A 112,313-nucleotide genomic window follows, 5' to 3' on the forward strand; every position below is an offset into this window, starting at 1 on the left:
ATGTAAACTTAACTATTCCAAAAGGCGAAATATATGGACTTGTGGGCGAAAATGGAGCAGGAAAAACAACGCTAATCAGATTATTGACAGGTCTTAATTTTAAAAGTGAAGGAGAAATTATTCTATTTGGGCATAATGATAATCTGCAATATGAACGATTAAAAATCGGGTGTACGATTGAAATGCCGGCACTATATAAAGATATGACTGCTTCACAAAATCTGGAAGTGCAAAGAATACAGAGAGGTATTCCGAATAAAAGCTGCATTGCTGATACTTTAGAATTGATTGGCTTATCGAACGCAGGTAAAAAAAGAGTAGCGAATTTTTCATTAGGGATGAAACAGCGGCTTGCACTGGGCGTTGCATTATTAGGTGAGCCAGAATTTTTAATATTGGATGAACCTGTCAATGGACTTGATCCTACGGGAATTATCGAATTACGGGAACTTCTTAAAAAATTAGTGAAAGAACGGGAAACCACCATTTTAATATCCAGCCATATATTAAGCGAATTGCACCAGCTCGCCACTTGTTATGGCTTTCTTCATAAGGGAGAACTTTTAAAACAAATTTCTGCTGAAAAATTGAATGAAGAATGTAAACGGTATATTTGTTTGAAAACAGATAATATACAGAAAACCACTCTCATATTAGAACAAAAAGCTAATATTAAAAACTATTCCGTTTATCCAGACAATTCTATTCGGATTTATGATTGTTTAGATAATGTAAGAATGATTTCCAAATTACTAACCGACAATGAAATCATCATTGATGAAATCTCTGTTCAGGGAGAAGATTTGGAAACATACTTTGAAAATCTAATAGGGGGTAGAAAAAATGTATAATCAAATACGGGCAGAATTTTATAAATTATTTCATACAAAGGCGTTATATCTAACATTTGCATTGATTTTAGCTGTTTTTGGTATCTTTTCCATAGGAGGTCAGCAACAATTTGTAGTATCTAGTTCCAGCGTAGATGAAACATGGAAGATAGGAGAAACCGTAGGATTTCTTGCTCGTGCATATAGTGATCAGGTACATCCAATGATTGAAGAAATTATAAGGACTGCCACGTCTTATACGGTATTTTTCTGGCTGATTGTTCTTATATTTTCTGTTGTTTTCTTTTCCAGAGAATATACAGATTCAACGATTAAAATTGCGATTGCAAGTGGACAAAGCCGACTAAAATTCTTTATTGCAAAGTATATCGTGATTACTGTTACCAGCATCATTTTATATTTTTCATTTATTATGGTTGCATTTATAATTGAATGTACAAAATACAATGTGCCGATACAATTACTTCCAATGTTGAAAATTGCAGGGCTAAATTGCATGGTTATGGGAGCCTTTATCGGTATTACACTCATGCTGTGTGTGATATTTAAGCATACAGCTATTGTGGTAGGAACTATGTCATTATTTACTTTTAGCGGACCTCTTATTTATATGATGACATGGGATAATATGTCTGCTCAATCGTGGCGAGTTCTAACGTACTTAAAAATCAATCCGATGTATTATTGGATGAATACGTGTTCTTATAATATGGTAAATCATTTGGAAATCAATATCTTACTTTATTTTGTAGGAACTGTAATTATTACATTCCTGGTGTCAGCATTGATATTGAGAAAACAAGAAATACACTAATTACAACAGAAAGGGGAAATGCGGATATGTTCTATTTTTTATTGATATGTTCTATATTCATATTAGCATGTTCCCTTTTTTCTATTACTAGAACAATTCGCAATATAAATAAGCAGATAAAGGAAAAACGAAAAATAAGAGTATCTTTATCAAATAGAGATATTGAAGAGTTAGCTTATGCGATCAATCAAAAAGATACCCTGCATAAGAAACTGCAAGTTCAAATTAAGCAAGAAGAAGATCAGTTAAAGCAATCTATATCTAATATAAGCCATGATCTAAGAACCCCATTAACATCTATACAGGGTTATCTAACACTTTTACAAGAATGTGAAGATAAACAGGAGCAAGACCAATATATTGAAATCATTAAAGCAAAAACAGATTATCTCACAGATCTGGTGCAAGAATTTTATGATTTATCTGTGGTGGAAAATGAGCAGTTTGATGTTGAATGTGAGAAGGTTGATATAAATAGAATTGTTACAGATTGCTTAATTGAAAAGTATTATGAATTTGGGGAAATCCAGCCGATTATTCAAACAGAAAAATCTCCGGTGTGGATATATGGCAATAACCTTATTTGTAAACGTATTATTGAAAATCTAATTACAAATGCAATCCGTTATTCTGATAACTATATTGAAGTGTCCATTAACCAGGAAGGCGTGTTCATGATTAAAAATTCAACGCAATCCCTTGATGAGATGGATATAAATTTATTATTCAGCAAGTTTTACACCGTTGATAAATCACGCACCAAAGGTGGTTCCGGTTTGGGATTGTATATTGTAAAAGAATTACTAAAGAAAATAGATGGAAAAATCGGAAATATAGAATATAATAAGCCAATTTTATCTATAACACTTTTTTTTCGATTGTTTAAATAGCCTTTAAGATGGCATGGATAAACTGATCAGGGGATTTGCAAACATTTCATAAACAGCCGGAAAGCCGTTGCTTTCTTTTTGCCGTCACGGTAAAATTTTTATAAGGGCAGATGCCCTTCTGAAAGGAGGCAAAGCGTATGCGTTTGATAGGTAAATTACTGGCACTTCCCTTTATGCTGGTTACGGGGATTCTTTATCTGGTATGTAAATTTTTAGTGGTTCTTTCCGGTGCGGTACTTGGGATTCTTTCCGGGATCATCTTTCTGGCGGCATTGGTGCTGTTCTTTGTCGCAGGATTTTTGCCGGGTCTTGCATGGCTTATGATCGCCTTTCTTATCAGTCCATACGGTCTGCCTCTGGCGGCTGCATGGCTGGTAGGAATCATTGGTGGGGCAAACAGTGCCTTAAAGGATTTTATATTTGGTTAAGCAGATTTGGCGGGGCGCATAGGAAGCCCCGCTCTTTTTCTGCAATTATAACTTCTTTGATTGGAATTAAGTTAAGGGGGGTGACGAAAATAGCGACCACAAGACTGATGCCTCTGCATGTAGGAAAAGGTCGGAATATCTCTACTGCGATTGCAGATATTATTGATTATGTAGAAAATCCGCAGAAAACCGATTTTGGAAAATTCATTTATGGCTATGAGTGTGATACCCGGCTTGCTGATGCAGAGTTTCTTCTTTCCAAACGACAGTATGCAAATCTGACCGGCAGAAACCAGGGTGCGGACGATGTGATCGCCTACCATCTCCGTCAGGCATTTAAGCCCGGCGAAGTTACGCCGGAAGAAGCCAATCAGATCGGCAGGGAGCTGGCGCTGAAGCTCACAAAAGGAAACCATGCCTTTGTCGTCTGCACCCATGTAGATAAGCACCATGTCCATAATCACATCATTATCAACTCTACTACACTGGACTGTCAGAAAAAATTTCGCAACTTCTGGGGCTCTACCTGGGCAATCCGGCGAATGAATGACAAGCTGTGTTTAGAGCATGGACTTTCGATTGTAGAAAATCCGAAACCCAGCCGGGAGCATTATGGCACATGGCTGGGAAATAAAAAGCAGCCATCCTTTCAGGAACAGATACGCATTGCTATTGATGCTGCATTAGAGGAAAAGCCAAAAGATTTTGAGGAACTTCTAAAGAAGCTGGAAGCTGCCGGGATTGAAGTTAACCGTGAAAGAAAACATTTTCGCTTCCGAATTCCGGGACAGGAAAATTATACCCGATGTGATACGCTCAAAGGCGATTATACAGAACAGGCCATCAAAGAACGGATTGCTGGTACACGGACAGTAAAATTCCGCCATGCTTCTTCAAAAAAACCGGTTTCCAAAGTTGGATTGCTGGTTGATATTGAAGCTGCGATCCGTTCCGGCAAAGGTCCCGGTTATGAGCGTTGGGCAAAAGTGTTCAACTTAAAACAGCTTTCTCAGGCAGTGCTCTACTTAAAAGAACATGGCGATATGGGTTATGAGGATCTTCTGGAAAAAGCCAACGCCGCTACCACTAATTTCAATACCTTATCCGTTCAGATTAAAGATTTGGAGTCAAGAATGAATGCCAATGCCGAGCTGCAAAAGCAGATCGTAAACTATGCGAAAACGAGGGCTGTCTATGTAGAATATCGCAAAGCCGGGTACAGCAAAAAATTCCGAACAGCACATGAGGCTGAAATTTTGTTGCACCAGGCGGCAAAGAATCATTTTGACGAGTTGGGAATCAAAAAGCTCCCCTCTGTCAAATCTCTCCGGGAGGAATACACCGACCTTCTGGAACAAAAACGGAAAGCCTATTCTGCCTATAAGCAGGCCAAAAATGATATGAAAGAACTTCATAATGTTCGGGCCAATGTGGAATATCTATTGGAGATTTCTTCCCCGCCACAACCGCAGCGCAGCACAGAAAAATCCCGTCAATAAGGTTTGTCTGCTTTTCGCTTTCAGCGTTCCAACGGAATGCGCAGCCATTGCCACCGGCAATGATTTCAGGGGTTTGGGGATATGTCACCAACAAGCATTTAGCAGGAATTCCGGGAACGGGATTTCTGCTAAATACGCAATCTTACGTAAGATTGCATTGCTTGCCAGTATGCTAACACCTTGCATTTTTAATGAGGATGTAGTAGTATATATCGTGGTTAGTTGTGGCTAATCAAGAAGAATGAAATGGGGTGATTTGATGGAAGCGGCGATGAAACAATCACAGCTTCACGATATATATTTTCCTGAAAAAAAAGAAAAAAGTGCAAATTTGATTCTTCAACAAAGCACAGATACCGGAACCGGAGAAATGACCTGTTATGATGTGGCCCCTGGAATACAGATAACATATAATCATCTCAATATGGATTCCTGCTATCAACCTTTAATTCCGAAAGAGGATTTTCTTCAAATCGATCACTGTCTGGAAGGATGCTATGAGTGTGAATTGGCCGGTGGCTCTGTTAGCTTTTTAGGTGAAGGAGATTTATCGGTTAGTAATCTTTGTAAAGGGCAACAGTTATTTGTTGGTTCAAGGATTCCGTTAAAAAAATATCGTGGTATTACTGTTCTCTTAGAAATGGAAGGAGCTCAAAAGACCCTCAATACAGATTTTCGGCAAGGAGATATTAACCTGCAGCAAATCCGTGATACTCTATGTGGTGATGGACGTTCTCTTTTGATTAAGTCTAAGCATGAAATAGATCATATTTTCAGCGAACTTTATCGGGTGGATGAGAGAATCCGGATTCCGTATTTCTGGATTAAAGTGATCGAACTTTTGCTGTTTTTAAGCCTATTGGATGCCAGCTATGTGAAAAAACCCCGACAGTTTTCTGAGGATGTTTCCAAAGGGACACAACAAGCATACCAATATATCATTGAGAACCCTTTTTCCAAAATAACGATCTCTCAACTGGCAGAGATGTTCCATGTGGCAGAATCCAGCATGAAGCGGTGTTTTACTTCTATCGCTGGCAACTCGATAGGTACCTTTATGAAAATAAAGCGTATGGAGGCTGCTGCGGAACTGCTTGTTTCCGAACCACAGCTTAGTATCTGCGAAGTAGCCGAGGCTGCCGGATATGAAAATCAAAGCAAGTTTTCCGCCGCTTTTAAGTCAATTATGGGCGTTACTCCGTTTGCATATCGCTGCAAATCGTGGTGAGCTAATTGGATTAAAAATTCACCCGCTTGGTTATAGAAGCCACCCTTTTCGGCCTGCTATAATTAACAATGGCCGGTGGCAATAAGAGTTAATGAAAGAGCCGCAGTGTTGCGGCTCTTTTTCAAAGTCATGGGTTAGGCATTGCTAACTATATAAAGAAAGCGAGTGACATGGATGTGTTAAACAAGGGAAGTATTGGGAGAAGAATTTTGAAACGCCTCGTTAGTTTTATCATCGTGATCTGGGGCGTTGTAACTTTAAGTTTCTGCTTGCAGGTGTTTACTGGCACGGATCCAGCGGAAATGATTGTAAGGAAAAACAGTATTTTTGCTACAGAGGAACAAATTCAAGCAGTGAGGGAACAGCTTGGTTTGGATGCGCCGTTCCACGAAAGATATTTTGACTACATAACCGGTGTGGCAACTGGTGATCTGGGCACTGCCATTACAAACAGGCAGCCGGTGATTGAAAACATAAAAGCTGCCCTGCCAGTCACTTGTACTGTCATAGTCATGGCAATGGCGTGGGTAATTTTGTTTACAGTCATCCTATCGGCGATTTCGGTGATACGGAAGAATGGTATCTTTGACAATGTAACGCGGATTATCTGTATCATTGGAATCTGCGTCCCAAGTTTTTGGCTGGCCCTTATTCTTTTGACGGCTTTCGCAGTGAACATTCCGATTTTTCATGTCATTGCAGATGGCAGCATAAAATCGCTGATACTACCCTCAATCGCTATGGCAGTGCCAATCATCTGTATATCGACAAGAGTGCTACGCGCCTCTGTTCTAAATGAACTTAAAAGCGATTATGTGCTTTATGCCAAAGCAAGGGGATTTTCTAATTCACAGATTGTTTTTGGAGAGGTTTTGCGTAACGCTCTGCCTGCGGCAATCACTTTATTCGCTCAATACTGTGCCGCATTGTTTGGAACATCTGCCTTGGTGGAAAGCGTGTTTTCCATTGATGGGCTTGGAATCTATCTGATGGAATCCTGCGAAAGCATGGATGTATATGGAATATCCGGGGCTATTTTGGTGTGTGCAGTTCTTTTCGTTCTATTTAATACAGTAGCAGACATCCTTTCCAGTATGATATGCCCGGCATATAGGAGGAAGCGTGTATGAAAAGAAAACCACAAATTATGATAGGAATCGCCTTAATTGCCCTCTTTGTAATATTGGCTGTTGCCGCTCCCATATTGGCACCCAATGATCCCAATGCAACAAATCTTGCCTTGAAAAATGCACCACCATCTGCCGAATACCCTTTGGGCTGCGACCAGATGGGACGGTGTGAATTGTCACGCCTGATTTATGGGGCAAGATACTCTCTCGGCCTGTCCATTCCTGTGTTGATTGTCATTGCGGCGATAACCCTTTTTGTTGGCTGTTATTCCAGCTATAAAGGCGGTATATTGGACGAAATCATGCGGCTGGTGTGCGATATTTTAATGGCTTTTCCTTTAATCGTCATTGCGATGTCGCTGGTTTCGGCTGTGGATGATTCGGTTGCCAGCATCATAATTGCGATTGGCATTTCCATGGCTTCATGGTTTTTGCGGATGGTACGTTCTTACGCAAAAACAGAGTGTGGAAAAGAATACATAGAAGCCTCCAAAATTTCCGGTGCCTCTAACTTTCGTATTGTGACCCGCCATTTGATTCCAAATGTGCTTCCACAGTTTATTGTTTATTTTACAACCGGAATTGCAACTGCGATTATGTCTGTTTCCAGTTTTGCATTTTTGGGGGTGGGTTTGATTGCAGGCACACCGGAATGGGGCGCCATGCTGGATGAAGCCAGAAGCAGCATTTACATCAATCCCAGCCTGATAATATACCCCGGTATCTGCTTGATTGTCTGCTGTGCCGGTTTCAATCTCTTGGGCGAAGGTCTGCGTGACAGGATTGGAAAGGAGGACGAAATCAGTGCCACTTGAAGTGAAAAAACTTACGATTTCTCTCCCCTCCGGTGAGCCTGTAGCAGAAAACATATCTTTTCAAATTGAAAAGGGAGAAATGCTTTCGATTGTCGGAAGTTCAGGTGCGGGAAAAACAACGATCTGCAAAGCGATTATGGGGTTGCTTGGTTCCGCTTACCAGGCTACGGGCCAGATTATTTTTCAAGGGATTGATCTTCTGGCCCTGCACAAAAAGGACCGAAAACAGATCTATGGGAAAGAAATATGTTTCATCATGCAAAATCCAATGACAGCTTTCAATCCTTCGATACGTGTAGGAAAGCAGTTGGAGAAAACCTATCGGCTGCACCATGATCGTTCTTCCAAAGCGGAAATGCACACTTTATTTGACAAAACTTTGCGTCGGCTGGGGTTAGAGGATACAGACAGGATATTGAAAAGTTATCCTTTTGCCCTTTCCGGCGGCATGCTGCAGCGGTTGATGATAACTGCTGCGCTTATCAATGAACCGCAGATTTTAATTGCGGATGAAGCAACCACGGCTATTGATGCCTGTAATCGTATGGAGCTGATGAAGGAACTGAAAAAACTTTGCACAGAGGGTATGTCTGTACTCTTTGTTACCCACGATCTGCGTGCCGCCTCCTTTTCCGATCATTTGCTGATAATGAACCACGGAAAAGTAATTGAAGCAGGAAATACTCAGGAAATTATCAAGGCTCCCAAAGAAGAATATACCGCCTATCTCTTAGGTGCGTGCCGTTTAGAAAGGAGGGGTGACGATTGATTGAAACAAGAGATTTAAGCTGTACTTTTTCAGAAGGCTCGTTTTCACAAAACAGATTTACAGCGGTATCGCCGATCAGTGCCGTTTTCAAAAATGGAGGACGTTATGCGATTGTCGGTGAATCTGGCTCTGGGAAAACAACACTTGCACGGATGATTGCTGGACTGCAAAAACCGGATGGCGGAAATGTATATTTTGATAATATGCCGCTATATGGCAGGCGCTATAAAGCCCGGAAGGAACATTTTAAGAGAGTGCAGATTATCCAACAAAATTCCGCTTCGGCATTGGATCCAAAGATGTCTGTAGGAAAATCCATTGAGGAACCGCTGATCTGCTTTTTCGGTATGGACAAAGCGCGGCGGAAAAAGCGGTGCGAAGAATTGCTGACACTTTGTAATCTTCCGGTGTCCTACTATGCACGGCTTCCTTCGGAATTGTCCGGTGGTGAGCAAAAGCGTATTGCGATAGCACGAGCGTTGGCTGCGGAACCGGAGTGCTTAATTTTCGATGAAGCTACAAACGGTTTTGACCTGCCGCTTCGGAAAAAAATTGTGGAGGAAATCATTGATCTCCAAAAAGAGGTCGGCTTCACTTTGATTTTCATTACCCACGACATGGAACTTGCTGTAGTAGTGGCAGATGAAATTCTTGTGATGCGGAGTTCGAGACTGGTTGAGCAGGTCACTTTTTCCGGGGATCCTTCGGTATTTCAGCAGCCGTATAGCAAAGTGCTGTTAGAAGCCAGTGGAATTATTTAATTTGGAATCCAATGAATTTGGGTAAATAAAAATCAAGAAAGGAAAATCACACGATGAAATTCAAACGATTAGCGGCAGCTCTGCTGTCCGCAGCGATGGTTGTTTCCCTTGCGGCCTGCTCCAACAATAAGGAATCAGCAGAATCCGGTTCAGGGACAACAGGAACAGAGGCCGTACATGTTAATTTGGCTGAAAGCTGGGGATTTGAATATTTCTATACGATCCTCACTCCCGAAGTATCTTCCAGCCAGTACGATATTACCTATTACCTCACCAGTTTCTATGATACGCTGGTGACATACAATGAAAATAATGAACTGGTCGGATCTCTGGCCGAAGATTGGTCTATGAGTGATGACGGACTGGTGTATACCTTCCAGATCAGAGAAGGCGTTAAGTTTTCGGATGGCTCAGATCTGACCGCCGAAGATGTGGCAAAATCATTGATGGCTGTGCCTGTAAATCTCGGCCAGTATAACGGAGGGTATGGACGCCTTTCTACAATCATTGAAAGTGCCGAAGCTACCGGGGATTATACAGTAGAACTTCGGCTGACGCAGCCTTACTATAATACTTTGCGGGAACTTTGCCTTGCCAATCCTTTTGGTATTGTCTCCAGCGAGCAGTTGAATGATGATTTAACCGCTAAAGATACTTTTCGGACAGCCACCTATGGAACCGGCCCATATATGTACGAAGGGGACAATGATGGCCAGACATGGAATTTTGTACGCAATCCCAACTATTGGGGTGAAACACCGGAAGTAGATAGCTTTTCTATTAAGAGCATCCCTGATAATGATGCCAAGATTCTTGCGCTGAAAAATGGAGAAGTTGATTTTATATCCGGTATCAAAAATGTTTCTGCTGAAAGTTATGACGAAATCAGCCAGACCGAAGGCTTTGGAGCACAAATCGATGATAAGGCTTTGCAGACTTACTATGTGGGATATAACCTGAACGATACTGTTTTTGGCGATTCGGTTATCCGAAAGGCGATTGCCTCTGCTATTGATAAAGATGCCGTAGCAGACAGCATTTATGGTGGCTTGCATGATCGGGCAGACAGCTTTTTCTCCACAGACCTGCCGTATTGTGATTTGGAGCTTTCAGAGGCAACCTTTGATATTGATGCGGCAAATCAAATGTTGGATGAAGCTGGATATGTTGATACAGACGGTGACGGAATCCGGGAAAAGGATGGGGCAAATATTTCGGCTGCTTTCCTGTATCAGACCGGCTCTGCTTCGGACGATAACTTGGTTGTCTACATCTGCAATCAAGCACAGAAAATTGGCATTGAATTAACACCCCAGTCTGCCGCAATGATGGATTGGTATGCTATGGTTCAAAGCGGGGATTATGGTTTGACGGTATTCAAAACTCAAGGCGGTTTCTATGATCCGGCTAATGTTGTTACGAATATTAACCCTCAGACTTCCATGGATCCTATTGTGATGCTTTTAGGCTCCACCCAGCCGGAACTTGCGGATCTGGTTGCTGAATTGGATTCTTCTACCGATGAAACGAGGATTCAGGAAATTTATCAAACGATTTTAACAACAATCGCCGATGAAGAACTGACAACCCCTCTTGTATATATGCACCAACTGGCAATTTACAGCGATAAAATCACCGACTATACATTCCCTATGGATTCTAATTTTACATCCGTTCAAAACATAAAAGTAAACTGATTGCCTGTGGGAAAAGGCGGCTTTCGCCAGCCGCCTTTTCTTTCACCTTTTATCGTGAGCTGATTGGAGTAACAATATACCTGATAGGTCGTTGAATGTATATTTTCCACCAATTATAATGAAAGAAAAGGTTAGTTATTGCTAACCAATTTGAAAGGAGGCTTTGTTTTGATGAAACAAAAGAACGGCGGGATAAAGCGGCTTCTCGAATTTACAGGAGAAAAACGCAGTTTATTGAATATATCCCGTATTTTATCCGGTGTTAGTGCCATCTTTATTTTAGGACCATTCCTCTGCGTCTATTTTGCAGCACGTGAATTGGTAAATGTCTTTACCGGCAGTGCTTTGGACACGCAAAGTTTAGTTCGCTGGGGAATGATTGCCTTAGTTTTGGAGCTGATCGGTCTGGCATTATATTTCTGTGCTTTGCTATGCTCTCATGTGACAGCGTTTCATACCGAAAAGAATCTAAAAATGGCTGCGCTGAAACATCTGGCGAAAATGCCTATGGGATATTTTGATACCAATCCCAGCGGCAAACTGCGGAAAATCATTGACGAAAATAGTTTTCAAACAGAAACTTTTATAGCCCATCAACTTCCAGACTTGGTTGGCGCACAAGTAACTATGGTAGTAAGCCTGATTTTAATGCTTCTGTTTGACTGGCGCATTGGTGTACCACTGCTTCTGCTTTTTGGAATCGGCTTTTTCCTGCAAAAATCTCTGATGGGCAAGGAAGGCATGAAACTGATGCAGACCTATCAGGACTCGTTGGAAACGATGAATCACGAGGCGGTAGAATACATCCGTGGAATTTCCGTCTTGAAGGTGTTTGGGCAAACGGTGCAGTCCATAACAAAATTTAATGAGGCAATCAAGTCCTATCGAAAATTTGCTTTAGCTTACACGATGTCTTGTAAAAAGGGTATGGTTGCCTTTAATTCCGTTATCAATTCCAGCTTCCTTGTATTGGTTCCTACTGCACTGATTATAGGGTTGGTATCTTCTGACCTTGTTGGGTTCACACAAAGTTTTCTGTTTTATGTGATTTTTTCACCGGCCTGTGCGGTAATGCTGAACAAGATTCTCTATATGACGAGTTACAAAATGCAGGCTGAAGAATCCATGCGGCGTATTGATATGATTTTGAACGCAGAACCGCAGGAAGAAACTGCACAACCGAAACGCCCTGCAAGCTATGATATTTCTTTTGAAGGAGTAACCTTTACCTATGAAGGCGCAGAGCAGCCGGCAGTTTCTCATCTTAGTTTTCGTGCAAAAGCCGGTACAACAACCGCCCTTGTGGGACATTCCGGCTCCGGTAAGAGTACCACTGCCAGCTTGATTCCCCGATTTTATGACGCACAGGCCGGCAGCATTAAAATTGGCGGTGTAGACATTCGCAGCATTGCCCATCCAGATTTAATGAAGATGGTCGCCTTTGTATTCCAGGACCCAAAACTGTTCAAGGATAGTCTATTTGAGAACATTCGGGCTGGACGCCCAAGTGCAACAAGAGAAGAAGTCATGCGGGCAGCACATTTGGCTCAATGTGATGATATATTGGCTAAATTCCCTAAAGGAATCGATACAGTAGTCGGCAGCAAAGGTGTGTACTTATCGGGGGGTGAAACCCAACGTATTGCGATTGCAAGAGCTATTTTGAAAGATGCACCTATTATCGTACTTGACGAGGCTACAGCCTATGCTGACCCCGAAAACGAGCAGCAGATACAGCAGGCATTTGAGGGGCTTACAAAGGGAAAAACAGTTATTATGATTGCTCACCGGCTTTCAACGGTGCAGAATGCCGATCAGATTTTGGTAATGCGGCAGGGAGAGCTTGTTGAAAGCGGCAGGCATAACGAATTGGTAAAGAAAAATGGTGAATATGCCCGTATGTGGGAGAACTATACCAAGACAACACAGTGGCATATTGGAAATGAGGTGAAAGTATGCTAAAGCGTCTGTTTGCTTTGAGCGACCAAGGCTCAAAAGACTTAAATAAAGGGATTGCCGCAACGACCCTCAGCAATATTTGCCTGATTATCCCGGCCAGCCTCTTAATCATGGTAATTTGGGAACTGCTGAATGTAATATCGGGTGAATCATCGGGAATTACGGAATATATTCCTGCTTTTTGCATTATGACGGTAGTTCTGTTTATTATTGTATTTTGTACCCAATGGCTTCAATATAACAAAACCTATACCGTGGCTTATGAGGAAAGTGCGAACCGCCGAATTGTTCTTGCTGAAAAACTTCGCAGACTTCCGTTGTCCTTCTTCGGGCAGAAAAATCTTTCCGATCTGACCACAACTATCATGGGTGATTGTACGGCGCTGGAGCGTGTGTTTTCTAATGCCCTTCCGCAACTTTTTGGAACCATTTTCATGTTTATCATTACGGCGATAGGTCTGCTTGTAATGGATTGGCGGTTAGGGCTTTGTATTGTGATTCCTGTTCCCGCAGCAGCACTGGTGGTCTTTGCAGCACGAAAGGCACAGGCTAAGGCAGAAAGTGCTAATATGGACGCTAAACGTGTAGCCTATGATGGAGTACAGGAATATCTTGATACTATTCAGGAATTGAAATCTTGCTCCAGAGAAGAAGAATATCTGGCCGGTCTGGAAAAAAAGCTGGACTATGTGGTGAAATGCTCTTTCCGAAATGAGATTGCGCCTGGCGCAGCGACTACAACAGCACAATTTATTTTGCGCTTTGGCCTTGTTGCGGTACTGCTGGTAGGTGGCTATCTTGTGGCGGCTGGCTCCCTCACGATTTCCATGTTTATCTTATACCTTATTTTTGCTGGCAGAATTTATGACCCCTTCACAAGCTGCTTTATGTTGATGGCCGAGGTCTTTTCTTCACTGGTAAGCGTAAAGAGAATGAAACAGATTGACGCAACACCGGAACAGACAGGAAGTAATGTTTGCAATAACAAAGGATTTGACATTGAATTTAAGGATGTCCATTTCTCTTATAATGAGGAACCGGTGTTGAAAGGCGTTTCCTTCACAGCAAAACAAGGTGAAGTCACCGCCTTAGTAGGTCCGTCGGGAAGCGGCAAATCTACTGCTTCAAAATTGGCAGCACGGTTCTGGGATGCAGATTCCGGCCAAATCACTTTAGGTGGTGTCGATGTAAAGAGCGTAGAACCGGAAACATTATTCAAAAACTTTGCTATTGTTTTCCAAGATGTACTTCTCTTTGATGAAACTGTCATGGAGAATATTCGCCTTGGACGAAGCGGTGCAACTGACGAAGAAGTAAAAGCGGCGGCAAGGGCTGCACAGTGCGAAGAATTTATTTCTCGGCTGCCACAGGGGTATCAGACGAATATTGGCGAAAATGGCAGCGCCCTTTCCGGTGGAGAACGGCAACGGATTTCCATTGCGAGAGCATTGCTAAAAAATGCGCCGGTAATCCTTTTGGACGAGGCTACAGCCTCTATGGATGCTGAGAGTGAAACATTGGTACAGGATGCTCTTTCTGTCTTGCTGAAAGATAAGACCGTTATGGTGATTGCTCACCGTATGAGGACAGTTGCTAATGCGGATAAAATCGTGGTTTTGGATGATGGAAAGGTAAGCGAAATGGGTACACCACAGGAGCTTATGAAAAAGAACGGGCTATATGCTCACTTGGTTGCGTTACAGCGCGGTAAATGATAATCACGAATCTACTGAAAAGGAGGTGACGCACTCTATTGATTTCAATGATCGCAAAGATGGCATGGGAAAAACACAAAACTCAGGAGGCGGTTTCACCTTCCGAATCTTATGCCGAAGAACTTCGGGCTACGGGTGAAGATTATTTAGAAGCAGTTCTGATTCTTGATCGTCAGAAAGGTGATGTTCGCTGCGTTGATCTTGCAACCTTTTTAGAGCGTTCAAAGCCGACTATTACAAATATGGTTACAAGACTATGCGAAAGCGGATTCTTAGTGCGTGAGGATAATAAGTCGATTTCTTTAACGACTAAGGGTAAGGAAGTGGCAGAAAAGATTTATGAACGCCATCGTTTTTTTACCAAACGATTGATCGCTGCTGGTGTAGATCCAAAAACAGCGGAAAGAGACGCTTGCCGATTGGAACATGCTATCAGCGAAGAATCTTTTCAAAAACTGAAAGATGCTTTAGAGGACTAAGGAGGTGGTGATAACATGGGAAATTAGCCGTACTGGATTTAAAAGATTCCGGCAGGCAGATTGGTGAAAAGCTATTTGCTCTGCTTTCTCCCTGCCAAAAGAAGGAGCTGGCTCAGTTTGTTCGTGATTATGAGGCTGGCAATATTCCGGCTGATGTCCCATACTTAACACTTCTTCGAGGCCAGTATTTTATCCCTCCGCAGGCAGATCAGCCATTGACGGAAATCCGGGAAGGTGATTTGTATTTCTGCTTGGAGCAGCACCTTGTCACTGTGCGGGGTCAGGTAATTCCACTGACGGTCAAGGAATTTGAAATCTTTGCTTTGCTCATACTGAACCCAAAGCGAGTGTTCACTTATGAAATGCTCCTGGATCTGGTATGGCATGAGGATTATTCCTACTATTCCCGGAAAGCAATCAACAACCACATAAGCAACCTGCGAAAGAAACTCCGGGTTGCCCCCGACTTGCCGGATTATGTAAAAAGCGTCTATGGTGTAGGCTACAAATTTGAAATATAGAAAGGGTGCGGTATTCCCTGCCGCACCCTTAAATTTTCGTTTTTTCTGCTGTGTGGATAATGCCTGATTTTGTCATGTATTGTTGATTAAATTCAGTAAAACCATGACGCTTCTGGAAGAATTATAGCATTTATCCCTATATAATGCCCCAAAATGAGGGAGGTGGACATAATAGGTAACTCTGCTCTCCTTCAATAAAGGAGGGCATGGAAAATGCTGCCGAGGTCAGAATACCGGCCTCGACATAGCCGGTCATATAAAAGAGATTCAAACCCCGTAATCCTGCGATGGATTGCGGGGTTTTTCCATTCGACAGGATTTTGCATTTTCCATTCTGCTCCGTCAGATGGTGACGGAATACGACAGGCGCAGCTTACCGCTGTACGGTGGGCGCTCTTTTTTACAAATAAGGCGCAGGACAAGCCTGCCGTCGGACCTGTACGGTGTAGATCACCGCCCCTCTGATTTCGATTTGCCCATTAACCCACTCAAAAATCGAAATTGGAGGATTACCATGAAAGAAATCAATCTGCGGGAATTTTACCCGGAAATATATAAAACGGATCTGTTTATCAGCCTGCCCGATGAGGTTGTAGATGTGCTGGTAGAATATCAGCGAAAAGAAGTGGCATATCGCCGCCGTACATACCGGCATAAGGCATTTCTTTCTCTTGATTATGGGGATGATATTGAACGCGAAGCTGTTCTTTTTACCCCAACGCTGCAGGAGATCGTAGAAAGGCACCTGGAGGAAGAACGGCTGTACCAGGCGATTTCTTCATTGCCGGAGAAACAACGCCAGCGTGTGTACGCTCATTATATTCTCGGCATTACCTTGATGGATATTGCCAAGATGGAAGGTGTTTCTCTCCATGCTGTCCATGAAAGTATTCGGCGCGGACTTCGGCGTCTGGAAAAAATTTTAGAAGAAAATTTCTAAACCCCCTATAAATGTACCCCCGAAAATGTCACGACTTATAGAAGGACAATTTTTTGGGACAATGCCATTTCGGTGAGTGAGAACCTTCAACGGTGCCACACCCACCTGTATATGCAGACAAGCTCCCAATCCTTCATTTGGACCTTGAAAACTGCATATACGGTGCCATAGGTACTTTCCCTGTATTCCGAGCGGCAAATGGAGCGGCGCGATGACAGGCGGCTTTAAGGAGGTGATGAAGCCCAGCCGTCCGAGCGATCTACGCTATCCATTGATCTGGCTGTGGCAGGCCAGACGCGATGACTGATACAGGGTATAATGATACTTTCTCACGACCCGTCAAAGACTTGGGGGGAGTCCCTTCTGTGTTCGTTAGCTCTGGCGAAGCGACGGCACAAGCAGGGCTATGATGCGGTAAAGCTGGCCGCAGCCTGTGGCATCCCCGGCCCGGAAAAGGGCCTGCCGGGGGGCGTGGCAAATACGGCAAGCTACTAAGAAAACATCCATGCCGTTGTTTTGATTTTCGAGCAGCGGCATGGATTCTTATAAAATCGAAATCAGATACCATGAGGCCGGGCCGCTCTTTTTGTGTGTCCGGCCTTATTCATGTGATTTTGATGATTCAGTATGAAAGGAAAGGAGCTGCTGTTATGAATCCCACACCGGCATATACGGTCATTCAAACACCGGAGGCAGATAAACTTGCCGACATCCGGGATGTATCTGTTAATAAGGATTTGCCGCGAGAAGAAAGGATTGCCGAGTTTATTCGGCAGATCCGGGACCCGTATCATTTCAAATGCGGCAGATTTGTTGTCCGGGCAAGTTTTTCCCAGGAAGGTGCCACCCTGGAGGAATGTCTGCGCGGAATCCTTCGCTGAAATTTGCTGATTTTTTTCATTTTGGGGGCTGATTTTTCCCGCATGGAGCGTTATAATAAACATGGAAAAGGAATTGAATACCGATAAGCAGACTGCACTCCTTGAATTGCGGGGATTTTTCCGTGATGAAAGGAGTGTTTTTCTATGCAGGTTTATAAGGCTGCCAAATATATCCGCTTATCTTATACGGATGACAAATCAAATGAAAGCAACAGTGTCGGCAATCAACGAAAGCTGATCGAAGATTTCGTGAGCCGTCACCCGGAAATCGAGCTGGTCTCTGAAAAGGTAGACGATGGGTACAGCGGGGTTATCTTTGACCGTCCGGCTTTTAAGGAAATGATGGATGACATCATGGAAGGAAAGATCAACTGCGTCATTGTCAAAGACCTTTCCCGTCTTGGCCGTGAGTATATTGAGACTGGCCGCTATATGCGCCGTGTCTTTCCGGCCTATGGCGTGAGGTTTATTGCCATCAATGACAATATTGATACTCTCAATGAGAGCACAGGCGATGACCTGACTGTATCAGTAAAGAACATTATGAATGAAGCCTATGCACGGGATATTTCCATCAAGACGAGAAGTTCTCTGGAGACAAAGCGCAAGAACGGTGATTTCGTTGGAGCTTTCCCGGTTTATGGCTATCGTAAATCCGAAGAAAATCATAATCTTCTTGTGGTAGACGAATATGCTGCCCAGGTGGTGCGGAGCATTTTCAGGATGCGCCTGGAAGGATTCAGTCCCTACGCCATCGCAAATGAGCTGAACCGGCTGGGTACGCTCTCTCCCCTGGCATATAAAAAGTATTATGGCCTTCCCCATGCCAAGAAAGGCTATACAGACCGGAAGGATTGCCGGTGGTCGGCCAATACCGTCACCCGGATCTTGCAGGATGAAACTTATACCGGTACGCTGGTTCAGGGCCGAAAGGGTTCTCAGCACTTCAAACTGAAAGAGATGGAGAGCCGCCCTTCCTCCGAGTGGATTCGCGTGGAAAATGCTCACGAAGCCATTATTGATCGGAATGATTTTGACCTGGTGCAAAGGATTCGCAACCTGGACACCCGTACATCTCCCCAAAAAGATAAAGTCTATCTGTTTTCCGGCATACTGGTCTGCGGTTGCTGCGGCAGCCGGATGGTACGCAAAACGAACCGCTACAAAGACAAAGAATATCACTATTACTATTGTCCCACCGGAAAGAAGAACGGCTGCGCCCATCCGGTCATGGTAAAGGAACATGAGCTGATGGAGTGCGTGCGGGACAGCCTGAAAGGGTTTATTGCCAATGTAGTCTCTTTGGATGAAATCTTATCCGGCATAGACCAGAGCCGTATCAACCGTGAACTTATCAAAGAGTATTCGCGGCAGATCGCCCAGAATGAGCAGCAGTTGGAGCAGATTCGTCAATATAAGATGAAACTGTATGAGAGCATGGTAAACGGCTTTCTGGACAAGTCGGAGTTCCTTTATAACAAAAGCAGTTACAGTGCCCGTATCACCCAACTGGAACAGGCGGTTGCCGCCCTTAAGGAGAAACGGACCGATGTAATGGAAAACCGGAGTGAGCGGAATCGCTGGATTGAGAATTTCAGGCGTTTTTCCGATCTGGAAGAACTGGACCGCAAGGCGGTGATCCAGCTTGTGCAGGTGATTACAGTGCTGGGGAAAGATGAATTGCAGATTCAATTTAATTATCAGGACGAATATGAAAAAGCCCTCGCCCTGATTACGCCGGTACAGGAAAGGATGGTGGTCTGAAATGGCGAGAAAGAGCAGGAAACATACTATGGCGCAGGCTGCCATGCCTGCTTCCCCGTTTATCAGCACGGCGCTGTATATCCGGCTGTCTGTGGAGGATAACAATAAACGTGGAAATTCTATCGAAACGCAAAAGCTGGTTCTCGAAAAATTCCTATTGGGAAAACCTGAACTGCGTCTTTATGACATTTATATCGACAATGGAGCAACAGGAACGAATTTCAACCGTGACGGCTTCCAACGGATGCTTTCGGATATTGAATCCGGCAAAGTGGGCTGTGTGATTGTCAAAGACCTTTCACGCCTGGGACGCAATGCCATTGACACGGGATATTACATTGAGCGGTATTTCCCTTCCCATAATGTCCGGTTCATCAGCGTTACGGATCAATTTGATTCTGAAAATCCTGATAATCTCCACGGCGGTATTATCCTTCCGCTGAAAAATATGATTAACGAAGCCTATGCTCTGGACATAGGACGCAAGATAAAGGCCCAGGCCCGTCAGGATATGAAAGAGGGCAAGTATGTGGGTGGCAGGGCGCCATTTGGATATATGAAAGACCCTGATGACTGCCACAAATTGATTATTGATCCTGTGGCGGCTCCTGTGGTACGCCAGATTTTCCAGTGGGCTTATGAAAAAGTCCCCCTCAACCGGATTGTGCTTCTGCTCAATGAAGGAAACTACCCTTCTCCCGGAAAGTATAAGATGCAAACCGGGGAGATCACCCATCAGGCATTAGCAGGGCGCGGCTACTGGCAGACCTGGACAGTTGCCAAGATTTTGAAGGAGGATAAATATACCGGCGACATGGTGCAAGGGCGAACAAAAACGGTCCTTCACCGGCAGGTGTCCGCAGGCGAGGAAAACCTGATTGTCGTTACTGGAACCCATGAGCCTATCGTTTCCAAAGAGATTTTCGATGCCGTTCAGAAGTACCGGGCAGAAGTGGCCGAGGAAAGCAAGAAGCACCCGGTTATCCCATACACGCCCAATATTTTCAAGGGGCGTATCTTCTGTGGAGACTGCGGGAGAAGTCTGCACCGGCAGCGTCAACAATGCAATGGTTCATATCGCTTCCACTGCCTAACCCCTACCAGGGTACATAAAGATAAATGCGCTGGTGTTTCCATTAGCGAAACCGAGCTGATCGCAACGGTTCTGGACATTCTTAAAAGGGAATTAGCCGCCGTTCTGGGGGATTATGCGCTGCTTCTGAACGACAACATTCAAAAACAGGAAAAAGAGGCTGCCACCCGTGAGAAAATCAACCGGGCAAAGTTACAGCTTAACCAAAGCCGTGAGTTTTTGCAAACTCTTTATGAAAATCTGATGAACGGAGCGATTGACAGCGAAGAATATTTCGTTTTGAAAGCGACTTACGAAGAACAGATGCAGGCGGCCCAAAAAGAGCTTTCCTTTTATGAAAACCAGTCTGCCGTCCGTCAGGAACAGGCCGAAAAGTGCAAGAACCTGGAAAAAGACGAGCAGGAACTTTTAGTCGGAGGCTCCCTGACTGCCGCCCTCATTGAGCGTTTGATTGAGCGGATCACGGTCTACCCGAATAAACAGGTAGATGTAAAATTTACATTCCGCACGGAATTTGAGGCGTTTAAGGAGGCGGCGGCAGAATGAAAAAGTATATGATTGCTCTTTATATCCGTCTTTCTTTGGAGGATGCCAAAACAGATAGTATGAGTATTTCCAGCCAGCGAAGCATCCTTCGGGAATATGCCTCTGAACTGCCTGAATATGCCAATGCGGAACTTATGGAGTTTGTAGATAACGGGTACAGCGGGGCAAACTTCGAGCGCCCTGCGGTGCAGGAATTACTTGACCTGGTACGGGCCAATCGGATTGACTGTATCATGGTAAAAGATTTTTCCCGGTTTGGTCGCAACAGTTTGGAAACCGGCTACTTTATCGAGCGGGTATTTCCGCTGTTTCATACCCGCTTTATCTCTGTCAATGATGATTTTGACACCCAAAAGTTAAAAGGTGATACTGGAGGTATGGAAGTCGCCTTCAAGTATTTAATCAGTGAGTATTACAGCCGTGATATGTCGGTAAAGACAAAAACGGCCAAATACCTGAAATTCCAGCGTGGCGAATACCAAAGTAAAATCTGCCCTTACGGTTATCGCAAAGGGGAAAACGGACGGATGGTGCCGGACCCGGAGACTTCCGAAGTAGTCCAGAAAATTTTTGAATATGCCGTAAATGGCATGAACGCAGCCGATATTGCACGGGAGCTTTCCCGTCAGCAGATTCCCACGCCCGGAGAACATAAGGCCCGAAAAGGAATTAAGACACACGATGTTTCAAGAACTCACGGAATGTGGTGCAATTCTACGGTGCTTCGGATTCTTGCTGACGAACGATATATGGGCACTTATGTGATTGGCAAAAAAGAGGTTACGGAAATTGGCGGCCACAAGATGCGGAGCAAAGAGGAAAGCGACTGGATCAAAATACCGAACCATCATATACCGCTGGTGAATGAGGAAATCTTTTCAAAGGCCAATGCCTCTATTCAGCGTTTTAAGATTCCAAACAGGAAAAAGCACAACTATCTCCTGCGTGGGAAGGTTATCTGTGGATGCTGTAAACATGCCCTGCACCTGGCAAACGGGACATCTTACCGGTGCCGCTTTTCCAGCACGATTCCTCCACTGGACTGTTATAATATTCATATCCGAGAAAAAGAACTGAACCAGCTTGTTTATGAATTACTGTGCAAACAGTTCCAGGTAGCATTTGGCGTTGACAGCTTAGCGGATCTCCGTAAGGTAGATACCGTTACTTTACATCAAGCTGACTTTGACCGGCAGATTTTTGAACTGCAGGAAGAAAAGCGGAAGCTGTATGAATCGCTTGTTTCCGGGGGGATTCCGCTCCCGAAATACAAGGAGCAAAAAGAGCAGATCAGTGAAAGGCTGTTGGAAGTGCAGAATACCAAAGCGGTTGTCATGGCCCGTCTTGAAGCCGAACAGGAAGAACGGCAGCACCAGCGCCAGCAGATGGATATTTCCCGGATGCTGACGGAAAGCGATGGGCTGACTTCGGAATTGGTTGATCTTCTGATTGATAAGATTTATGTTTACCCTGATAAACGGGTGGATGTTGAATTTAAGATAAGGGACAGTTTGGCAGCTCACAAATGAGGGAAAGGGATTGATTATGCGGATTGCGTTTTATTACAGAAAAGGCAGCACAACTTTTGGCTGTATGCTGCCGGAAGAAAAGGAACGACTTCATGCTTTTTTTGCCGCCGAACAGAAACGGGAGGCGGCAAAATCCCTATCAAGAAAGCTGTATCATGGGGACAAGAAAAAATAAATATTTTTTTGTCGTGGGCTTGACATAAGGGTGGCGAAGATTATGAAACCGGAATTCACCACCGAATAATTCCCTCAAATCACTATACATTGAATTCTGCGAAAAGATGCAGCCATTGTCTTTGCGCATAATAAGGTTTACATTCTTTAGCCCATCCTCAACAGATTCAGATTTAAACCTCTCATACAACCTACCTTCTGCATTTGCATATATCCTGGTATAGTATGTGCCGTAAAGCATTTCATTTTCGTGGCATTGTATCTTGAATCTGCGGAAAACTGCTTCTAAAGATTCACCATACTTTATTGTGCGTACGGAGCTGTCGTTCTTTGGGGAGGAAAGTATGTAAGAAGTCGAACCACGGGATTCCTTTTTCTTAGAGAGAATTGTCTTGGTGATGGATATGGTTCGGTTTTTAAGGTCAATGTCTTCCCATGTAAGGGCGAAAATCTCCCCAGCTCGCATTCCAGTATAATATCCAATCATAAAAGGATACCAGGCAGGTTTGTTTTGTAATTTCTTTTCAAATTCATCCATTTCTTTTCTCGTGTAGGCTTTCACGCTTGGCGTGGAAATCTTCCCTTCGTTCTTTTTAACTGATCGAGAAACGTAGATGTTCTGTGCAGGGTTTTGATATATGAGTCCTGCATTAAATTCGTAACGAAAGAATCCCTTCAATATAGCTTTAATCGTAGTTAGGGTACTTTCCTTAAAGCCTGAAGCGGACTTTTGATCAATCAGTCCTTGGAGTGCCGTGAAAGTTACGGAGTTCATACGATACTTGCCAATTGTTGGAATGATATGATTATCAATTAAACTGCGATAGGCTTTCTGTGAGGATAACCCGAGATTCATCTTCACGTAGGATTCATACCAGGCCTCCATGCAGTCTCTGACGGACATCTCAGCCTCTTTTGATTCATTCGTCACGCCAGCATTATTATACAAGTTCAGAGCCTGTGTGCCGGCTTTTAGAGCTTCTGCCTTTGTTCGATACCCTCCTTTGGATTTCTGCTTTCGTTTACCATCCATGCCGGCAATCTCAAATCGATATTCCCACTTGCCATTCCTCTTTCGTGTGTTTATCTGTGCCATTGTATCATTCTCCTTCCCTAAAAAAGGGTACAAAAATACCCCAAACTTGAAATTTGGGGCTGGATGTGATACAATTTGATTGCTTGGATCGTGTTGCATCACATGCAGCCGATTTATACATTCGCTCCTGCTTGCCGGCGGGGGCGTTTGTTTTATTATTCTATGTTAATATCAATAAGTGTTGGTGTTGTCTTTGTGTCACCGTCCCAAGCATAATTAGCTGAAAAATTGCTACGAATCTTAGCACCGAAACTGTTCTCGGAATCAACATAGCCTGAGATTTTGAAGCTTTCTTTCACTCGCTGTATTTTATACTCGAGAGTACCACAGAATTTTGCTGTTGAAGGAGCTTTGAGCTGACTCTTGACGTCGATTTCAACTTGAGCAACTAACGTAGTGTGCTGAAGTGTGGATACAATATAGTCCTTCACTTGTTTTATTGCCTTTCCATCCTTATAAAAAACGATGTTACCACTTTTAATTTTTTCTACGGCTTCATCTTTAAATGAAACTGTAAAATAGTAGCCTTCATAAGTGAATTTTATTGTTTCCTCAGTAACTTTAATGTCATTAATATTTTTCTTTTTAACACCAATATCATCAGTAGCACTTAGTAAATTCTTGGCAACAATCGGTTCTAAATCATTTTCTTCTGCAAATTCTTCAATGAAGATTTCATTTTCGCTTTTTTGGACTGCCTTAGGCTCCGTAGAACTTTCGTCATCATCCCACACTCCTAGCAGACCAAGAATAATAAATAGTGCAAAGAGTAGCGCAGCGACAATAGCGACTCGCTTTATTATCTTCTTCATTTTCTTTATTCCTTTCTTAATCACAACGAAATATCTAAAATGCCTTGCCAGGCAAGATAGTCTTTTAAAAATTCCTCGTCGACGTCCAAATATTCGGACATGTCCCACGTTGTAGTGTATCCCTTGGATGCGGCCTCGATTACCTTGTCCACGGAGAGTAGTTTGTTGTATGCCCATACGCGTGCTTTCTGCTCCTGCTTGGCATTATTAAGGTCAGACTGATCTAAGATATTTCCGACACTTGTTTTGTCATGACCAATTTCTTCAGCCAAAATACAAGCTTTTTTTGAAGTGGTTTGCTGAGAATTAATCCAGATGTATCCGTCGCAGTACAATCCCAAATTTATCATTTTTTCTTCGGCAATTGTCAGAGTACCATCGTATTCTGCGAGTAGCGTTTCATAGTTATTCATTCCTCTATCTCCGTACTAAGCTGTTACTTTCTTTTTGAACGTACAAATGCTTTAAAACGTTCAATTTCTTCCAATTCTTCTTCTGTCCATTCCTCTCCATCGTGATGAGCTGCGATAGTCTGCACGTCATCGTCCGTATCCCAACCCATTAAATCACTTGGCGAAACGTTTAATGCTTCAGCAAATGCGATGATTTTAGATTGGGGGAGGTCAACAGCGCCTTTTTCGATTTTTGCAATCATACTTTTATCTGAATAACCAAGCTTTTTCGCCAGTTCGGATTGAGTTAATCCTAATTTTAATCTTCTATTTTTAATATTATGATATAGCTGTAACATGTCTTTCACCTCTTTCAGTAAAGATATAATACCACATGGTGGAAAATAATTCAACAATTTTGCGAAAAAAGTTGACATGAATTCCACCCAGTGGTATAGTGTAAGTGAAGTTGAATTAAATGCAACAAATGAGGAGGTGATATTTTGGTAAAGATAGATTTGTTGAAAGATAAGATTGAGAAAAGTGGAATGACGATGACTGCAATATCTTCACAGGCAGGAATGTTGCGGGAAACGTTATATAATCGATTGAATGGTAAGGGCGATTTCACTGCGTCTGAAATTACAGCCCTCACAAAAACTTTACATCTCACAAAGAATGAGAGAGATGAAATTTTTTTGTCAGAAGAGTTGAATTAAATGCAACTATACAAAGGTACAGAAAGAAGGTGATGAACAATGGAAGACATCATATACACGATGGCAGAGGCGGCAGAGAAGTTAAAGACGAACATAAATTATGTGCATGATTTGCGAAAGGCAGGTCTCATAAAGTGCTTGAAACTTAGGTCGTACAAAGTGAGAGCCACAGAGCTTGAACGCTTTCTGCAGGAGAATGAGGGGAAGGATTTAAGCGACCCTTACAATGTAAAAGATTTGGAGGAATGCAGTGAAAAAGTACATAAGACGATATAGTCCCATATGGTGGACAGGCCGGACGTTTGGAAGGAGGAAACATGAAAAAACTTTGGAAAACAAATAAGCAGCCTATCATCCTGTCACTGCTGGCCGCCGCCGTAATCCTGGCGGTAGACATCAACAGTCGTGCATACTTTGTGGTCGGAGGCGGCGGGATGGTGATGGCAGGAGTGGTTACATACTGGATTTACAGACTGATAGAAGGAGAGGAATCATGAGCATGGATTTGTTAAAGCGTATGACCATAGGCGAACTGAAGCACGCGTTATGGACGGAATCACTGGGAATGGTGCCTGTGGGCGGTCTGCCCCGCGAATGGTACGAGGATGAACTGGAACTGAGAATGGGAAGCCGGGACGGCTGCCATGAGGAAGGAGAGGAATCATGAGAATCAAGGACGAAATCACCACTGAGATGAAGAAGGTCAATTCGGCCAAGCGGAATGCAGAAAGGAAGAGGGCACGGTGCATTGAGCGCCTTGCAGAACTGAAGAAGGAGCTGGAGGAGGCAGAACATGAAGAGTGAGTGGAGGGTGTCATCAAATCCTGTTGGAGGAGAAATGCTGTATGGCGTTTACAGACTGTACGATGTCCAGAAAATAGACCATTCCGGCAATTGGGAATGTAAAGGTTACTACGATGCAAAAGCAGATGCGCAGATGGAAGCGGAGCGGCTGAACAGGGAGGAGGCTGGCCATGAAGCTGAGTAACTACTACTTTACGTTCGGGACGGACGGGCGTTACCCGTACCGCGGCGGATGGGTGCAGATCGAGACGGAGAGCATGAACCAGGCCATGGAGGTCTTCCAGCAGAGATTCCCGGGACTGACACCCGAAATGCTGAACTGTGCAGACTACTATACCCAGGCGCAGTTTGAGCGGACAGACATGGCGCGGAATGGAAACTTCCATGCAGGGTGCCACATGAAGCTGAATCAATTTGGAGAGGAGATCAGAAAAGATGACTGAACAAAAAATAAAGACCGACTGCGAAGCAGCCGACCTAAAAACTCAAGTAAATGTTACCACAATAGAAGAAAATTTGCAAGCCCGGCATGAAATCCAGCCATACAAGCTGAAGATCATGCTAAAGCAGGCGGAGAAAATCTACAGCCAGCTGATGGACATCCCCCAGTTTGTGCCCACCTATGATGATGTGGAATTCATCCTGGAAGTAGTGTCCGACACTGTCAGGAAGGCAAGGGGGGAGAATGATGTTCTGGTGTAAGCATTGCGGGACGGAAGTTTCAGGACCCCGCTGGGTGACGGAATATGACATTCATAACGAGGTGGACGACCGGAGGACGGAGTCCTTCCGTATCCCGTTCTGCCCCTCATGCAGCCATGAGCTTGAGGACGCCGCCCGGTGCGCCTGCGGGAACTGGCAAGGCGCCGGGACAGACTGGTGCAGAAGATGCCTGCAGGTCCGAGACCGGGCGCTGATGCACTGCATCGCCCGTATCAGGATAGACACGAAGCTGGCGCTGTCCGCAGAGGACACCAAGGACCTGGTGCTCAGTTATTTAGAGTAGGAGGGATACATATGGCAACGTTATACGAAATTGATGCAGAGATCATGGCCTGTATTGACATGGAGACCGGCGAGATCATCGACGCCGGCAAACTGGAAGAACTGGAGATGGAGAGGGAAGCGAAGATTGAGGGCGTCGCGCTCTGGTACAAGAACCTGCTTTCCGATGCGGAAGCCTATAAGGCAGAGAAGAACAGTTTCGCGGAGAAGGAGAAGGCGGCGAAGAACAGGGCGGAAAGCCTGAAGCGTTATCTTGAGGACGCATTGGGAGGCGATAAGTTCAGGACGGCGAAGGTAAGCATCAACTACAAGCGGTCGGAGTCCGTGCAGTGCGAGAATCTGGGAGCTGTCCCGAAAGACTACCTCGTCATGGCGCCGAGTCTGGATAAGACGGCAGTAAAGCAGGCTCTGAAGGAAGGCATCGAGGTGCCGGGCTGCGAGCTTCTGGAGAAGCAGAACATGCAGATCAAGTAAAGGAGAAAGAAACATGGGAGTAGGAGTACTTATTTTGGGTGAAAGCGGCAGCGGGAAGTCCACCAGCATGCGCAACTTCAAGAAAGGGGACGTGCTGGTCCTGAACGTGGCCGGAAAGCGCCTGCCTTTCCGGGGGGATTTGGACATGGTAAACAACGCGACCTATGACACCATTGGAAAGGCACTGATGAAGCAGGAATACAAATCATACGTCGTCGACGACAGCCAGTACCTGCTGGCCTTCGACATGTTCAGCAGGGCGAAAGAGACCGGGTACGGTAAATTCACCGACATCGCGGTCCGCTTCAAGAACATGCTGACCTATGTGAGCCAGCGGACGCCGGACGACTGCATCGTATATTTCCTGCACCATACGGAGACGGACGAGAACGGGAAGGTGAAGGCGAAGACCGTAGGGAAGATGCTGGACAACCAGCTGACCGTGGAGGGGCTGTTCTCCGTGGTGCTGATTGCACAGTCCGACGGGACGTCATACAGGTTCATCACCCAGTCCGACGGTGCCACCACGGCAAAATCACCGATGGGCATGTTTGACAGGGAGATAGACAACGATCTGAAACTGGTGGACCAGACGATCAGGGATTACTGGCAGCTGGAAGTTTCAGAGAAAGAGAAAAACGGAGGGAAAGAAGATGAACAAGCCAAATAATTATGAGAACACGAAAGCCTATGCCGGCGGCGCACCGCTGCCGGCCGGGCCATATATCTGTAAAGTGATTGATATTGCAGAAATGCAGTCAAAGAAGGGGAAGCCCATGGTGAAGGTCGCCCTGGACATCGCCGAAGGGCCGGAGGCCGGAAGGTTCCTGGAGCAGTACCGCAATGACGACCGCATGGAGAAGAAATGGCCCTGCGTCATGTACCAGCTGACGGAGGACCAGGAGGGCAACTGCAGCCGCGGCTTCAAGACCCTGCTTGACTGCCTGGAGGATGACAACCCGGGCTATACGACCGTGTGGGGCGAGGGCTTCTGCGCGGCGATCAAGGGGAAGATGCTGGGCGTGGTCTTCCGCAGGGAGCAGTACGAGTACAACGGGGAGCTGAAATGGTCCTGCAAGCCCAATTCCGTGCGCCATATTGCGGATATCAAAGAAGGCAAAGTCAAGGTTCCCGAGGACAAGCTGTTGAAAGACCGTGGTGGCATCGCCCTGGCAGACCCGAGGGCAGACAGCTTCGAGGAAATCGATGCGGACGTGCCCTTTTGATGGTGAACAGCTATGTATTCGCCATTTGAAATCGAGGAGGCACTGGACAGCATGGTGATCCTGGTGGACACCAGGGAGCAGCCCAACAGGAAGTTCGAGGAACGGGTGCATGGGTTCGGATGCCCCTGGGAGCGGCGGAAGCTGGACTTCGGGGACTATTCGGCAAAATACACAGACCCGGCAGGCAGCGAGGTGTCCCTTGCGGGCAGCGTGGCGGTAGAGCGGAAGATGGACGCCAACGAACTGGCATTGTGCTTCGGGAAGGAACGCAGGCGCTTCGAGAATGAATTCATCCGGGCAAAAGAGGCAGGGGCCAGGATTTACCTGCTGGTCGAGGAGGAGAGCTGGGAGAAGCTCTATGCGGGGAAATACGGCAGGTCGTCAAAGTACCGCAGCCGTATGAGCCCCCAGTCCCTGACGGCATCCATCCATGCCTTCCAGTCCCGTTACGGGGTGAACCTGCAATTCTGCAAGCCGGAAACCACCGGCAGGCTGATTGCGGACATATTGAAATACGAATTGAGGGAGAGACTGGAACATGAACATGACGGCAGAGAAGATCACTGAACAGGTGACGGTGCCCATGGTGCTGTCAAGGTACGGGTATTCCATATCACCAAAGAAACGGATACCCTGCCCTCTGCACAGTGGCAAAGACCCCAACTTTTGTTATACCGACAAGGTATTCCACTGCTGGACCTGTGGGGCAAAAGGGAACGTGATCAGCCTGACGATGCAGCTGCACGGCATCACGTTTCCGCAGGCCCTGATAAGGCTGAACACGGATTTCGGTCTGGGGTTGCCGGCACAGAAACCTACCATCAGGGAACGCCAGCAGCTCATAGAGAATAAAAGGGTGCTTGCGGCATTCCGGAAATGGATGACGGAGAAAGAACGTCTCTATGGCGGACTGTGCGTCCTGCACCGGGAACTGTGGAGACGGATCACGGCGGAGGAAGCCGACGAAGAAACAGTCCTCTTCCAGCAGGAGCTGGAAGAGTGGCTCCAGGAAAACATAGGGGAGGTGGTGCAGCCATGGCAGATATAAATTACACGGTAGAGGACTACATCGAAGGAACCGCTCCTTTTGAGGAAGTGGAAAACTGCAGCACGCCCTTTGAAAAGGAACAGAAGATTGCTCAATTGACAAGGCATGCGAAGTCCCTCAAGGTCAACAACTTCATGACATTGTATAAGAGATATGTCCAGACGATGCGGCAGAACAGGGGCGGATACATAGAGAACGCGAGCAATTTTGAAGGACAGGAACTGGAACTGGACACCGGGGACTGGACGGCGGACGATTACGGCATCACCAGGCCGGGGCGTGGCGAGAACCCGCCGGAGACGGCCTGCCAGCATCCGCTGATGCCCGTGCTCCGTCTGACGAACATCGACACGGGAATCGAGAAGGTCAAGCTGGCGTTCAAGCGTGGAGGCGCATGGCGTTACGTTGTCTGTGACCGGAAGCAGGTGGCGGCACAGAATTCCATCGTTGGACTTGCAGACTACGGGATTTCCGTCACTTCAGAGAATGCAAGGTGCATGGTGAAATACCTGCAGGACGTGGAGAACCTGAATTATGACCGCATACCAGCGAAGAAGTCGGTCAGCCGACTGGGCTGGGTTGGAGAGGAAGGGTTTTCGCCTTACGTGAAAGGGCTAATCTTTGACGGGGAAGATTCGTTCAGGGCCTTCTTTGACTCAGTAAAACAGCAGGGCTCCATGGACAGATGGATGGAGGCCGTGAAGGAAGTCAGGCAGGACGGCAACATGATACCGAGGATTATCCTTGCAGCCAGTTTTGCCAGCGCACTTGTCGGCCCCTGCGGCGGACTTCCCTTCTTCGTCCATTTATGGGGCGGGACGGAAGTCGGAAAGACCGTAGGCCTGATGCTGGCCGCATCCGTCTGGGCGAACCCGGAGATGGGGAAATTCGTCCATACTTTCAATTCGACTGCCGTAGCACAGGAATTGTCTGCCGGCTTTGTCAACTCCCTGCCATTGATACTGGATGAATTGCAGATCATAAAAGACAGGAAGGATTTTGACCAGATGATTTACCAGCTGTCGGAAGGAGTGGGAAAATCCCGCGGACAGAAGACAGGGGGGCTTCAGAAGACCGGCGTATGGAACAACTGCATCATTACAAGCGGCGAACAGCCGATATCGTCAAGTTCGAGCGGAGGGGGCGCCGTCAACAGGGTTGTGGAAATTCGATGCAGCGAGAAGCTCTTTGAAGACCCCGCCGGGCTCCTGCGGATCATCAAAGGCAATTACGGGTATGCAGGCAGGATGTTTGTCGACATAATCAGCGATCCGGAAATGATGCAGAATATCAGGCATGTACAGGGGATGTTTTTTAAAGAAATCAATAAGAAATCCACTGAGAAACAGGCCCTGGCGGCGAGCATGATACTGACGGCGGATTTTCTGATCAATGAACACATCTTCCATGACGGATGCTGCATTTCCTTTGAGGACATGGAGCCGTTCCTGTCAGGGAAGGACGAAGTATGCCAGGAAAAACGGGCATATGAATGGCTGCAGGGATGGATCGCACAGAACCGGAGCAGGTTCTTTTCCGAAAGCAATACCCATGTCATTGAATGCTATGGCAGGGCTGACCGTGAATCGGTAAGCATCATCCGCAGCGTGTTCAATACAGCCTGTAGTGAACATGGGTATAACCCGACATCGTTTGCAATCTGGCTGAGGGATCATGGCATGACAGAGGTAGACGGCGACCGGAAGAGGACTGATAAATCAGTCCGGATTAATGGCACCAAGTGCAGGTGCCTTGTCCTGAAGAATGAAAAGGAGGTCCCAGATGGATTCGAACCGGTGGATGAGCAGATTGAGTTCTAGTGTCCCCAACCGCCACCACGAACGTCCCCAATCCTTTCGACAGTGTGGGGACGCTGAAAAACGGTGCTGCTAATGGTTACAATGATTTTTAGCCGTATGGAACCACTGGAACCGTGATTCTACACAGTATATATAGGGGAGAATCTGTATGACAGTATCCCCCGCGCGTATAGTGTGCAAAAGTGTGGGGGCAGTGGGAACAGTGGGGACAAACTGCTATAAACACTGGAATATCAACAATATTATGGAACCACATATAAAAAAGTGATTGGGGACATGTGGGAACTGGAAACAAATAGAGGAGACGAAAATGGAATTGATCAAGTGCAGGAACTGCGGCCGTGAATTCATGGCCAGGACGAACCAGGAATACTGCGGGCTGCCTGAATGCAGGAAGGCAAGCCATAAGGCTGCGGACCATAAGCACCGGAAGGTGAAGGAGAAACCCAGGGAATACACGGTAGACAACACCTGCCCGAAGGACTGTCGGTTTCGCGACCTACTTTCTGGTACTACCGCCTACTGCAACTATGGTGACATCGCTTTACGGGAGGGGCTGGCAGCCAGGCCTGCAAGGGGAGGCAGCGTGAAGGACTGTAGGGTATACGAACCCGGAAAGAAGAAACGCAGGTCCGTAAAGATCGCAGCCATCAGCCCGGAGCGAAGAAAAGAAAATGAAGTCTATGCTTACAAGCAGGACTGTATCGGACAGAGACAAGGAGGATGAAACAATGGACAAAGAAGAGAGACTGGCCAAGTCCATGCTGGACATGGCAAACGGGGCGATCAAGGAGCGCGTCGATGTCGAGATGCCGAAGATCATCAAGAACATCATGGACGTCAATACCAACGCCACGAAGCCCAGGAAGATGACGCTGACACTGACCTTCACGCCTGACGAACAGAGGCAGGTCATCGCGACAAAATGCGAGATCAAATCCTCGCTGCAGCCGACCAACCCGGTTACGACGTCGCTCTACATCGGAGAGTTTGCCGGGGAGGTGCAGGCCGTTGAGATGAAACCGCAGGTGCCCGGTCAGATGGACATGTACGGCAATGAAGAAGAGCAGCCTGCAAGACTGAGACTGGTAGAAGACATATAACGGATAATGGAAAAGGAGAAGAAAAATGTTTGAGAAGGAATTTGAGAGACTGATCGAGGTCGTGGAAAAGGGAGTCAAGGAGCCAAAGTTTGAAGTAATCGGCGGGGACACCTACATGGTCATGCCCGACGGGACCACCAGGAATATGTACCATAACCGGGTTTATCCCAAGTGCAGGGAGGTCAACGGGCTGGACATGTTCTGCCAGCTGATAAACAGGGAATGGCCCACAAGGGAGAGCTTCAACATGGAGGAGGACAAGGCGGACGTGCTGTATGTGGACGTGAGGGCACATAATGAGGTCGTGGCATATACCGGCTCTTTCAGGAATGATGACAGTGACTTCATGAATCTGACATTGTACCGCGCCACGGAGAGGCTGATGCCGGGCGTGCCGACGGGCTACATGGATTACGATACCGCCAGAATCAAGCTCAACGCATGCTTTGATAATACGCCGGATCGTGAGTACGTCCTGGGACTGCTGTCTAACATTGTCAAGGGCGACCAGGCGGAGGTCAAGGATAACGGCATCACCCAGCAGGTCAAGGTGCAGACGGGCATCCAGCTTGCAGGAATGGAGACGATCCGTCCGATCGTGCAGCTGAAGCCATACCGCACCTTCCCTGAGATTGACCAGCCGGAGAGCGATTTTCTCCTCCGGGTCAACAATGACCAGGTCGGGATCTTCGAGGCGGACGGGGGCATGTGGAAGCTCCACGCCAAGGCAAGGATCAGGGCATATCTTGAGGAGGAGCTTGCCGATCTGATTGACGAGAACAAAGTCATTGTAGGGATGTAACGGACTGCTGCCTGCATGGTCAGAAAGGCTGTGCAGGCTGGTTTGAAAGGAGAGGAAAAAATGAAGACTTTAAGGTTTGAAGGATATGGGGACGATACCTTTGGCGAGTACGGTGTGACGAATAAGGATTACGACAATTGCGCATCCGGTACGCCGATCCAGTGCATAGTGGATTGCGGCAGCCAGGGACGTGTCATGGTTGTCGGGCAGTACAGCAGGATTACCTGCGATAACGGGTGCTGGATGATCGGTATCAGCAAAGTGGAAGAAGACGATTTTCTGCCGGACTGGAATTACAGGTATTGCCGTGCAGATATGTCCTACTCACCAGCTTTGAGGATGGATGTACCGGACGATTTCAGGCTGATCTGGTTTGACGACGAGAGAAAGGTGGGTGAATAAGATGAACAGACTGACACATGCAAGGTCAAACGGAATCAAGACTGGCTACTGGAGCCCGTCAAAGAAAGAGGAGCTGGTACAGAGGCTGGCAGCGTATGAGGATACCGGGCTGGAGCCGGAGGAGATACTCGGCGGTAGGGCGGTAGAATGCGTTCTGATTGGATACTGACGGAGGAGGAACTTCCGGCAGATCCCGATGAAGTGGTGTTAGTACAGATAAGCGGGAGTCCGAAGAAAAACATATTCCTGATAAACGCACAGGAGATTGCAACCTACAGCGAAGAAGAGGGATGGATGATTGAAGGCTACCCGGAATGGAAAGGTGCGGCTCCGGTCGCATGGATGCTGTTGCCGGAAATATATAGGGCTGGTGATCATGATGACTGCTAAATTTGCAACCCCGCAGGAAGTCGCCGAATATGTCTGCCGGCAGCTTGAGGGTAAGGTGATCATACACCGGTATGACGCATACAGCACCAACAGCATCTACCTGAAGTTTGATTACGGGGTAGCAAAAAGTCTGAGGATATCTGACCACCCTGGGAAAAAACACATGGCTTACAGGTATAACATCGATTTTGCCCGGAAGCACTATGCAGTCAAATACTCCCCACAGGGGTACCCGCGGTATTACTATCCGGTATCAGATGTAGACAGGGTCATCAGTGACATCTTGGACGAGAAGAAGGCAAGGATCTACAGATACAGGGATTATGAGAAATTGGTACAAGAGGCCATGGCACGGTCTGAGCACGAAAAAGGCTTCTTGCAGCAGGCAAAATTAGTCGCAGGAAAGGAGAAACGAGATGAAATATAGAAAGAAACCGCTGGTGATCGAAGCCTGGCAGTGGAACGGGAATCTTTTAGAAAATTGCAAAGACGTCCCTCAATGGATATGGGACGCTGAAGAAGAGGATGACCTAAAACTATATGATGACTGGGAGCCAGAAGACAGATTTATAGAGATAGAAACCCTTGAAGGGACCATGAGGGGTGAGATAGGAGATTATATTATTAAAGGCATACAGGGAGAATTATATCCGTGTAAGCCGGACATTTTCCTGAAAACATACGAGGAGGTGCCGGAATGAATCATGTACTGACACTGCTGGTGAACCAGATCAGGACGGCATTGGAGAAACTGGGCAGGGAAGGTGTAGGATACGTCAATTCTGAGTATTCGAACTCCATCGAGTATTGTGTGGACGGCAGGGTATTCGAGATAACCATTAAGGAGCGAAGGGAAGGATAAATGAAGATGGCAAAAATATTAGATGCCTGCTGCGGCGGCAGAATGTTCTGGTTTGACAAAGCGCACCCTGACGCGGTCTACATGGACAACCGCAGGCTGGACACCATTACCTCCAACGGGCAGCACTTCGTGGTCAGTCCGGATATTCTGGGTGATTTCAGGGAGATGCCTTTTGAGGATAACACGTTCAGCCTGGTTGTTTTTGATCCGCCACATCTAAAATATGCAGGAAAGACCTCATGGCTGCGCGAAAAATATGGTTGCCTGGATAAGGAGACATGGCGTGAAGATTTATCCAAGGGGTTCAGGGAGTGCTTTAAAGTGTTGAAGCCAGACGGCGTTCTTATCTTCAAGTGGAATGAGAAGGATATCAAGACATCGGAAATCATAAAGCTATCACCGGTACCGCCTTTATTTGGTCATCCGAGCGGGAAGGCGTCAAGGACACAGTGGATGGTATTTATGAAACTTAGTATAATAACGACTACAAGTGAAAGCGACATGTTAGACGAATCAAATGGTTAAAGGTCCTGTTTAAACGTTTCAAGAACTTCGTATGCAATTTGTCTAATTGCTGGACGTGTTGGTATATTATCATATTCCTTTACATGTCCAGAATTTATACCAATTAAATGATGACCTCCAGACCAATTATGTCGAAACAAATCATATTTTTTTCCAACTTTATCATCAAAATGAGTACCACCATCTTTATTACAGATATTGAGGACTAAATCCTTTCGAGAAAGTGAATATTCTCCGTTGATAAAAACGGCTTCATTCCACCAAGCTTCAAATGATAAAAGATTTCTTTCATGAGGCATTGGGAAATAGCGTTCATCACACAGTGCCCAATACTTGGATTCACCGCCAAAGCCGTCATTTACTCCAACATGGATTTGACGTACGAGTCCAAGATGTTTTGTACATGATTGATGCTTAGACATCTGTACTATATTCGTACTAACAAACATACGGGTCTTTTCATTTAAATGAGTTAATAACGATGTGCTGCGTTTTGTATCATGCAGGAGAGTTCTCAAAGCCGAAGCAATTGAAAGTGATAAGGTATCATTTGGATCATCATCAAAGGCAGTACATAAAACATGTATAAGAGATAACTGCTCATGCAATGTAGAATTACTAAAGTTATTTTTTACATACTGTGTATTATTCTTCATAGTAGAGATCCTTTCTAAGTGGTTATATTATAACAAAATATGGGTGTATGTTCAAGAATATCAACAATAAAAGAGAATGAGCACTATAAACACAACACTAAACATAAGAAAGGGGTGATGCCCGTGGAGGCAAAGGAGTTTTTGAGGCAGTATCAGGAGGAGGGGCTATGAAAGACTATCAGAGACAGAAAGGCAACAGGTACATTCTGCCGAGGACTTTGTATCATCAGACAGTGTGGCAGATCAGGGATTATTACCGCCTGAAAGAACAGGCTGACGCAATCCTGGAGGAATCCCCTCCACCTCCCGACGGGCAGCCGCACGGAACCAGCATCGGTGATCAGGTGGCGGTGAAAGCCATCAGGCGCGAAACCATGCTGTCAACCGTCAGGGTGATTGAAAAAGAAAAGCAGATGATCCCGAAAGAGTACCGTGATGGTGTGTGGAACAATATCCTGTTCGGGACTGCGTATCCGGACGATGCAGACAGATCTACATATGGCAGGTATAAATCAAAGTTCGTTTACAGCGTGGCAAGGGGGTTGTACTTACTATGACAAAGTCAGAAGCATGTGCATTGCATGACGGAATTGGCATTCTGAAAGACGAGAGGGGATACCAGACATATCTCATACCGTGCTGCAAGTGCGGCAAGATAATCAAACGAAAGCAGTATACCAGCGAAAAGGACTATCTCTGCGACTACTGCACCTTGAATCTAAGGGAGCGAAAAAAAGCGAAAGCCCAAGCTGAGCTTGACAAGGTAAGGTCAAGGAAGGAGCAGGCTTTTGATAAGGCTGTAGAACGTATCCGGAAGCAGGTAAGAAACTTTGACTCTTACCGTAAGGCAGTTAGAATTGCAGAGACCCGTGCGGAACGGTACGGCAGCATTCCGGAAGCGATGGTCGCAATCGAATTACTGAAGCTGGGCTATAATATCATTCCGCAGCAGAAGATTGGCAGATACAAAGTGGACTTCGCCATACCGGATCAGAAGCTGGTTATTGAAGTGGACGGAGAACTCTATCACGGGTGTGAGGGCGAAGGAAAACGGGAGGCTACGATCCAAATCTCACTTGGTTTTGCCTGGAAGATAATACACGTACCGGCAGAGTGGATTGAGAAGGATATCCGGAAGTTAAAAAAAGTGATTGAGGCATCAACCTGCAACACCAGAGGAAAAAATCTGTGATAATATATAAATTGGAAAACATGGACAAAGGGATTAAATTAAAAAACAGATGGGAGGCAGCTCCTTCACACCAATATATTGTCGCCCGGTGTCCATGGACTCCTCTCCTTTATTTTATATAACGGCCAATACAAAGCATCATCTTAGCGGTGGTGCTTTTGCTGTGTCGACAAATAACTACATTTTGTTACAAATTTCGTACAGACAGGAGGCTCCTTTCAGAGTAAAATAAAAGAGAAAGGAGGTAGTTGAAAAATTAGATATAGTTATCATTGGTATTTAAAAGGAGAAAACAAATGAAAAAAAGAACGTTAATGAAAAGAATAGGCGTTTTTGCAATGCTTTGTGTATTGTCAATGACAATTGTTGCAGAACCGACTTTCGCAGCAACAATAACTGAACAACGAGCAACAGCATGTACACATATGGATAAAATGTCACAGTCTAAATGGACGATTAGCAAGCCATTAACATTTACGTACAATGCTTCCGGTAGTACAACAACATTAAATGCCGGGTCGTATGTTGGCGTACCATATACACAAGTTGCTAGAGAACATAGTTATCTGGCGAAAGATACAATCGTCTTGGCCTTCGATAATGGAGTTACCTTACACGGAACCGATTGTTCTTCCTCTGTTGATTTTGCCTGGAGAAAAGGAACGAATAAAGCTGGAGACTTTTTAAAAACAAATAAAGGTAAAATTGAATTGTATAGAACAAAACATATGTTTAATGATGGACTGGTTAATAAATCACCAAATGGTGAGCAAGACTTTCTTATGTTAGTAGGTAAATATGGTAATTACTATTCAAACAGGGTAAATGCAGAAACCACAACAGAGATGGTGGCAGAACTGAAAAAAAGCACCAACTATCCTGATGGAGGTGATATCTACAGCAAGATATATGCAGCCATGAAAAAGGGCGATGCATTGATAAAAAGAGAGTATAGCAATAGTGGTACACTGCTTGGTCATGTACGACTTGTCACAGACGTACAGGTTAAATATAATGCTGATGGAAGCGTCAACCCAAATACAAGCTATGTTAATTGTATTGAGCAGGCAGGCTTTAGATCAGGCAACCCAAATTGGAAAACTTCCTGGATGCCAAACAGTGAGGATGGAACTAAGTATAATGGAAAATATTCTTTTGCACAACTTGCGGGCGATGATACCAGTTATAATCTAAGTGGTAAATTAATATCTGCTCATTATCTACCAATTCAGTTAAAAGTTTGGAATGAGTAAGCGTAATAATTAAAATGAAGAGACAAGCCTAACCGCCTGTCTCTTTTTTATTACTGAATAACTCTCCTTTAATTACATGGCTATGACGGGCGCATCCAGATGGTGGCGCTTTTGTTGTTGGCAAAAGTCTGTAGATTGCATGTTGCTTGAATTACCAAAAAGTGATATGATTATAGCATTCCGTTATATTTTGAAAAGCTTTGGGTATAAATATGTTAAAAGAGAATAAATCACTAACGAGAATTGAGAAATGCATTGCGTTTTTTAAAAAGTACTGGGGGATTGTTACATCTTTTGTAATTTCTACAAGTATTGTAGCATTATTCACTTGTAGCCTAGTTTTTGACAGAAAAATTGAATTACAGATAATGAATAATTGGGTAGGTATCATTTTAGGAATGATTGCTACTATAATGAGTATCATCTCGTTGTTTCTAAGCTTTTACAATTTAGAAAGAGAACGAGAAGAGGGAAAGGAAAATCGAGAACTTTTCTTAGACTTTAGAAAAGTATTGGATGAATTACAAAAAGAACAAAGTGGAATGAAGGATACACTCACAGAACAACTTGAAGCTACTAAGGATTTAAAAAGAAATTTAGCCAATAGCAAGTCGCCTACAGTAATTGATGACAATAGATATAAAATCGATGCGAAAAATGAAAAGTTTATAGACATATTGGAGATTATGCGTAAAGCGGGGGTAGAGTAACATGGATAATCTAAATATTAATAGTTTGTTTTGTTTTAATTTTGATGAGCAAACAAATTCGTTTTTTAACTGCTTTGATAAAATCAGCCTCAAGAATATAGGTTTAAATAAATTTGATTTAGTTATCTTAACTAATAAACTAGAGGCCATACTTTTTCATGTAGAGGTTTTTTTATGTAAGGAAGGTGATGATGGAAAACTAGAAAGAATAGTTGATTCATTTCAGTTCAATATTCCGAAAGAAGGTATGACTGCCAATAGAGAAGATGGTACAATTACAGAATCGGATACATTTATTAGAGAAATCAGTATAGAAAAATTAAAAGAGAATGGTGAGGGGCGATATTTGCTAATGATTTTTGGTAAAAAAATTGATTCTGAAGAATATGTGACCCAGAAGTCCTATTCAATCAAAGAGATGGAATTTGTTTCACAAAGTGTGTTAAATGTCAGCATTGATTAAATCAGTTTTAATTGAACTTACTCCGGTATCCTTCGGGCCCGGGGTATTTTATATCCCCTCGAAATAATACCCACGTTACAGGGGGATTGATAATCATGAATAGTTATATAAGCTGGATAGGCGGTAAGAAGCTGCTGAAAAAGAAGATCATCGAACAGTTTCCAGAGAACTTCGACCGTTACATTGAGGTGTTCGGCGGGGCAGGATGGGTACTGTTTGATAAAGACCGGCACGCACCGATGGAGGTGTTCAACGACATCAATGGGGATCTAATTAATCTTTATCGTTGTGTCAAGAATCACCCGGAAGCGCTCCAGAAGGAACTTGACTGGATGTTCGTATCGAGGGAGCAGTTCTTTGACTGCATCGCCCAGTCTGATATCAGGGGCATGACGGATATCCAGAGGGCAGCAAGGTTCTATTGCAGGATCAAGTCGAGTTTTGGAACGGATCTTCGGTCATTCAGCGTTAGGCCGCGTGACCTGCAGGGGGCAGTCGCTTATCTGCAGGAGGTGTCAAAACGGCTGAATAAGGTAGTGATAGAAAACGTTGATTTTGAACGACTCGTTAAGACATATGACCGGGAATCAGCGTTATTTTATTTGGACCCACCTTACTATGAGGCGGAAAAATACTACCCGGACCGGTTCATGCCTGAAGATCACGAAAGGCTTAGGGATGCGCTTACACGCATCAGGGGGAAGTTTATCCTGTCATACAATGACTGTCCTGAAATACGTGAAATGTACAAAGGATACAGCATTAAAGGGGTAGAGAGGCAGGATAATCTTGCAACAAAGACAAACCCACGTCGTTACAGTGAACTTATCATTAAGAATTACTAGAGATTAGAGAGTGGGTATTATTTCAGGGGAGACAGAACAAACGAATGAGAGGTGGTCGAAAAGAGTGGATATCTATATTTTGTGAAATGTTCTTCTTTATTTTAAAGTTAATAATGGTGTTTTCTGTTGGAAAAATATTTCGAAAGGTGTAGAATTAAAGAAAAAAGGAGAATTTTATGTTTACTATAATCATTACGAGCCTATGTTCTGGAATTATTGGAGCCATCATTGGGGCAATTATTTCAGTTAAACTTACAACAAATAGTCAAATAAAACTTATGAAAAAAAAAGTTGCTGAAGATTTGTTTGGCTATAGATACCAACTGCTCAACGGGAAAAAAATCTCGGATGATATTCTTTATTGCCTGAATAAAATCCCTATTGTATTTCATGATAATAAAAACGCTGTACAAGCTTGGAAAGATCTATTTAATGATATAAATAAAAAAACTGAAGAACAAAATGCGGTCAAAACTGATAGTTTGACAATATTAATAATAGAGGTTTGTAGAGACATTGGAATCGAGATAAAAGAAGATGAGCAAGATATCATATATAACGTAATGATTTGAATATTATATAATAGAACCTTCATATAAGGGGTTGAACATAATTAAAGATGATCTCCTTTTTACTATATAACGGGCAACACGAAAGTACTGCATTAGGGTGGTGTTTTTGCTGTTTGCAAAGAATGAATTCTAAACTAAGTTTATATTGATAAATTTTTAAATTTGTTATATATTAGAGATAATCTTATAGATTATTCAAAAAATATATATAGCAGGTGCAGTATGAAGTTTAATACACATGGAGTCGTAGAACCAGGGTTACATAGGTATTCTTTGGAGAAGTTTAAAAAGGAGTTTATAGATAGCTTTCCTGCTTCACAAAGCCGAAAGTGTATTTTTGACGAATTCATTATTTTATTACAAAAACTTACGGTGAATTATCAACCTACGGAAATCTGGCTTGATGGTAGTTATGTGACAAATAAATTGAATCCAAATGATCTGGACTTATTAGTTTTTTTAAACGTAGAAGATTGGATAAAATTTAATGAAGATAATTGCATTGAAAAACTTAGAGATAATCATTTACTTGATGCTTATGTGGCGATATCTTCCACCAATGAAAACCTTGAAAAAGTTAGTCAAGATGATTCGAACGTTATAATAAATCAAAGAAACTATTGGCGCGGACAGTTTGGCTATGATAGAAATGATATCCCAAAGGGTATAATCGTCATAGAAAATGACATGATTGAGCAATACATGAAGGGAGGTGAAACTAATGCCAATATCATCTAATAATAGTTTATTAAAAAAAATAAAACAGACAGAGGATGAAATACAAAATGTAATGGCATTAGAAGACAGTTCGCTAATAAAAAGAACTGTTCTCCTTCAGCTAAATTCAAGACTTGCTCAATTACAACAGCAAATGGATTTGTGTAAACAACTGGAAGCGAAAGAAACCATTAAACTACGAATATACGGAGCAAATATTAAAACTGGAAAAATTTCAAGTAAAGTATTCTTATCTGTATTAAATGGTTTTCAATCAATGACGGACATAATGGCCGAATATATCGTTAGAACTTCTATGAGTAAAGATGGTAAAATAAATAACGAATTGAAATCGGTAACAGCAAACTTATCAGATTTCCAGATTGTGGACACGTTTGCGGGGTCATTTGGTGTTGTATTAGAAAAGGACTATGGACAAATTGCAATAAATGCAAATGTTTCTAAAGAGAACCAGGTTATAGATGCTGTATTTAATATTGTAGAGAATAGTGAAGATGTAGATAGTCTTATTGAAACAATTGTACCATATGGGAAAAGAACGGTACAACATTATAAAGCATGGATGGAAAGTATTATAGATAACGATGCAAACATTGAATTAAACTGGATTGATCCAAGTGCAAGTTCAAGGAAGGTTAACGTTAGAAGTGAGATGGCGAATTATATTGTTACAACTTTAAGTAGCATTGATGTATCAGAGGATGAGGATGTAGAACTAATAGGTATACTTACAGGTGTTAATATAAGGAAAAAAACTTTTGAATTAAGCATTGAAGATGTTGGTGTAATAAAAGGAAAAAGCAATTTGGAAACATTGATAACTGTATCAAATCATTTAAGTAAAAGGGTTATAGCACAATTAACAAAAAACACTGTTTGTTCAAGAGATGGTATTGAACAAACAAATTATTATCTTAAAAATACGCATCTGGTTGATGAAAAGGACTAAATGATAACTAATCAGTGAATAAGAACCTTCATTCGAGGGTTCTTTTCTTATACAAAACCAACGATTGAGAGGTGGTGAGGCTTGGCAAGAGCGCCAGATGAAAGGGTCGGCAGAGCGAAGGAGCTCTTCGACCAGGGGATGAAATTAATTGACATAGCAAAACAGTTAGACCTTCCGGCCGGGACAGTCCGGCGGTGGAAGAGTACATATAGATGGGGTTCCGAACGTTCGGAAAAGAAAAGTGAGCGTTCGAAAGAAAAGAATAAAGGAAATGGAGCCATTGTTGAAGACGTAAGGCAGGTCATGGAAAATCCTGACCTTACAGATAAACAACGGCTTTTTTGTTTGCACTATGTAAAGTGTTTCAACGCGACGAAGGCATATCAGAAAGCCTATGGCGTTGATTACTCCACTGCAGCATCTATAGGGTATCGCTTGTTGGAAAAAGATGGAGTCAGAACAGAGATAAATCGCTTAAAGCAGAACAAGTTGAATCGGGTGATGCTGTCTGAAGATGATATCTTTCAGAAGTATATGGACATCGCCTTTGCAGATATCACTGACTATGTATCATTTCAGCAGGAGAATGTGCAGGTCATGGCGATATATGGGCCGGTGTTTGAAACTGACGAAGAGACGGGAGAAAAGAAGCCTGTAATGAAGAAGGTTAACACCGTCAGATTTAAAGATTCCGACGGGGTTGACGGAACCCTTATACAGGAAGTGAGCCAGGGTAAAGATGGCGCAAAGATTAAACTCATGGACAGACAAAAAGCCTTGAACTGGCTGGCTGACCATATGGACTTGGCGACTGCAGAGCAGAAGGCAAAAATAGAAAATCTGAAGGCTAATACTGCCAGACTGCAGGAAAATGAGGACAGCGATGATGAACTGGAGATCAGAATTATTCGAAAGGAAACTGGAGGTGCGGAAGAATCATGAGGCTAATAGAAAAAGAAGTCAATCCAAGGTTTGAAAATTTCTTATTTGACTGGAACTACAAGACTTATCTCCTGTTTGGCGGTTACGGCTCGTCGAAATCATATCATATCGCTTTAAAAATCGTACTCAAATGCCTTGAAGAAAAGCGGAAGGTACTAGTAATCAGAGAAGTATATGAAACAATTAGGGAATCCTGCTTCGACCTCTTCAAAGAAATACTGGAAGATATGGAACTGCTTGAAGAGGATGGGAAGAGAACCTCAAAGAATAAGGTGATGGCCAAAGCCTCTCCTATGAGCCTAAAGTTTCCCAACGGCTCTAAGATTATTTTCAAAGGAATGGACAAGCCGGAGAAGTTAAAATCCATTAATGATGTATCCATAATCTGGGTTGAAGAGGCGAGTGAGGTGAAATACAGCGGATACAAAGAGCTGCTTGGAAGATTAAGACATCCGACGCTGGCATTACATATCTTCCTGTCATATAACCCGGTGGACGAACAGAATTGGACTTTCAGCCATTTTTTCATCGACCGTGAGAACGATAAGGAGACACTTAATCCTGAGGTATTGTACAAATATAAGACAGTCGTAAAGAACGGCACATATTATCATCACTCACTGCCAGACGACAATCTGTTCTTGCCACCAAGCTATGTCAGGCAGCTCGACGAATTAAAGGATTATGATCTAGATTTGTACAGAGTAGCAAGACTGGGGCGGTATGGAGCCAATGGCAAAAAGGTATTGCCGCAGCTCGTCCAGGTGGCGGCCGATATTGTGGATAAACAGGTGGCTATCATACCGGATGAACTGAAATTCAACGGAATGGACTTCGGGTTTGAGACATCATATAACGCTCTTATCAGGGTGGGGGTCGATGAAGAGAACATGATCCTGTACATATACCATGAATACTACAGAAATAAGATGACCGACGACCAGACAGCAAAGGAGATTTCATATATGAAGAATGAACTCATCACGGCAGACAACGAAGATCCGAAAGCAATCCGATATTACAACCTACAGGGGTTCCGCATGAGAGGCTGCAAGAAGTGGGCAGGCTCAAGGCTGTCCAATACCAGAAAAGTCAAGCGATTCAAGCAGATCGTCGTATCTACGGCGTGTCCAAACTGCTGGAATGAGCTGAAAGACCTGACCTATAAAAAAGATAAGAAGACGGATAGGCTCATTTACGATGAATTCAATATAGATCCACATACGTTTTCAGCGATTTGGTACGCTCTTGATTTATATGACATGGCGGATCTGAAGAGTCGGGAGCGAAACAGTAAGAGAGGAGTAAGTGCATGATTGAAAATATAAGTTTTGATAAGGCCAACAGCGAATTCCTTCATCAGCAGATGCAGGGGTTTAACCTTACGAAGGCACTGATCAACCAGGAGCTGACTGGATTGTTCAATAGTGAAACTCTGAAGGACATGAACCATGTCATGGAGATGTATAAGGTTTATCTGCAAGGTGCGGATTTCACTACGGATCAGTCTAGCAATGACTGGGCGCCTGCACAGTGGCATGCCAAGCAAATCAAATCTCTGATAGACAAGGAAGCTCGTTTTCTCTTTTCAGAACCACCTGACATCAAACTGAAAGATTTGGAGTCACTGTCCAGCGACAATAGCCGGATTGGACCCAATGAGCAGCTTCTTGGTAAGGTGCTGAAAGAGAACCACTTTAACAGCAAACTAGTGAGAGGAGCAAAGGACTGTCTGATTGGTAAGCGGATCGCCATTGCCGTTAATTTTAATGAGGCCACGGGTATTGATATCAGTTTCATTCCATCGTTGGAATTCATCTATGAAACAGATTCGGCTGATGTCGACATCATCACCAAGTTCATTCAGTTTTACAATATAGCTGTAAGTAACGAGAAATTACAGCAGCGGATCTATAAGAAAAAATGGTACATGAAGGACGGATGTTGCAGGGTGGCAGAAGAGATTTATGATGGCAATGCCAACCTGATTGAAGAGGTAGTGCCTGATACAGAAACAAAGTTCACTTACATACCTGTTGCAATCATTATTAATGACGGCCTTAGCGGTGACCCATTTGGAATTAGCGAGGTTGAATCACTGGAAGATACCGAAAGCTGGTACAGCAAGCTGAGTAATAAGGATATAGACTCTTTGAGGAAAGGAACCGATCAGATTACCTATGCAGTGGATGCCGCCCCGAACACCACCAAGGGATTGTCCAGGGCTCCAGGATCGTTCTGGGACATTGCATCAGATCCAGCCAGTGATGGTAAAAGTGCTCAGGTCGGTACGCTGGATAATCCCATGAGTTACTCACCAGCGTTGGGTACGACCCTGCAGAGGCTAAGGGCTGATATGCATGACCAGCTGGACGTACCAGACACTTCCAATGAGGCTTTGCAGGGAATCATCACGAGCGGCAAGACCATGCAGGCAATCTACTGGGGACTGATGGTACGATGCAATGAGAAGATGCTGGATTGGGGTCCAGCATTCGAAGAGATGGCAGAGATCATACTTGAGGGTGCACAGCTGTATCCGGAGATTGCACGTCGATATGTCAGTGAACCGATTGTCAGAGGGTATGCCGTCGAGGTTGAAAACAGCTACCCCATTTTGCAGGATGAGACAGAAGAAAAGGCCTCGGACATCTTGGAGGTAAATGCGAAGGTCAGAAGCCGCAAAAGTTATATGAAGAAGTGGCTGGGACTGACGGATACAGATGTCGACGCGGAGCTGCAGCAAATCGTGATGGAGATGAGCCTGTTAGAGCAGGAGAATTTTACACCGGAGCCATTTGATGATGAAGGAGAAGAGTGATGAAACCAGAGATTATATGTGATAAGTGCAGCTTTGAATTCCTACTTGATAAACTGGAGATTGAAGAAAGCACGGTGAAGAGGTCTGGAAAGATTGAGATGTGCATCGTCCAGTATTTCAAATGTCTACAGTGCGGACAGAAATACATCGTAGTCGTATATGACGATCACCTCAATGAATTGAACAGGAAGTATGCTGCGCTGATGAAAAACCACGGCTGTATGAGCCTGACAAAATTCAAAGTGAAAGGCGAGTCATTAAAAAAGCAGATTGTTGCGGAGGAATCCATGCTGCAGCACTTATATATGAAACAACACAAAAGCGCGTTGAAGACTCTATAGGGTGATCACCGGTGACTAAAAAGAAGAAAATGCCGGAAATTGCTCTGGCCAATGCAAAGAAGGTTGCGAACTGTAAAGCCCTCCAGAAGAAAATACAGGCGCTGTATAAGAAAGTTGCTGCAGACCTTGCCAAAGAAGCGGCAAAGATTCCGAAAGACGGCAAGGTCAGTGAGAAGATAAAGAGGAATTATCTCGACCAATATGTAAAACAGTTAGAAAAGGAAATCGATAAACTTGAAGAGACTATATACAAAGAGGTGCAGGTCAGGATGGGACTTACCGCACAGGCTGTAGTTGACGCTAATATCAAATGGATGGGGAAAGCTGGTTTAAACCTTGCCGGAGCCTTTGATACGATACCTGAAGAGGTAGTAAAGAACCTTATTTACGGTAAGGTGTATAAAAAGAACTGGACATTCAGCAAAGCCCTTTGGAAAGCCGATAGCAAGATAAAGAAAGATATCCATACTATTGTTGCAGAGGGTCTGGCCAAGCAGAAACCCACCTTTGATATCGCTAAGGACCTTGAAAAATATGTGAATCCCTCGGCAAAGAAGCCTTGGGACTGGAACAAGGTTTATCCAGGCACAAGCAAGAAGGTAGACTACAGCGCACAACGCCTTGCAAGAACACTGTTGCAGCACGCTTATCAACAGACCTATAGACAGGTCATAAAGAAGAACCCTTTCGTGACCGGGGTCATCTGGCATAGCGTTTTTGCTTACGGAAGGACCTGCCAGGCATGTATGGACAGGGACGGGCAACGCTTTGACAAAGGAAAGGAGCCTTTGGATCATCCGATGGGGCTGTGTTATCTGGAGCCAGAAATCCCGCTGAGCATGGATGAGATAGTTGATCAATTGGCGGACTGGGCTCATGGAGGACATCATCCTGATATTGATGAGTATGTAAGGGATGCCTTTGGCCATAGCGGCAGATAAAACTGATTGCTAATTGGGGCGGAATGCCTTGATATAAATTTGAACCGTGTTTATGCGGATATCACGTGAACCAAGCCGCGAGGAATGCTTGGAAAAGAAGGGAGTACATAATGTTTACTGATTTGTTTAAGACAAGATTTTTACCGATGATGGAAGGCGAAGGCGGGGGCGGCACAGGAGCCATGCCACCCACAGAACCCTCGGCACCTAATGAACCGCCTGCCGAACTAAATGCAGAGCAGCCAAAATCATTTACGCAGGAAGACCTGAACCGTATCGCCGCTAATGAGAAGAGGCAGGGAATGTCTTCTATTTTGAGAACTTTAGGGTTTGAAAAAGAAGAGGACGCAAAAGCGTTTGTTGAAAAATACAAAGAGCTTGAAGACTCTAAAAAAGACGATCTGGCTAAGGCGCAGGAAACTTTAGAAACGGAGAAGAAAGCAAAAGAAGAAGCTGAAAAGAAAGCTGAACTGCTTAACAGGAAGTTCAAGGTGGTAGCAGCCGGTGTGTCTGCTGATAAGGTGGATGATATTGTAATCCTGGCAACGGCCAAGATGATGGATGGGAAGACTTTTGAAGATGTATTGGAGGATCTAAAAAAGGCTTACCCTTCTTTTTTTGAAACTGATTCAAGCAACACCGGATTGGGAACAGGGACAGGCGGAAATCCGCCAAGAGGCAGAAACGGAGGAAGTAGCGCTGGAAGCATCGGAAAGCGTCTCGCTGAGCAGAAAAAAACAGGCACTTCACAGAAGAAAAGTTATTTTTCGAATTAAGTACAGGAGGAAAAGAAAATGGCAAATAAAATTAAGACCACTACCGGAACAGCAAAAAAGCAGATATTATTCGCTACGCAGCCATCTATGACTGTCGGTGCAGTCATGTCTGCAGCTGGTGCTATTGCGGTAGGAAACAGAAAAATTCAAAAGGCAGGCACCCCGGTAACGGGTGATCTGACGGCCAGGACTACGGCGTTCACAAAATCTACTGCCGGAACAGATGCAGTGGGCGTCCTGCTCCATGACGTTGACGTCACTTCAGGTGATGAGAATGCAACGATACTCATCTTTGGTTTTGTTGATCTGAACAAGGTTGAAGAGGATGCCGCTGCACTCATCACTGCAGAAACAAAGACAGCCCTTACCGGCAAAGTTACATTCTTAAAGTAAGAGACAGGAGGAAAACACAATGACTATATTTGATTTAGTTACAGCCCCGGAGCTTACGGCATACTGGGAGACGTTGAATCAGGATCGTGCACCTTATCTGGGAGAGACACTGTTCCCGAACCAGAAAAAGCTCGGTCTTGACTTAAAATGGCTGAAAGGCTCAAAAGGATTGCCAGTCGTACTGAAGCTTTCCGCTTTTGACGCACAGGCAGTTCCAAGAGAAAGAATCGGCTTCGAGAAAGTGTCCGCGGAAATGCCGTTCTTCAAGGAGTCCTTATACATCGACGAAGAATTGAGGCAGGAGTTGAACAAGGTGCTCGAGTCAGGGAACCAGGCGTACATCGACTCTGTAATCAACAGAATATTTGATGATGAAGGCACGTTGATTGATGCTGCAGCAGTAGCAAGAGAGCGCATGAGAATGATGCTGTTGACCACGGGAACCATCGTGATGGAATCTAACGGCCAGGCCTATACCTATGATTATGGCCTTGCCGAAGCCCAGAAGCCAACGGCGGCAAAATCCTGGTCTGATCCATCTACAGATATCATCAGTGATATCAGGGCTTGGCAGGATGAGAGAGAGGATGCAACAGGCGTAAGGCCGACCAGGGCTGTCATGAGCAGAAAGACTTTCGGATACATCTTGAAAAACGCACAGATTAGAAATGCGGTCTGGGGCAGGGAGAATAACGCACCGATTAATGATGCCAAAGCCAAGCAGTATCTTCTTGATGAACTTGGTCTCGACGCAGTGGTCTACTCCAAGAGATACAAGGATGAAACCGGAAAGTCACAGGCATTTGTACCAGACGATACCTTCGTGCTGTTCCCTGCGGGTGATTTAGGTAATACATGGTTTGGTACGACACCGGAAGAGTCTGATCTGATGGCTTCTTCTACCGTAAATAACATAGCCATTATTGATACAGGGGTAGCTGTAACGACGATGAAGAAAGCGGATCCAGTCAACGTGGAGACCAAGGTCACACAGATTGCCCTTCCATCTTTTGAAACTGCAGATCAGATTGTTATTGCTGACATTATTGCAGCTTAATAGGGGGAGTATCATGCTGATTAAAAAAGGCAAGGTTATCCTAAACGTAACCAAGGGGGCATTTGATGCCCTCTTTAAGGCTGATGGATGGGAAATGACTGATGGAGCAAGCGACGAGGCCGAGTTGCACAACGGTACAATCTTTATGTCTGCAGGTGTTCCGGCAGAGCAGACGGCCGAGGCTCATAAAGAGATACCGTCATCAGTGCCAGAAGAGCAGATAGAACTGCAGGATGGTGAAGATGCAGATTATGAAATTCCCCTTTCGGAAATGAAAGTGGACGAATTGGCTGCCTATGCAGCAGAGCGGAGCATTGAGCTTAAAGGCGCGACAAAGAAAGCCGATATCATCAAAGAAATCAAGGCGGCTATGGAGGAAGAATGATGAAAGCTACAAGTGATAGTTTGGAAAAACTGAAACGTGCTCTGCGCGAAGAAACCATGCCCTTATTATCCGATGAGGAACTTCAGGATCTTATAGAATCTTCAGAGTCCCTGGATGAGGCAATCTATAAAGGGGCTGTCATCAAGTCTGAAAATACGACACTCCAGGTAAGCGGTCTGAGTACAGCAGATACTTCCACGTATTTTCTGCGGATAGCGGCTTTGCACAGGCCAAGCAACACAGGGATATTGAGAGGTGATTAGAAATGTTTGCTAACACTGCAGCCCTGCACAGATTGCTACAGGCGATTAATTGGCAGGGGTCGGTTTACAGCTTCCAGAAACCGGGAGTTAATGTCTACGGTGAGAAGACTGACGATATTGACAGGAAAGTGATGATTCGTGGGTTGTTCCATAACGGTTCATCAGAACATGTAAAACTCACAGTATCCGATGGAGGAACGGTCATAGAGAAGAACACCCCATATATCATGACTGCCTGGGTCAATGCGGAAAGGTTGCAGCTTGATGACCAGGTCATCATCAATGGCAGAGCTTTCAAAGTCACGGGGCGGACAAACATCGGAGAGTACAACATCGTAGGGGAAATATCCTTGGAGGTGATCTTGTGAGTGGTTTCAGTCTGAACACGAGCAGTCTCACCCGGGGACTGGAACGTATGCAGAACAAATCTGATGCGGCCATCAGAGCGTTCGCCGAAACGGGAGGGCTGAAGATGCAATCCTACGCTCAGCAGAATGCAAAATGGACAGACCGTAGCGGCGCTGCGAGACAGCGGTTTAAAAGTGGCGTGGAAAGACGAGAAAGCGGTTACTGGATTCGTCTGTCTTATGGAGTCGACTATGGCATCTGGCTTGAACTTGCGCACGAGAAGAAATACGCCATTCTTCCGGATACCATAAGGGCCGTAGGACAGGAAGAAATTATGCCGGCCTTTGAGCGGTTTATTGAGAGGTTATAGATATGAAGCAGAATTCAAGATGGAACGATATCTTCATGCACTTAAAGGAGTGTGGCTATGATGTGTACTCACCAGGCAATAAAGAGGGCGAATGCAAGAAGCCATATATCGTCGTCAAAGATGCAGGCTCGTCAAAAACGCCTTCTATGTCTTCGAGTATTGCCCTTTTCGATATTCTGCTGTACATGCCTAGGAATCAGTATAGCAGGTTAGAACCTTTCGTAAAAGGGGTTGAAGAGGTTATGGATGGTCTTTGGCCTATGATAAGGCCTGCCCACTTTAGGACCACTGCTTTTTACGATGATAGCGTCAAGGCGTGGATGGTCAGCATCCAATACAAGAATTATCAAAAGAATAAGAGACCTTAGAGAAGGAGGTACAGACTATGGCAGTAAAAAGAGGTACAGAGATACCTACAATAGATGTGGCTTTGGTCACAATCCAGTCAGCTGATGGCACAGGGGACGAGATTGCTCTCGATACGGCTTCGACCATTGAAGTTGAACCACAGATTGAAGAGGCAGATGCGACGCAGTTGATTATAAAAGGCATTTTAAAGGCACAAAAGCCTGCAACTTCAACGCTGACAGGCAATCAGATTACGTTGACGGATAACGTATTCACACCAGAACTTGTGAAAAAGCTACAGGGAGGCACGATTTATTATTGGACCACGGCGGAGAAAACCACAAAGGAAACAGATCCTACGGAATTTGGCATCGCAGGGTATGATCCGCCAGCTGTAGGCTCCAACGACAAGGGAGAGGTCTGCACATTGAATGCATATTCAGCACAATACGATGCAAGTGGTCAGATAGTACAGTTTGAAAAAATTAAGTATCCGAACTGTACAGGGACGCCCATCGCCTTTGGATCTGAAGACGATACGTTCAGAGCACCGGAATACATAATCAATAGCGCAGCGAAGAAAGGGGAGCCGCCGTATTCTATTGAGTATGTGCAGACTCTGCCCGCAATACAGGAATAACAGGAGGAAACCATGTCAGAAGCCAGAGAAATAAATAAGCAGCTAGAAGTAACACCCATTACTACACTGAAAGAATACGCAAAAGGGGAGCTTGTGGAGTTTCCGCCTTTTGCAGAAGGGCAGTCCTTTGTTGCCAGGGTGAAGCGGCCGTCTATGATGGTGCTTATGAAGACAGGAAAGATCCCAAACTCCTTGATGATGACGGCAAATGCTTTGTTCACAGGTGATAATTCAAAGTCAGCAATGGATGAGGACTTTTACAGAGAAGTGCTGGGCGTCATCGAAGTGATTGCGGAGGCATCCCTTGTTGAACCATCCTGGAAGGAGCTTCAGGACGAAGGGATTGAACTCACAGATGATCAATACACGTTCCTGTTTAATTATACCCAAAAGGGGATCAAAGCCCTTGAACCCTTTCGTGGGGAGCAGCCGGGTACTGGAAATAATTAATATTGCACAGATGTATAAGTGCAGGCCAAGTGCTTTGGTAGGGCTGGAAGAACCCTATGAAGCCTTCTGCTTTGATGAGGCCTGTGCTTTTATTTTTGCTCAAATGGACAAAGGCGAACAGCCAAGATTTAAGAAAAAGTACAAGTCTTTCAAGGATATGTACAAGGGCCTGGAGTAAGGAAGGAGGTAATGCTGTATGAGCGTAGATGTTGGCAGAGCAGTCGGTTATTTGGAACTTGACACATCAAAATTTAAAAGCGGGTTCACATCCGCTATGTCTGATATGCAGGTATTTAATGATCGTACTGCCACGACAAACGATAAGCTTACAGGATTGTCTTCTGCTATGGGTTCTGTTGGAAGTTCCCTTACCAAAGGTTTAACGGTACCTATAGTTGGTGCGGGAGCTGCCATGATAAAAACCACGGCAGACTTTGAAGCTGGGATGAGCGAAGTCAGTGCTATATCTGGCGCCACAGGGAAAGATTTAGATGCATTGACTGCCAAGGCCAAGGAGATGGGCGCCAAGACCAAATTCAGTGCATCAGAATCTGCGGAAGCTTTGAAGTACATGGCTATGGCTGGCTGGGACACCCAAAAGATGCTTGATGGCCTGCCGGGAGTCATGAACCTTGCAGCAGCTTCAGGAGAAAATCTTGGCACGGTATCCGATATCGTAACTGATGCATTAACTGCCTTTGGAATGAAAGCTGAAGAGGCAGGACATTTTGCTGACGTGCTTGCTAAAGCATCGTCAAAATCTAACACCAATGTAGGCATGATGGGAGAGACCTTTAAGTATGTCGCTCCGGTTGCGGGTGCACTGGGGTATTCGGCGGAGGATACTGCCATAGCAATCGGCTTGATGGCGAACTCAGGGATTAAAGCGTCACAGGCGGGTACGTCTCTGAGACAAATCATTATGGGACTTCAAGGCACAGTAGAACTGACTGGAGATGCCTTCGGAAAGTACGTGGTAGAGACAGAGAATGCTGATGGATCCATGAGAAGTTTCAAGGAAATCCTGGATGACTTAAGAGACGGGTTTTCCGGGATGACAGAGGCAGAGAAAGCAGCAAATGCTGAAGCGATCGCTGGCAAAGTTGGCATGTCTGGCTTATTGGCAATTGTAAATGCAACAGGTAAAGACTATGCGACTCTGACAAAAGAAATATATAATGCTGACGGAGCTGCCCAACAGATGGCAGACACTATGAACGATAATCTGAATGGGCAGTTGACCATTTTGGGCTCGACTATAGAGGGTATCGCTATCCAGTTTGGTGAGATCATGCTCCCATACATAAAATCTATGGTGCAGGGATTGCAGAATTTTGCTACATGGTTGACAAATACCAGTGACAGCGCAAAGCAGATTGTTGTTGTCATAGCAACGGTTTTAGCAGCTCTCGGACCGTTATTACTCATAGGTTCAAAACTAATATCGGGCTTTTTAAGCATCAAAATGCTTTTAGCAACAACAGGTACAACCTTAGCCGCTTTAACTGGTCCATTAGCGATTGTCATTGCGGCGGTTGCGGCTTTTGCTTTAGCTTGGACTACGAACTTTGCTGGTATACGGGATACCGTAAGTAACGTAATGGGTACCATCTTTAATACGATGAAGACTATATTAGGTACAATTAAATCTGCTTGGGATAATAACTGGGGAGGAATACAAGACAAGGTTAAGCTTGTATTTGAAGTAATCGAAACCGTTATTAGAACCGTATTAGGGGTTATAGAGGGCTTAATACAAGTATTCTCAGGCGTTATTACGGGAGATTGGACGAAGGTTTGGGAAGGCGTTAAAAAAGTGTTTACGTCAATTTGGGAAGGTATAAAGAGTGCTCTTAAATCCTTTTTGAAATACATAGTAAACAGGATTATTGACTTAGCAGCCACTCTATATGTAAAAGCTAAGAATGCTATGAATCGTCTTTGGGACGGATTCAAAGAGATTTGGGCTAGTGTAAAAGAATGGACTATAGCATTCATCAATGACCCTATTGGAACCTTAACTAAACTAGGCTCTAAGCTATTCAATAAGGGCAAAGAGGTTATTAACAAGCTTTGGAATGGTCTAAAAAGTGCTTGGAAATCTGTTGCAGATTGGTTTACAGGTATAGTTGATTGGGTTTCAAATATTTGGGAAGGAATCAAGAAGAAATTTAACGATGCCGTAGAAACAAAGGAAAAAACCACCAAACTCAATGAAGGTGGGAGTAAGAGTGGAAAGTCCGTAGAAGGGTTTGCAAAAGGTCTGCCATATGTTCCGTATGACGGTTTCCCCGCCATCTTGCATAAAGGAGAAAGGGTACTGACTGCTAAGGAAGCAAATGCTTATAATAAAGGTGGTAATACAGGAGCAGGAACTTATGAATTCAACTTTTACAGTCCGCAGGAACTCAGCCCGGCAGAACAGGCCAGACAGTTCAAAAAGACAATGAATCAGATTCTATTCAATATGTAAGGGGTGATGTCGTGGAAGAATACAGAAGGATAAAACTTATCAGTGGAACCGGTCAGACAGTCGAGATTGCTGAAGATGCAGATGATTACTGCTTGGATCAGGACGGACTTGATCTGGGAGAGGCTGCGGGAACCCACAATATGACTCAGTTTATTGACCTGATTGGAAAGCATTGGGATTCAACAGTGCTTAATCCAAGGGATGTATCCATTATCGGGTGGATTATCGGACCGGATCTGGCTACGATTAGGAAGCGCAAGGTGGTTCTTGATAAGGCGATAAACCCTATGTATGACGTGAAATTGGAATATGGAGATTATGCCTTGGATTTCAGACCGGATTCTTCAGTGCAATTCAGCCCGAACTGGGAAGAGAATAATGGGTATATGGCAAAGTTCCAAATACAGGGCACTGCTCCGATGCCGCTATTCAGACTTAAGGATTACAATACCTTCAGGCAGAATGTAGAGAAAACCAGTATTTTTCATTTTCCTCTGGTTATCCCGAAAGATACAGGTGTGAAGTTTGGATATTATCCTCTTGAGAGTATCCGAAATATGCCTAATGAGGGGGATGTTGCATCAGGATTAGAGTTTACAATAAAAGCTAATGTAGACACTCCTAATCCAACAATAGTGAATGAAACAACAGGGGCATCAATAGCTTTTGACTACACTTTGGAAGCAGGAGATACACTGATAATCAACACGGAGTTGGGTAATCAATATGTCACACTATTACAAGGCAGTCAGAAAACTAACGCAATGAAGTATCTAACACTTGAAAGTGATATAGACATGACTTTAGCCTTAGGATTTAACAAGATTATAGTTTATTCAGATGGACATGAAGCTAATGTAGACATACAGGCAAAATTTTCGCCTAGATTTTTGGAGGTGGATGGACGATGAGACTGAATATAATTGACCCCAATACTTTAGACCTTATAGGAGTATTGACACAATATGAAAGTGTTCAATGGCTGTCAACATTCAATACAAATGAAGGTAGCTTTCAAATAAATTGCAGTACAGACTACATAGATTTATTACAAATAAATACCTATATTGAAAATACTGAAGAATTGTACCACATAGGAGTAATCAAAAAAGTTCAAGTCATTAGTTCAAATCAAAAAACCTCTCTGCAGATAAATGGGGTTATGTTAGAAAAAGACCTTTTTTCAAAAAGGGTTGTAAAAGCCTGGATTGTGTACCAGGATATAAATTTGACTATGGCTTTGGAGAGCATAATAGCTTTGTGCATAACAGAACCGCCTGAACCATCAAGAGTTGTACCCAATATTGGAGAGATAATAATTCCCAAAGACGAGGATATACCTGACATACAAAAAACTGATTATTCCACCAACTTTCCAAATCTGGAAGACGAAATATTCAACTTGTTACAGAGCCTCAATATAGGGGTAAAGGCAAGAATTAACAGGAAAACTAAGAAAATCGACATTGAATTTTATACAGGAAGAGATTATACCTTTGGAAGTGATGATGCGGTAGTATTCAGCCCTGAGCGTGGAACTGTTTTAGAGACAGACTATACAATAGACTCCTCTCAAAACATAACAGATATTGTACTTATAGGAGAAGATAATTTAATACTACAAGCTAATAGAGAACGCAAAGAAGATGAATTAATGATTGAAAAGTCTATAGATGTGTCTAGTGAGTGCCCTTGGCCAACTTACAGAGTAGAAAAGCCTGAAGAGGATGGAGGACAATACTTTAGATATAAAAAATACTCTCCCCCGCCTGGATTTATCACAAATAGGGATGTATGGGAGAAATATGCTGTAGATAGAATAGAAACCACAGAAACCTTATATAAAGAAGTAGTTAGCGAGACAGAAAAGCCAATAGATATAGAGGATTTATTTACGCATGCAGAAGTTATACCAACAACTAGAGTAAATCCTTTTAATGGAACAATACTCAGTACACCTGTTCCTGTGAGTTCAGCACTTGCTGCTGTTAATAGAAATGTTTCAATAGATAAGAAATTGCCTATTGGATTGCTTATAGGGGGTGGGGTGAAAAAAGCATCAGCTAAGACAATGAGTATAAGTAGGAATACTGAAGAGGCAATATTTATAGATGACCCTAATGCTGTAAAACCCCCAAACTACTCAAAACCTGCTTTTAGGTCTTTAAAAGCTACCTCCAAAAAAACAACAAATCACTTAGGAGTGGTAAAAGGCAAGGAAAATGTGTTAAGCGTAGTTGGTGACAGAGGGCTAGGGAATACAATAAGACCTCCAACTAGAGTCCCGATTGGAAATCGTTTAGAGGGTACACTAGACAACTTAGGAGATTTATTGTTGACTCAAAGAGAGGTTACTATGGAACCTTATGAAGTTACAACAGTAACCTATGAAACAAAAGACTTTTTAGACTATGTGTATGTAAATATTGGCGACCCTCCCAGCGATGCTACAAAGGTTATTCAAGGGTCAGTTGCATCAGAAGATGTGATGTACTATGAAAATTTTGAAGAAGTAAGAGTTACAGAGTCTCAATACAGAGAGACTTTGATGAAAAAGGCTCAAAATTATCTTAGGACTTTTGTATTAAGTCAAAATGTGTCTGTAACTCCCTACTATCTGAGTAATGTTGAGTATGATAAAGCTTATACTTTAGGAGACATAGTGACAGCAAGAAATTCAAAATTAGGTTATACAGTTGACCTTAGAGTTACTCAGGCTACTAAAACATGGGATAGCAAAGGATACACCTTAAATATAACATTAGGGGAGTCCATTCCTACCCTTACACACAGGATTCGGTTAATAGCTAAAGGAGGTGCTTAATATGGCTGAAAAAATCTATGGAATACCCTTTGATGCAAATGAAATGATTTTGCCTGATGGAACTCCAGGATATGATAATGTGCTTTATGCACAAGACCTTGCAGATTGGTTAAAAACCTACTTTAAAAATGGTGTTTTAGTACCAGGTGGAGCTTTAATATCAACAGAACTGCAAGTAACTAAGGTAGATGATACTACTGTAAGGATTAACTCAGGGAATATTGTAATTAACGGTAGAACAGGGTTTAATAAAAACCGAATCAATCTTACAGTAGATAAAGCAATCCCAAACAATGAGCGTTGGGATAGGGCCATTGTTGAACTTAACTTAGATAGTACAGTTAACAGTTTTAGATTCTTAATACTTCGAGGCACTTTATCTGAAACTCCAGTTGCTACAGACCTTGTAAGAGATGATAAGGTATATCAGATGAGCCTTGCAACAATAAAAGTCAGTGAGACCGGTGTGCATGAGATTGTGGATGATAGGACAAATGAGGGCTTATGTGGTATATCGCAAGTCTTAATAGGAGTCAGACCTCCTTTGCCAGTGACTGGGGATAGTGCAGACAACATAAGTTATGATAATTCTATATCAGGGTTATCAGCAACTACAGTTCAAACTGCTATAGATGATTTAGTTACTCCTGTTAATACTTACATACTGTCTGCTGGTGATAAATGGATAGAGGATACAGCCTCCAGTTCTTTTAAGCAAGACATATCTGTTGTATGGGCAACTTCAAAGTCACAAGCTATTGTTGACGTTGTTCCATCAAAAAGGAGCGATACTATTTTATGGGGGAGCATTTGGAAAGTTGAAACTAGTGCTGGAAAGGTTACATTTTACTCTAGTGAGAGATTGACTTCATCACTCACAATTAAAATCAAGGAGGTGATTTAGATGTCAGATGCTTTTGTGGTAAGAAAAGGTGGGGCTGGTAGTGCTATTAAAAATGCAAAACTTACAAGTGGATATGCTTTAGAAAAAGATTTAGACCCAAATTTATTTGTAGACTATGCATATGCAAAACCTGAAGAAAGGCTATTTACGGCAATACCTTACACTTCTAATACTAATCCAAATGAGTTTCAAATACAAAACTATGTTTTGGATGCTGAAAGAACCCTTTTTATATATTGCAACTTTACTGGAGATAAAAATACATCATATCCATATGCTGTAATAATTAAGAAAGGCTCAAATGGGTCTGTAACTGTAGGTACGCCAATTCAACTTGGAGATGTCTCTATAGATTATAGAGTAGGAGTTTATTTATACCCTTATGGAGATAATGAAGATTTTATTGTCACTTATGGCGGAAGTGCAGGCAATAAACCATATAAACAAAGGGTATTAAGGGTTGAAGGTATGCTTATATCATTAGGAGAAGTTTTAGAACATACCGATTATACAGCTGCTTACATGATTGGATATGAAAACTTTCACATGGATTTTATCAATTCAAATGTGTTTATCACAATTCGTTCAGGTATGGAAGGCAGCACAACAAATATTTATGCAGAACTTATGAGGGTAGATGATATGACTATATCCTTTATTACTGTTAAAAGTGATAACGGTACAGTTCAAAGAGTTATAACTAGACTAACATACAGTGCTAACAGCTACGGTCAACACGCTTATGCACAAATAAGTGCTAGATATTACATGATTATGTTTACCCATCAAGGAGGTTATCCTTGTATCGTACTTGGAGTAATGGTTAATGAAGATTTGAATGCTATTGAGGTAAGTGATGAATTAACTATATCCAACGGAGAATCAAGTACTGAATATTATCGCTCACTAATACCAATAGGAAATAGAAAAATTATTGCTACTTACGCAGGTGGAGCGTCTTCTTCAGCGTATTTTTTAAAGGCAACCCTACTAGAAATAAACCTTTTAACAATTAAAAAAGGACTAACTATACAATTAACGTCTGAAGCCTATGCCAATCCAATTGAAAACAACAGATACCCTATTGTTAAAAAGTTGTCAGAACATGATTTTGCTTTGATAGCTTCAACCAGTACTTATCCAGTAGCAACTTTTGCGTTTACTTATATAGAGCCTGAGTTTTTTGCTTCCTGGTCGGTTGGCCCATATATGTTTAATAACTCATTTTTTGAACGTCCCAGTATTGCAAGAGACTATAAGCTAGGTTTTACTTCTCCCTATACATCTTTGTTTACTCAATTAAGAGGGCGTATAGACTTAAATGACTATACTATAGTAATACCAAGTACAGCTTCTTTTTATCCTAATGGCTCAAACACAGGTAGCGTAGATTCCATGCTAATTTATGGACTTACAACAATATCGTATGACCCTGTAAAAAAGAGTGTTTCAGCCACTAACGTAGCTTTAAATCCAATTAAGGGTTATACGCAATCACTTTCAAATCAGATAACAATTACAGAAGGTACAGATAAAGATATCAAAGAGATGATTATAGTGTATGGTTTAAAAACTCTGCCAGGTACAACTGGTGCTGATAGAGCTTTAACTTATTACCATTCAAATTTAAATGAAGAGTCTTTAAAAACACCTTTTTTTAAAGACTCCTTAGATACCTCACTCATAGAAGGGGTTACAAAAACTTTATTGTCTAAAAATATAAAAGGTAAAGTTTACACTTTATAGAACACGAAAGGAGAAATTATGGTAGTTATTACAAGCAAACAAGAAAACAAGGTATTTGGATTTGGAAATCAACTGGAGTATTTACCAAACGGTTATCCAGTCATAGTAGATAAAGGGGTTGGTTTTGCTTTATCTGATATTAATATCTATGAAGATGTACAATCGGTACCTGAAGAGGTAGTCATAGGAAAATACCTATACACCCCAAAAGAAGGATTTTATATTGACCCTAATTATACTGAACCAGACCAAAATCCTTGGGGATTACCACCAGAACTTGTAGATGAGATTCAAACAGACTATCGAGAAAAGTTAGCAAAGGAGGTATCAGAAAATGGCTATAACGCATAAGGGTTTAGTTGCAATGTTAACCACGGCTAGACCATCTCTATCAGATGAGTATGCACTTCAAACAATAGATATGTTTCCGTATTGGGAGAACTATATTGGTGTACCGATTACACAGGCTATGGTGGATAAAGGTTATGACCGATATCAATATAATGGTGAATTATATAAGATAGTGCAACCACATACTCCGCAAACGGATTGGACACCTGATACTCAAAAAGCCCTTTGGACTAAGGTGAGTCTTGAAGAATGGCCTGAATGGGTGCCGCCGACAGGGGCGCAGGATGCGTATGATACTGGTGCTAAAGTAACCTACAAGGGGGAAAAATATATCTCACAGATAGATGGGAATACCACAGAGCCAGGAACAGATGTACGATGGTGGATAGAAGCGTAGAGCTTCTTTTTTTATTGGTAAAGACACCCGTACTGAGCGACATCCAAGGCTGACACCGGATGCCTCCTACCCATTCTGAGGTGTCTTTAACTAAATGATATCAAAGACAAGACGGTCTTGTCAAGAAAGCGAGGGAAAGATGAAAGATTTAATTTGCACGGCAACAGGAATCATAGGGAGCCTTGTTGTGGGATTCTTTGGAGGTTGGACAAGCGGAATGGTGACACTGGTGATATTTATGGCAATCGATTACTTTTCAGGGCTTGTAGTAGCAGGCGTATTCAATCGGTCAAAAAAATCTGCCTCTGGAGGATTGGAATCAAAAGCAGGCTGGAAGGGACTGTGTCGCAAGGTCATGACACTCTTGTTCGTGGGTATTGCATATCGCATCGACCTAGCACTCAACACTACATATATTCAAGATGCGGTAATCATCGGCTTTATGGCGAACGAGCTGATCAGTATCGTGGAGAACGCAGGTCTGATGGGTCTGCCGCTGCCATCAATGATTAACAAGGCAATAGACGTATTGACGCAGAAAAGCAAAGGAGGTACCGAATAATGGAATTGCTCAGCAAAAAGAAGAGACAGGGATATCTAACAGCGGCAGGGTATTATAAGGGCAACATAGACGGTATACTGGGACCGCAATCCCGGGCGGCGATTCTCGCTATGAAGAGGGACTTCTACCCAAAGAAATGGTGGAATACGAAATACACCATTGGCTTCAATCGCCTTCTAGTCAATGACAACAGGATTCGCAGAAACACGAAGAATTTCTCTTTGAAGGGGGACGGGCTCTTGCTATGTGAGTGTGGAGGGAGGTATTGTGGCGGTGCCCCTGTCCTATTTAACGAACAGCTACTGAAAAACCTGCAGAAGGTTCGTGACAGGTTCGGTCCAGTCACAATCACCAGCGGACTGCGGTGCAAGGGGTACAACAAATCCCTGGCAGGCTCAATCTCTACAAGCCTGCATACCAAGGGCAAGGCAATTGACTTGTATATACCAGGCGTGACGGATACGAAGGCGGGGCGTCAGAAGGTGGTTAAATTCTGGTATACGCTGCCAAAAGCGAACTACGCGTATTCAGATACGCCTAATATGGGCAATGCTGTCCATGTGGACGTGAAATGATTTAGGCTAGGACGATTATTCGTCCTGGCCAGTTTTATTATAGAGGAGATCCACGGATTCTACTATCCAATAGAAAAGCATTGCGGCAATAACTGGTTGAATAAATTAACAAAAAATGTTGACAAATTTGACTGATGGCGTTACAATATAAATATGATATTGAAATCATGCTTAAAGGAGGAAGGAAAACCATGACGGAACTTGGTAAAATCTTAAAAATAATTCGAATAAAACGAGGAGAAATTCTTAAAACCATGTCCGAAAATTTGGGTGTTACAGCTTCATATTTGTCAGCGGTAGAAAATGGAAAGCGGCCAATGCCTAGTGAATGGCTTGAAAAGCTTGAAAAAGAATACTCGTTAGACGCAGAAACTATGGTCAATCTTCAAAATGCAGCAGACAAGTTAGTAAAGAGCATTAAGCTAGATATTAATAAAGCATCCAATGAAAAGCGAGATGCGGCGCTTGTATTTGCACGTTCATTTGACAGTATGGATGAGAAAACCGCAAATGATATTAAAAAAATGTTGCTAAAAGGAGAGTGATGTAATTTAATGGACGGATACAGAGTGACACCCATGAGCAGAAAATTAATAAGAGATAAAGCTTTTCAATGGAGAAAGACTTATGGTATGGAGAGGACTCTTTATTTGCCCATACCGTCAATCTTTGAAATCCTCCCTATCATATATCCAGAGCTAAAAACTCTGATAGATCCAGATGACAGTTTTTCAAGAGGATATTACGCAGAAACGGATATAAGTCGAAAAATTATTAGGTTGAGTGAAAGTACTTACAATAGGGCATGTAACGGGGATGGATTTTCAAGAATGACGGTAATGCATGAGGTTGGACATTATGAGTTTTTAGTGAATCAATCCATAAAATGTGCTAGACGAGTCGAACAAGATGATTTGAAGCCTTATGAAGACCCAGAATGGCAGGCAAAATGTTTTGCTGGTGAAATAATGATTCCTAAACATTTGGTAGAGAATATGACACCAGAGGAAATCTCAATAAACTGTGGGGTTTCATTAACTGCAGCTTTTTACCAATATAATATTTACAAAAAAGAAAAAAGACAGGATAAAATCCCATCTTTTTAGATGTTTACATAGATTACTCGTTAGCTAGTTGCTGCAACAATTAGCAATGGACACATGACCCGCATGGTCCAGACTCTATTCATACAATACAGTATATCACTATTGATGTTCTATTTCAAGAGTTTTGTTTCGGGTCAGAGGGGAAAAGGGCTTTAAATATGACAGAATTCCATGAAGACGGAAGTGGAAGAAAACCTATAAGATATATCTATAGGGCATCCAAAACTGTCAATGGTGTAAAATATTACGCTAAAGATTATGGGCTTAGAGGATTTCCAATTCCAATCTACGAATAAACTGAAATATATTTAGGAAAGTTATTTTCAAAACTCGAGGAGATAAAAATGGCCAAGACAAAAAGTAGCACTAAAGGTCTGCAGCAAAAGAAAATTGTTGTTGTATCTGGATATAAAAAGTCAGACGGTACAAAAGTAAGACCACACCGCAGATCAACACCAAATTAAATGAAACAATTATAATGCCAGGACGATTATTCGTCCTGGCTTTTTTTGTTTTTTGAAATCCTTTCATACTCCCTAATCACCATCTCTTCCATCCACGGCGCTGGCTTACGCTCTCCATTTTCCCATCCTTGCTGTGTGCGTGTAGGGATGCCTAATAAATCCTTAACCTGCTGTTGTGTAAGGCCGAAATGCTTTCGAGCTTCTTTTATCCTATTTTCCATTCTTCCGACTCCTTAGGACTTCGATCCCAACCATGACGAGTTTCACAATTCCCATTGCTATCAAAGCCAGGGCAAGGTAATATAAAATATCTTTCATGACATTTGACATATGAATGATTTTATTGTATCTTATTTGTAGGAACCAGGGGGCTTGCGCCCCCCTCTGATTAGATTATGTATTTGGCTATAATCGCAACCAGTGTTCCGATTGTTAGGTCTACCAAAGCTTGTATCGTTAGCAGTTTGATGTCAACTTTGGTGGACTTTTTCTTTTTTCTTTTACTCATTCATATGTTTTCCTCCTTTCCTTATCTTTAATTATATTATACGCTCATTGAGCGTATTTGTCAAGGGGTTAGCTGAAAAAAGTAGACATTTTTGAAAAATATAACAACTTTAAAAGCCAGGGTGGAATGAACCTAACCTCTAAAATTTAGACTTAAATTCTAATGGCTAGGTGGCTGATTCATCGTTTCCTGGCTTATTTTTAATTCGTAGTATTAAGCAATATCATAGGGTGCTAATCTTTTTTGACATGGAATTTAACAATATCATTTGGAGCACAATCTAATAAATTGCAAAGTTTCTCTAAGGTTAGAAGCGTAATGTTGCCATTCTTTTTTAATTTATCTAATGTTTTATTATCGATACCGCCTTTAATCAGCTGATATTGTGTAATTTTTTTTCGTTGCATTGTTTCCCATAAAGGACTAAAGTCAATAATCTTTCTCACCACCTATATATAAATAACAATCTTATTATATTGTGACTCCTTAAGAAAAAATATTGTGATTATCGCCACAATGAACTATAATATAGTGAAAATAGACACTATATCGGTACAGAATAGGAGCCTTTGAAATTATGAAAGAAAATATGCGTGAATTGATTGAAGTCCCTGATTTTTATAATGAACCAACTGAGGGAGGTAAAGATGCATTACTCAATCTTATGAGGACACTGAATGCGTTAAGTTATGAAGAGTTAGATGCAATAGGTGGAGAAATCGAAATGACTGAAGATATGTTCGAACATTGTCTTCTTGCTTGCATCAATACTGATAATTTTCGTTTATTTGAAGATATTTGGAGTGACTTTCCTGATTTAAACGCTGTGATAGCATTGAAGGTTTATGAAACTTTAGACGGTAGTGAAATGCTAAAGTTTGGAGATATAAAAAATAAGTTTATTAATACTGTGCTGCAGCGGATCAAAGAATTGAGTGAAGAGGGCTTTTGTCTAAAACCTTGAATCGCTCGAAAAAATTACAATGTCATTAGGAGTGCAATTAAGAAGCGTACATAGTTTTTCCAATGTTAACATCGTAATGTTGCAGTTATTTCTTAAGCGATCTAAAGTTTTTGAATCAATGCCGTTCTTTAAAAGATAGTATTGCGATATGCCTTTTTCACGCATGGTCACCCATAGCGGACTATAATCTATCATTTTGCCACCTCTGCTGATTTGTCTCGTAATCATTATATTGCACAAAAGGGTAAGATGATATTGTGGCTATATTCACCATATCGCAATGAGGTTATAGGTTTATTACAGTAAGAATTAGATTGCTTATTAAATGTTGACACCCCTATTATGGCCATTCAACAGTAGCAGTTTTCTAGGGGATTCCATAAAATATGAGTTGATATTAAATGTAAAAGGTGGTATCTTGAAACTGTGTTGAAGAGTTTTTTTAATTGCACTAAATTAGAATTTGCATATTTCGATTATATTGACGATTCTTTGATTGAAAGTGCCGCTGTTGATTGCGGAAGGTAGTGTATTGTATGAGGTGAAATAAGAAAAAGGCAAGATAGGAGATGCATGAATATGATAAAAATGGGTGAATGTGCAGTTTGTAAATCAAATGCAGAAATAGAGAGAGACGGTCGAAGGTCAAGTAGTTTCTATACTTGTCCGGTGTGTGGAAGTTACGAACTGTATGATTTGAATGAGCTTGAGTATAAGGCTGGAAATCAATTAGCTCCCTATCTGCTATATCATAGTTTTGGTAAAAAGGGGATTATAGAATACAGATATAATACTCCTTTGGATAAAGAAACATGTGATAAATATAATAAAGAATTTAACTCAGGAAAAAAAACACATGGCCGTCCTGTACATATGGATGCCGATATAATTTCGGCGTGGTATCCTAAATCCTTTTCTGAAAGAATTGATTTAATTCTTATATATATAAATAGTAGGATTCCCCATATAGGACAGTTTGTAATATTAGGGATGCAGGAAGTGTTTTCTATGTTGTTTATTGACCGTAAGGAATATATTCCAAGTGCAATTTCGGAAAATAATGGTGACTGGAATTGGAGGGAGGATACGGATTGTGAAGATGAAGCATATTATATGTTGGATTATTTACAAAAGAATCTATATATCGAATATAGAGGGTGTGTAAATGAAGATGATTGGATTGAACTGCGATTAACCCCGGAGGGCTATGCAAGAATTGATATGTTGCAGAAAAATACAGCAAGAGGAAGAAATGTATTAGTTGCAATGAAATTTGGAGATGATACGAAACCATTGCGTGAAGCTATTCGTAAAGGTATAACAGAAGCAGGATATTTTGCAGTTTTTATAGATGAAGTGCAACATAATGATTTTATTACGCCAGAACTACTAAAGTATATTCGTGATAGTAAGTTTGTTGTTGTAGATTTGACACATCAAAATAATGGTGCGTATTTTGAAGAAGGATATGCAATAGGATTGGGTAAACCTGTAATTCAGCTTTGTCAAAAAGATGCAATATTACATTTTGATATTGCTCAGAAAAACACCATTATGTGGGACACAGTAGAGTCTATACCGTTAATGCTAAAAAATAGAATAGTTGCAACGATTGATTAAAGGTGAGAGATACAGGAGACTTAGTCAAATCCCAGTTTATACAAAACTTAAAAGAGGTGTATTTTCTAAACGTGTCCGTCACTGTTCCCCACACAATAAAGGTTAGCCAGTCTTAGCGACTGGCTTTTTTACCATCGTCTACAAAAAGCTCATCAATGCGGCAATTAAACAATCTTAACAGCTTTTCAATTGTGCTGAAACTGATTGCAGTTGTCTCACCATGAATCATTCTGTTGATGACCGTGTAGTTTGATTCCAGTTGTGTCACAAGCCAGTATCTACTTCTGCCATTTTTCAGTAATAGTTCTTCTAAGTTTAATTTTACCATTGTTTCAGCTCCTTCTCTGTTCAATATAATATTTTAGCAGACGGTCCGATATCAGATAGTCTGCCGACAGGTAGTTAGCATCATTTTCTACGGCCGCCTTTATACTAAGATCCTTTGTCTCTGCTCCCAACAGTTCTGCATATCTTCGTTTGTGTCCACTCACTTTTTCTGGTTGTACTTGTCCAATATTTATCATGATAATCTCCAACTCAAAGAAACAAAATCTGATTCCATTATACTATACTTTATGGGGAATTGCCCTAAAATAATAACGGTTTATTTTTTTCTTTTGAATATAGTGTTTATGTGCTATTATTATCTTGTAAGATGTATTATTGAGCTACTGAGAGGTGCGTTATGCCGATTCGGAAAGACGATTTCATAGAAATAAAAAAATCACTTGAGAGTGAATTAACGTCTAAAACCATCAATTCAGATCGGAAACTGGCAGTAGAGTTGGAACTGCAGTCTATAAACGTTTGCTTAAAAGGAAAATAATAAAGCAAAACCCACCTTTTTGATAGGGTGGGCGTTGCTTATTATGAAGTGGATTTTGTCCACGGTTTGTCCACGCCAAGATGGTGATGACTGTATAGAACAAACTATAAATGGATATAGATTTATAATAACTATGGATTAAAATGTTGAAATTTAAACGTTTATATAATATGTTAAGAAATGATTGGATATTTGTTAATATCATCAAATCTTAATCTAATTTTAATCTTTCTCCCATTTTTCATTAATTTGGAAGAGGTACTATATAGGTACAGAAAGGGAAACCGGAATAAAAGAGTTAAGATTAGAAAGGAAGAGAAAAATGAATCAGTTAGAAAGAGTTGAAAAGATAAGAGAAAAAACAGGCGTAACCTATGAAGAGGCAAAAGAAGCATTGGAGGCTGCAGGCGGAGATGTACTGGACGCTATCGTATATCTGGAAAATCAGGGGAAGATCAAGAGACCGGAAAAACAAGTTTATACGTCAAAGCCTGAGCAGGACACAAGTATGGAGCTGATAGAAGCGGCAAAGACTTATGAAACAGAGGATCATGAATCCTTTGGCGATATCGTAAAGAAATTCCTCAAGTGGTGCGGCCGCATGATTAAGAAGGGCTGTGAAAACTTCTTTATCGTGGCAAAGCATAATGAGGAGATCATGTCGGTGCCGGTCATCGTCTTAGCGCTGCTGCTGTTATTCGCATTTTGGATTGTTCTGCCGCTGCTCGTAGTCGGACTCTTCTGCGGATTCAGATATTCCTTCAGAGGGAACATTACCAAGTCTGTGGATGTGAACAAGGCCTGCGACAAAGCTGCCGAAGCCTGTGAGTCCATGAAAAAAGAGTTTAAGAGTTAATACCAGGAAGTTGGAGATGAAAGATGTCACGTAAAATTTTACTCATAGAAGATGAAGAAAAAATTGCCAGATTTGTAGAGCTGGAATTAACCCACGAGGGTTATGAAGTAACAAAGTCTTTTAATGGAAGAGAGGGACTTACCCTGGCGGAGAGCGGCGAATATGAATTGATCCTGCTTGACGTCATGCTGCCGGAGCTCAATGGTCTGGAGGTCCTGCGCAGACTGCGCAGGACTTCTGATATACCAGTCATCATGCTCACTGCCAGGGATGCGGTCATGGACAAAGTTTCCGGTCTTGACGCCGGAGCGGACGACTATATCACCAAGCCTTTTGCCATCGAAGAACTTTTAGCCAGGATCAGAGTCATCTTTAAGACGAGGGCCAGCACAGATCGCAAGACGCGTAAAATGAGTGTAAAAGGCGTGACCATGGATATCGACAGACATGAGGTTACTTACGGGGATGAAATAATAGAACTGAACAACAGAGAATATGAGCTGGTGCACACTTTGATGGAAAATAAAAACATCGTATTGAACAGGGACCAGCTGATGAATACGGTTTGCGGATATGATTATATGGGGGAGACGAACATTATCGACGTGTACGTCAGATATATCCGCTCTAAAATCGACGATCGATTTGGGATTAAGTTTATATCGACGGTGCGTGGCGTAGGCTACGTGATCAAAGAGGACTGATTGAATGAGTGAAAATAACAACAAGATGACATCCATAGCCAGAAGGATCAACTTTGACTTCTGGCTGAAACAGTTTGCCAACTTTCTTATGATAGACGTGGTACTGGTCGTTCTGATAGCAGTCACCTTTTTCGTATGGCGGGAGAACGCTCTGCCAGAAGGAGTCGTGGTGGACGACAGATACTTTACGGGTAATGAATTTCGGCAGATTCAATATATCATAGAGACGGAGGCTGGCAAGGTATACGGTTACTACATTTACAAGGTGTTCGACCTGGTCAGGGTGCCGGCCATCGTTTTTCTGCTGATACAAGGAGCGACTCTGATTGGAGAACTTTTCAATACGAAAAAAGTCAGAATGCGCATGCGGCCGCTTAACGATATCGCAATGAAAACGGAGCAGCTGAGCAATATGGCCTTTGATAGTGAAAAGTTTGAAAACTTTGAGCAGGCGATTTCTAACTTAAATCCGGAAATGCCAGATGCAAAGGTACACACTGGAGACCAAGACCTGCAAAGTCTTGAAATCGCTATCAATAACCTGCTCGCAAGAATGCGGGAAAGCCACAGGCAGCAGGACCGCTTTGTTTCTGATGCGTCCCATGAGCTGCGGACGCCGATTTCCGTCATCCAAGGCTACGTCAATATGCTGGACAGATGGGGAAAAGAGGACGAGCAGATCTTGGATGAGAGCATAGAAGCTATCAAAAATGAATCGGAGAATATGAAGAATCTCATTGAACAGCTGCTTTTTCTGGCCAGGGGAGACAGCGGGAGAAATACGCTGCATTTCGAAAATTTTGACCTTACAGAGACAGTAAAGGATGTATGGGAAGAATCCATCATGATTGATGAAACCCATGTTTACCGCTTTGAAGGAGAAGAAAAAGTTGTCATTAATGGAGACCTGTCTATGATTAAGCAGTCTCTGCGAATTCTGGTGCAGAATGCGGCGAAATATTCAAAAGAAGGGGACACGATTACTCTAAGAGCAAAAGCAGAGGGCGGCAGGCCTTGCTATATGGTACAGGATGAGGGAATCGGCATGGCAGAATCGGAAGTCGTTCATGTCTTTGAACGCTTTTATCGCTCTGATGCGGCTAGAAGCAGCGCCGAAGGCGGTTCTGGGCTGGGCCTTTCCATTGCCAAATGGATTGTGGATGCCCATGGCGGAACCATAGAAATTCTCTCTCGGCCGGAGTTTGGGACGAGATTTACGGTGAAACTGTAATAATCGCGGACAGCATGGCATATAGTTTACCATGTTGATTGAGTTAAATAAGAAAAAACTGAAAAAGGTGGGCGCAGGTGCTCTTGTAGCAGTACTGGCTATCAGCGCCGCTGCGGGATACAGAGTATTAAATCCCGGACCGGCTTCACAGGAGAAGCAAACGTCTGAATCGGCAGCGACAGCCTCTGCCAGTACAGAGACCACCAACTGGGGTCTTTCTTTTCAGAAAGATGGTGAAACGCCAATAGGCAATGCGAGCGCGGAGGAGCTGAAAAAGTATAATTCATATTATTGCGGAAACAAGGATAAAAAAGTAATCTATCTGACCTTTGACGCAGGATATGAAAATGGGTATATGCCTGAGATATTGGATGTTTTGAAAAAAGAGAAAGTACCGGCTGCCTTCTTCGTGGTCGGCACCTATATCAAAGAAAACCCTGATCTAATCAAGCGAATGGAAAAGGAAGGTCATATCGTAGGCAATCATACGATGACCCATCCCGATATGTCTGCTATCGCTGACGATGCGGCTTTTAAGAAAGAATTGAATCAGGTAGAAACCCTTTACAAGGAAACGACGGGAAAGAACATGAAGAAATTTTACCGTCCGCCGCAGGGGAAGTTCAGCTTTTATAATCTGGAGCAGGCCAATAAATTAGGATATACGACAGTGTTCTGGAGCTTGGCTTATGTGGACTGGTACGTCGATAAACAGCCGACGAGAGAAGAGGCGCTGCAGAAGCTGATGCCGAGAACCCATAATGGTGCGGTAATTCTCCTACACTCTACATCAAAAACAAATGCCCAGATTCTCCAGGAATTAATAACCAAATGGAAAGAAGAAGGGTATCAATTTAAATCACTGGAAAAACTGAGCAAATGAGCTAATTTATTTGCGCTGACAGAGCGCTGCTACATATTTCTCTAAAGAAGAAGCGATGAGCTTATGGCCTTCTTTGTTTGGATGCATGCCATCTACACAGAGAAGGCTTTTATAATCCTTTTGTTTGAGAAAATCTGTGCGGATATCTATGACTGGTATCTGGTACGCATCTGCCAGTCTGAAGATCATGTCGTTGTACTGCTGATGCCACCGGAAGATATAGTCCACATCGTTTTCGAGGAACTGAAGAATCTTTTCTCTGTCAAGACCCTTAGAAATCCAATTGAAAAATCTATCTGAATCCAAGGGCGGCAGAGACATCAAAATCGGATGGCTGCCGGCACCTCTTGTCTTTTCAATCATAGTCTCATAGATCTCTTTGAAGCGTTCTATGGGAACTTGTGCCATGTGGGATGCACCTGGCTGGCTGGCCACTTCTGCCCAGTTGAGGTCGCAGTCGTTGCCGCCAAACTCCAAAATTGTATATTGATAAGCTGACAATCTGTCAGCCTGCTTTTCCAAGATCTCTGAGCCTTTCGTGACAGTGCAGCCGAACTTGGCATAGTTTTTAAAAGGTACAGACGTCTTTGACTGCACCAAGTTTACAAAGTTTTCTTTCAGAAACGTGTACTTGTTTTTTATTTCGTCAAAAACCACCCCTTTTGCTACAGAATCTCCAAATACACAGATGTTCATAATCGATACCCCTTTTTGTGATGATAAATATTTTATAATGTGATATTTAATATTATATTTCACGATTGGTAAAATGTCAATAACTAATTGCAAAAAATATAAAAGTGTTTTATAATATTAGTAAGATTCTATGTTGTGAGGTAACTATGGATAAAATAAAAGAATTTAAAGAACAATTGACAGCGGCGAGACCAGAGGACTGGGAACAGATTCCTGATATCGATTTATATATGGATCAGGTTATCAGCTATATGACCCGCCAGCACATCGGTCTTGAACTAGAGAACGAGGAGACTCTGACCTCAGCTATGATTAACAACTATATCAAAAGCGGTCTCTTGCCGCGAGCCAAAGGCAAAAAGTACAACAGAGAGCACATCGGCTACCTGACGGCAATCTGCCTGCTGAAGCAGGTGCTCAGTGTAGGAGAGACAGGCGTGCTTTTAAACAATCAGATGGAACACAGAGACATCGAGAATTTTTATCATAACTATAAGGTTACGTTAGACAACGAGTTCAATCTTGTAGCAGAGGAACTGAAGGTAGATGCATCGGAGGAGGAATTGGCGCAGCTGGCGCTGAAAATGGCTGTATCCAGTTACGCACAGATGCTTGCATGCAAAAAGATTTTACAAGCGATCACCCCGGAAAAAGAGCAAGAAAAATAGAAAATATGTCACAAAGAGACGCCCCTTTTCATAGTATAAATTATCTTACTGTGAAAGGGGTTTTATTTTGAATAGAAAAGAGCCTTACATCGGTATGCCGATTATTCTTGGCGAATACGATGAAATAACAGCAGCACCAGACTGCAATGTAGAGATCAAACCACAGCCGCCGCAGCAGCCGAATCCGGATTGTATGCCGGATATGAGGCCGCAGCCGCCAGAAGACTGCACGCCGGACATCAAACCGCAGCCGCCACAGCAGCCGGATCAGAATCCTGATTGCATGCCGCAGCAGCGCATGGCTTTAGCGATGGCTTACGTGCCTTGGCAGAAATGGCAGCAGCCGTATGATTTCGAAAAAGGTCTAATGGTAGGAACCATTTTCCCTGATTTAGATCTACCATTTTTAGGCTATCAAGGAGGGATGAAACGATGACCAGAGCAGAAGCACTGAGACGAGTACAGATGTATAGTTTTGCCCTGGACGATACAGGGTTATTCCTTGATACTCATCCTGACAACAGGGCGGCATTGACATTTTACGACGATACAAGGAAAAAATATCTGGAGGCTGTTGAAGACTACGAAATGCAATTCGGACCTTTGACTGCCAAAGACTCTGATGTAGAAAACGGATGGACCTGGGTGGACGCACCTTGGCCATGGGAAGTGGAGGAATAGTATGTGGACATATGAGAGAAAATTACAGTACCCGATTAATATCAAAAATCCGAATCCGGCAATGGCAAAGTTCATTATCACCCAGTACGGTGGACCAGACGGAGAAATTGGAGCGTCTCTCAGATACCTATCTCAGAGATACTCCATGCCGTATAGAAAAGTAGCCGGCGTTCTCACGGATATCGGCAGTGAGGAACTAGGTCACTTCGAAATGGTATCTACCATCGTGCATCAGCTGACAAGAAATATGACAATCGAACAGATTAAAGAAGCCGGTTTCGAAGATTATTTCGTAGACCATACTTCTGGCGTTTATGCGCAGGCAGCAGCAGGCTTCCCATTCGATGCGCTCTGTTTTGCATCAAAAGGAGATGCAATTACAGACCTGACTGAGGATATGGCTGCAGAACAGAAAGCGCGTACTACTTACGATAACATTCTGAGAATGGTAGACGATCCGGATGTTATTGAACCGATTAAATTCTTAAGACAGCGTGAAGTTACACATTTCCAGCGTTTTGGAGAAGCCCTTCGAATCGTACAGGACAATTTAGACTCAAAGAATTTCTATGCAATTAATCCAGAATTTGATTTAAGATAATGTTATTTGAATTAAAAAAGGCGATGAGCCCGTCTCATCGCCTTTTTTGTATGCATTAACTTATTTGTTCTGCCTCTTTCTTTCTCTTTACTTTGATTGCCAAGGTAAAGGATAATACCACTGCTGCCAGACAACAGATACCCAGGAAGACGAACATTCTAAAGTAGCCGGCCTCATCTCCTAAGGTGTCCAGCCAATTGCCGAACATGGCTGGAACAAACAGATCTGGCAGATAAATGACCATGGACGCGATACCGATGGCTGTGGCTGCATAGGAGATGGGGATATCAATTTCGTTAAGCACAGACCACATGACACCGTACATCATCATAGCGAAAGCCGACGCCAGCATGGAAATGATGATAGCGATGGTAACGCTGCTGACACCTGCCGGAATTTGCGTTGTCATGAAGAATAAGACCGCTAAAATCGCATAGCCGAACCCATAGAATTTGAGAGTGGATTTCAACAGCTTATCTGCAACGTATCCCCCGACGGGTGCTAGGAAGTAAAGCACATAACCTCGAATGATTGCCAGAAGAGAAGAGTCGGAAACATCCATCCCTACCTGAGAAGTCAGGTAAGGCGTAAAGTAGGTCACATTGCTGTAAATCGTATACATGACGAACATGATGACTGCAGCCCACCAGAGATAGGGATTCCTGACGGCCTTGCCCACATCCCGTAAGTTAAACTTGTCATCTCCATTATCCTCAGAAAGTGCAATCGCGTTGTCTTTAAAGGTTAGAAGGACGAGAAGACCGGCGACGAGAACTGCAATGGACATGGCTACAATGGTTTTGAACATGGCAGAATGAGCATCTTCTGTAGAAGTATACAGGTCCCAGAAGAGAAAACTGCAGGCTAAGCTGATAATGGAGCCTAAAGCGTAGTACCAGCCGTAAGCAGAGCCAGAATCGTCTTTGCCGCCAATCAGCCGTAAGCCTTTGTTCAGCGCTGTCCAGAAAACAAAGCTGGTGGAGAAAGCGAATAGAAAGAATACGATCAGTGCTGTGATATAGTTCATGGAAAAAGCGAGGATAAACCCTAGAACGCCGGTGCTGAACAGAGACAGCACCAGCATCTTTTTCGTTGAGAATTTATCCGCTACGATACCGCCGGGAATATATAACACCATACAGCCGATGGCGTAGGCTGAAAGCAGAAAGCCTGCCTGGGCGTTGGTCATATGAAACGCTTCTAGCAATTTGTCATAATAGACGTATTTGATATAGGGCAGTTCGTAAATGACACTGCCGGCGATGGAAAACGAGATGATGGCAATAAAGCTCTGAAAACTTAAACCGATTTTTTTCATAGCCATATCTCCTGTCTGATTTTAAAAATACTCGTATATTCATCATATACTATAATGACTGCCGGCGAAAGTGGAAATTTATTTTAGGCTCCCTCTTTCCATGACACAATATTTGGTATATTATAATGCATAGTGGATGCCTCATGCTCTGTGGACGGCAGGTCCGTTATCTGGAAAGGAGAGGGCTGTGAAAAAGAAGATAGGCAGTGATTACTTTAAGGAATTCATAAACATTGGAGATTTAAAACCAAATGGAAAAGGCCTTTTTACCTTTGTACGGTATGACACAGACCTGCAGGGGGATCAGTATAAGGCAAACTTGTTTCTTTTCGACATGGAAAAGAATCGTGTGTCGGATCAGCTGACTTTCGAAAACAAAGTGGGCCTTCATCAGTGGCTGGATGATGAGCATTTAATGATAACTGCGCTGAGGGAGCAGGCGGATAAAGATCTGTCAGAGAAGGGAATTCCTCTGACTGTGTTTTACCGTTTTCATATACACACCAAGCAATATGAAGAACTTTTTCGAGTCCATAAAAACGTCTGTCAATTTGCCCGCATTGACGACAATAAATATCTTCTGCTGGCAGACGACAGTCTGTTAGAAGACGAATATCTGAGCGAAGCGGGCGGCAACTGGGACAAATATGCTGCAATTGTCAAACGAGAGTCTAAATACTTTGTCGCCGACGAAGTTCCTTTCTGGACCGACGGCTGCGGGTACGCAAACAAAAAAAGAGGGCGGCTTTTCCTCTTTGATGGCGGATCCCTCAAACAATTATCCGCAGACGATTTCAGTGTCTGCGATGTGAAAGCTTGTAAAGAGCATTACGGCTTATTTTATGGGGTGGACTCTGGCGGCGTGCAGAAAACAGAAGGAAAACTGTACAAAATCGACTACGACACCATGGACGTAGTTCCTCTGGATGAAACAAACCATTATATCTACACTTACATCCAGCCCCTGGATCGAGATCGTATTCTAGTCTGCAGGAATGACAGACGGTTTCACGGCGAATACCAGAACGAGTATATCGATGTCATTGACCTGAAGTCGGGCACATTTACGAGAAACAATGGAAGCGCCGATGTTCACCTTTACGATAATGTCGTCAATGATATCACCTATCTGACCGGATGGCTCAACAAAATCACGGTGACAGACGACGGACTTTTGTTCATCGCCACCAGGGGAGGCGCATCAAAGCTGTACTACTCGGCCTTTGGCAGCGACAAAATCAAAGCGGTCACAGGGCAAGGCAAAATTCTGGACTATTTTGTACAAGACAATACTATTTACATGACGGCTATGCGAGGGTTATCCGGTCCAGAAATCTATTGCAAGAAGCTGAATGAAGAAAAAGAAATACGATTGAGCAATTTTAATAACCACCTGGAGGAGTCGTATGCATATGCACAAGTGGAAAGCTGCAATTTTATTAATTCTGACGAAATTGAAATAGAAGGCTGGATCATGGCGCCAACAGATTTTGATGAGAATCAGAAATATCCAGTGATTCTGTTTATTCACGGCGGACCTGGCTCTGCTTATGGTCCTGTTCTAAACCATGACATGCAGGTTATGTGTGCAAAGGGGTACGGTGTGATCTACTGCAACCCGAGAGGCTCTGAAGGCAGAGGCGGCGCGTTTGCTGACATCAGAACAAAGTGGGGAACTGTGGACTATGACGACTTGATGGAGTTTGTCGATGGGGCCTTAAAGCGGTATTCATGGATTGATGAGGAAAGGCTGGGTATTACAGGCGGGTCTTATGGCGGCATTATGACCAACTGGATCATCGGCCATACACAGAAGTTTCAAGCGGCTGTTTCAGATCGCAGTGTATCCAACCTTTTAGGAGACTGCTGCATGTCCGACATCGGGTTCGCCTGTAACAAAGATACCTACGGCGTGACGCCATGGCAAAACTCGGAATATCTGTGGGAACAATCGGCCTTAAAATATGCGCCCTCCATCAAAACGCCGGTGCTGTTTCTTCACGGCATTGAGGACTACCGCTGTACCTGCGATCATTCGCTGCAGCTTCACAGTGCAATCACTTATTTTGGCGGTGTATCCAGAGTCTTTGCCTTCAAGGGGGAAAGTCATGAACTTTGCAGAAGCGGCAGTCCTCAGAATAGGCAGCGGCGAATCGATGAAATGGTGAAGTGGTTTGAGCAGTATTTGTAGCAGTGAACAGAAGAGAAATGGAGGCCTAATATGTTTATGAGCTTTTTAGAAAATCTATACTATCAAACAGAGATCGGTCAAGCCTTTGACATCGTATGTATAAAGAAGATGCTGACAGACGGTTATGTGGATATGAGTGCGTTTATCTATGCCAGAATTAAGAAAGAAGATATGCTGGAAAAACTTACAGCAGATCAATCTCGCTTTGCAGTTCTCTATAAAGATGCCTACCCTAAAAAAGATAACATTATAGAATCGTGGAATCAGAACATAGAAACACTAGACCGCTACCAATCTGAACACTCTGAAGATTTAACATATCTTGAAGCCAATGCGATTGTAAACTGGGTGTATCGATCCTACCGGAATGCAGAAGAAAGAATGGAGTTTACAGAGTGGTTATTCAGCTACATCAAAGACTTGCATGAAATTCGTAATCAAATTCGTATTTCGCGTGGCGTGGCGTTTAATAAATCGAAGGTGGAAATTAATTTTATATCCTCAATTTCAGATGTCAACCAATTAATTTCCTTCTGCAGTTCAGCTGGCCAACAATTGTTTTTTCGCGGACATGCCAATGCAAATTTTCAACTGCTGCCATCTGTAATGCGTTCTGAACGCACAAAAAAGCACGAAAGCATCATGTATCATGAATTACTGATTAACTGTCCAGATGATTTTGAGAAATGCCATACACATCTGGAGAAGTTGGTCCAGATGCAGCATTATGGTTTGCCGACTCGACTTTTGGATATCACAAGAAATCCGTTGGTGGCGCTTTTCTTTGCCTGTGAAAGTCAGTTTGAATCTTACGGCGAATTGGTATTGATCTCTGTTGAGAAACAACTAATCAAATATCCACAAAGCGATACCATATCTATTTTAGCAAGCTTGCCGTTATTCTCCTTTGAGAAACAAAGGTCCTTTAAAGAGTTAGCCAATGATTTTACAATCGACGATAAAGAATTCAATTATCGCATATCAAGACTGACTCATGAAGTTCGACTTGAAAAACCAGCTTTTCGAGCTGAGATAAAAAGGGAGGATTTGTTAAATCATTTTATCGTCTATGCGCTGAAGAATAATAATCGGATTGTAAAGCAGGACGGCGCTTTTATTTTGTGCGGCTTATCTGCAGACGGAAATTTAATGGGGAAGTTCAGATATAAAAATAAGAAAAAGACGGTAATCGTTATAATTGACAATAAAAAGAAAATTCTAAAGGAACTTTCCAACTTTTCGATTAACGCGGCAGCCCTGTTTCCAGAAATCGAGTGTGTGGCGGAATATATTAAAGGGGAATATAGTTAATAGTTTTTTAAACAGCAGTGCGAGAACTTATTTTCATATGTCTGCTGTGTTGAATCGTTAGTGATTTTCAGATATAATATTATGAAAATGCAAAGAGAGAAAATCATGAAAAGTTTTCATTTATATGCTTTAATTACGATTTTGTGTTGGTCGGTGGGCAACACATTTACAAAAATCGCAGTCGCCTATTTCAGTCCATGTCCGCTTGCAGCTTTGCGATATGCAGTTGCCTTTGCTGCTTTTATCGTTATCGCTTTCAGCGTAAAGATGAAGCTGCCACAGAAACGAGACATCCCTTGGTTTATCATCGCCGGAGCGACGGGTTTCTTTGGCTTTACGCTGGCTTTCAACAAAGGCTGTGAGACCGTGACGGCTTCTACTGCAAGCGTTATCCTGGCTGCTGTGCCGGTTATGACGGCGCTTTTGGCCAACTACATTTATACAGAGAAGCTGAAACCTGCGCAGTGGGCGGCTATTGCGGCAGAGTTCTGCGGCGTAGCGATCATGACTTTGATGAACGGACTGGAAGCGGTCAAACCCGGCATGCTCTGGGTATTGATTGCAGCCATATCCCTCAGTACCTATAATCTGATCGTCAGACATCTTACAAGACGGTATACTTCCCTGCAGACTTCGGCCTTCAGCATCTTTGCGGGCGCCATTCTGCTGATGGTATTTCTGCCCCAGGCCATTGGAGAACTATCGAATGCGCCGTTAAGGCCGCTGCTATACATCGCTTTCATGGGTATCTTTGCAAGCGCTCTCGCTTATGCGACATGGGCAAAGGCTTTTTCTAAAGCGCCAAAGACCTCTCAAGTCAGCAATTATATGTTTTTAACCCCCTTTATAACGGGGATACTAGAGTTTTTCCTGACAGGTGCGGTGCCTGATCTGGCTACGATCATCGGCGGCATCGTCATCTTTGCAGGACTGTTTTTATTTACTTTTGGAGGAAGAGAAAGGGAACAAGAAGATGAAATTAGTAATTCAGCGAGTGAGTGAGGCGTCGGTTGCAATAGACGGTGAAACGAAAGGACAGATCGGCAGGGGATTTATGGTCTTAATTGGCGTGGGCCAGGAAGATACAAAGGAAACTGCGGATAAATATATCAAAAAAATGATTGCCTTGCGTATCTTTGAGGATGAAAACGGCAAGACCAATTTATCATTAAAGGACGTGGACGGACAGCTGCTGTTGATTTCCCAGTTTACCCTCTATGCTAACTGCAAGAAAGGCAACAGGCCCAGCTTTATCGAGGCAGGGGCGCCGGATCAGGCAGAGGCGCTTTATGAGTATATTGTAGAAGAATGCAAGAAGGCGGTTCCGATAGTGGAGACTGGTGAGTTTGGCGCAGATATGAAGGTATCGCTGACCAACGATGGTCCCTTTACCGTCATATTAGATGAGTCTATACTATAACATGACGATACCTTTAAAACATCACTGACAGTCATGTTTCAACGAACGCATCCTTGCAGCGAAGCTGAAAGATTGATGCATTTATTATAGTATATGTTTATTATCAAAACGCAACTAGTCCGAGTTCGGACTAGTTGCGTTTTACGTTATGTAGTATACACTGCAAAAAACCTGTTTGGACTACAGCAAAAAAAGATTTTGGCACTTTAGACATGTTCGATCCGGTGTTATGATTTTAACAAACATTACTAATTGGTGGTGACTGACCCGCATGGTATACTGATGATATGAATATTACAATAAACAGAAACAGCGAAACCCCAATCTATTTGCAGATTGCGGGAACTATCAAGAATATGATAGAAAAAAACGAACTGGTCAAAGGCTATAAGCTGCCAGGAGAGAGGCAGCTCGCCAGTGAACTGGGCGTTCACAGGAATACCGTCGTAAAAGCCTATGGCGAACTAGTGTCAGAGGGACTTTTAACTGCATCCAGACAGGCGCCAAAAGGTTATTTTGTCCAGAGCGCAGTGAACTCCTGGAACTTTAACAACCGATTCTTCCCTCTGGAAAAGATGATCCGCTACCATTACAATGAGAGAGAAAAGCGCTTTCAGGAGATATTTAACGACTCCGTGGACAAGGGCTACATTTCCTTTGGCGGCATTGTCATGGACAAGAAGGTCAATCCGGCAGGTGACATGGGCTCCATCGTAAAGCATATGCTGCAGTTTGATGAGGATGGGGAAATCATGTCCTTTTATCACGACGACAGCGAGCGGCTGAAAAAGAATATCTGTCATATTCTCGCCGCGGAAAACATGTACGTCAATGCGAAGAACGTACAGATTGTAGCGGAAACCAATCAGGCCTTGTACTATCTGATGACGCTCTACCTTTCCGAAGGCGACAGTGTCATCGTAGAGGAACCCATCGTGCCTGACAACGCCTCCATCTTTCGAAACGGCGGATTGAATATGGTTACCGTGCCCATGGAGGCGGATGGTATGGACATGGACAAACTGGAAATGCAGATAAAAAAGCATAAGCCGAAGTTCATCTATACCATGCCCAACTTTCACAATCCCACGGGAGCGGTCATGTCCCTTTCGAAACGGGAGCGGCTGCTGGAGATTGCCCAGCGTTACGGAGTGCCCATCATTGAAGAAGATTCGCAGAGAGACTTCCGCTATACCCAGGAACGACTTCCCAGCTTGTATTCTCTCGACCAGTACAAGTCCGTAGTCTATGTGGATTCTTTCACTTTGACCTTCCCCTATGGCGTCAAAGTCGGTTACGTGGTCGGACCCTATGACCTTGTGGATATGCTGGGACGGCTGATCACGATGACGGAGACTTTTGTCAGCAATATGGGCGCCTACATGATCAGCGAATATATCGAGCGGGGATTCTTTGCAGAACATACGAAGCGGCTGGCGGCTTATTACAGCCAGAAACTGGATTTGCTCTGCAGCCAGTTGGATCAGATTGAGCAAAAAGGAATTACCTATCAAAAGCCCCAGGGAGGGATTCTTCTCTGGTGTACTTTAGATGAGAATATAAATGAAAGAAAGCTTTTTCTCGCGGCAAAGGAGAAAGGAGTTTTGATGATGCCTGGGTTTCTGTTCTATCCTTACGGGTATCAGGGACGGGGTCATATCAGACTTTGTTTTTCCAATGTCAGCGATCAAGAAATCGTCGACGGCGTCAGACTCCTCGGAGAAGCCATCGACCAAGTAAAAACAAAGGAGAATTGCGATGAGTAAATACGTAGAGTACCGCAGAGAATTTCACAAGTACCCGGAACAGGGTTTTAGAGAAATCAGAACCAGCGCCAGGATTGCGGAAATTCTGACAGGGATGGGCTACCAGTGCCTTATGGGACCCGATGTCGTCAAAATAGAGACCATCGGCACGGAAACCGCAACGGAAGAAGAAATGAAAGCGGCCATGGAGAGAGCCGTCAGCCAGGGCGCAAAACCGGAATTCGTGGAGCGAACAAAGGGCTATCCGGGTGTCATTGCCGAATTTGATACGGGTAAAGACGGCCCGGTGACGGCCTTCCGCTTTGATATCGACTGCCTGCCTTATGATGAGCCGAGGAAAGAGGGTTACAGACCTTTTGAAGAAGGTTATATCTCCTGTAACGCCGGATCTGTCCATGCCTGCGGCCACGATTCCCACACGGCCATGGGTCTTGGAATTGCAGACCAGCTGATGGCAAGAAAAGCACAGTTCGAGGGAAAGATCAGGCTGATTTTCCAGCCGGCAGAAGAGACGTTTAACGGCGCCCAGTCCATCATCGACAAAGGCCATCTGGACGACGTAGAGTATTTTATCGCCATGCACGTGGCTCTCAGTGCGGAGAACAGGCCTCTGCCGTCCAATACCATCGCCTGCGGCTGTAAGGACTTCCTCAGCGACAGGCAGCTGGACGTTACCTTCCACGGAAGAGCCGCCCACCCTTGCGGTGCAGCCCAGGAAGGAAAGAATGCTTTGCTTGCGGCCTGCACAGCGGCACTGAATCTCCACGCCATCGCACCCCATGAAGAAGGGCTCTGCAGAGTCAACGTCGGTGAACTCTATGCGGGCGTTGCGCCCAATACCATCGCTCCCAACGCATTGATGAAAGTGGAATACAGGGGGCAGACGCCGGCCGTAGCCGCTTATGCAGGGAAAAGAGTCTTCGACATTTTAGATGGAGCGGCAAAAGCCTACGATATGACCTATACTTACCTGGATTACGGAGAAGTGCCTGCCGGAAAAAGTGACGATGCCATGATGGCGGTCATCGAAAGAGCCGCTAAGAAAGTACCTTGGTTTGAAAAAATCTATTTTGAGGGCAACGTGGGCGGCACCGACGACGCCGCGGCCATGCTCACAAAAGTGCAGCAGAACGGCGGGATGGGCACCTACATCGGCATTGGAAGCGATACTACCCAGCCGGTACATAACGCCGAATTTGATATTGACGAGGATTGCATCGATGCTGCAATCGACTTATGCATGTTTGCTTTAGAAGAACTGCACGGCATAGGATAAACGTTATTGCTGAACAGGAAAAGGAGGTATGTATGGAAAAGAAAAAACGCAAATTATCTGTGCCCCATACTTATGTCATCATCGGAATTATATTAGTCATTGTCACTCTGATGACCTATGTCATCCCCGCCGGTCAGTATGACCGCGTGATGGATGAGGCATCAGGTCAGGAAATCATCGTTACAGGGTCTTATCATCACGTGGAGCAGACTCCTGTGGGTCCGTTCAAGATGGTTACGGCTTTGGCAGAAGGAATGGTCGATGCTTCTGATATCATTTTCTTCTGTTTCTTCGCTTACGGCCTTGTCTACATGATGATCAAAACAGGCGCTTTTTACGGAGGAGTCAGTGCCCTGAAAAGAGTCATGAGGGGAAAAGAGATTTTAATTCTCCCTGTATTTATGATCGTCTTTGGAATCTGCGGCTCCACCTTTGGCATGTATGAAGAGGTATACGGACTTCTGCCAGCCTTTATCGGCATCGCTATCGCCATGGGCTATGACGGCCTGGTGGGCGGAGCGACAGTCGTATTGGGCGTCGTCACTGGGTTTGCGGCAGCGACACTCAATCCGTTTACCATCGGTATTGCACAAGGCATCGCCGGACTACCCATCGGATCAGGGGTCTGGTACCGCATTATCTGCCTGGTGCTGTTCGAAGCGCTGGCAATCTGGTACGTCATGCGTTACGCCCACAGGGTCAAAAAAGATCCGAGCCGGTCTATCGTCAGAGATGTTCACTTCAACGTGGACGAGGGGATGACCAGTGAGAAGATGGAGAAGCTGCCGTTTACGGGCAGACATAAACTGATTATGCTGGTCTTTGCCTGCACCATCGGCCTTTTGGTCTATGGGACGACCCAGTTCGGATGGTATCTGTCGGAGCTTTCCGCCCTGTTCATCATCGCCATGTTCGTCGTCGGACTTTTAGGCGGATTTGGACCCAGTGAAATCTGCAGGAAATTTGTGGAGGCGGCCAGTGAAATCCTCTTTGGCGCGGTGGTCATCGGTGTGGCCCGCTCCCTGGTGGTCGTGATGAACGAAGGCAACATCATCGACTCTCTGGTATACTATATGTCCAGTGCGCTGACGGACGTACCTAACGGCATCGCGGCTGTAGGCATGGTCATCGTGCAGAACATTCTCAACTTCTTCATTCCATCAGGTTCAGGACAGGCGGCAGTATCCATGCCGATTATGGCAAACCTGGCGGACTCCATCGGCATGCACAGACAGATTGCCGTACTGGCATTCCAATTTGGAGACGGATTCTCCAATATGTTCTGGCCGACGGTCATCGCCACAGAATGCGGCATCATGGGCATTCCTCTCCAAAAGTGGTACAAATTTGCCTGGCCGTTATTCATCATGATGTTCGCATTGCAGGTCGTACTGATCGTCGTGGCTACCATGATCGGATACCAATAAAGCTTTGATTGAATTTTAAAAACACATGTGATATACTAAATGCCAGGGAATGAAGTTCTCCCCTGGTATTTGCCAAAACCACTGTCAAAGTTGATGACTTCTGCATAGTTGCAGAAGTCTTTTTTGGTTATATGGAGGTATCATATATGTTACTAAATTGTTTTGCCGTAGGTGCCGGCGGCTTTATCGGCTCTGTATTTCGGTATCTGTTCAGTCTGATTCCTTTTTTGCACAGGGAAACGCTGCCTCTGCAGACGTTGCTCGTCAATGTGGTCGGCGCGATCATCATCGGCATCGTCGTCAAATCGTCGGAATCTTATGGAGCCTTCAGTGAACAGACCATGTTGTTTCTGAAAGTAGGCGTCTGCGGCGGTTTTACGACCTTTTCCTCCTTTGCACTGGAGTCCTTGAACCTGATGCAGGAGGGAAAGAGCATGATGAGTTTCGTGTACATAGCGGCCAGTGTCGTGTTATGCCTCCTGGGCGTCTATATCGGAAAATGGATTGCCGGCTGTTTTGGCGCATGAAAAGGGGCGGATATCGTGAAAAATTGTTGCTGGCCATCGACGGCTCTGCGCGCAGCATGAAAGCAGCGGAACAGGTCAATGCGATTTTAAAGCACGGCTGGAACCGGGGAACCAGCAAAAAGCCCACTATGACATCAATGCATATGAAACCATTAAATTATAAATACACAGAGGAGTGATGATTAAGATGACAGAAGAAGAAAAAATCTTCGCGGGACAGATTTTTGATCCGCGAAAAAAAGAATTAAAAGACATCAAACACAGAGCGCACGAAGCTTGCCGAAGATATAACGCTTTGGACGAGTATGACCCTGGCCGCTCGCCCATCATCAAAGAACTGATCGGATCTATCGGAGAAACTTACTATTTTCAGGGACCGATCCAGTTCAACTACGGCAGCCACACCTTTATCGGTGAAAACTTCTTTGCCAACTTCAATCTGACGGTCATGGACGACGCCCGCATCTATATTGGTGACAACGTCTGCTTTGGACCGAACGTGTCACTGATGGCGACCAACCATCCGCTGATTGCGGCGGAGCGCATGGGTGTCAATGAAGATGGATCTACGACTATGGCGGAATTTGCAGAGGAAATCCACATCGGCAATAACGTCTGGATCGCCTGTAATGCCGTAGTCATCGGCGGCGTTCACATCGGTGACAATGTGGTCATTGGTGCCGGCAGCGTGGTGACAAAGGACATTCCGGCCGGCTATCTGGCCTACGGAAATCCATGCCGTGCCGTCAGACCCATTACAGAAGCGGATTCCGTATACAGAGAAGGACTGTCGCTTTAACGAAGAAACGGCGTAAAGTATTGCTCACTGAATGCTTTACGCCGTTTAAAAACAGATTTAGAGAGTAAATTTACCGCAGCTCCTGTTTTACACCCTGCGCACCGGCCTGATGTACTTCCAAAATTGCTCTGGGTTAAAATAAAAGTAGATCATTCTGCCGGGAGAAGTATCAAAACAGTAGCTGGTGCCTGTAAAATCAAAGGCAGCCATTGCCTTTTCCATCTTTTCTTCCACGCTGCGGTTTTCCTGTTCATAATCAAAAGGTCCGTGCTCAAAGACGATGTATTCGCCTGCGGGAACATCGGCCAAAAGCATCTGTGGCGGTACTGCGCCTTTGTAGTCAGAAGGAAGACGTACGCCCCAGCACTCTGTACGAGGAATGCCCCAATCGCACAGTCGTCCTTGCGGGTCGTTCATGTAGGCCATAACCTGGCCGCTGCTGCAGTTGACTTCACTGCCGCCGTCATCATCCAGCTTCCCTTTGATGCTGTCCAGCAGGCCGCAGATCGTTTCATAGTCCTGGCCTGGAATCAGATTCTGTTTCTGCCAGAAATCCCAGTATCCATTGCTTTCATAGTTTTTAATATGCAAAAACTTGTGCGCGGGGATCGTTACAAAATAAATTTTAATGTCTTCTGTTGATTTCAACATGCCAATTTCTCCTAATCCTAAAAAATAGCGGTCGAATGGGTTGATCTTTGTACGCAGGACGAGGGGCTTAGGCCTTTTTCGGTATTCGCTCGGCGTAATACCGTAGGTCCCTTTGAAAGCCCTGGTAAACGCTTCATGTGATGAAAATCCATAATCTAAAGCGATGTCCAAGATATTTCTTTCGTTATCCCGCATCTCTTTGAGGGCGAAGGCTAACTTCCGCTGCCGCAGGTAATCACGAAATTGCATACCCGATATCTCTTTAAATTTTCTGGTCATATAAAATTCCGAATACCCCAGCTTTTGAGAAAGTATGCGTAAAGTCAGCGCTTCGTCATCATGGTTTGTAATACACTTGTCGATTTCATCAACGACGATTTGAATTTGCTTCTGCCATTGGTACATCAATCTGTTCACCTCATTTCACCCGTCTTGAACATATTATAAAGAAAGAGAGCGGCGGCTGCTTGATTTTACTTGTCAAACTTGATACAAAAAAAACAGCCTGCTACGTCTGCAGGCTGCCTTCTTCTGATACTTGTGATTCTTTCTTGGTCAGCAGGAAAATAGTCACAAAGATACACATAAAACCTACTATATCCATAATTTGCAGAGGCACTCTCAGCCAGACGACCATGAAGACAGTGGCAGCCACCGGCTCGATGCTGGCCAGCATGCTTGCCTTTACTGCACCACAGCGGTTGACGCCTACCAAATACATTGTAAAAGGCAGAATGGTGCCGAAGAGCACGATAGCGATAAAGGCGATGATACATCTGATATCGTAGACCATGGGCGCATTCCAGATGCCGCAGCCGATGCAGAGGATGATGCCGCCCATCAGCATGCCGTAGCCCGTCACAGTGATACTTCCGTATTTGTCGATAATTTTTCCCGGCAGCATGGTGTAGAGCATCAAGGCTACCGCCGACCAAAGTCCCCAGGACAGACCCAGAGGCGTGATCACCATGGTGTCGATACGGCCGTGGGTCGCGATGAAAAAGACGCCGATCAAGGCCATGATGATGGCACAGACTTCTTTTCTCTTTGGCAGTTTTCGGGCGAGAAAACAACTGACGATCATAATCAGCACTGGTCCCAGATACTGCAGGATGGTGGCAGTGCCTGAGTTAGAATAAGAAATTGCCTTCATGTAAGTGAGCTGACAGAACAAAAAGCCCGTGACAGAGAAAATAATCAGCCGCAGAGCAGATGTTCTATCTGTCCAAATAGAAATCATATTTTTCCTGTCAGTAAATAGACCGATTATGACCAGAATCAATCCGGCAGCCAGAAGTCTTACCGCTGTCAGATAAGTTGGATCAGCATCAAAATTGTCAAAAATATATTGCGCGCAGGTTCCGGAAAAACCCCAGAAAACGGCGGCAACGAGCGTAATTATAACACCAATATTTCTTTTCATTTTCCACCTCGTAAAAATTCTACAGATCCCAGTATATCATAAATTGTTGTGAATGCATACGACAAAATCCGACCAGATCAGAGATTTGGAGATTTTCAGCATAAATTCTGTCTAGCAGCTCGATTACATCTCGCTGGACAGAATATCATAGAATTGAAATTTGCTTTATCGATAGGAATTTGATACAATTGCTGTATGAATTTTAACTGAAGGAATAATTATGGAGAAAAAACGAACGACCGAAAACCAGATTGATATTTTTTATTATCCAAACAGGCATACCCACAGTTTTTGTCTGTCTTTATATATCAAAGCGGGAGCTCTTTACGAAAGTGATGAAGACAATGGGATCACACATTTTTTGGAGCACATTCTCTTTCGTAACATAAACCACCTGATGGAAGGGAACCTCTACAAGGAAATCGACAGGCTGGGTCTGTACTTTAACGGCGCCACGTATAAAGAGTTCATGCAGCTCTTTATCATCGGCGCTCCGGAGCACTTTACCGAAGCGGTACAGTTTCTAGTCAAGGTCTTCGAGCCCATATCTCTGCCGGCAGTGGAGATCAAGACAGAACAGCAGCGGGTGAAGGCTGAAATCCGGGAGTCAGAAGATTTTAAGAGTCTGGACTACTTTGCCGGTACCCACGCCTGGAAGGGTACGTCCCTGCGCAATACCATTTTGGGCACCAAAGGCAATGTCAATACCTTTCATAAAAAGAAAATCTGTCACTACCAGAAAGAGCTGTTTACTGCCGGCAATTTCTTCTTTTACGTCACGGGCAGCGTCTTAGAGGAGGATCTGGATCAATTGGCAGCCTGCCTGCAGGAAATTCCTGTTGCGTCTCCTGTGTTGAAAAAGGAAAATTTAGCGCCGATACCAGAGGACTTCGGCCAACGTCATGTTTTGATCAACGTAAAGAACAGCCGCTATTCGATGGTGCAGTTTTCCTATGATTTTGTGACATCAAAATATACGGCCGCAGAACTGGCTCTGCTCTATGACGTACTGTCTTCCGGCGAGAATTCTCTCATGCACCAGGAGCTGTCAGAAAAAAGAGGGCTGATCTACAGTTTTTCTGCCACCCTAGAGAAATACAATAACATCGGACGGATTTACCTCACCTATGAGGTGAGCAGCCGCCATATCTATGACTCAATATCCATCGTGAAAGAAGGTCTGGCTTCACTGGCAGACACCATGGAAGCGCGTCTGGCTTACGTTTTGCCGGAGTACGTGGATAACGCCTATATGATTTACGACGACAACGAGAGCTTTAACTGGCAGAGAGCTTATGAAAACCATATCATGAATGGTGATTCCGTCGCGATTGAGGACACAAAAACGTCTTACCAGGCCGTCACCGGAGAGAGATTGTCAGAAATTGCAGCGGAGATTTTCATTCCGCAGAACCTGGTGCTCTCTATCAAAGGCGACAAAAAGCGGATTGATATTGAGAAAATACGCAAAATAATATTGTTATGAAAGAGTTACAGTTACCAGCAATAAAAAAGCCAAATAAGGTCATCAGCTATTGGAAGGCAGAATGGAGGATCGTTCTGCTCATTGTGATTACAGGCATTATCTACAACGGCTCGATGGAACTGGGACCGATTCTCCAAGGCAAGGTCATCGATCTGATTGTGGCGGAGCAAGAGCAGACAATCATCGTCAGGTGGATTTTGATTTTTATTCTCACCATCGCAACTATCCAGTTCTGCCGCTGTCTGAAGCGGTATTATGTCAGATTGTTCGCGAATCGAACCAGCGCCTCTATGCGAAATATCGTCTATAGAAACATTCTTAGCGAGGACATCACGCAGCTAAAGGACCAACGCACCGGCGACTTGATGACAAAAGCCATTTCTGATGTGGGGGAATGTGTGGAAGGCATGAGAAAGTTCACCACGGAAGTCTTCGACACGGGGATCTTGATGAGCGCGTATTTTATCACCTTGCTCTATTACGATGTCAAACTGACCCTGACCGCCTCTGTTTGCATCCCGGCGGCGATGCTCATTGCAGAGAGGATGAAGACGACGATCTATCGTTATACAAAGCGTTACCGGAAACAGCTCTCGGAGGTCAGTCAGCAGACTTTAGAAAATGTGGAAAACGAGCTGTTATATAGAATGCATGGCGTGCAGGAGATAAAAAACGAGGCTTACGACGAGATGCTTTCTGACTTGCAGAAGAAAGCGATTCGCGCTAACGTATTAGAAAATTCTATGCAGCCCCTTTATAAGACGATCGGATTGATTGGCATTGTACTGGTCGTCTATTTCGGCGGGCAGATGGTGATCCAAGGGGATTGGACCATAGGGCGATTTTCTGCCTATCTGACGATTTTTACTGCGTTTTCTGTCAAAGTCAGCAAAGCGGCTAAGCTTTTTAACTCTGTACAGAAAGCGCAAGTTTCCTGGCAGAGAATCCTGCCTTATCTCAACCCGGTGGAAAAAGGAAAGGCGGCGAGATCCACAGACAAACAGGAAAAGGTGACCCTGCAAGTAAGAAATCTTTCCTCTGGCATCATAAAAAGAGCGGACTTCGAGGTGCAGTCGGGAGATATCGTCGGTATTACAGGTCCGGTAGCCAGTGGAAAATCTACCATCGGCAGACTGCTGCAAGGATTATTCCCCTACGAGGGCAGTATTACGATAAATGGAACGGAACTTGCCAATATAGAGTCAGCGGCCGTCAGTCGTTATATTGTCTACATGGGCCATGACAGCAGGCTTCTTTCCGATACGATCTACAACAATATCACCCTGGGAGAAGATGGAGACGTCAGACAGGTTTTAGCTGACGTCTGCTTTGAGCAAGACCTGGCCTCTATGCCAGAAGGTTTCGAGACGTTGGTCGGCGCCTCCGGTGTCAGACTCAGCGGCGGACAGCAGGCTAGATTGGCTTTGGCGCGGATGCTGTACAATCGGAGCCGCATATTGGTCTTAGACGATCCTTTTGCGGCGGTAGATGTGGCCACGGAACGGCAGATTATTGAAAACCTGAAAAATCGTTACAGTGACTGCGCCATTATCTTGATTTCACACAGGATTGCTTCTTTTGACCAGCTGACCAAGGTTCTCTTTGTATATGAGGGGACGACCACCTTTGACAGCCACGATCGTTTGCTGGCAGATTCAGAAAAATACCGGGAGATTTTCACACTCCAGAAGGAGGGCGGGAATGCTGAAATTGGATAAAAAACGTGGAAATGACGGAATCAAAGATTCCTATTCCCACATGTCGCCCTCAAGGGGCGGCTCTTCGCAAGGTACGTTCTTTGAAACATACGGAAATCCGTCCTTCGGACGATATTTCCTATGTTATAAAAAATATATAGCGGCTCTAGCCCTTGTCATCGCCGCGGTAGTGGCTGCCAGCCTGCTGCCGCCGCAGGTTTTGCGATTGATCGTAGACGATTATTTGATGGCAGGCAAGGCGGAGGGACTGCTTGTCATGGGCGGTATCTACCTAGGGACTTTCGCCCTGGTGGGATTCTTTGACTTTCTGAAAGGCTGGCTTTTGACCACGGTAGGACAGATGATTGTCAAAAATGTGCGCAGCAGAATGCAGCAAAAGCTGACCAAGCTGCCGGCCAGTTACTTTACAAAGAACAGCAGCGGTCAAATAACGTCAAAATTTATCAATGACGTGGACAATATCAGCGCCTTGTTTACAAATGGCGTGATCAGTATGGCCATCGACTGCTTTAAAATCGTCGGTATTATTATATCTATTTGGTTTTTCAGCGTAACGATGGGAATCTTCGCCCTGGGCCTGGTTCCAATCATCGGCCTGCTGACCCGGTTCTTTAAAGTGAGGATGCTTCGCTCACAGAAAGCAAATCTGAGGGAACTGGGCAAAGTCAACAATCACATCAGTGAAAGCATCAGGAATATTTTAATGATCAAAGCATTTCACAAAGAGAAATACATGGAAAGGCGGTACAGAACGTATTTAGCTGAGAATTATCAGACCATGAACCAGGTGAACTTTTACGATTCCTGTTATTCTCCGATTATTCAGATTATGACCGCATGCTCCATCGGTTTTATTCTCTATCTTGCCATGGGCGGCAGCGGAAATGTTCTGGGTATTTCTATCGGTCAGGTCACAGCCTCCGTAAACTTGATAACCAATCTTTTCTCGCCGATTGACAGTTTGGGTACGGAATTAGCAGCCATACAAAAAGGTATGTCAGGGATAGACAGCGTCAAGGCATTTCTGCAGCAGCCTGAAGAAGCAGAAAAAGAAACGTTTCCAGAACTTTTAAACAGAGATATCGAACTGGAGTTTCAACACGTCACCTTTGCTTATGAGGAAGGGCAGGATGTAATCAAAGATTTCAATCTGCGGGTTGGCAGTGGAGAAAACGTGGTGGTGACAGGCCGTACTGGTGCGGGAAAGTCCACCTTGTTTAAGCTGGCGGCAGGTATTTTGCAGCCTGTTTCAGGCCGTGTGCTGGTGGGCGGCGTGGAGCCCTTTCGCATCACGGGGACGGAGAAGCGGAAAATTTTCGGTTATGTGCAGCAGGACTTTTCGTTTATAAGAGGCAATATCTGGGATCAGATCAGCTTGGGCGATCCGTCGATCAAAAAAAAGGACATTGCAGAGGTCATAGAATTTGTCGGCTTGACTCAGGCGGTAACCAATCTGGAGCGAGGCTTTGAGACTTTGGCAGATGCGGAGCTTTTCTCCCAGGGACAGCGGCAGCTTTTAGCCATCGCCAGAGCTATGGTCTGCAACCCGAAGATTTTGCTGCTGGACGAGGTCACAGCAAATCTGGACACCGTGACAGAAGAAAAAATTGTAAGCGTGCTGAAGAAGGCGGGCGGAGACAGGACGATGCTTTCCATCGCACACAGACCGAGAGTTCTCAGCGAAGCAGAAAGGAAGATTGAACTATGACTTTTAAACAGGCGTTTTTTAAAATTTACGACAGAAAGATAAACGCTGGCGAGATTACTTTCAGCCAGACAGGAATAAAAAAGGACGACTTTACAAGGCTGTGCACCGAGGAGGGCTTTGTCTTTGATGAAGAGACCTTAGAGAAGATCAGTGTGACCATGAAACTGACAGAGGCAGAAAAGACCATGCTTTCTGACACTTTAGAGAAAGACATCGTATCAAAATAGTATTTTAATATTAGGAGGTAATCCATCGTGAAGAAATATGCAGGACTGTTGATTATTATGGCGGGCACCTGCTGGGGCGCCATCGGCATTTTCATCAGAAAATTAAATGCCATCGGCATTGAATCCATGCAGATCGTAGAAATCAGAGCGATTGTGGCGATGCTTCTGATTGGAATCGGCGTATTGATTTACGATAAACGTCTATTTAAAATCAGGCAGAAGCATATATGGTGCTTCCTGGGCACCGGCATCGTGGGAATTATCTTTTTCAATTTGTGCTATTTTATTACTATAGAAGCCTCCTCTCTTTCTGTGGCGGCGGTACTGCTTTATACAGCGCCCATCTTCGTCATGATTTTCTCCGCCGTTCTTTTTCAAGAAAAGATCACGAGAATCAAAGTGATTTCTCTGACCATGGCCTTTACAGGCTGCGTTCTGGTCAGCGGCATCTTTGACGGCAGCGCCGTGCTTACGGCCAAGGGATTTCTGATCGGTATCTGCGCAGGCTTGGGATACGCCCTCTATACGATTTTCAGCAGATATGCTCTAAACTATGGTTACAACCCGTTGACGGTGCAGTTCTATACCTTTCTGTTCGCCGTCATAGCAGGTGCCTTTTTTACGGATTTCAGGCAGGTGGAAATCGCCGTTGTGACTGAGGGGACCGGAGCTATGGCTGTGATTGCCGGTATTGGCTTGATTTGTACGGCTGTACCGAACGTACTATACACATCGGGTCTCAGATACATAGATAATGGGAAAACTTCCGTCATGGCCTCTATTGAACCGGTCATGGCTATCGTCTTTGGAATCCTGCTGTTTCACGAGGTGCCGACGCCTCTTGCGGCAGCAGGAATGCTTCTGTCCCTGAGCGCGATTATTTTAGTAAATTATGAGAAAAAGGGTGCGTGACCGAATGAAAGATTCCTACCCACACATACCGCCGAAAGGGCGGCAATAATCAATGTACTTTCTATATATGAAAAAAGCGATGCATCTTATGATTCATCGCTTTCAATGTTTTTGTCCAAAAGAAAACGCAGAAATTCATCGGTATATTTGTTGAAGGTGCGGGATGGGTTGTAGACGACATAGATACTGGTTTTGAATGTACCGCCTTCAATCCACTTTTTCCTGATGAGTTCCTGAGGAAGATCTTCGGTCACGATGGAGTCTGGCAAAATGGAGACACCCATGCCGTTCATAGCCATCAACAGTGACGTGCGGTTATCGTCACAGATAAATTTATAGTGAATGGTTTCCCTGAAGGTGCTCATATTCATGTCGATATATTTCTTCCACCTGCGCACCGTTATGAGGGGAAGTTCTGCCAGTTCAGGCAAGGTAATCGTATGATCCTCACGCTGAAAAAAATCAGGTCTGCCTACGGCGACCAGATGATCGTTGGTCAATTTGATATAGTCTAATGGTTTGTTCATATCAAAGGGTGTGCGGATAAAAGCTAAATCGATGATGTTGTTTTCTAAGAGATTGAGCAGCTCAAAGCTGTTTTTTTCTGTAATTTCAAAGTAGACCGGTTTTTCTTCATAGAAATTTTTAATCAAGTTCAGTGAATATTGGACCTACGAGGTAATCATGCCCAAACGGATGGTCTCGCTGCCTGCGTCCATCAATTCCCGCATGATCAGATCATTATATGCTACCAATGATGTCGCATGGGTGTAGAGCAGGCGGCCTTCATTGGTCAGCTCGACACCCCTCGTCGAACGATCAAAGAGCTGCACATTGAGTTCATCCTCCAATAGTTTAATCTGCTTGCTCAGCGGGGGCTGAGACATATGCAGTTCTTTCGCAGCTTTACATATGGAACCATTTTCTGCGATGGTTATAAAATTTTTCAATGTTTTAATGTCCATACTATCTCACCACACGTCTTTTTCTGTATTCATCATATTATATCATCAACTACTTTTGTCCGGTCATACTGAATGGGTATGACTGACATACGTAAACAGTATTTTCTGAATTTTTAGATTTGTGCTATGCTTTTGGTAGAGAAAGGATGGAACGTATGACCAGCTTTTTACTATCAGTAGCACCGATTATCGTGCTGTTCGTTTGTTTATTAGTAGTAAAATTATCCGCAAAACTAGCGAGTATGATTACTTTTTTCGCTGCCTTTGCAGAATTTCTTTTCTGGGTGAAACCAGGGTCCATTGGCATGGCAATCACCATTGAGAAAGGTGTAATGATGACAGTCTTTGTCGGACTGATCGCTTTTGGAGCGATGCTTTTATATAACCTGGTGGACGTATCCGGCGGTTTCAGCATCATCAATCGTTGGCTGTCAAATGTGTTTCGCGATCGTTTCGTCCTGTTTTTGATGATCAGCTGGGTGTTTTCTGCATTTCTGCAGGGCATCGCAGGTTATGGCCTGCCGGCGGTCATCGCCACGACGATTTTGATGAAGTCCGGCTTCCCCGCGGCAAAAGCGGCAGCAGCTTCTTTACTGGGCCACTCCTGGGCAATCAGCTTTGGTTCCATGGGTTCTTCGATCTTTGCCATTGATCTGGTGACCAGCACGCCGCAGAAGGAAATCCTTACGGGCATGTCTCGTTACGGATCTCTGGGCATGCTCTGCTGTGGCCTGGGGGTCTGTTTTATCTACGGCGGGGCGGCCTTCGTGTGCAGAGGGCTGAAATATGTGGTGCCGGCCTGGGCGGCGATGACCGTGTCCCTGATGGTAATGGCTGAGTATGAGATGGTTTCTGTCATCGGCTTTGTGACAGGTATGGTTGGCGTTGCTGTCATGATGGTGGTCAACCGCCTGTCAGACCGGAAAGAGAGAAGCATGGCTGACGCCGGACAGAAGAGACGATTGTTTGCGAGCGTCCTCCCTTATCTGTTGATCATCCTGCTGTCACTGACCTTTTTTGTGCTGAATCCGGGCCTCGAGATTTCCGTTTCTTTTCCAGGATACGAGACCTTGCAGGGAGCGGTGGTAGAAGCAAAACCGGACTACGTGGTCTTCAATATATTGAAATATCCGTTTACCATCATTCTGCTGACTACCATTGCCAGCGTCATCTATTACTGTCGGATTGGCCGCATGGAGAGAAAGCAAACTGGATTGATTCTTCAAAATACCATTAGGAAAATCGTGCCGACAGAAATTACGCTGCTCTTTCTTCTCTGTACCGCATCCATCATGATGGACGGCGGTATGACGACGATTCTTTCGACTGGTATCGTGGAACTGACGGGGAGCGGATACCCCTTTATGGCTTCGCTCATCGGCATGCTCGGCGCCTTTATCACGGGCAGCAATACCAATTCCAATATCCTATTCGGTTCGCTGCAGGAAACAGCCGCTCTGTCTCTGGGCATGGAGCCGGCACTGATGTGCGCTGTGCAGTCCATCGCAGCATCAGTGGGCGGGACCATCGGTCCTACGACAACGGCGCTGGTCGCAGCGGCTGCAGGGAAAAGCGGGCAGGAAATTGAAATTTATAAATATACCTTACTGCCTACCATTGTAACAGCGATGATGCTGGGGCTGACCAATATCATTTTTATCTGATGTTATATCGCGGCAAAACAAAGGCTGCTAGATATAAAAATGAGCTCATGATCCGTTATTATTTGATTATTAATTAGGGAGAGAAAAATGGAAAAGAAAAAACGATCATTGAAAGTACCTCACACTTATGTATTGCTCTTTGCCATGGTCGTCATCTGTGCCTTGATGACATGGCTGATTCCGGCGGGTTCTTATGACAGGGTCATTGATGAAGCCACTGGAAAAGAAGTGGTGGATGCAGCGTCCTTCCACTTTACAGGTGACGGCGGTATCGGATTCTTCGATGTGATGAAACAGTTTATCGCCGGCATGGAAAGCTCTTCGGATATCATCTTTTTGATCTTCATATTAGGCGGCTCCTTTATGATTCTGCAGGATACCGGGGCGCTGACAGCGGGTGTCCACAGCATGGCGAGAAAATTCGGCAAACGACAGAATCTAATTCTGCTCTTATTTATGTTCTTGTTCTCTGTGCTGGGCGGAACCATCGGCATGGCGGAGGAGGTGATCGTCTTTATTCCGCTGCTGGTCACGCTATGCAACGAGCTGAAGCTGGACCGGATGGTGGCCCTGGCAGTGGTCATGGTAGGCGCCAGAATCGGCTTTACTTCTGGGCTGATCAATCCTTTCACCGTAGGCGTTGCTCAGGGGCTTGCTGACCTGCCGCTGTATTCCGGCTTAGGTTACAGACTCATCTGGTATGGCCTCATATTGGTCGTAACAGGCTGGTATATCATACGTTATGTCAACAAGATTAAAAAAGATCCGACCTTGAGCATCATGCACGGTGTGGAATTAGAAGGCGGCGAGGAAGTCTCTGACGAGAATGCGGATACGACACTCAATGCCAGAAGGATCATCGTCATCGTCGGCTTCTTCATAACGATTGCCCTCATGGTCTTTGGCGTCTTCCAGTGGGGATGGTATATGGAAGAAATCGCAACGGTATTTCTCATCCTGGGCATCGCCTCCGGCCTGATCAGCGGCATGGGGCCGAACAAAGTGGCGCAGTCTTTTGTCAGAGGTACCAAAGACATGGTCTTCGCGGCACTGGTCGTCGGTGTAGCTAAGGCAATTCTGCTGACGCTGCAGGATGGAGGCATCATCGACTCCGTAGTATATTACGCGTCTGGTGCCTTAGACGGTCTTCCAAAGGTCGTCGCTGCCAACGGCATGTATGTCTTCCAGCTACTGATGAACTTCCTGATTCCTTCTGGATCTGGACAAGCTGCTGCAACCATGCCGATTATGGCACCCCTGGCAGACACCTTGGACATTACCAGGCAGACGGCAGTCTTGGCCTTCCACTACGGCGACGGATTCACCAATCTGATCGCACCAACCCTGGGCAGCCTGATGGCGGCAGTGGCAGTTTCGAAGGTGCCCTTTGAGAAATATCTCAAGTGGGTTATGCCTCTGTGCCTGATCTGGATTGTCTTTGGGCTTGCGTCCGTGACCATCGCTACATTGATCGGATATGGACCGTTTTAAGAAGGAAGAGGAGGCAGAGAAAAGTGTTTACAGAAGAATTACGGAACAAAATTGACAGCTACATAGAAGAAAATCGTGAAGCAGTAATCTGTTTCTTAGAAGAGCTGGTCAATCTGGAAGGCCGTCACGGCGAAAAAGAACATCTGCTGAGAACGGCGGCGTTTCTGAAAAGAAATTTTGATGAAATCGGTATGGAGACCGTGCTGATTGAGGTAGGTGAAGCGAACGCACCCATCGTCACTGGCGTATTTAACAAAGATGCTGCCGAGAAGGAAATCGTCTTTACCGGTCACTACGACACCGTCTTTGCAGCGGGCAGCGCTGGAGAAAAGCCGTTTCATATCAAAGATGGGAAAGCATACGGGCCGGGGGTCTGTGACATGAAAGGCGGCATCGCCATCGCATTTTTCACCGTCAAAGCACTGCAGGAATTTGGTTTCCGGGATGCGCCGGTACGGCTGTTCTTTGTCGGTGATGAAGAGGTCAACCATCAGGGAGGTACAGCCATTGAGAAGATCAGGGAGTGTACGAAAGATATCTTGGCAGCGTTTAATATGGAAAACCGATATGAAAGCGGGCAGCTTTGTATCGGCAGAAAGGGATGTTATGAGTTCCTACTGAAGGTACACGGCATCGCCAGCCACCCAGGGCACGCTTACGATGAAGGACGCAATGCCATCGAGGAGATGAGCCATAAGGTTCTGGCACTGCAGGCGGTCACGCCGAAAGAGAAGAACAGGGACTATTCCGTCAGTGTCAATACCATCAAAGGAGGGACTGTGACCAATGGGATTCCTGCTTACTGTGAAGCTACGATCGACGTGCGTGTCAAATCCTTTGCCGCATTAGAAACTTGTGAATCTTTGATGCGCAAGGTCTGTGAGAAGCCTTATATTGAGGGTACAAAGACGGAGCTGATTCGCACCGACGACATGATTCCTTTCGAGACGACGGAGGGCGTCAAAGCAGCATATGAGGCGGTCAAAGTGGTCAATGACCAGATCGGCGGCACGGTGACGGGCAGTATCGCAGTGGGAGGCTCGTCCGATGCAGCTTACATGGCGGCTGCTGGAGCGAAAGTCGTCTGCCAGTGCGGCGTCAGCGGCGCCTATACCCATAACGAGAAGGAATATGCAGTGGTTGCTTCCCTATATGAAGCAATTCGGCTCTTCATCTGTACGGTGTACCAGTATCAGTTATTTAAGTAAAAGTATGGGGCGGCAGCACCTTGCCAAGCCGCCCTGATGGGAGAAAAAGATGAATTTCTTTATCAAAAGACTGGATTTCTAAATGAAAATAAATGTAGTAAAACTGACCATAAAGAAAGCGGCAAGCCTGATGGAGCAGCATGCGTTTTCCTCTTATGATTTAACCAAAGAATGTCTGAACCGGATTGAGGCCATGAACCAAAAGGGTTCTGAGCTTCAGGCGGTCCTGGAAGTCAATCCAGGCGCATTGGATGCTGCCAGAAGACTTGATCAGGAGCGTGCGGAAGGAACTGTCAGAAGCCTGCTTCACGGTATTCCATTATTGCTAAAAGATAACATAGCCACAGGCGAAGATATGCACACCTCCGCAGGCTCCTTTGCACTTAGAGACAGCTTCGCCAGCAGGGACGCTTCTCTCGTCAGACGGCTTAGAGAAGCAGGCGCCGTGTTCGTTGGAAAAGCGAATATGACGGAATGGGCTAACTTTATATCCTACACTATGCCGGACGGTTTCAGTGCTAGAGGTGGGAGGGTTAAAAACTATTTCCATCCGGATTTCCCGGTCGGCGGCTCCAGCAGCGGCTGTGCGGTCGGCGTAGCAGCGGGATTTGCTCTGGCGGCTGTCGGCACGGAGACATCGGGCTCCATCGTCAAGCCTTCCGTCCATTCGTCCCTGGTAGGATTGAAGCCCTCTATCGGCCTTGTGAGCCGCAGCGGCATCATTCCTATCTCAACGACACAGGATACGGCTGGCCCCATGGCGAAGACTGCAGAAGATGCGGCGATTCTGCTGGATATCATGGCAGGATGCGACAGCGAGGATCTGGCAACTGTTTCCGCTGATGTTTGGAAGAGGCAGCGTGCAGCGCATTCCTATGACTGCCGGAGGGAGCACTACAGAATCGGCGTCCTGCGGCAATTCTTCGCCCATCTCACGCCGTCTCATAAAAGCCTGATTGAGAAGGCTTTACAGCGCATGGAAGATAACGGACATCAAATCATAGAGGTTGGAAATTTTGCTCCATATGAAAATATATTTGACGAGAACGCTCCCGACTACTTGGGAGAGGAAGTACTGATCTACGAGTTTAAAGCATCTTTGGAATCGTATCTGAGGAACTGGACCAAGGAGAGGGCGTTTCTCACTTTGAAAGAACTGATTCAGTATAACGAGCTTTACAGAGAGCAGGCTATACCCTACGGGCAGGAAGTTTTCTATCGGGCAGAGGCCGCCGCAGAAAGTGGCTATGACTCTATTTACCAAAAGGCCAGGGAGCGGGATTACAGAGTCTGTGTTACCTGCGGACTGGAAAAAGCTTTGCAGGAGAATAAACTGGATTTGCTGGTATTTCCTCATTTTTACGGCTGCACCGTTCCGGCAAGGGCAGGATGGCCGGCTTTGACTCTGCCCGTGGGGATGGATCTTCTGCAAGGACCGACGGCATTGACCCTTGTCGGGAATCAATATGATGACTGGCGGCTGCTGCAGATGGCCTCTGTTCTTGAGAGATTATTAAATTGAAAGGATGGGAACGCACTTGGAAAGAGAAATCGTATATCCAGCTTGGGAAAGACCTGGATTTTTAGTCATCATCACGTTGATCGGCGGATATATGAATGCCTATACATACATTACAAGAGACGGCGTATTGGCGAATATGCACACAGCCAACATGTCTCACCTGGGAATCAATCTGGCTTTGGGCAACTGGCAGATTGCCTTGACCTATTTTCTGCCTATCGCATCCTGCATCTTCGGTGCGGCTTTCAGCGAAGCAGTGAAAAGTCAGCTTTCCAAAAGTCCCCTTCATGGAGATTGGCGTAAATTTGCCTTGCTTTTGGAAGCCGCGGCCCTCTTTGCTGTGGGCTGTATGCCACTGTCTCTTCCCAATACACTCGTGACACTGTTCGTTTCCTTTTTTATGGGTTTCCAGCTCTGCCTGTTCCGCACCTGCCTGGGGGTAGCCCACAATACCACGATCTGTACGGGGAACATACGAAACGTGGGACAAAAGCTGTATCAAGTTTTGACAGAGAGAAGCGGGCAGTCGCTGAAAACCTTCCTTACCTTTGCAAATCTGACCTTTTCCTTTGCTGTCGGTGCGGTTCCAGGTATCCTGTTTTCTGCGCGATATGGAGGAAAAGCAGTCTGGCTGTGCAGCGGTGTCCTGGCGGCTTTGGCCTGGTGGATTTGGAGATGCGAGCAAAAGCGCTGAGAGGTATTACACTTCACAGCGCTTTTTTGCTGCACAGAATCGAAATTTGGTAAATTTATTTTGAAGTTTTGTACTATTTTCTGTATCTGCGGCAGGCTTATTGCGCTCCCAATCTTCTTATAGTACCATATCTTTTAGTAGACGTAGTCTAATAAAAGAGAACAAATACTGATGCATATTGGAGGAAGAACGATGAAGAAGAAATTATTGGCAATCACTCTCTGCCTGGCAATGATCCTGGCAGCGGCAGCTTTGACGTCCTGCGGCAGTGAAGAAGAGAAAGAACCTGAAGAGGTCGTCACCCTGAAGGTGGGCATGATCGGCAAGGACATCAAGACAGCCTGTGTCATCATGGCAAAAGAACTGGGATATTTTGAGGACGCCGGTGTCAACGTCGAGTTTGAAAAGGTCAACTCTCTGCCGGACGGGCTGACAGCCGTCAGCATGGACAAGCTGGATATTCTTCCTTATGGAGTCATTCCAAGCTGCAGCTTCATCTCTCAGGGGACGGACGTGGTGGTCTTTGGCGGCACCATCTCTGAGGGCAGCGAAGGCGTGACGAAGGCAGACGTCAAATACACTGATCTGGCGGACTTTGCAGGAAAGAAGATCGCCTGCTTCAGAATGGAGACAGGACACATGGTGCTGAAAGGGCTCCTGCGGGAAGCCGGCATCAAAGCGGAATTCATCTACATGGATTCCCAGCAGTCCATCGTGGAAGCGGTCAACAAAGGAGAAACGGACATCGGCATGGTCAACAGCGGCTTTGGTTATGTAGCGGAACAGAGCGGGCTGCACGTCGCTTTCCAGGTCGGTGATTTTGAAAGTGACTTCCCTTGCTGCAGACAGACCGCGTCGAGAACAGCGGTGACTGACAAGCGTGATGCGTTGGTCAAGTTTGAAATGGCGGCTCTGAGGGCATACGTGACTTATCTGAACGACAAAGAGACGACTATCAAGACCCTGGCTAAATATTCCGGACAAGAAGAGTCTTATGTAGAGGCGATCATGTACGGCAGCGACGATTACGACAACGCCATGATCGTGTCTCTCGATCCGAACAAAAAGAAGGTGTCTGACTTCTACGATGTGATGAAAGAGAACGGTGATATCGATAAAGACACCGAATACGACATTAACGATTACATCGATACGTCCATCTATGAAGATGCTTTAAAGAATCTGATCAAAGAGGGCAAAGACAAGGACATTTATGAGAAGCTGCTTACAGAGTTTGAGGCAAACAACCAATGATCAAAATAGAGAACGTGACATTTTCCTATCCCGGCAGTAATGAAACCGTGTTGTCAAACCTGGATCTCACCATAAAAGATGGGGAATTCCTGTGCGTGATCGGACATTCCGGCTGTGGAAAATCGACCCTGCTGCGTCTCGTAGCAGGGCTCGATGCCCCCGCGGCGGGTGCCATCGTCATCGACGGTGAGCCGGTGAATGGACCGCGTGCAGATCGGACCATCGTCTTTCAGCAATACTCCTTATTCCCCTGGCTGACCGTGAAGAAGAATGTGCTCTTCGCCCTGAAAAAAGCGGGGAAGTTTTCGAAGCAGGAGATGGAGCAGCGGGCGGCGTATTTTCTCGAAAAAACGGGGATGAAGGATTCTTTGGACAAATATCCTTATCAGCTTTCTGGCGGGATGCGGCAGAGAACCGCCATTGCCAGGGCGCTTGCCATGGACTCTCCGTTTTTGCTTTTGGATGAACCTTTCGGCGCTTTGGATACGAAAATCAGGCATGAGCTGCAGGATCTGCTCAGAGAACTTTGGGAGAAGAGTGAGGAGAAGAAGACGGTCATCTTTGTAACCCACGATCTTGACGAGGCCATGATTATGGGCAGTCGTATCGTATTTATCAAAGAGGGGCGGATCTCTCATGACAAGCGGATTCAGTCTGAGATTAACTGCTGCTGCAGTCAGGATCTGGGACAGACGGAATGCCTGCGCCTGAAGGAAGAGTTGGCGGGGTGGTATGAATGAAAAAGTGGAATCTTTCTGTCGTCATCAGCCATGTTCTGTTGGCTGCTTTATTTGTGGCTGTCCTGCTGCCGGGCGAGAAAAAAACGGCTCCCTATGGTGCGATGCTCTGTGCTTTGGCACTGATGGAGGGCGCATATCTCTACAGGGTTATGAGGCGTCCTAAAAAGCTGTCCTCTGCATCGGATATCATGTCTATTCTGTGGGCGCTGATGCTGGTGTGGGAAGTCCTCGTCAGCAAGCTGGATCTCTGTCATCCAGTTTTGGCACCGGCACTAGAGAACATCTTTGCTGTGTTCAGCGAAGACCATCTGGAAATGGGCAGAGGCATCCTGTCTTCCCTGGAGATTTTGCTCATCGGCGTAGTCGTCGGCCTGGCTCTGGGAACGCTTTTGGGGCTGATCTGCGGCTGGCATCAGAGACTGAAAGAGGTCTTCTTCCCTATTGCAGGCGTGTTGGCGCCGATTCCGTCCATCGTCTTTGCGCCCTATGTCATCGCCATTATGCCCACCTTTCGCAGCGCGTCTGTGGTGGTCATTCTGCTGGGAATCTTCTGGCCCACATTTTTGAAGACGATTATCTCGGTGGAATCCATCGACAAAAACATGGTCGACTCGGCGAGGACTCTGGAACTGGGCGGATTTGCGATGATCTTCGAAGTGCTGCTGCCATACTCCATGCCGGGTATCGTAAAAGGACTGAAGGTCACCATGACGACGGCTGTGATGATGCTGACCTTTGCGGAGATGATGGGGTCAACCGTCGGAATGGGATACTATATTGTGAACTACAATACCTATGGAAATTACACCAAGGTGATCGCCGGCATTATGGTTGTGGGCCTGGTAGTCACCCTGCTCAGCAGTCTGGTATCTGTCATTCAGAAAAAAGCCATCAAATGGCAGAATTATTGATACCCTTCATTGTAGCCAGATGCAGCAGTCCTAATGCTCGTCGTAGACAAAGTTCATCTCACGATACTTTTGGTCTTTTTGCGCATTTATTACTCATTTGACCTAATACTCCCTTCGCAGCATTGCTCATAAGGAGCGATTTTTCCACTAATCAGACAGTTACGGTTATTTTTTGACAGGAACTTTGCTTACAGTACACGGTTCTGATCAGCAAAAATAACCCGTGCTGCTGTTGCTGCCACAAAGGCTCATATATCTGACCTTTTTCACAGCCAGGCAGCTTGCGATTCAGACACAATTTAGGTCAGAACGTCAAAAATATTGTGAGCGGCACAAAAGTATCGTGACAGTCAGCGTCATAGGCATCGCATATCGGCTCGAAGTATAAAAGGAGCTGCCTTTGGCAGCTCCTAATTGTCTTTTTCAAAGGTGATGGCTTCTGTCGGGCAGGTCATCTCGCAGGTGCCGCAGAACCGGCAGTTACTGCCGATGACCACCTGGTCGTCTTCTATGACTGGCACGCCAAAGGGGCAGGCGTCTACACACTCGCCGCAGCGCACACACTTCTCGTGATCTATTTTCATGATCGACATGATACATTCCTCCTTACATTAAAACACATTCATTATAGACCAGCATCCTGTATGCGTCAATGCTGTAGTTTTGTTGTCGAATTCTTCTGCTCGCTACAATAACCTTACGCTTTTTGAGCCTATCCGGGAGTTTTCGCGTAACTGGATTGTCGTCTGAAGGCTTTACCAGGGGGGTATATCTGATTTTGGTTATTTTTTGTGCAAATTTTTGTGCTTCTATGACGCTACACAGTCTCTCAAAAATAACCACAACAGCAAATTTACGGATTCTATAAAAATTTGAGGCTGCCTTTCGAAGAAATGGTGTCTGATGCCGTGATGAAGTTACGCGAAACCTCTAGGAAAACATCAAAAAACCTAACTTTATCGTAAAGAATGCTCGTCACATACCCCCACCCCCTACAGACAAGGAGGATACTACTGACTGCGACGGCGTTTTGTGCCGTCATGTCCTGCTTTTTTAAGAATAAAGGCAAGCTAAAGTATTATTTTGTTGTCGAATTCTGTAATATTCTGTAAAAACGTTTACATGGTGCGGCTCGCATCCGCACCGTCAGTTTTCTAAACGCCTTGTTAAACCCCTGACTGTTATGATGAGGTTAAATATTTAATGGAGGACAGTTACATGGAAGATGAAAAACGTTTAAAAGAACTGACCACGGAACAGACCGAGTTCAAGCGTGAAATCGGCGTATTCGGAGGCGTCAGCATCATCGGCGGAATCATGATCGGTTCCGGTATTTTCTACCTGGGTTCTTATGTATTGCAGAGGACAGGTATGAACAGCGGACTGGCTTTGATCTGCTGGATCATCGCAGGCATCATCTCCCTGTTTGGCGGCTTATGTTACGCGGAACTGGGAACGGCCATGCCGAAAGCGGGCGGCAGGGTCGTCTACTTAAATGAAGCTTTTCACCCGGTAGTGGGCTTTACAGCCGGATTTACGGACTGGCTGGTAGGCGGACCGGGTTCTATCGCGGCCGTCGCTATCGCGCTGATGGAGGTGCTTAGATCTTTCTTTGACATCAGCGGATTCGGCATCAAAATGGGGGCAATCGTATTGATCGTCGCTTTGACCGCATACAATCTGGTGGGCGTCAAAATCGCCTCCGTCGTGCAGAGTTTGTCCATGATTGCCAAGCTGGTTCCTGTGGGCATCGTCATGCTGGTCGCTCTCTTCGTGGGAAGAATCAGCCCGGACCTTTCTCTCGGACAGGCAAGCGATTATGCGGCAGCCAATGATACCAGCGTTCTCGGCATGATTGCCATCGCAGTGGTGGCATCTCTTTGGGCTTACGAGGGCTGGACCAATCTGAATACAGTGGCAGAAGAAATCAAAAATCCAAAGCGGAACCTGCCCCTGGCTTTGATCATCGGCATCGGCGGCGTTACCGTACTTTATACGTTATTTAACTTTGCCATCATGAAGGTATTGCCACATGAGCAGATTGTTGCTATGATTAATGCAGAAGATCTGTATCTGGGCACGGCAGTGGCAGAAAAGGTGCTGGGCAGCGCAGGTGCCGTGGTGGTCTCCATCGGCATGATCCTGGCGATGTTCGGTACGGCCAACGGCATGGTTCTGGCACAGCCGAGAATGTATTACGCCATGGCAGAAGAAGGACATTTCTTCAAGAGCTTTGCCAAACTGCATCCGAAATACAAAGTGCCATATGCGCCGATTATCGTGCAGGGCGTTTTGTCCATCGCTTTAGTTTTGATGAGAAACCTGGATCAGCTGACCAACCTGGTCGTAGTCGTAGCTATGATTTACAATGCTCTGGTTATTTTGGCCGTGCCAATTCTGAGGAAGAAATACCCGAATATCGAGAGACCGTATAAAGTCTGGTTCTATCCGGTATCCGTCATCATCACGGCGCTGATCTTCATCGGACTGATCGTCATTTCTGCTATCGACGATCCTGTAAACGGCGCCATGGGACTTTCTGTTCCTTTCATCGGTGCAATCGTTTACTATATCTTTGATATGAAATTAAAGAGAGAGAAAAAGTAATATGAAGAAGATTTTGCATCACGGAAAAGTATATGTAGAAAAGGGCATCTTTGCAGAAGCGGTCTTAATTGAGGGCGGGCTGATTGCCGCCGTCGGCAGCAACGAGGATATTCTGTCCCTGGCAGACGGAGATACAGAGCTGATGGACTGCGGCGGAAAGACCCTGATTCCGGGGCTCAACGACTCCCATCTGCACTTCATGCAGTTTGGAGAGACTTTGAACCAGGTGGACATCGACGGCGTTCCATCCATCGACGAGATGATCAGAAGATGCCGGGACTTCATAGATAAGTATCCGGAAAAGGTGAAGGACGGTCTTCACGCCATCGGCTGGAATCAGGACCTCTTTGTGGATTCGGACCGCCTGCCGGACCGCCACGACCTGGACCAGATCAGCCGGGAGATTCCCATCGTCTTGGAGCGAGTCTGCGGACACATCGTCTCTTCCAATACAAAGGTCATTGAGATGCTGGGCATCGACGGCGATTCGCCCCAGTTTCCTGACGGAGACTTTTTGATCGGGGAAGACGGCTATCCTAACGGCATCTTTACGGCCAACGCCTGCAACATCGCCAAAGCCTTGATTCCGGACTTCAGCATGGAGGAGAGGCGGAAGATTCTGCTGGAAACCATGAAGTACGGTGTCGCCCACGGACTGACCAGCGTGCAGAGCAACGACGTAGGCACCACCTTCATGGATGGGCCGGCGGCGTTCAAACTGTTCCACGATGTCTACGACAGCGGGGAAGCCCTGCTCCGGTACAGGCATCAGGTCTGCTTTAACGACTTTGCCGCCTTCGAAACCTATCTGACGGAAGGCGAGTTCGCCTGCGGCAAATATGGAGAGGATTCCTGGCTGACCCTGGGTCCGCTGAAGCTTTTCAAGGACGGCAGCCTGGGGGCGAGAACGGCTCTGATGCGGGACGGCTATGCTGTTGACAGAGAAAATTACGGCCTGGAATGGATCAAAGACGACGAGATGGAGAAATACTGCCAGCTTGCCAAGAAGTACGGTCTGCAGGTGGTCACCCACGTCATCGGCGACGCAGCCATCGAGAAGACCATAGACTGCTACGAAAACGCCTTTGTGGACGGGGAGAACAAGCTGCGCCACGCCCTGATCCACTGCCAGATTACGGACGAAGGACTGCTCACACGTATCGCCGAAAAGGGCATCCTGGTCTTCGCACAGCCCATCTTCCTGGATTACGATATGAATATCGTAGAGGAACTCTGCGGCAAAGAGCTGGCATCGACATCCTACGCTTTTGGCACATTGCGGCGAAAGGGCGCCCATATCTCTTACGGCACCGATTGTCCGGTAGAGGATTGTAACCCATTCCCTAATATCTACATGGCGGTGACGCGCAAAGACAAAAGCGGACAGCCTGCGGGCGGCTTTTATCCTGGCGAGTGTGTGGACGTGGCAGACGCCATCGACGCTTACACCATCGAAAGCGCTTACGGCGAGTTCATGGAAGACCGCAAAGGGAGGATCAAAAAGGGTTATTATGCGGACCTGGTTCTGCTGGACCGCGACATCTTTACGGTGGACCCGATGGAAATCAAAGACATCCTGCCGGAAATGACCATGGTCGGCGGCAAGGTTGTTTATCAGAAATAAATATGTAATCAGTGCAAAACGCCAATCAACCTGAAATGATTGGCGTTTTTTGCATTCTCATTTGAACTGGGCAAGCATTTCCTCATATAAAATCGGATTGGAAAAGATTTTGGCAATCGTGTAGGAGATCAGGAGGGCGCCGGTTCGTATGGCACCGTGCAGTGCATCGGACTTCATGATCGCTGCAAACTCTGCGGTATGGATCGGTGCGTCACAAACCTTCAGGACCGGATGGAACGCCGGACAGCGAAAGCTGACGTTGCCGATATCGGAGGAACCGAACAGCGCGTCGGTGCATGTAGTTGGAACCTCCAATTCAGCAAATGTGTCCGAAATTACGGCTTCCACAGCAGGGTTTGACTTGAGGTTATCAAATGGTTTATCGGGTACAGTCTTTTGGTAGGTGCAGCCTGTCATCATTGCGGCACATTCCGCCATAGTGTCCACCCTTTTCGTGATCTCGTTCAGATAATGCCTGTCAGAAGCGCGAGTATACATGGAAACCTGAGCGTAATCGGGGACGATGTTGGCTGCAACACCGCCGTGATTGATAATGCCATGAATCCGTACATCGGGTCTGACATGCTGCCTGAACATGTCAACACTGTCGAACAACAGTCTCGCCGCATTCAGGGCGTTGATTCCTTCCCATGGCGCCGCTGCCCCGTGAGAAGCCTTCCCGTAAAAGTCGTAGATGGCAGAGTCAAGCGCAAGCAGATTGGCGCCGGAGGCACTGAAGTGATTGGGGTGGACCAAGATGGCGAAATCGTATTGATCGAAGACGCCATCTTCTACCATGATGCACTTTCCACCATAGGTTTCCTCTGCAGGTGTTCCGATAATATGGATATCGGCGTCAAGCTGATCCTGTAACTTTTTTAAAGCCAGCGCCGCTAAGATGCTGATAGAGCAGATTGCAGAATGGCCGCAGGCGTGACCGATTTCCGGCAATGCGTCATATTCTGCAAGGAGCGCAATTTTCCTGTGGTGATTGTTTTTTCCATAGGTGGCTCTGAAGGCAGTGCCCATGTTGTTAAAGGGATATTCTACGTCGAATTCCCTGCTTCTCAGATATTCTACGATTTTCTCAGACGTTCGGAATTCCTCGCCGCTGAGTTCCGGATGATCCGCAATATCGTCATTTAGCCTGCAGATTTCTTCCAGGCAGAGGGCCGCCTCTGATTGAATCTGTGTTTTCATTTCTTCGTAATTCATTGTTGTTACCTCCTTGTGTGCTTAGCGTTTAAAATCTTTGTTACATTTATTGCAAATTCGATGCCAGTCAAAAAAGTGGAGCTGCGCAAGGGAAAAAGGCGGTAGCAGGAACGGAAGTGAGAGAAATAGAGGGGATATGAGAAGAAAACATCACAGTATTTCGTTCAGTAAACCTTGAGGATTGCGGAAAATACAGAGATTGCAGGGAGAAACACTCGTGGCATGCGATTTGCAATGACATACATCAAATAACTTTTGCTTTGTGAAAGGAGAAAGAGAAATGACGTATGAAGAGTTAATCGTGAAAAAGGGCGGCGTGACGCCGCAGATCATTCCCTCCGCGGAGGATACTGCGCTCGTTTTGATCGACATGCAGAATCTTGCAACGGCAGAAAACATTGTCAGGGAAGCGGTCGCTGTAGGTATTGACGAGGAGGAGGCGCGGCAGCTTTGCCAGACATATCACAAGATGGAGAGAGCGGCAACGGAGAAAGCCGCGAAGCTGCTTGCGGTCTGCAGAGAAAAAGGAATCAGACCGATACACGTAAAAATTCAATCCTATGCGGGAGATGCATCTGACACGGGCGGGCTGCACAAGAGATTGAACTTCCAGTGTCCTCCAACCTCCTGGGAAGCAAAATGGATACCGGAGGTCGCGCCGAAGGAAGGAGAAGTCGTTCTCGTCAAGACCTGCTCTGGCGCAGTTGTCGGCACGCCGATTGAAAGAGTTCTGCTGGGTATGGATATCAAGAAGTGCTATTGTGTCGGTTTTTACACGGACCAGTGCGTCGAGACGACGGTAAGAGACTTGGCTGACTGCGGCTTTGCGTGTGAATTGGTTCTAGATGCCACGGCTACAGAGACGGAGAAAAGGTACAATAACACGATCGAAAACATCTGTAATGTGTACTGCGCGTCAGGCTACACTGACGAGATTATCGAAAAACTCAGGAGCTTGTAATAGGAGGGGCACATCGTAATTGGGGTGGTAAAGCATTGCCATCCCAATTATTATTGTGCATACATAATTACCAATTATAGCCATTTGAAAACGGATATAACGTAGGCTATAATGAATTTTGAAAGGTGAGAATATTATGAGAACTTCTATCAGCAATAAGATCATGGCCATTTTTTTAATTATTGTAATCATAATGTCCTTTTCACTGGTTTTCTATTTCCAACATTCTTTTACGTTATAT

Annotated in this window: 137 protein-coding genes and 1 riboswitch (2 of these 138 cut by a window edge); of the genes, 119 read left to right on the plus strand and 18 right to left on the minus strand. The window is 44.6% G+C overall.

What is annotated here, in order from left to right; all coding sequences use genetic code 11:
* From BN6539_RS09205 to BN6539_RS09300, 21 genes are all read left to right on the plus strand, one after another.
* A protein-coding gene (locus BN6539_RS09205) for an ABC transporter ATP-binding protein (RefSeq protein WP_015542938.1) crosses the window boundary here: on the plus strand, positions 1–851 show its 3' portion. It extends 67 nt beyond the left edge of the window; the window shows 851 of its 918 coding nt (coding positions 68–918); the start codon falls outside the window, past its left edge; its stop codon occupies positions 849–851.
* Positions 844–1,665, plus strand: a complete 822-nt coding sequence (locus BN6539_RS09210; protein ID WP_015542937.1) for an ABC transporter permease — start codon at positions 844–846, stop codon at positions 1,663–1,665. The genes BN6539_RS09205 and BN6539_RS09210 overlap by 8 nt, the downstream gene beginning before the upstream one ends.
* A gap of 26 nt (positions 1,666–1,691) precedes the next feature.
* Positions 1,692–2,555, plus strand: a complete 864-nt coding sequence (locus BN6539_RS09215) for a sensor histidine kinase (RefSeq protein WP_064786730.1) — start codon at positions 1,692–1,694, stop codon at positions 2,553–2,555.
* Positions 2,556–2,692: 137 nt separating this feature from the next.
* Positions 2,693–2,983 (plus strand): CD1845 family protein, encoded by a 291-nt coding sequence (locus tag BN6539_RS09220; protein ID WP_005361132.1) that lies wholly within the window; start codon positions 2,693–2,695, stop codon positions 2,981–2,983.
* An 80-nt stretch (positions 2,984–3,063) separates the two neighbouring features.
* Positions 3,064–4,482 carry a relaxase/mobilization nuclease domain-containing protein gene (locus BN6539_RS09225; RefSeq protein ID WP_456318613.1) on the plus strand — a complete coding sequence of 473 codons (1,419 nt, stop codon included), beginning with the start codon at positions 3,064–3,066 and terminating at the stop codon, positions 4,480–4,482.
* Positions 4,483–4,723: 241 nt separating this feature from the next.
* Complete coding sequence (locus BN6539_RS09230) at positions 4,724–5,710, plus strand: helix-turn-helix domain-containing protein (protein WP_082907428.1); 987 nt, start codon at positions 4,724–4,726, stop codon at positions 5,708–5,710.
* A 209-nt stretch (positions 5,711–5,919) separates the two neighbouring features.
* The gene (locus BN6539_RS09235) at positions 5,920–6,840 is read left to right on the plus strand and encodes an ABC transporter permease (protein ID WP_301858576.1); all 921 of its coding nucleotides are present in this window, start codon (positions 5,920–5,922) and stop codon (positions 6,838–6,840) included.
* The gene (locus BN6539_RS09240) at positions 6,837–7,655 is read left to right on the plus strand and encodes an ABC transporter permease (protein ID WP_067536912.1); all 819 of its coding nucleotides are present in this window, start codon (positions 6,837–6,839) and stop codon (positions 7,653–7,655) included. The genes BN6539_RS09235 and BN6539_RS09240 overlap by 4 nt, the downstream gene beginning before the upstream one ends.
* A complete protein-coding gene (locus BN6539_RS09245) occupies positions 7,645–8,424 on the plus strand; it encodes an ATP-binding cassette domain-containing protein (protein WP_067536916.1) in 780 nt (259 codons plus the stop codon). The genes BN6539_RS09240 and BN6539_RS09245 overlap by 11 nt, the downstream gene beginning before the upstream one ends.
* On the plus strand, positions 8,421–9,185 hold the full coding sequence (locus tag BN6539_RS09250) for an ABC transporter ATP-binding protein (RefSeq protein ID WP_067536920.1): 765 nt from the start codon (positions 8,421–8,423) through the stop codon (positions 9,183–9,185). Before BN6539_RS09245 ends, BN6539_RS09250 begins: the two co-directional genes overlap by 4 nt.
* Before the next feature lie 53 nt (positions 9,186–9,238).
* Entirely contained in the window at positions 9,239–10,882 is a 1,644-nt protein-coding gene (locus tag BN6539_RS09255; RefSeq protein WP_067536924.1) for a nickel ABC transporter substrate-binding protein, read from the plus strand.
* 171 nt (positions 10,883–11,053) lie between these two features.
* Positions 11,054–12,844, plus strand: a complete 1,791-nt coding sequence (locus tag BN6539_RS09260) for an ABC transporter ATP-binding protein (RefSeq protein WP_067536928.1) — start codon at positions 11,054–11,056, stop codon at positions 12,842–12,844.
* Positions 12,838–14,556 carry an ABC transporter ATP-binding protein gene (locus tag BN6539_RS09265; RefSeq protein WP_067536933.1) on the plus strand — a complete coding sequence of 573 codons (1,719 nt, stop codon included), beginning with the start codon at positions 12,838–12,840 and terminating at the stop codon, positions 14,554–14,556. Before BN6539_RS09260 ends, BN6539_RS09265 begins: the two co-directional genes overlap by 7 nt.
* Positions 14,557–14,615: 59 nt before the next feature.
* Entirely contained in the window at positions 14,616–15,035 is a 420-nt protein-coding gene (locus BN6539_RS09270; RefSeq protein ID WP_067538187.1) for a metal-dependent transcriptional regulator, read from the plus strand.
* Positions 15,036–15,250: 215 nt separating this feature from the next.
* A complete protein-coding gene (locus BN6539_RS23220; protein ID WP_330385066.1) occupies positions 15,251–15,556 on the plus strand; it encodes a winged helix-turn-helix domain-containing protein in 306 nt (101 codons plus the stop codon).
* A 514-nt stretch (positions 15,557–16,070) separates the two neighbouring features.
* Positions 16,071–16,496: an RNA polymerase sigma factor gene (locus BN6539_RS09280; protein ID WP_067536939.1), complete on the plus strand. Its 426-nt coding sequence runs from the start codon at positions 16,071–16,073 to the stop codon at positions 16,494–16,496.
* Positions 16,497–16,814: 318 nt separating this feature from the next.
* Positions 16,815–16,991 carry a hypothetical protein gene (locus tag BN6539_RS22580; protein WP_008394536.1) on the plus strand — a complete coding sequence of 59 codons (177 nt, stop codon included), beginning with the start codon at positions 16,815–16,817 and terminating at the stop codon, positions 16,989–16,991.
* 155 nt (positions 16,992–17,146) lie between these two features.
* Positions 17,147–17,377: a DUF6870 family protein gene (locus BN6539_RS09285; RefSeq protein WP_067536944.1), complete on the plus strand. Its 231-nt coding sequence runs from the start codon at positions 17,147–17,149 to the stop codon at positions 17,375–17,377.
* A 144-nt stretch (positions 17,378–17,521) separates the two neighbouring features.
* Complete coding sequence (locus tag BN6539_RS09290; RefSeq protein ID WP_067536949.1) at positions 17,522–19,141, plus strand: recombinase family protein; 1,620 nt, start codon at positions 17,522–17,524, stop codon at positions 19,139–19,141.
* Position 19,142: 1 nt separating this feature from the next.
* Positions 19,143–20,780, plus strand: coding sequence for a recombinase family protein (locus BN6539_RS09295; protein ID WP_067536952.1), 1,638 nt, complete (start codon positions 19,143–19,145; stop codon positions 20,778–20,780).
* Positions 20,777–22,309, plus strand: a complete 1,533-nt coding sequence (locus BN6539_RS09300) for a recombinase family protein (protein WP_067536956.1) — start codon at positions 20,777–20,779, stop codon at positions 22,307–22,309. The genes BN6539_RS09295 and BN6539_RS09300 overlap by 4 nt, the downstream gene beginning before the upstream one ends.
* Before the next feature lie 139 nt (positions 22,310–22,448).
* Here the strand turns inward: BN6539_RS09300 and BN6539_RS09305 are convergent, their stop codons facing one another.
* The 4 genes from BN6539_RS09305 to BN6539_RS22910 all read right to left on the minus strand — a co-directional run bounded on the left by BN6539_RS09305 (position 22,449) and on the right by BN6539_RS22910 (position 25,220).
* Positions 22,449–23,579 carry a site-specific integrase gene (locus tag BN6539_RS09305; protein ID WP_067536961.1) on the minus strand — a complete coding sequence of 377 codons (1,131 nt, stop codon included), beginning with the start codon at positions 23,577–23,579 and terminating at the stop codon, positions 22,449–22,451.
* A 155-nt stretch (positions 23,580–23,734) separates the two neighbouring features.
* Entirely contained in the window at positions 23,735–24,391 is a 657-nt protein-coding gene (locus tag BN6539_RS09310) for a hypothetical protein (protein WP_067536964.1), read from the minus strand.
* A 20-nt stretch (positions 24,392–24,411) separates the two neighbouring features.
* The gene (locus tag BN6539_RS09315; RefSeq protein ID WP_067536966.1) at positions 24,412–24,804 is read right to left on the minus strand and encodes an ImmA/IrrE family metallo-endopeptidase; all 393 of its coding nucleotides are present in this window, start codon (positions 24,802–24,804) and stop codon (positions 24,412–24,414) included.
* A 23-nt stretch (positions 24,805–24,827) separates the two neighbouring features.
* Positions 24,828–25,220: a helix-turn-helix domain-containing protein gene (locus BN6539_RS22910; protein ID WP_242869389.1), complete on the minus strand. Its 393-nt coding sequence runs from the start codon at positions 25,218–25,220 to the stop codon at positions 24,828–24,830.
* A 66-nt stretch (positions 25,221–25,286) separates the two neighbouring features.
* Between BN6539_RS22910 and BN6539_RS09325 the strand changes: the two genes are divergently transcribed.
* From BN6539_RS09325 to BN6539_RS09425, 25 genes are all read left to right on the plus strand, one after another.
* Complete coding sequence (locus BN6539_RS09325; protein WP_242869390.1) at positions 25,287–25,502, plus strand: helix-turn-helix domain-containing protein; 216 nt, start codon at positions 25,287–25,289, stop codon at positions 25,500–25,502.
* A gap of 39 nt (positions 25,503–25,541) precedes the next feature.
* Positions 25,542–25,778 carry a helix-turn-helix domain-containing protein gene (locus BN6539_RS09330; protein ID WP_067536975.1) on the plus strand — a complete coding sequence of 79 codons (237 nt, stop codon included), beginning with the start codon at positions 25,542–25,544 and terminating at the stop codon, positions 25,776–25,778.
* Between the two features lie 41 nt (positions 25,779–25,819).
* Positions 25,820–25,999, plus strand: coding sequence for a hypothetical protein (locus BN6539_RS09335; RefSeq protein ID WP_067536978.1), 180 nt, complete (start codon positions 25,820–25,822; stop codon positions 25,997–25,999).
* Positions 25,996–26,169: a hypothetical protein gene (locus BN6539_RS22315; protein WP_156524171.1), complete on the plus strand. Its 174-nt coding sequence runs from the start codon at positions 25,996–25,998 to the stop codon at positions 26,167–26,169. The genes BN6539_RS09335 and BN6539_RS22315 overlap by 4 nt, the downstream gene beginning before the upstream one ends.
* Positions 26,166–26,306, plus strand: coding sequence for a hypothetical protein (locus BN6539_RS22320; protein WP_156524172.1), 141 nt, complete (start codon positions 26,166–26,168; stop codon positions 26,304–26,306). The genes BN6539_RS22315 and BN6539_RS22320 overlap by 4 nt, the downstream gene beginning before the upstream one ends.
* Complete coding sequence (locus BN6539_RS09340) at positions 26,296–26,490, plus strand: hypothetical protein (RefSeq protein ID WP_067536982.1); 195 nt, start codon at positions 26,296–26,298, stop codon at positions 26,488–26,490. Before BN6539_RS22320 ends, BN6539_RS09340 begins: the two co-directional genes overlap by 11 nt.
* On the plus strand, positions 26,477–26,749 hold the full coding sequence (locus BN6539_RS09345) for a hypothetical protein (protein ID WP_067536985.1): 273 nt from the start codon (positions 26,477–26,479) through the stop codon (positions 26,747–26,749). The genes BN6539_RS09340 and BN6539_RS09345 overlap by 14 nt, the downstream gene beginning before the upstream one ends.
* Positions 26,742–27,008, plus strand: a complete 267-nt coding sequence (locus tag BN6539_RS09350) for a hypothetical protein (protein WP_067536987.1) — start codon at positions 26,742–26,744, stop codon at positions 27,006–27,008. Before BN6539_RS09345 ends, BN6539_RS09350 begins: the two co-directional genes overlap by 8 nt.
* 44 nt (positions 27,009–27,052) lie before the next feature.
* Positions 27,053–27,223, plus strand: coding sequence for a hypothetical protein (locus tag BN6539_RS22325; RefSeq protein WP_156524173.1), 171 nt, complete (start codon positions 27,053–27,055; stop codon positions 27,221–27,223).
* Between the two features lie 100 nt (positions 27,224–27,323).
* A complete protein-coding gene (locus BN6539_RS09360; protein WP_067536993.1) occupies positions 27,324–27,785 on the plus strand; it encodes a siphovirus Gp157 family protein in 462 nt (153 codons plus the stop codon).
* 13 nt (positions 27,786–27,798) lie between these two features.
* Entirely contained in the window at positions 27,799–28,455 is a 657-nt protein-coding gene (locus BN6539_RS09365) for an AAA family ATPase (protein WP_067536996.1), read from the plus strand.
* Positions 28,439–29,011, plus strand: a complete 573-nt coding sequence (locus BN6539_RS09370; protein WP_067536999.1) for a hypothetical protein — start codon at positions 28,439–28,441, stop codon at positions 29,009–29,011. The genes BN6539_RS09365 and BN6539_RS09370 overlap by 17 nt, the downstream gene beginning before the upstream one ends.
* Positions 29,012–29,023: 12 nt before the next feature.
* Positions 29,024–29,578 (plus strand): ERCC4 domain-containing protein, encoded by a 555-nt coding sequence (locus BN6539_RS09375; RefSeq protein ID WP_242869391.1) that lies wholly within the window; start codon positions 29,024–29,026, stop codon positions 29,576–29,578.
* On the plus strand, positions 29,550–30,059 hold the full coding sequence (locus BN6539_RS09380) for a CHC2 zinc finger domain-containing protein (RefSeq protein ID WP_067537002.1): 510 nt from the start codon (positions 29,550–29,552) through the stop codon (positions 30,057–30,059). Before BN6539_RS09375 ends, BN6539_RS09380 begins: the two co-directional genes overlap by 29 nt.
* Positions 30,047–31,879, plus strand: coding sequence for a DUF927 domain-containing protein (locus tag BN6539_RS09385; RefSeq protein ID WP_067537005.1), 1,833 nt, complete (start codon positions 30,047–30,049; stop codon positions 31,877–31,879). The genes BN6539_RS09380 and BN6539_RS09385 overlap by 13 nt, the downstream gene beginning before the upstream one ends.
* A 310-nt stretch (positions 31,880–32,189) precedes the next feature.
* Complete coding sequence (locus tag BN6539_RS09390; protein WP_067537008.1) at positions 32,190–32,606, plus strand: hypothetical protein; 417 nt, start codon at positions 32,190–32,192, stop codon at positions 32,604–32,606.
* 4 nt (positions 32,607–32,610) lie between these two features.
* Positions 32,611–32,982, plus strand: a complete 372-nt coding sequence (locus tag BN6539_RS09395; RefSeq protein ID WP_082907432.1) for a hypothetical protein — start codon at positions 32,611–32,613, stop codon at positions 32,980–32,982.
* A 25-nt stretch (positions 32,983–33,007) separates the two neighbouring features.
* The gene (locus BN6539_RS09400; protein WP_067537012.1) at positions 33,008–33,784 is read left to right on the plus strand and encodes a hypothetical protein; all 777 of its coding nucleotides are present in this window, start codon (positions 33,008–33,010) and stop codon (positions 33,782–33,784) included.
* 60 nt (positions 33,785–33,844) lie between these two features.
* Positions 33,845–34,186 carry a hypothetical protein gene (locus BN6539_RS09405; protein WP_148484468.1) on the plus strand — a complete coding sequence of 114 codons (342 nt, stop codon included), beginning with the start codon at positions 33,845–33,847 and terminating at the stop codon, positions 34,184–34,186.
* Between the two features lies 1 nt (position 34,187).
* Positions 34,188–34,355 carry a hypothetical protein gene (locus BN6539_RS22330; protein WP_156524174.1) on the plus strand — a complete coding sequence of 56 codons (168 nt, stop codon included), beginning with the start codon at positions 34,188–34,190 and terminating at the stop codon, positions 34,353–34,355.
* Entirely contained in the window at positions 34,334–34,576 is a 243-nt protein-coding gene (locus tag BN6539_RS09410; RefSeq protein ID WP_067537018.1) for a hypothetical protein, read from the plus strand. Before BN6539_RS22330 ends, BN6539_RS09410 begins: the two co-directional genes overlap by 22 nt.
* Positions 34,563–35,003 (plus strand): hypothetical protein, encoded by a 441-nt coding sequence (locus BN6539_RS09415; RefSeq protein WP_148484469.1) that lies wholly within the window; start codon positions 34,563–34,565, stop codon positions 35,001–35,003. The genes BN6539_RS09410 and BN6539_RS09415 overlap by 14 nt, the downstream gene beginning before the upstream one ends.
* Positions 34,993–35,277 (plus strand): hypothetical protein, encoded by a 285-nt coding sequence (locus BN6539_RS09420; RefSeq protein ID WP_067537027.1) that lies wholly within the window; start codon positions 34,993–34,995, stop codon positions 35,275–35,277. Before BN6539_RS09415 ends, BN6539_RS09420 begins: the two co-directional genes overlap by 11 nt.
* A complete protein-coding gene (locus BN6539_RS22335) occupies positions 35,274–35,438 on the plus strand; it encodes a hypothetical protein (protein ID WP_156524175.1) in 165 nt (54 codons plus the stop codon). Before BN6539_RS09420 ends, BN6539_RS22335 begins: the two co-directional genes overlap by 4 nt.
* Before the next feature lie 6 nt (positions 35,439–35,444).
* A complete protein-coding gene (locus tag BN6539_RS09425; protein WP_067538196.1) occupies positions 35,445–35,963 on the plus strand; it encodes a class I SAM-dependent methyltransferase in 519 nt (172 codons plus the stop codon).
* On the opposite strand, the gene BN6539_RS09430 is transcribed toward BN6539_RS09425, so the two are convergent.
* On the minus strand, positions 35,960–36,619 hold the full coding sequence (locus tag BN6539_RS09430) for a hypothetical protein (protein WP_067537030.1): 660 nt from the start codon (positions 36,617–36,619) through the stop codon (positions 35,960–35,962). The two genes, BN6539_RS09425 and BN6539_RS09430, sit on opposite strands and share 4 nt — an antisense overlap.
* A gap of 167 nt (positions 36,620–36,786) precedes the next feature.
* Here BN6539_RS09430 and BN6539_RS09435 point away from each other — a divergent pair, with 167 nt between their 5' ends.
* The 36 genes from BN6539_RS09435 to BN6539_RS09610 all read left to right on the plus strand — a co-directional run bounded on the left by BN6539_RS09435 (position 36,787) and on the right by BN6539_RS09610 (position 64,354).
* Positions 36,787–37,176: a hypothetical protein gene (locus tag BN6539_RS09435; RefSeq protein ID WP_067537033.1), complete on the plus strand. Its 390-nt coding sequence runs from the start codon at positions 36,787–36,789 to the stop codon at positions 37,174–37,176.
* A complete protein-coding gene (locus BN6539_RS09440; RefSeq protein WP_067537036.1) occupies positions 37,173–37,811 on the plus strand; it encodes a DUF559 domain-containing protein in 639 nt (212 codons plus the stop codon). Before BN6539_RS09435 ends, BN6539_RS09440 begins: the two co-directional genes overlap by 4 nt.
* Before the next feature lie 296 nt (positions 37,812–38,107).
* Positions 38,108–39,064 carry a hypothetical protein gene (locus BN6539_RS09445; RefSeq protein ID WP_067537039.1) on the plus strand — a complete coding sequence of 319 codons (957 nt, stop codon included), beginning with the start codon at positions 38,108–38,110 and terminating at the stop codon, positions 39,062–39,064.
* Positions 39,065–39,276: 212 nt separating this feature from the next.
* Positions 39,277–39,774 (plus strand): hypothetical protein, encoded by a 498-nt coding sequence (locus tag BN6539_RS09450; RefSeq protein WP_067537042.1) that lies wholly within the window; start codon positions 39,277–39,279, stop codon positions 39,772–39,774.
* Position 39,775: 1 nt separating this feature from the next.
* Entirely contained in the window at positions 39,776–40,237 is a 462-nt protein-coding gene (locus tag BN6539_RS09455; RefSeq protein ID WP_067537045.1) for a hypothetical protein, read from the plus strand.
* A gap of 95 nt (positions 40,238–40,332) precedes the next feature.
* The gene (locus BN6539_RS09460; RefSeq protein WP_067537048.1) at positions 40,333–41,082 is read left to right on the plus strand and encodes a DNA adenine methylase; all 750 of its coding nucleotides are present in this window, start codon (positions 40,333–40,335) and stop codon (positions 41,080–41,082) included.
* 176 nt (positions 41,083–41,258) lie between these two features.
* Positions 41,259–41,654 carry a DUF6680 family protein gene (locus BN6539_RS09465; RefSeq protein WP_067537051.1) on the plus strand — a complete coding sequence of 132 codons (396 nt, stop codon included), beginning with the start codon at positions 41,259–41,261 and terminating at the stop codon, positions 41,652–41,654.
* A gap of 222 nt (positions 41,655–41,876) precedes the next feature.
* Entirely contained in the window at positions 41,877–42,392 is a 516-nt protein-coding gene (locus BN6539_RS09470) for a DUF6932 family protein (RefSeq protein WP_067537055.1), read from the plus strand.
* Positions 42,376–43,341 carry a hypothetical protein gene (locus BN6539_RS09475; protein ID WP_067537058.1) on the plus strand — a complete coding sequence of 322 codons (966 nt, stop codon included), beginning with the start codon at positions 42,376–42,378 and terminating at the stop codon, positions 43,339–43,341. The genes BN6539_RS09470 and BN6539_RS09475 overlap by 17 nt, the downstream gene beginning before the upstream one ends.
* Positions 43,342–43,422: 81 nt before the next feature.
* Complete coding sequence (locus tag BN6539_RS09480; RefSeq protein ID WP_082907433.1) at positions 43,423–44,283, plus strand: terminase small subunit; 861 nt, start codon at positions 43,423–43,425, stop codon at positions 44,281–44,283.
* The gene (locus tag BN6539_RS09485) at positions 44,280–45,599 is read left to right on the plus strand and encodes a PBSX family phage terminase large subunit (protein WP_067537062.1); all 1,320 of its coding nucleotides are present in this window, start codon (positions 44,280–44,282) and stop codon (positions 45,597–45,599) included. The genes BN6539_RS09480 and BN6539_RS09485 overlap by 4 nt, the downstream gene beginning before the upstream one ends.
* Positions 45,596–47,104: a phage portal protein gene (locus BN6539_RS09490; RefSeq protein WP_067537065.1), complete on the plus strand. Its 1,509-nt coding sequence runs from the start codon at positions 45,596–45,598 to the stop codon at positions 47,102–47,104. The genes BN6539_RS09485 and BN6539_RS09490 overlap by 4 nt, the downstream gene beginning before the upstream one ends.
* On the plus strand, positions 47,104–47,445 hold the full coding sequence (locus tag BN6539_RS09495; protein WP_067537068.1) for a hypothetical protein: 342 nt from the start codon (positions 47,104–47,106) through the stop codon (positions 47,443–47,445). The genes BN6539_RS09490 and BN6539_RS09495 overlap by 1 nt, the downstream gene beginning before the upstream one ends.
* 11 nt (positions 47,446–47,456) lie before the next feature.
* A complete protein-coding gene (locus BN6539_RS09500; RefSeq protein ID WP_148484470.1) occupies positions 47,457–48,386 on the plus strand; it encodes a rhoptry family protein in 930 nt (309 codons plus the stop codon).
* A 110-nt stretch (positions 48,387–48,496) separates the two neighbouring features.
* Entirely contained in the window at positions 48,497–49,162 is a 666-nt protein-coding gene (locus BN6539_RS09505) for a hypothetical protein (protein ID WP_067537073.1), read from the plus strand.
* An 18-nt stretch (positions 49,163–49,180) separates the two neighbouring features.
* Complete coding sequence (locus BN6539_RS09510) at positions 49,181–49,555, plus strand: hypothetical protein (RefSeq protein WP_067537076.1); 375 nt, start codon at positions 49,181–49,183, stop codon at positions 49,553–49,555.
* Between the two features lie 19 nt (positions 49,556–49,574).
* Entirely contained in the window at positions 49,575–50,612 is a 1,038-nt protein-coding gene (locus BN6539_RS09515; RefSeq protein ID WP_067537078.1) for a major capsid protein, read from the plus strand.
* A gap of 13 nt (positions 50,613–50,625) precedes the next feature.
* Positions 50,626–50,997 carry a hypothetical protein gene (locus BN6539_RS09520; RefSeq protein ID WP_067537081.1) on the plus strand — a complete coding sequence of 124 codons (372 nt, stop codon included), beginning with the start codon at positions 50,626–50,628 and terminating at the stop codon, positions 50,995–50,997.
* The gene (locus tag BN6539_RS09525) at positions 50,994–51,260 is read left to right on the plus strand and encodes a hypothetical protein (RefSeq protein ID WP_148484471.1); all 267 of its coding nucleotides are present in this window, start codon (positions 50,994–50,996) and stop codon (positions 51,258–51,260) included. The genes BN6539_RS09520 and BN6539_RS09525 overlap by 4 nt, the downstream gene beginning before the upstream one ends.
* A gap of 2 nt (positions 51,261–51,262) precedes the next feature.
* A complete protein-coding gene (locus BN6539_RS09530) occupies positions 51,263–51,628 on the plus strand; it encodes a hypothetical protein (RefSeq protein ID WP_067537089.1) in 366 nt (121 codons plus the stop codon).
* Positions 51,625–51,978, plus strand: a complete 354-nt coding sequence (locus tag BN6539_RS09535; protein WP_067537093.1) for a hypothetical protein — start codon at positions 51,625–51,627, stop codon at positions 51,976–51,978. Before BN6539_RS09530 ends, BN6539_RS09535 begins: the two co-directional genes overlap by 4 nt.
* A 2-nt stretch (positions 51,979–51,980) precedes the next feature.
* Positions 51,981–52,346 (plus strand): hypothetical protein, encoded by a 366-nt coding sequence (locus tag BN6539_RS09540; protein WP_067537096.1) that lies wholly within the window; start codon positions 51,981–51,983, stop codon positions 52,344–52,346.
* Between the two features lie 17 nt (positions 52,347–52,363).
* Positions 52,364–52,966 (plus strand): hypothetical protein, encoded by a 603-nt coding sequence (locus BN6539_RS09545; RefSeq protein WP_067537100.1) that lies wholly within the window; start codon positions 52,364–52,366, stop codon positions 52,964–52,966.
* 12 nt (positions 52,967–52,978) lie between these two features.
* The gene (locus tag BN6539_RS09550) at positions 52,979–53,416 is read left to right on the plus strand and encodes a hypothetical protein (protein WP_067537103.1); all 438 of its coding nucleotides are present in this window, start codon (positions 52,979–52,981) and stop codon (positions 53,414–53,416) included.
* Positions 53,417–53,426: 10 nt separating this feature from the next.
* Positions 53,427–53,594 (plus strand): hypothetical protein, encoded by a 168-nt coding sequence (locus BN6539_RS22740; protein ID WP_207645088.1) that lies wholly within the window; start codon positions 53,427–53,429, stop codon positions 53,592–53,594.
* 18 nt (positions 53,595–53,612) lie between these two features.
* Entirely contained in the window at positions 53,613–55,889 is a 2,277-nt protein-coding gene (locus tag BN6539_RS09560) for a phage tail tape measure protein (RefSeq protein ID WP_067537107.1), read from the plus strand.
* Positions 55,890–55,900: 11 nt separating this feature from the next.
* Entirely contained in the window at positions 55,901–56,800 is a 900-nt protein-coding gene (locus BN6539_RS09565; RefSeq protein ID WP_067537110.1) for a phage distal tail protein, read from the plus strand.
* A complete protein-coding gene (locus BN6539_RS09570; protein WP_067537114.1) occupies positions 56,797–58,713 on the plus strand; it encodes a Gp37-like protein in 1,917 nt (638 codons plus the stop codon). The genes BN6539_RS09565 and BN6539_RS09570 overlap by 4 nt, the downstream gene beginning before the upstream one ends.
* A 1-nt stretch (position 58,714) precedes the next feature.
* Positions 58,715–59,617: a hypothetical protein gene (locus tag BN6539_RS09575; protein WP_067537117.1), complete on the plus strand. Its 903-nt coding sequence runs from the start codon at positions 58,715–58,717 to the stop codon at positions 59,615–59,617.
* The gene (locus BN6539_RS09580; RefSeq protein ID WP_067537120.1) at positions 59,618–61,363 is read left to right on the plus strand and encodes a hypothetical protein; all 1,746 of its coding nucleotides are present in this window, start codon (positions 59,618–59,620) and stop codon (positions 61,361–61,363) included.
* A gap of 18 nt (positions 61,364–61,381) precedes the next feature.
* Positions 61,382–61,714 (plus strand): hypothetical protein, encoded by a 333-nt coding sequence (locus BN6539_RS09585; RefSeq protein ID WP_067537124.1) that lies wholly within the window; start codon positions 61,382–61,384, stop codon positions 61,712–61,714.
* A complete protein-coding gene (locus BN6539_RS09590; RefSeq protein WP_067537128.1) occupies positions 61,698–62,111 on the plus strand; it encodes a carbohydrate-binding protein in 414 nt (137 codons plus the stop codon). The genes BN6539_RS09585 and BN6539_RS09590 overlap by 17 nt, the downstream gene beginning before the upstream one ends.
* A 139-nt stretch (positions 62,112–62,250) precedes the next feature.
* Positions 62,251–62,673 (plus strand): phage holin family protein, encoded by a 423-nt coding sequence (locus BN6539_RS09595; RefSeq protein WP_067537133.1) that lies wholly within the window; start codon positions 62,251–62,253, stop codon positions 62,671–62,673.
* A complete protein-coding gene (locus BN6539_RS09600; RefSeq protein WP_067537137.1) occupies positions 62,673–63,248 on the plus strand; it encodes a D-Ala-D-Ala carboxypeptidase family metallohydrolase in 576 nt (191 codons plus the stop codon). The genes BN6539_RS09595 and BN6539_RS09600 overlap by 1 nt, the downstream gene beginning before the upstream one ends.
* A gap of 134 nt (positions 63,249–63,382) precedes the next feature.
* The gene (locus tag BN6539_RS09605) at positions 63,383–63,793 is read left to right on the plus strand and encodes a helix-turn-helix domain-containing protein (protein WP_207645089.1); all 411 of its coding nucleotides are present in this window, start codon (positions 63,383–63,385) and stop codon (positions 63,791–63,793) included.
* Positions 63,794–63,802: 9 nt separating this feature from the next.
* The gene (locus BN6539_RS09610) at positions 63,803–64,354 is read left to right on the plus strand and encodes an ImmA/IrrE family metallo-endopeptidase (RefSeq protein WP_067537145.1); all 552 of its coding nucleotides are present in this window, start codon (positions 63,803–63,805) and stop codon (positions 64,352–64,354) included.
* 490 nt (positions 64,355–64,844) lie between these two features.
* Here the strand turns inward: BN6539_RS09610 and BN6539_RS09615 are convergent, their stop codons facing one another.
* A complete protein-coding gene (locus BN6539_RS09615) occupies positions 64,845–65,039 on the minus strand; it encodes a helix-turn-helix transcriptional regulator (protein ID WP_067537148.1) in 195 nt (64 codons plus the stop codon).
* Positions 65,040–65,559: 520 nt separating this feature from the next.
* Positions 65,560–65,772 carry a helix-turn-helix domain-containing protein gene (locus BN6539_RS09620; protein ID WP_330385067.1) on the minus strand — a complete coding sequence of 71 codons (213 nt, stop codon included), beginning with the start codon at positions 65,770–65,772 and terminating at the stop codon, positions 65,560–65,562.
* A gap of 131 nt (positions 65,773–65,903) precedes the next feature.
* Here BN6539_RS09620 and BN6539_RS09625 point away from each other — a divergent pair, with 131 nt between their 5' ends.
* Positions 65,904–66,290 carry a hypothetical protein gene (locus BN6539_RS09625; protein ID WP_067537152.1) on the plus strand — a complete coding sequence of 129 codons (387 nt, stop codon included), beginning with the start codon at positions 65,904–65,906 and terminating at the stop codon, positions 66,288–66,290.
* Here BN6539_RS09625 and BN6539_RS23325 read toward each other — a convergent pair.
* A complete protein-coding gene (locus BN6539_RS23325) occupies positions 66,279–66,518 on the minus strand; it encodes a helix-turn-helix domain-containing protein (protein WP_317870321.1) in 240 nt (79 codons plus the stop codon). The two genes, BN6539_RS09625 and BN6539_RS23325, sit on opposite strands and share 12 nt — an antisense overlap.
* 351 nt (positions 66,519–66,869) lie before the next feature.
* On the opposite strand from BN6539_RS23325, the gene BN6539_RS09630 reads away from it, so the two are divergent.
* Positions 66,870–67,910: a hypothetical protein gene (locus tag BN6539_RS09630; RefSeq protein WP_242869392.1), complete on the plus strand. Its 1,041-nt coding sequence runs from the start codon at positions 66,870–66,872 to the stop codon at positions 67,908–67,910.
* A gap of 112 nt (positions 67,911–68,022) precedes the next feature.
* On the opposite strand, the gene BN6539_RS09635 is transcribed toward BN6539_RS09630, so the two are convergent.
* On the minus strand, positions 68,023–68,238 hold the full coding sequence (locus tag BN6539_RS09635; RefSeq protein ID WP_067537156.1) for a helix-turn-helix domain-containing protein: 216 nt from the start codon (positions 68,236–68,238) through the stop codon (positions 68,023–68,025).
* Positions 68,239–68,242: 4 nt separating this feature from the next.
* A complete protein-coding gene (locus tag BN6539_RS09640; RefSeq protein WP_067537159.1) occupies positions 68,243–68,434 on the minus strand; it encodes a hypothetical protein in 192 nt (63 codons plus the stop codon).
* Between the two features lie 624 nt (positions 68,435–69,058).
* Here BN6539_RS09640 and BN6539_RS09645 point away from each other — a divergent pair.
* Genes BN6539_RS09645 through pdaA form a run of 4 tightly spaced genes read left to right on the plus strand, consistent with a single transcriptional unit; the run spans position 69,059 to position 72,410 of the window.
* Positions 69,059–69,592, plus strand: a complete 534-nt coding sequence (locus BN6539_RS09645; protein WP_067537163.1) for a DUF4342 domain-containing protein — start codon at positions 69,059–69,061, stop codon at positions 69,590–69,592.
* Between the two features lie 23 nt (positions 69,593–69,615).
* The gene (locus BN6539_RS09650; RefSeq protein WP_067537167.1) at positions 69,616–70,296 is read left to right on the plus strand and encodes a response regulator transcription factor; all 681 of its coding nucleotides are present in this window, start codon (positions 69,616–69,618) and stop codon (positions 70,294–70,296) included.
* A 4-nt stretch (positions 70,297–70,300) separates the two neighbouring features.
* Positions 70,301–71,527 (plus strand): sensor histidine kinase, encoded by a 1,227-nt coding sequence (locus BN6539_RS09655; RefSeq protein ID WP_067537172.1) that lies wholly within the window; start codon positions 70,301–70,303, stop codon positions 71,525–71,527.
* 31 nt (positions 71,528–71,558) lie between these two features.
* The gene (gene pdaA, locus BN6539_RS09660) at positions 71,559–72,410 is read left to right on the plus strand and encodes a delta-lactam-biosynthetic de-N-acetylase (protein WP_067537175.1); all 852 of its coding nucleotides are present in this window, start codon (positions 71,559–71,561) and stop codon (positions 72,408–72,410) included.
* A 6-nt stretch (positions 72,411–72,416) separates the two neighbouring features.
* Here the strand turns inward: pdaA and BN6539_RS09665 are convergent, their stop codons facing one another.
* The gene (locus BN6539_RS09665) at positions 72,417–73,106 is read right to left on the minus strand and encodes an SGNH/GDSL hydrolase family protein (RefSeq protein ID WP_082907434.1); all 690 of its coding nucleotides are present in this window, start codon (positions 73,104–73,106) and stop codon (positions 72,417–72,419) included.
* A gap of 146 nt (positions 73,107–73,252) precedes the next feature.
* Between BN6539_RS09665 and BN6539_RS09670 the strand changes: the two genes are divergently transcribed.
* The 4 genes from BN6539_RS09670 (at position 73,253) to BN6539_RS09685 (ending at position 75,056) form a co-directional block, all read left to right on the plus strand.
* Positions 73,253–73,774, plus strand: a complete 522-nt coding sequence (locus BN6539_RS09670; protein ID WP_067537178.1) for a DUF1836 domain-containing protein — start codon at positions 73,253–73,255, stop codon at positions 73,772–73,774.
* A 67-nt stretch (positions 73,775–73,841) separates the two neighbouring features.
* On the plus strand, positions 73,842–74,210 hold the full coding sequence (locus BN6539_RS22915) for a spore coat associated protein CotJA (RefSeq protein WP_067537181.1): 369 nt from the start codon (positions 73,842–73,844) through the stop codon (positions 74,208–74,210).
* Positions 74,207–74,455, plus strand: a complete 249-nt coding sequence (locus BN6539_RS09680) for a spore coat protein CotJB (RefSeq protein WP_067537185.1) — start codon at positions 74,207–74,209, stop codon at positions 74,453–74,455. Before BN6539_RS22915 ends, BN6539_RS09680 begins: the two co-directional genes overlap by 4 nt.
* 1 nt (position 74,456) lies before the next feature.
* Complete coding sequence (locus BN6539_RS09685; protein ID WP_067537189.1) at positions 74,457–75,056, plus strand: manganese catalase family protein; 600 nt, start codon at positions 74,457–74,459, stop codon at positions 75,054–75,056.
* Between the two features lie 55 nt (positions 75,057–75,111).
* Here the strand turns inward: BN6539_RS09685 and BN6539_RS09690 are convergent, their stop codons facing one another.
* Positions 75,112–76,374, minus strand: coding sequence for an MFS transporter (locus BN6539_RS09690; RefSeq protein WP_067537192.1), 1,263 nt, complete (start codon positions 76,372–76,374; stop codon positions 75,112–75,114).
* Positions 76,375–76,561: 187 nt separating this feature from the next.
* Between BN6539_RS09690 and BN6539_RS09695 the strand changes: the two genes are divergently transcribed.
* From BN6539_RS09695 to BN6539_RS09740, 10 genes are all read left to right on the plus strand, one after another.
* Positions 76,562–78,565, plus strand: coding sequence for an alpha/beta hydrolase family protein (locus tag BN6539_RS09695; RefSeq protein ID WP_067537196.1), 2,004 nt, complete (start codon positions 76,562–76,564; stop codon positions 78,563–78,565).
* A gap of 36 nt (positions 78,566–78,601) precedes the next feature.
* Positions 78,602–79,876 (plus strand): FRG domain-containing protein, encoded by a 1,275-nt coding sequence (locus BN6539_RS09700; protein ID WP_182435593.1) that lies wholly within the window; start codon positions 78,602–78,604, stop codon positions 79,874–79,876.
* 105 nt (positions 79,877–79,981) lie between these two features.
* Positions 79,982–80,878 carry a DMT family transporter gene (locus BN6539_RS09705; RefSeq protein ID WP_197492875.1) on the plus strand — a complete coding sequence of 299 codons (897 nt, stop codon included), beginning with the start codon at positions 79,982–79,984 and terminating at the stop codon, positions 80,876–80,878.
* Positions 80,850–81,296: a D-aminoacyl-tRNA deacylase gene (gene dtd / locus BN6539_RS09710; protein ID WP_067537204.1), complete on the plus strand. Its 447-nt coding sequence runs from the start codon at positions 80,850–80,852 to the stop codon at positions 81,294–81,296. The genes BN6539_RS09705 and dtd overlap by 29 nt, the downstream gene beginning before the upstream one ends.
* A gap of 287 nt (positions 81,297–81,583) precedes the next feature.
* Positions 81,584–83,062, plus strand: a complete 1,479-nt coding sequence (locus BN6539_RS09715; RefSeq protein ID WP_067537208.1) for an aminotransferase-like domain-containing protein — start codon at positions 81,584–81,586, stop codon at positions 83,060–83,062.
* The gene (locus BN6539_RS09720) at positions 83,055–84,338 is read left to right on the plus strand and encodes an amidohydrolase (protein WP_067537211.1); all 1,284 of its coding nucleotides are present in this window, start codon (positions 83,055–83,057) and stop codon (positions 84,336–84,338) included. The genes BN6539_RS09715 and BN6539_RS09720 overlap by 8 nt, the downstream gene beginning before the upstream one ends.
* Before the next feature lie 32 nt (positions 84,339–84,370).
* The gene (locus BN6539_RS09725) at positions 84,371–85,765 is read left to right on the plus strand and encodes a YfcC family protein (RefSeq protein WP_067537215.1); all 1,395 of its coding nucleotides are present in this window, start codon (positions 84,371–84,373) and stop codon (positions 85,763–85,765) included.
* 36 nt (positions 85,766–85,801) lie between these two features.
* A riboswitch (Fluoride riboswitch) is annotated at positions 85,802–85,875 on the plus strand.
* A 36-nt stretch (positions 85,876–85,911) separates the two neighbouring features.
* Positions 85,912–86,292 (plus strand): fluoride efflux transporter CrcB, encoded by a 381-nt coding sequence (crcB, locus tag BN6539_RS09730; protein ID WP_067537219.1) that lies wholly within the window; start codon positions 85,912–85,914, stop codon positions 86,290–86,292.
* Positions 86,289–86,471: a hypothetical protein gene (locus tag BN6539_RS09735; RefSeq protein WP_067537222.1), complete on the plus strand. Its 183-nt coding sequence runs from the start codon at positions 86,289–86,291 to the stop codon at positions 86,469–86,471. Before crcB ends, BN6539_RS09735 begins: the two co-directional genes overlap by 4 nt.
* 8 nt (positions 86,472–86,479) lie before the next feature.
* Complete coding sequence (locus BN6539_RS09740; RefSeq protein ID WP_067538217.1) at positions 86,480–87,091, plus strand: sugar O-acetyltransferase; 612 nt, start codon at positions 86,480–86,482, stop codon at positions 87,089–87,091.
* A gap of 87 nt (positions 87,092–87,178) precedes the next feature.
* Here BN6539_RS09740 and BN6539_RS09745 read toward each other — a convergent pair whose 3' ends face one another.
* Together BN6539_RS09745 and BN6539_RS09750 are read right to left on the minus strand one after the other, a co-directional pair.
* Positions 87,179–88,159: a helix-turn-helix transcriptional regulator gene (locus BN6539_RS09745; RefSeq protein WP_330385068.1), complete on the minus strand. Its 981-nt coding sequence runs from the start codon at positions 88,157–88,159 to the stop codon at positions 87,179–87,181.
* Between the two features lie 91 nt (positions 88,160–88,250).
* Positions 88,251–89,165: a DMT family transporter gene (locus BN6539_RS09750; protein ID WP_067537229.1), complete on the minus strand. Its 915-nt coding sequence runs from the start codon at positions 89,163–89,165 to the stop codon at positions 88,251–88,253.
* A gap of 220 nt (positions 89,166–89,385) precedes the next feature.
* On the opposite strand from BN6539_RS09750, the gene BN6539_RS09755 reads away from it, so the two are divergent.
* Genes BN6539_RS09755 through BN6539_RS09775 form a run of 5 tightly spaced genes read left to right on the plus strand, consistent with a single transcriptional unit; the run spans position 89,386 to position 95,216 of the window.
* Positions 89,386–90,651 carry a M16 family metallopeptidase gene (locus BN6539_RS09755; protein WP_067537232.1) on the plus strand — a complete coding sequence of 422 codons (1,266 nt, stop codon included), beginning with the start codon at positions 89,386–89,388 and terminating at the stop codon, positions 90,649–90,651.
* Positions 90,648–92,369 (plus strand): ABC transporter ATP-binding protein, encoded by a 1,722-nt coding sequence (locus tag BN6539_RS09760; RefSeq protein ID WP_067537235.1) that lies wholly within the window; start codon positions 90,648–90,650, stop codon positions 92,367–92,369. The genes BN6539_RS09755 and BN6539_RS09760 overlap by 4 nt, the downstream gene beginning before the upstream one ends.
* On the plus strand, positions 92,353–94,077 hold the full coding sequence (locus tag BN6539_RS09765; protein WP_187375479.1) for an ABC transporter ATP-binding protein: 1,725 nt from the start codon (positions 92,353–92,355) through the stop codon (positions 94,075–94,077). The genes BN6539_RS09760 and BN6539_RS09765 overlap by 17 nt, the downstream gene beginning before the upstream one ends.
* Positions 94,074–94,304 (plus strand): hypothetical protein, encoded by a 231-nt coding sequence (locus BN6539_RS09770; protein ID WP_067537238.1) that lies wholly within the window; start codon positions 94,074–94,076, stop codon positions 94,302–94,304. The genes BN6539_RS09765 and BN6539_RS09770 overlap by 4 nt, the downstream gene beginning before the upstream one ends.
* A 27-nt stretch (positions 94,305–94,331) precedes the next feature.
* Positions 94,332–95,216, plus strand: a complete 885-nt coding sequence (locus BN6539_RS09775; protein ID WP_067537242.1) for a DMT family transporter — start codon at positions 94,332–94,334, stop codon at positions 95,214–95,216.
* Positions 95,217–95,302: 86 nt separating this feature from the next.
* Here BN6539_RS09775 and BN6539_RS09780 read toward each other — a convergent pair whose 3' ends face one another.
* Together BN6539_RS09780 and BN6539_RS09785 are read right to left on the minus strand one after the other, a co-directional pair.
* Positions 95,303–95,869 (minus strand): substrate-binding domain-containing protein, encoded by a 567-nt coding sequence (locus BN6539_RS09780; RefSeq protein ID WP_067537245.1) that lies wholly within the window; start codon positions 95,867–95,869, stop codon positions 95,303–95,305.
* An 18-nt stretch (positions 95,870–95,887) separates the two neighbouring features.
* Complete coding sequence (locus BN6539_RS09785; protein ID WP_207645090.1) at positions 95,888–96,166, minus strand: LysR family transcriptional regulator; 279 nt, start codon at positions 96,164–96,166, stop codon at positions 95,888–95,890.
* 170 nt (positions 96,167–96,336) lie between these two features.
* On the opposite strand from BN6539_RS09785, the gene BN6539_RS09790 reads away from it, so the two are divergent.
* The 8 genes from BN6539_RS09790 (at position 96,337) to BN6539_RS09825 (ending at position 105,665) form a co-directional block, all read left to right on the plus strand.
* Positions 96,337–97,845 (plus strand): L-lactate permease, encoded by a 1,509-nt coding sequence (locus BN6539_RS09790; protein ID WP_067537254.1) that lies wholly within the window; start codon positions 96,337–96,339, stop codon positions 97,843–97,845.
* 87 nt (positions 97,846–97,932) lie between these two features.
* On the plus strand, positions 97,933–99,336 hold the full coding sequence (locus BN6539_RS09795; RefSeq protein ID WP_067537257.1) for a YfcC family protein: 1,404 nt from the start codon (positions 97,933–97,935) through the stop codon (positions 99,334–99,336).
* A 23-nt stretch (positions 99,337–99,359) separates the two neighbouring features.
* Positions 99,360–100,544 carry a M20/M25/M40 family metallo-hydrolase gene (locus BN6539_RS09800; RefSeq protein ID WP_067537261.1) on the plus strand — a complete coding sequence of 395 codons (1,185 nt, stop codon included), beginning with the start codon at positions 99,360–99,362 and terminating at the stop codon, positions 100,542–100,544.
* An 82-nt stretch (positions 100,545–100,626) separates the two neighbouring features.
* On the plus strand, positions 100,627–102,066 hold the full coding sequence (locus tag BN6539_RS09805; protein WP_082907440.1) for an amidase family protein: 1,440 nt from the start codon (positions 100,627–100,629) through the stop codon (positions 102,064–102,066).
* A gap of 16 nt (positions 102,067–102,082) precedes the next feature.
* Complete coding sequence (locus BN6539_RS09810; protein WP_242869393.1) at positions 102,083–102,760, plus strand: YoaK family protein; 678 nt, start codon at positions 102,083–102,085, stop codon at positions 102,758–102,760.
* Positions 102,761–102,952: 192 nt separating this feature from the next.
* Positions 102,953–104,014: an ABC transporter substrate-binding protein gene (locus BN6539_RS09815; protein ID WP_067537268.1), complete on the plus strand. Its 1,062-nt coding sequence runs from the start codon at positions 102,953–102,955 to the stop codon at positions 104,012–104,014.
* The gene (locus tag BN6539_RS09820; RefSeq protein ID WP_067537271.1) at positions 104,011–104,754 is read left to right on the plus strand and encodes an ABC transporter ATP-binding protein; all 744 of its coding nucleotides are present in this window, start codon (positions 104,011–104,013) and stop codon (positions 104,752–104,754) included. The genes BN6539_RS09815 and BN6539_RS09820 overlap by 4 nt, the downstream gene beginning before the upstream one ends.
* Complete coding sequence (locus tag BN6539_RS09825; protein ID WP_067537275.1) at positions 104,751–105,665, plus strand: ABC transporter permease; 915 nt, start codon at positions 104,751–104,753, stop codon at positions 105,663–105,665. Before BN6539_RS09820 ends, BN6539_RS09825 begins: the two co-directional genes overlap by 4 nt.
* Positions 105,666–106,075: 410 nt before the next feature.
* Here the strand turns inward: BN6539_RS09825 and BN6539_RS09830 are convergent, their stop codons facing one another.
* Positions 106,076–106,258: a 4Fe-4S binding protein gene (locus BN6539_RS09830; protein ID WP_067537278.1), complete on the minus strand. Its 183-nt coding sequence runs from the start codon at positions 106,256–106,258 to the stop codon at positions 106,076–106,078.
* A gap of 625 nt (positions 106,259–106,883) precedes the next feature.
* On the opposite strand from BN6539_RS09830, the gene BN6539_RS09835 reads away from it, so the two are divergent.
* Together BN6539_RS09835 and BN6539_RS09840 are read left to right on the plus strand one after the other, a co-directional pair.
* On the plus strand, positions 106,884–108,272 hold the full coding sequence (locus BN6539_RS09835; protein ID WP_067537281.1) for an APC family permease: 1,389 nt from the start codon (positions 106,884–106,886) through the stop codon (positions 108,270–108,272).
* A 1-nt stretch (position 108,273) separates the two neighbouring features.
* The gene (locus tag BN6539_RS09840) at positions 108,274–109,896 is read left to right on the plus strand and encodes an amidohydrolase (protein WP_067537284.1); all 1,623 of its coding nucleotides are present in this window, start codon (positions 108,274–108,276) and stop codon (positions 109,894–109,896) included.
* Positions 109,897–109,953: 57 nt separating this feature from the next.
* Here the strand turns inward: BN6539_RS09840 and BN6539_RS09845 are convergent, their stop codons facing one another.
* On the minus strand, positions 109,954–111,111 hold the full coding sequence (locus BN6539_RS09845) for a M20 family metallopeptidase (protein WP_082907442.1): 1,158 nt from the start codon (positions 111,109–111,111) through the stop codon (positions 109,954–109,956).
* A gap of 280 nt (positions 111,112–111,391) precedes the next feature.
* On the opposite strand from BN6539_RS09845, the gene BN6539_RS09850 reads away from it, so the two are divergent.
* Both BN6539_RS09850 and BN6539_RS09855 read left to right on the plus strand, forming a co-directional pair.
* Positions 111,392–112,072: an isochorismatase family cysteine hydrolase gene (locus BN6539_RS09850; RefSeq protein WP_067537289.1), complete on the plus strand. Its 681-nt coding sequence runs from the start codon at positions 111,392–111,394 to the stop codon at positions 112,070–112,072.
* Positions 112,073–112,208: 136 nt separating this feature from the next.
* Positions 112,209–112,313, plus strand: partial view of a sensor histidine kinase gene (locus tag BN6539_RS09855; RefSeq protein WP_067537293.1) — the beginning only. It continues 1,824 nt past the right edge of the window; only the first 105 of its 1,929 coding nucleotides appear in the window; its start codon is at positions 112,209–112,211; its stop codon lies beyond the right edge, outside the window.

This window comes from Emergencia timonensis (genome assembly GCF_900086585.1).
In the GTDB taxonomy this organism is placed as follows: Bacteria; Bacillota; Clostridia; order Peptostreptococcales; family Anaerovoracaceae; genus Senimuribacter; species Senimuribacter timonensis.

Excerpts from the sequence above, each read along its gene's own strand:
- BN6539_RS09210 (WP_015542937.1), top strand. The coding sequence starts at position 844 with ATGTATAATCAAATACGGGCAGAATTTTATAAATTATTTCATACAAAG.
- BN6539_RS09215 (WP_064786730.1), top strand. The coding sequence starts at position 1,692 with ATGTTCTATTTTTTATTGATATGTTCTATATTCATATTAGCATGTTCC.
- BN6539_RS09220 (WP_005361132.1), top strand. The coding sequence starts at position 2,693 with ATGCGTTTGATAGGTAAATTACTGGCACTTCCCTTTATGCTGGTTACG.
- BN6539_RS09230 (WP_082907428.1), top strand. The coding sequence starts at position 4,724 with ATGAAATGGGGTGATTTGATGGAAGCGGCGATGAAACAATCACAGCTT.
- BN6539_RS09240 (WP_067536912.1), top strand. The coding sequence starts at position 6,837 with ATGAAAAGAAAACCACAAATTATGATAGGAATCGCCTTAATTGCCCTC.
- BN6539_RS09255 (WP_067536924.1), top strand. The coding sequence starts at position 9,239 with ATGAAATTCAAACGATTAGCGGCAGCTCTGCTGTCCGCAGCGATGGTT.
- BN6539_RS09260 (WP_067536928.1), top strand. The coding sequence starts at position 11,054 with ATGAAACAAAAGAACGGCGGGATAAAGCGGCTTCTCGAATTTACAGGA.
- BN6539_RS09265 (WP_067536933.1), top strand. The coding sequence starts at position 12,838 with ATGCTAAAGCGTCTGTTTGCTTTGAGCGACCAAGGCTCAAAAGACTTA.
- BN6539_RS09270 (WP_067538187.1), top strand. The coding sequence starts at position 14,616 with ATGGCATGGGAAAAACACAAAACTCAGGAGGCGGTTTCACCTTCCGAA.
- BN6539_RS09280 (WP_067536939.1), top strand. The coding sequence starts at position 16,071 with ATGAAAGAAATCAATCTGCGGGAATTTTACCCGGAAATATATAAAACG.
- BN6539_RS22580 (WP_008394536.1), top strand. The coding sequence starts at position 16,815 with ATGATACTTTCTCACGACCCGTCAAAGACTTGGGGGGAGTCCCTTCTG.
- BN6539_RS09285 (WP_067536944.1), top strand. The coding sequence starts at position 17,147 with ATGAATCCCACACCGGCATATACGGTCATTCAAACACCGGAGGCAGAT.
- BN6539_RS09290 (WP_067536949.1), top strand. The coding sequence starts at position 17,522 with ATGCAGGTTTATAAGGCTGCCAAATATATCCGCTTATCTTATACGGAT.
- BN6539_RS09295 (WP_067536952.1), top strand. The coding sequence starts at position 19,143 with ATGGCGAGAAAGAGCAGGAAACATACTATGGCGCAGGCTGCCATGCCT.
- BN6539_RS09300 (WP_067536956.1), top strand. The coding sequence starts at position 20,777 with ATGAAAAAGTATATGATTGCTCTTTATATCCGTCTTTCTTTGGAGGAT.
- BN6539_RS09305 (WP_067536961.1), bottom strand. The coding sequence starts at position 23,579 with ATGGCACAGATAAACACACGAAAGAGGAATGGCAAGTGGGAATATCGA.
- BN6539_RS09310 (WP_067536964.1), bottom strand. The coding sequence starts at position 24,391 with ATGAAGAAGATAATAAAGCGAGTCGCTATTGTCGCTGCGCTACTCTTT.
- BN6539_RS09315 (WP_067536966.1), bottom strand. The coding sequence starts at position 24,804 with ATGAATAACTATGAAACGCTACTCGCAGAATACGATGGTACTCTGACA.
- BN6539_RS22910 (WP_242869389.1), bottom strand. The coding sequence starts at position 25,220 with ATGTCAACTTTTTTCGCAAAATTGTTGAATTATTTTCCACCATGTGGT.
- BN6539_RS09330 (WP_067536975.1), top strand. The coding sequence starts at position 25,542 with ATGGAAGACATCATATACACGATGGCAGAGGCGGCAGAGAAGTTAAAG.
- BN6539_RS09335 (WP_067536978.1), top strand. The coding sequence starts at position 25,820 with ATGAAAAAACTTTGGAAAACAAATAAGCAGCCTATCATCCTGTCACTG.
- BN6539_RS22315 (WP_156524171.1), top strand. The coding sequence starts at position 25,996 with ATGAGCATGGATTTGTTAAAGCGTATGACCATAGGCGAACTGAAGCAC.
- BN6539_RS22320 (WP_156524172.1), top strand. The coding sequence starts at position 26,166 with ATGAGAATCAAGGACGAAATCACCACTGAGATGAAGAAGGTCAATTCG.
- BN6539_RS09340 (WP_067536982.1), top strand. The coding sequence starts at position 26,296 with ATGAAGAGTGAGTGGAGGGTGTCATCAAATCCTGTTGGAGGAGAAATG.
- BN6539_RS09345 (WP_067536985.1), top strand. The coding sequence starts at position 26,477 with ATGAAGCTGAGTAACTACTACTTTACGTTCGGGACGGACGGGCGTTAC.
- BN6539_RS09350 (WP_067536987.1), top strand. The coding sequence starts at position 26,742 with ATGACTGAACAAAAAATAAAGACCGACTGCGAAGCAGCCGACCTAAAA.
- BN6539_RS22325 (WP_156524173.1), top strand. The coding sequence starts at position 27,053 with ATGACATTCATAACGAGGTGGACGACCGGAGGACGGAGTCCTTCCGTA.
- BN6539_RS09360 (WP_067536993.1), top strand. The coding sequence starts at position 27,324 with ATGGCAACGTTATACGAAATTGATGCAGAGATCATGGCCTGTATTGAC.
- BN6539_RS09365 (WP_067536996.1), top strand. The coding sequence starts at position 27,799 with ATGGGAGTAGGAGTACTTATTTTGGGTGAAAGCGGCAGCGGGAAGTCC.
- BN6539_RS09370 (WP_067536999.1), top strand. The coding sequence starts at position 28,439 with ATGAACAAGCCAAATAATTATGAGAACACGAAAGCCTATGCCGGCGGC.
- BN6539_RS09375 (WP_242869391.1), top strand. The coding sequence starts at position 29,024 with ATGTATTCGCCATTTGAAATCGAGGAGGCACTGGACAGCATGGTGATC.
- BN6539_RS09380 (WP_067537002.1), top strand. The coding sequence starts at position 29,550 with ATGAACATGACGGCAGAGAAGATCACTGAACAGGTGACGGTGCCCATG.
- BN6539_RS09385 (WP_067537005.1), top strand. The coding sequence starts at position 30,047 with ATGGCAGATATAAATTACACGGTAGAGGACTACATCGAAGGAACCGCT.
- BN6539_RS09390 (WP_067537008.1), top strand. The coding sequence starts at position 32,190 with ATGGAATTGATCAAGTGCAGGAACTGCGGCCGTGAATTCATGGCCAGG.
- BN6539_RS09395 (WP_082907432.1), top strand. The coding sequence starts at position 32,611 with ATGGACAAAGAAGAGAGACTGGCCAAGTCCATGCTGGACATGGCAAAC.
- BN6539_RS09400 (WP_067537012.1), top strand. The coding sequence starts at position 33,008 with ATGTTTGAGAAGGAATTTGAGAGACTGATCGAGGTCGTGGAAAAGGGA.
- BN6539_RS09405 (WP_148484468.1), top strand. The coding sequence starts at position 33,845 with ATGAAGACTTTAAGGTTTGAAGGATATGGGGACGATACCTTTGGCGAG.
- BN6539_RS22330 (WP_156524174.1), top strand. The coding sequence starts at position 34,188 with ATGAACAGACTGACACATGCAAGGTCAAACGGAATCAAGACTGGCTAC.
- BN6539_RS09410 (WP_067537018.1), top strand. The coding sequence starts at position 34,334 with ATGCGTTCTGATTGGATACTGACGGAGGAGGAACTTCCGGCAGATCCC.
- BN6539_RS09415 (WP_148484469.1), top strand. The coding sequence starts at position 34,563 with ATGATGACTGCTAAATTTGCAACCCCGCAGGAAGTCGCCGAATATGTC.
- BN6539_RS09420 (WP_067537027.1), top strand. The coding sequence starts at position 34,993 with ATGAAATATAGAAAGAAACCGCTGGTGATCGAAGCCTGGCAGTGGAAC.
- BN6539_RS22335 (WP_156524175.1), top strand. The coding sequence starts at position 35,274 with ATGAATCATGTACTGACACTGCTGGTGAACCAGATCAGGACGGCATTG.
- BN6539_RS09425 (WP_067538196.1), top strand. The coding sequence starts at position 35,445 with ATGGCAAAAATATTAGATGCCTGCTGCGGCGGCAGAATGTTCTGGTTT.
- BN6539_RS09430 (WP_067537030.1), bottom strand. The coding sequence starts at position 36,619 with ATGAAGAATAATACACAGTATGTAAAAAATAACTTTAGTAATTCTACA.
- BN6539_RS09435 (WP_067537033.1), top strand. The coding sequence starts at position 36,787 with ATGAAAGACTATCAGAGACAGAAAGGCAACAGGTACATTCTGCCGAGG.
- BN6539_RS09440 (WP_067537036.1), top strand. The coding sequence starts at position 37,173 with ATGACAAAGTCAGAAGCATGTGCATTGCATGACGGAATTGGCATTCTG.
- BN6539_RS09445 (WP_067537039.1), top strand. The coding sequence starts at position 38,108 with ATGAAAAAAAGAACGTTAATGAAAAGAATAGGCGTTTTTGCAATGCTT.
- BN6539_RS09450 (WP_067537042.1), top strand. The coding sequence starts at position 39,277 with ATGTTAAAAGAGAATAAATCACTAACGAGAATTGAGAAATGCATTGCG.
- BN6539_RS09455 (WP_067537045.1), top strand. The coding sequence starts at position 39,776 with ATGGATAATCTAAATATTAATAGTTTGTTTTGTTTTAATTTTGATGAG.
- BN6539_RS09460 (WP_067537048.1), top strand. The coding sequence starts at position 40,333 with ATGAATAGTTATATAAGCTGGATAGGCGGTAAGAAGCTGCTGAAAAAG.
- BN6539_RS09465 (WP_067537051.1), top strand. The coding sequence starts at position 41,259 with ATGTTTACTATAATCATTACGAGCCTATGTTCTGGAATTATTGGAGCC.
- BN6539_RS09470 (WP_067537055.1), top strand. The coding sequence starts at position 41,877 with ATGAAGTTTAATACACATGGAGTCGTAGAACCAGGGTTACATAGGTAT.
- BN6539_RS09475 (WP_067537058.1), top strand. The coding sequence starts at position 42,376 with ATGCCAATATCATCTAATAATAGTTTATTAAAAAAAATAAAACAGACA.
- BN6539_RS09485 (WP_067537062.1), top strand. The coding sequence starts at position 44,280 with ATGAGGCTAATAGAAAAAGAAGTCAATCCAAGGTTTGAAAATTTCTTA.
- BN6539_RS09490 (WP_067537065.1), top strand. The coding sequence starts at position 45,596 with ATGATTGAAAATATAAGTTTTGATAAGGCCAACAGCGAATTCCTTCAT.
- BN6539_RS09495 (WP_067537068.1), top strand. The coding sequence starts at position 47,104 with ATGAAACCAGAGATTATATGTGATAAGTGCAGCTTTGAATTCCTACTT.
- BN6539_RS09505 (WP_067537073.1), top strand. The coding sequence starts at position 48,497 with ATGTTTACTGATTTGTTTAAGACAAGATTTTTACCGATGATGGAAGGC.
- BN6539_RS09510 (WP_067537076.1), top strand. The coding sequence starts at position 49,181 with ATGGCAAATAAAATTAAGACCACTACCGGAACAGCAAAAAAGCAGATA.
- BN6539_RS09515 (WP_067537078.1), top strand. The coding sequence starts at position 49,575 with ATGACTATATTTGATTTAGTTACAGCCCCGGAGCTTACGGCATACTGG.
- BN6539_RS09520 (WP_067537081.1), top strand. The coding sequence starts at position 50,626 with ATGCTGATTAAAAAAGGCAAGGTTATCCTAAACGTAACCAAGGGGGCA.
- BN6539_RS09525 (WP_148484471.1), top strand. The coding sequence starts at position 50,994 with ATGATGAAAGCTACAAGTGATAGTTTGGAAAAACTGAAACGTGCTCTG.
- BN6539_RS09530 (WP_067537089.1), top strand. The coding sequence starts at position 51,263 with ATGTTTGCTAACACTGCAGCCCTGCACAGATTGCTACAGGCGATTAAT.
- BN6539_RS09540 (WP_067537096.1), top strand. The coding sequence starts at position 51,981 with ATGAAGCAGAATTCAAGATGGAACGATATCTTCATGCACTTAAAGGAG.
- BN6539_RS09545 (WP_067537100.1), top strand. The coding sequence starts at position 52,364 with ATGGCAGTAAAAAGAGGTACAGAGATACCTACAATAGATGTGGCTTTG.
- BN6539_RS09550 (WP_067537103.1), top strand. The coding sequence starts at position 52,979 with ATGTCAGAAGCCAGAGAAATAAATAAGCAGCTAGAAGTAACACCCATT.
- BN6539_RS22740 (WP_207645088.1), top strand. The coding sequence starts at position 53,427 with ATGTATAAGTGCAGGCCAAGTGCTTTGGTAGGGCTGGAAGAACCCTAT.
- BN6539_RS09560 (WP_067537107.1), top strand. The coding sequence starts at position 53,613 with ATGAGCGTAGATGTTGGCAGAGCAGTCGGTTATTTGGAACTTGACACA.
- BN6539_RS09570 (WP_067537114.1), top strand. The coding sequence starts at position 56,797 with ATGAGACTGAATATAATTGACCCCAATACTTTAGACCTTATAGGAGTA.
- BN6539_RS09575 (WP_067537117.1), top strand. The coding sequence starts at position 58,715 with ATGGCTGAAAAAATCTATGGAATACCCTTTGATGCAAATGAAATGATT.
- BN6539_RS09580 (WP_067537120.1), top strand. The coding sequence starts at position 59,618 with ATGTCAGATGCTTTTGTGGTAAGAAAAGGTGGGGCTGGTAGTGCTATT.
- BN6539_RS09585 (WP_067537124.1), top strand. The coding sequence starts at position 61,382 with ATGGTAGTTATTACAAGCAAACAAGAAAACAAGGTATTTGGATTTGGA.
- BN6539_RS09590 (WP_067537128.1), top strand. The coding sequence starts at position 61,698 with ATGGCTATAACGCATAAGGGTTTAGTTGCAATGTTAACCACGGCTAGA.
- BN6539_RS09595 (WP_067537133.1), top strand. The coding sequence starts at position 62,251 with ATGAAAGATTTAATTTGCACGGCAACAGGAATCATAGGGAGCCTTGTT.
- BN6539_RS09600 (WP_067537137.1), top strand. The coding sequence starts at position 62,673 with ATGGAATTGCTCAGCAAAAAGAAGAGACAGGGATATCTAACAGCGGCA.
- BN6539_RS09605 (WP_207645089.1), top strand. The coding sequence starts at position 63,383 with ATGGCGTTACAATATAAATATGATATTGAAATCATGCTTAAAGGAGGA.
- BN6539_RS09610 (WP_067537145.1), top strand. The coding sequence starts at position 63,803 with ATGGACGGATACAGAGTGACACCCATGAGCAGAAAATTAATAAGAGAT.
- BN6539_RS09615 (WP_067537148.1), bottom strand. The coding sequence starts at position 65,039 with ATGGAAAATAGGATAAAAGAAGCTCGAAAGCATTTCGGCCTTACACAA.
- BN6539_RS09625 (WP_067537152.1), top strand. The coding sequence starts at position 65,904 with ATGAAAGAAAATATGCGTGAATTGATTGAAGTCCCTGATTTTTATAAT.
- BN6539_RS23325 (WP_317870321.1), bottom strand. The coding sequence starts at position 66,518 with ATGATTACGAGACAAATCAGCAGAGGTGGCAAAATGATAGATTATAGT.
- BN6539_RS09630 (WP_242869392.1), top strand. The coding sequence starts at position 66,870 with ATGATAAAAATGGGTGAATGTGCAGTTTGTAAATCAAATGCAGAAATA.
- BN6539_RS09635 (WP_067537156.1), bottom strand. The coding sequence starts at position 68,238 with ATGGTAAAATTAAACTTAGAAGAACTATTACTGAAAAATGGCAGAAGT.
- BN6539_RS09640 (WP_067537159.1), bottom strand. The coding sequence starts at position 68,434 with ATGATAAATATTGGACAAGTACAACCAGAAAAAGTGAGTGGACACAAA.
- BN6539_RS09645 (WP_067537163.1), top strand. The coding sequence starts at position 69,059 with ATGAATCAGTTAGAAAGAGTTGAAAAGATAAGAGAAAAAACAGGCGTA.
- BN6539_RS09650 (WP_067537167.1), top strand. The coding sequence starts at position 69,616 with ATGTCACGTAAAATTTTACTCATAGAAGATGAAGAAAAAATTGCCAGA.
- BN6539_RS09655 (WP_067537172.1), top strand. The coding sequence starts at position 70,301 with ATGAGTGAAAATAACAACAAGATGACATCCATAGCCAGAAGGATCAAC.
- pdaA (WP_067537175.1), top strand. The coding sequence starts at position 71,559 with ATGTTGATTGAGTTAAATAAGAAAAAACTGAAAAAGGTGGGCGCAGGT.
- BN6539_RS09665 (WP_082907434.1), bottom strand. The coding sequence starts at position 73,106 with ATGAACATCTGTGTATTTGGAGATTCTGTAGCAAAAGGGGTGGTTTTT.
- BN6539_RS09670 (WP_067537178.1), top strand. The coding sequence starts at position 73,253 with ATGGATAAAATAAAAGAATTTAAAGAACAATTGACAGCGGCGAGACCA.
- BN6539_RS09680 (WP_067537185.1), top strand. The coding sequence starts at position 74,207 with ATGACCAGAGCAGAAGCACTGAGACGAGTACAGATGTATAGTTTTGCC.
- BN6539_RS09685 (WP_067537189.1), top strand. The coding sequence starts at position 74,457 with ATGTGGACATATGAGAGAAAATTACAGTACCCGATTAATATCAAAAAT.
- BN6539_RS09690 (WP_067537192.1), bottom strand. The coding sequence starts at position 76,374 with ATGAAAAAAATCGGTTTAAGTTTTCAGAGCTTTATTGCCATCATCTCG.
- BN6539_RS09700 (WP_182435593.1), top strand. The coding sequence starts at position 78,602 with ATGAGCTTTTTAGAAAATCTATACTATCAAACAGAGATCGGTCAAGCC.
- BN6539_RS09705 (WP_197492875.1), top strand. The coding sequence starts at position 79,982 with ATGAAAAGTTTTCATTTATATGCTTTAATTACGATTTTGTGTTGGTCG.
- dtd (WP_067537204.1), top strand. The coding sequence starts at position 80,850 with ATGAAATTAGTAATTCAGCGAGTGAGTGAGGCGTCGGTTGCAATAGAC.
- BN6539_RS09715 (WP_067537208.1), top strand. The coding sequence starts at position 81,584 with ATGAATATTACAATAAACAGAAACAGCGAAACCCCAATCTATTTGCAG.
- BN6539_RS09720 (WP_067537211.1), top strand. The coding sequence starts at position 83,055 with ATGAGTAAATACGTAGAGTACCGCAGAGAATTTCACAAGTACCCGGAA.
- BN6539_RS09725 (WP_067537215.1), top strand. The coding sequence starts at position 84,371 with ATGGAAAAGAAAAAACGCAAATTATCTGTGCCCCATACTTATGTCATC.
- crcB (WP_067537219.1), top strand. The coding sequence starts at position 85,912 with ATGTTACTAAATTGTTTTGCCGTAGGTGCCGGCGGCTTTATCGGCTCT.
- BN6539_RS09735 (WP_067537222.1), top strand. The coding sequence starts at position 86,289 with ATGAAAAGGGGCGGATATCGTGAAAAATTGTTGCTGGCCATCGACGGC.
- BN6539_RS09740 (WP_067538217.1), top strand. The coding sequence starts at position 86,480 with ATGACAGAAGAAGAAAAAATCTTCGCGGGACAGATTTTTGATCCGCGA.
- BN6539_RS09750 (WP_067537229.1), bottom strand. The coding sequence starts at position 89,165 with ATGAAAAGAAATATTGGTGTTATAATTACGCTCGTTGCCGCCGTTTTC.
- BN6539_RS09755 (WP_067537232.1), top strand. The coding sequence starts at position 89,386 with ATGGAGAAAAAACGAACGACCGAAAACCAGATTGATATTTTTTATTAT.
- BN6539_RS09760 (WP_067537235.1), top strand. The coding sequence starts at position 90,648 with ATGAAAGAGTTACAGTTACCAGCAATAAAAAAGCCAAATAAGGTCATC.
- BN6539_RS09765 (WP_187375479.1), top strand. The coding sequence starts at position 92,353 with ATGCTGAAATTGGATAAAAAACGTGGAAATGACGGAATCAAAGATTCC.
- BN6539_RS09770 (WP_067537238.1), top strand. The coding sequence starts at position 94,074 with ATGACTTTTAAACAGGCGTTTTTTAAAATTTACGACAGAAAGATAAAC.
- BN6539_RS09790 (WP_067537254.1), top strand. The coding sequence starts at position 96,337 with ATGACCAGCTTTTTACTATCAGTAGCACCGATTATCGTGCTGTTCGTT.
- BN6539_RS09795 (WP_067537257.1), top strand. The coding sequence starts at position 97,933 with ATGGAAAAGAAAAAACGATCATTGAAAGTACCTCACACTTATGTATTG.
- BN6539_RS09805 (WP_082907440.1), top strand. The coding sequence starts at position 100,627 with ATGAAAATAAATGTAGTAAAACTGACCATAAAGAAAGCGGCAAGCCTG.
- BN6539_RS09815 (WP_067537268.1), top strand. The coding sequence starts at position 102,953 with ATGAAGAAGAAATTATTGGCAATCACTCTCTGCCTGGCAATGATCCTG.
- BN6539_RS09820 (WP_067537271.1), top strand. The coding sequence starts at position 104,011 with ATGATCAAAATAGAGAACGTGACATTTTCCTATCCCGGCAGTAATGAA.
- BN6539_RS09825 (WP_067537275.1), top strand. The coding sequence starts at position 104,751 with ATGAAAAAGTGGAATCTTTCTGTCGTCATCAGCCATGTTCTGTTGGCT.
- BN6539_RS09830 (WP_067537278.1), bottom strand. The coding sequence starts at position 106,258 with ATGTCGATCATGAAAATAGATCACGAGAAGTGTGTGCGCTGCGGCGAG.
- BN6539_RS09835 (WP_067537281.1), top strand. The coding sequence starts at position 106,884 with ATGGAAGATGAAAAACGTTTAAAAGAACTGACCACGGAACAGACCGAG.
- BN6539_RS09840 (WP_067537284.1), top strand. The coding sequence starts at position 108,274 with ATGAAGAAGATTTTGCATCACGGAAAAGTATATGTAGAAAAGGGCATC.
- BN6539_RS09845 (WP_082907442.1), bottom strand. The coding sequence starts at position 111,111 with ATGAATTACGAAGAAATGAAAACACAGATTCAATCAGAGGCGGCCCTC.
- BN6539_RS09850 (WP_067537289.1), top strand. The coding sequence starts at position 111,392 with ATGACGTATGAAGAGTTAATCGTGAAAAAGGGCGGCGTGACGCCGCAG.